The sequence below is a fragment of the Streptomyces sp. SAI-127 genome (assembly GCF_029894425.1).
GTDB lineage: Bacteria > Actinomycetota > Actinomycetes > Streptomycetales > Streptomycetaceae > Streptomyces.
The window spans coordinates 5,653,930-5,767,039 of sequence record NZ_JARXYJ010000001.1 but is presented as its reverse complement, the minus strand read 5'-3'; the positions used below and the strand labels follow the sequence as shown (position 1 = coordinate 5,767,039).

Genomic DNA, 113,110 nt, shown 5'->3' with positions numbered 1-113,110 from the left:
AGGCGGCGCCTGTGCCAAGACCGAAGGAATTTCGGGACAACGGTGTGGCAGTCGGGGTGCCCCAGGTCACAACCGGTCGGGCCGGCCGGCGCGCTCAGGCCGACAGTGGTCCCGCCTCCACGTCGGTCGCCGAGTCCAGGTCCGGGTGGACCTCGAACAGGCGGCGGACGCCGAGGGCGCCGAGGACGCGGTTGACGTGGGAGCCGTCGGCGGCGCCCTGGGCCGGGAGTATCAGGCGCAGATCACCCTGGCAGGAGCGGATCAGGCGGCGGGAGGCGATGAGGACGCCGACACCGCTGGAGTCGCAGAAGTACACATCCGAGAGGTCGAGGACGAGGCTGTGGCGCCCCTCGGCCACCACGTCGTGGACGCGCTGGCGGAGCACCGGCGAGGTCACCAGGTCCAGCTCGCCCGTCACACTGAGCACGGTCCAGTCGCCCTGCTCGTTGCCGGTCACATTGAACGCCACCACCATGCCCTTCGCTCGCCGGAAAGCAAACGGAAGCCTTTCCTACGCTTCCTTGCAGCGCGGCTGCCCAGCGGCCGTTCCCTGAAACAAAGACCGAGAAACGGAAATCGTTCGAAAGAGGCTTGTTTTAGTCGGCTTCGATCCTGTTCGATCAGGTCTGATCAGTGAGTGGGCGGGTAGGGGAAGGTCCACTACCACCTGCGGCCCCTCAGGGGGCGTGCATTGGAACAAAGGGGCGTGCGCTGCCGGGGGTGCCGACTACATTCGAGAAGACGGTGGGCGCAGGCTTGACCCGGACACTTCCAGGGGTGAGGGGGCCGCATGGCGAAGAAGGACGCACCGCCCCGCTGGGACCGCAAGATGCAGCAGCGGCTCGCACGCGGTGAGGCGGCCGCCCTCGGCGAGCTCTACGACCGTTTCGCTTCACTCGTGCACGGCCTCGCCCATCGCGTGCTCGGAGATGAGCGCGCGGCCGACGGCGTCACACGGGAGGTCTTCGTCCACGTGTGGGAGCACCCCGAGGCCTACGACCCCAAACAGGGCCCGCTTCGCTCCTGGGTCGCCGGGCTGACCCACCGCCTGGCCGTGCAGCGACTGCGCGCCACCGAGACCGCCGCGCTCACCCAGGGCACCGAGGGCTCCACCGAGGAACTGGAACGCAAGGTGCGCCGCGCCTCGGTCGCCGCCCGCGCCGACTACATCGTCCAGTCCATGCCCACCCCGCTGCGGGCCGCCCTGGAGCTGGCCTACTTCCAGCGCCGTGACTACCGCCAGGCGGCCGCCGACCTCAGCATCACCGAGGACGAGGCCCGCCGCCGCCTCCGCCTGGGCCTCCAACTCCTGTCCACGGCCCACGACACCGGAGCGCCTGGGGCACCGCCGGGATACGGGGGCGCGGCGTGAGCGGAGCGGGCGGGTTCGAGGCGCACGACGAGCAGGACGGGTACGAGGGCAGGGGGGCGCGGGAGGGTTCGGGGGACCGTGGGATGTTTCCCGAGGGTACGGAGAAAATGAGCGAGGGCATCGGAAACGGCGACGACGACACCGACAACGCGGGCGACGACCAGGAGAGGGCCCGGGGCGCGGACGCGCACGGCGTCGGAGGCGCGGCCAGTGCGGGTGACGGTGGTGCCGAAGACCCTGTGGGCGACGACTCGCACGCCACCGACCCCCACCACCCGCCCCGCATACCGCTCCCCCGCGCCTCCGTCGAGGACACCGGACGGCCGCTGCCCACGCTGGAGGAGCCGGCCCCCTCCGCTCCCCTCGTCCTGGAGCACCCCGTGCTGAAGGCGCTGCTCGGGGCGTGGGCGCTGGCCGCGTGCTCGGCCGAGGAGACGGCCGCCGTGGAGGACCACCTCGGCCTCTGCGGCGCCTGCGCCGACGAGGCGCTGCGGCTGCGCGGGGCGGTGGGCCTGCTGCAGCGCCCGGAAAGCCTCGACCTGGACCCCGGCCTGCGCACCCGCGTCCTCGACGGCTGCCTCGACCGGCGCCCGCCGCGCATCCCGATGCCCGAGTGGGCCACGCCGTACGACGCCGAGACCGCCCGCCTCGACGCCCTGCTGCAGGACTTCGGCGACGCCGAGTGGCACGCGCCCGTGCGGCTGCGCTGGTTCGACGCCGACGAGGCGACGAGCCGCCGTACGACGGTCGCCGGGGTCATGGCCCACCTGCTGTCGGTCGACGGCCTTGTCGCGGTCGCCCTGGGCCTGGACGACCCGATGGGCGAGGTCCCCGCGGACGCGCCCACACCGGCCGGCCGCACCGAGGCGTACTGGCGCGCGTCGCACTTCCCGCCCACCCGCTCCGTCCGGACCCCCTGGCGCGAGCAGAGCCACGACCTCGTCCGCACGGTGGCGTTCACCGGCGGCACCTCCGGCAAACTCGAGGTGGCCTACGGCGACTTCGTCCTCCCCCTCCACGACGCGATGCTGGACCGCGCCTTCGAGTGCTGGGTCCACGCGGAGGACATCGCGGAGGCGGTCGACTACCCCTACGAACCGCCCTCCCCCCGCCACCTCAACCGCATGATCGACCTGGCGGCCCGCGTGCTGCCCGCGGTGCTGGCGGAACGGCGGCAGAAGGGTCTGGCGTCACCGGCCCATGGACGGCATCTCGTGAGCGCCGGAGGCCCCGGCCGCACTCTGCGTCTGGAGATCGAGGGCCTGGGCGGGGGTGAGTGGCTGATCCCCCTGGACTCCCCCGCGGCGGTGGGTTCGGCGGAGCACGAGGTGGCTCACGTGGCACTGGACGGCGTGGAGTTCTGCCAGCTGGCGGCGGGCCATGTGCCTCCGGCGGAAGCGGCGGCGGGTCAGCTGGGTGATCGCGAGGCGATCAGGGACGTACTGTTCGCGGCGGCGAGCCTGAGCCGGATGTAGGGGTGGGCCGGGGGGGGCTCGTCGGCGGCTGCGGGCCGGTGGGGGCTGGTCGCGCAGTTCCCCGCGCCCCTGAAGGCACGTCCAGCTGAGGTCTTTCAGGGGCGCGGGGAACTGCGCGAGCAACCACGAACCACCCGCCGCCGCCCACGAACCCGCACCCCCGAGCTCCTAGGCGAACACGACCGTCCGCCGCCCGTTCAGCAGAATCCTGCGCTCGGCGTGCCACTTCACGGCCCGCGCCAGCGCCTGGCACTCCACATCCCGCCCGATCGCGACGAGCTGGTCCGGCGTCACGCCATGCCCCACCCGCTCGACCTCCTGCTCGATGATCGGCCCCTCGTCGAGGTCCGCGGTCACATAGTGCGCCGTCGCCCCGATCAGCTTGACCCCTCGCGCATGAGCCTGGTGATACGGCTTCGCGCCCTTGAAGCTCGGCAGGAACGAGTGGTGGATGTTGATGATCCTGCCGCTGAGCTGCTTGCACAGATCGTCGGACAGCACCTGCATGTACCGGGCGAGCACGACGAGCTCGACGTCCTGCTCGCGCACCAGCTCCAGCAGCCGCGCCTCCGCTTCGGCCTTGTTCTCCCGCGTCACCGGAATGTGGTGGAAGGGAATGTTGTACGACCCCACGAGCTCGGCGAAGTCGGTGTGGTTGGACACCACCGCTGCGATCTCCACCGGCAGCGCCCCTATGCGCGCGCGGAAGAGCAGGTCGTTCAGGCAGTGCCCGAACTTGCTGACCATCAGCACGATCCGCATCCGGTCCTCGACCCGGTTGATCTGCCAGTCCATGTGGAAGGAGTCACCGATCGCGGCGAACGACGCCCGCAGCTTGTCCACCCGCACCGGCGCCTCCGCCGAGAAGTGGACGCGCATGAAGAACAGACCCGTGTCGTGGTCGCCGAACTGCTGGCTGTCCTCGATGTTGCAGCCGGTCATGAAGAGATAGCTCGACACGGCGTGCACGATGCCCTGCTTGTCGGGGCAGGCCAGGGTCAGGACGTACTGGTCGGCGGGGGTGGACTGCTCGTTCATGCAGGACAGGGTCGCATATCCACCGGTGCGGGAAACAGCGCGTCCGTCACGCGGACCGGGTCATGATCTGCAGCACCTCGAGCGTGCGCGGCGGCACGTCCGGGTCCTCCCCGTCGGCCGTCGCCATGCGTACGTGCGCGTCCCGCGCCGCGCGCACCGCGTCCGGCCACCCCGCGTTCTCCATGTACACGGATACGGGGGCGTCGGGACCGACCTGGTGCATGATCCGCAGCACCCGCAGGACGGCGGTGTCGACGAGGGCCGCCTCCTGGGAGTCCCGGAAGATCGTGCCCACGTATTTCTCGGCGGACCAGTTGTCGAGCCAGGTGTCCTCGACGAGGCGGTACACGGCGTCGGTGACGTCCCCGTACCCCTCGACGCCGGCCAGCCAGACGTTCTGCTGGAACCCTGGGTCGGAGAGCATGTGCAGCGCGGAGCGCACATTGCTGCGCCAGCGCCACCACGGCATGTCGTTCAGTGGCATGCCGCCCATGGTGGAGGAGCGACGGCCGCGACGGGAAGAGTTCTCCGAACCTTGCACGGTCACCGATCGTACGTTCTTCCCCCATACGCGCCTCACAGGCCCCCGCTGTTCACCTTTACGTCACCCCTCATCTACCGAGGGTCACTCCCGAGTTGGCGATGTGACGGAAGCGTGTGTGCCCATGACCGGCAGGCGACGCATCCGCAGCACCTTCCTCCCCCAGCACCACCGGCCCGTCAGAGCCACCGCCCTCGCGGCGGGGGCACTGGTGGCGTGTGCTTCCCTCGCCGCCGGTTGCGGGGTCGTCCCCGGTACCACGGGGGGTTCCGGGGACGGCCCGATCAAGGTCATGACCTGGGCCCCGTCGGACACCAAGGCGACCAACAAGCCCGGCATGCCCGCCTTCGCCCAGGCGTACGCCCGCTGGATCAACTCCAACGGCGGCATCAACGGCCGTAAGCTCACCGTCCTGACCTGCAACGACCACAACGACGGGGTGTCCGCGGCGAAGTGCGCCCGGCGCGCGGTCAAGGAGAACGTCGTCGCGGTCGTCGGCTCCTACAGCCAGTACGCCGACTCCTTCTTCCCGCCCCTCGAGGGCGCGGGCATCCCGTACATAGGCGGCTACGGCGTCACCAACGCCGAGTTCACCAGCCCGCTGTCCTACCCGGTCAACGGCGGCCAGCCCACCCTGCTGGCCGGCCTCGGCAAGGCGCTCGCCACGGCCTGCGGCAACGTCACCCTCGTACGGCCCGACACCATCGCGGGCGACGAGCTGCCCGTACTGCTGGACTCCGGGCTGACCACCGGCGGACACCGGGCCGCGGGCGACGTGCGGGCGGCGGACGACGCCACCGAGTACTCTGCGCAGTCCACGAAGGCGCTCGACGGCTCGACGTCCGGCGCCTCGGCCTCCGGCTCGAAGCAGGGGTGTGTGGTGCCCGCGCTCGGCGACCGCACCAGCACCTTCATGGACTCCTTCCGGCGCGCCCGCGAGGACTACCCGCAGGTGCGCACGGCCATGGCGATGGGCAGCGTCGACCAGACGGTGATCGACGCGTCCGGCGGGGCGTCGGGACCCTACGAGGGGTCGTACATCACCGGCTGGTACCCCGTGGAGAGCGATGCCCGCTGGGCCGCGATGAAGAAGGTCATCAACAAGGAGGCCTTCGGCGACAACCGCATCGACTCGGCGGACGCGGGAGTGCAGACCACCTGGATCGCCTACACGGTGTTCAAGAAGGCCGTCGAGTCGCTCGGCAGCGGCGAGGTGTCCGCCGGCAGCATCCGCGCGACCCTCAACGACGGCCTCAAGATCCCGACCGGCGATCTGACGCCGACACTCCAGTGGACCACCCGGGACACCTGGAGCTCCGCCGACGATCTGGCCTCGGTCGGCTTCCCGCGCATGGTCAACGCCCACGTGACGCTCCAGGTGGTACGCCAGGGCCAGCTCGTGGCGGCGCGCAAGGGCTTCACCGACGTGACGGCGACACTCCAGAACGCAAACGTCAACTGACCCGCGGGGGGCGCCCGGACGCCCCCCGCGGATCGCTCACAGCTGGGTCGCCGTGCGCTCGGTCAGGCTGTACTTCCTGGCGATCGCGTTCCACAGCCGGGCCGCCTTGGCCTTCTCGATGCTCGCGGTGCCGCTGTCCCGGTTGCCGGCCTGGGTCTGGCCCGTGGTGCGGGCCTGGCCCTTCTTGCAGCCCTTGTTGCCGGCGGCCTGGTCGGCCCAGGCCGCGTAGTGGTTGTCGGCGGACGCGGACGCCTGCCAGGCCTTGGTGAGGGCGTCGGTCAGCTCGGCGTGGCTCGGCAACTGGTCGACGGGGAGCGCCTTGAGCCGGGTCACCAGGCCGGTGCGCTGGGCCGCCGCGTCCCGCAGGTCCTGGGCCGCCTGGCCGAGGTTCTTGCAGGACTTCACGCTCGCCACCGCGCTGATCACCGAGGAACGGCTGTTGCCACTGTCGGCGAGCAGCTTGTCCAGCTCGGCGGCCTGCGCCTTCGCGGGATCGGCGGACGGCGAGGCGGAGCCGTCGGTCGCGGGGGCCGTAGCCGACACGGTCTGGTTCTTGTCGCCCCCGCCGTCGCCCCCGCCCCCGGCGAGCAGCGCGCCCGCACCGATGCCGAGCACGACGATTCCGATGCCCACGGCTGCGATGACCGGCACCCGCGACCGCCTGCGGCCACCCTGGTCGCCGTCGTCGTACACGTCACCGCCGGGCGGGCCGTACGGCGGCTGTGCACCGTACGACGGCTGCTGGGCGCCGTACGACGGCTGCTGGGCCCCGTAAGCGGGCGGTACGGCCTCGGGCTGGGCGAACCGTGGCATCTGCTGCGTGGACGCGGCCCCGCCGTCACCGCCCGGCCCGCCGCGGAAGAGGTTGTCGAACTCGGAGGGCGGCTGCCGATCCCCGCCGTAGGGCGCGCCGGGGGCCTGGCCGGGCACGGGCGCGATGAACTGCGTGGCCTCGGCGTCGGGGGCCGTGTTCTGCGGGGGCTGCGCGCCGTACGGGGCCTGCTGGTGCTGCCTCGGGTAGTGCGCCGCCTCGGCGGACACCTCGGGCGGGAGCGCGCCGGGGCGGACGGGCGGGAGGTACTGGGTGGCTCCCTCGTGGGCGGCGGGGGCGGCCGCGACCGGCGGTATGAACTGCGTGGCGCCCTCGTCGGCGGGCGGCAGCGGCGCGGAGGCGGATATGCCGGGGCCGGACGGGAGGGGCCGGCCCACGGGCGGGAGGTAGTACGAGGTCGGCTCGTTGGAGTCGTAGCCCGGCGTGGGCTGCTGCTGCGGTGCACCGGTCCCGGGGGCCTCGTAGGGGGCGACCTGGCCCTGCTGCGGGGGCAGCGGCTGGGACTGGGGCTGGGGCTGGGGCTGGGGGGCAGGTTGACCCACGGGCGGCAGGTAGTACGAGGTCGGTTCGTCGGTGTCGTAACCCGGCGCCGGCGGCGGCTGGGACGGGGACTGGGGCGGTATGCCGCCGGGCTGCTGGGGCGTGCCCCAGGTCTGGGCGGGCGGCTGCGACCAGTCCTGGGCCTGCGGCTGGTCCTGGCTCTGCTGGTCCTGGCCCTGCTGCTGGTCGGGGCCCCACGGGGTGCCCCACGCCTGACCGCCGGGCGGCTGGCCGTAGGACGGGGCGCCCGAAGCCTGGCCGTACGCCGCGTCGGGCGCCGGTCCGGACGGGCCCGGCTGCGGAGGGCCGCCGTAACCGCCCTGCTGCGGGGGCCCGTATCCGGGCTGCGGACCGCCGTGTCCACCCGTCTGTCCCGGCAGCAGGGGTTCCCCGCCGTCGGAGGGCAGCACGATGCCTTCGCGCGCTTCGCGCGCCGAGGGCTGCTCGCCCTGTCCACTCTGCGTCACCGGGACTCCTACTGATGCGGGAACTTCGGAATCGTCGGCTCACGCTACCGGGTCCCCCGAGCCCGGTGCCACGTAGCACAGGACGTGACCTGCGTCCCTGTGACCGCAGTAACAAATCCCGGGAGATCACGTGACGGTTCCGGGCCCGGATCCGCTGTATATGCCCTCCTTTACGCGGCCGCCTGCAGGTCCAGCCGGGCCCCGAACTCCCTTACGACGGGCTCGTCCCGGAACGGCTCCAGGCGCTGCTGGAAGTCCTCGAGGTACTCCGCGCCCCGGTTGGAGCGCACGGTCTCCAGCAACTCGACCGCTTTCAGGCCGGTGTTGCAGGCCTGCTCGATCTCGCGCTGCTGCACCTGCGCGGAGGCGAGCAGGACCAGGCCGATGGCCCGCCGGCGCGCCTTGTTCTCGGGAAGCCCGTCCAGGGACTCCTGCGCGCACCGCGCCGCCGCCTCCGCCTGGCCGAGGTCACGGTGGCAGTGGGCCAACTCGTCGGCCAGATAGGCCTCGTCGAAGTGCGCGATCCAGGCCGGGTCGTCGCCGGAGGAGGGGTCCGCCGCCTCCAGCGCGTGCACGGCCCGTCCGGACGCCGCCTGGGTTGCCCGCAGATCGCCCATGAGTGCGTGCCCGCGGGCCTCCGCCGCGTAGAACATCGCCTCCGCGCGCGGTGTCACACGGCCCCGCGCCCCCTCCTGCGCCGCCCGCGCCAACTGGGCGATCTCGCGCGGATTCCCGAGCTGCGCGGCGAGGTGGCTCATGGACGCGGCGAGCACATAGCCGCCGTATCCGCGGTCGCCCGCCGCCTGCGCGAGCCGCAGTGCCTGGATGTAGTACCGCTGGGCCAGGCCCGGTTGCCCGGTGTCGATCGCCATGTACCCGGCGAGCTCGGTCAACCGGGCGACGGCGGCGAACAGTTCACGGCCGATCGCCTCCCGGTACGACCCCGCGAGCAGCCCGGAGACCACGCTGTTGAGGTAGTGCACGACGACCGGGCGCACATGCCCGCTGCCGTACTGGTGGTCCAGGTCGACGAGCGCCTGGGTCATCGCGCGCACGGCCGCCACGTCGGACTGCCCCACGCGCGGGCCCGCCTGGCGCGCCACCTGCGAGTCGGGCGAGGAGATCAGCCAGTCGCGGCTCGGCTCCACCAGCGCGGACGCGGCGACCGAGGAGCCGGACAGGAAGTCCCGGCGGCCCACGTCACTGCGCCACAGCTCACACACCTGCTCGATGGCGCCCAGTACCGTCGGCGAGAACTGGAGCCCGACGCCGGAGGCGAGGTTCTTGCCGTTGGCCATGCCGATCTCGTCGATCGTGACCGTACGGCCGAGTTTGCGCCCGAGGGCCTCCGCGATGATCGCGGGCGCCCTGCCCCGGGGTTGTTGTCCGCGCAGCCAGCGGGCCACGGACGTCTTGTCGTAGCGCAGGTCGAGGCCGTGCTCGGCACCGCACATGTTGACCCGGCGGGCGAGCCCGGCGTTCGAGCACCCCGCCTCCTGGATGAGCGCCTGCAGCCGTTCGTTCGGCTGCCGCGCGACGAGAGGCCTTGCGGCCATTGGCGTACCCCCTGTGGCTGCGGTGCCTGCCCACGCACCGAGTTGACGTGTCTTCCACCGGATCGGTCCGTCGGATCCCTTCGAACCCACCGAAAAGATCCGGCCGTGAAGATCAATGCCCCACCGTGACGTCTAAAATGCGAGGCATGCGAGGATTGCCGGGGTAAAGGCAGAAGCCTGCCCCCCTCGTGGTTACCCAGCTCACGCCGTGGTTCCTCTCGCGCGCCCCCACACATGCATCCATGCGCCCCAGATGCCCGATCAGTGCTCCTCCCCCGCGCGCGCAGGTCCTGGCGCCGGACCGGCGTGGGGGAATGCGTGCCGGCGTCACGAGGCAGAAGTCGGGTTGGACGCCGGGGCCCGGCCGTAACCCGAGGTGGGCGCGGGAGTTGTGCTGAGCGTGGAAGAGACGATCGCGGGCACCGAAGCCGCTCAGATTCCGAAGCAGCGCGGGGAATCGCTGCTGGAGACAGCCGTTCGATACGCCGTGGAGCGCCACTGGGACGTCTTTCCCGGCACCTGGCTGGAAGCCGTCGACGGGGTGCAGCGGTGTTCCTGCGGTGTCGCCTCGTGCGCCGTGCCCGGGGCGCATCCCTCTCGGGAGGACTGGGCGACGCAGGCCACCGGCAGTGCGACGGTCGCGCGCCGGATGTGGCAGAAGCAGCCGACGGCGTCGATTCTGCTGCCGACCGGCCGGACGTTCGACGCGATCTCCGTTCCGGAGACGGCGGGGTTTCTGGCGCTGGCCCGTATGGAGCGGATGGAGTTGACCCTGGGGCCCGTGACGTTGACGCCTGATCGCCGGATGCACTTCTTCGTGTTGCCGGGGGCGTCGGTGAAGGTGCCGGAGCTGGTACGGAAGCTCGGCTGGACTCCCTCGTCGCTCGATCTGATCGCGCTGGGGGAAGGGTCGTACGTTGCGGGTCCCCCCACTCGGTACGGGTCGTGCGGTGCCGTTCAGTGGGCCTGCCGTCCGACGCCCGCGAACCGTTGGCTTCCGGATGCCGAGGAGTTGATCTCGCCGCTTGCCTATGCGTGCGGTCGGGACAGGTGACGTGGGTGGTGTCCCGCGCGCCTAAGGTTGGCGTTCATGACGTCGGCTGTGAGTGTGCGTGGGCTCTGGAAGCGGTTCGGACAGCAGGTTGCTGTCGCCGGGATTGATCTCGAACTGCCCGCCGGGAAGTTCATCGGGCTTGTCGGGCCCAACGGGGCCGGGAAGACCACCACTCTCTCCATGGTCACCGGGCTGCTCCGCCCCGATCAGGGGTCTGTCGAGATCGTCGGGCAGGACGTGTGGCGGGACCCGGTGAACGTCAAGGCGCGGATCGGGGTCCTGCCCGAGGGGCTTCGGCTGTTCGAGCGGCTGTCGGGTCGTGAACTGCTCGCTTACTCCGGCCGGTTGCGGGGGCTGCCCGGGGCCGAGGTCGACCGGCGGGCCGCTCAGCTGCTCGACGTGCTCGATCTGGCGGGGGCCCAGCACAAACTGGTCGTCGACTACTCGACCGGGATGCGGAAGAAGATCGGGCTCGCGGCGGCCCTGCTCCACAACCCCGAAGTGCTGTTTCTCGACGAGCCGTTCGAGGGCGTCGACCCCGTCTCCGCGCAGACCATCCGGGGCGTGCTGGAGCGGTACACGGCCTCCGGCGCCACCGTCGTCTTCTCCTCGCACGTGATGGAGCTCGTGGAGTCCCTGTGCGACTGGGTGGCCGTCATGGCCGCCGGTCGCATCCGCGCCCACGGGACGCTCGACGAGGTGCGCGGCGGCGCGCCCTCACTGCAACGGGCCTTCCTCGAACTGGTCGGCGCACAGGGGCAGGACACCGGCGCACACCTCGACTGGCTGGGCGGCGGGGCCCGATGACCGGAAACATCACCCCGGTCGTCGTACGGCTGAAGCTGTCGCTGCTCAGGAACGGCCTGCGGCAGTCCGGCGGGCGGCGGGCCGCCTACATCGCCTCGGCCGTCGCCGTACTCCTCTTCTCCGTCCTGCAACTGCTCGGCCTCATCGCCCTGCGCGGCAACGAGCACGCCGCCTCCGTCGTCGTCCCGCTGGTCGCTCTGCTGGCGGTCGGCTGGGCCGTGATGCCGCTGTTCTTCCCCGGCGGCGACGAGACCCTCGACCCGACCCGCCTGGTGATGCTGCCGCTGCAGCCCCGGCCCCTCGTACGGGCGCTGCTGGTGGCCTCGCTGGTCGGTATCGGGCCGGTGTTCACGCTCTGCATGCTCGTCGGATCCGTCGTCTCGGTCGCGCACGGCGCGCCGGCGTACGTCGTCTCGGTGATCGGTGTCGCGCTCGCACTGCTGGTCTGCGTGGCCCTCGCGCGGACCGTCGCCGTGGCCAACATCCGGCTGCTGACCAGCCGCAAGGGCCGTGACCTGGCGGTGCTGAGCGGACTGGTCATCGCGGTCGGCGCACAGGTCGTGAACTTCGGTGCGCAGCGGCTCGGTTCGGGCGGACTGGGGCAGCTGGACGGGCCGGCCGAGGTACTGAAGTGGATCCCGCCCGCCTCGGCGATCGGGGCGGTCGATTCGGCCAGCGAAGGGTCGTACGGGGTCGCCCTCCTGCAACTGGCCCTGTCGGCCGCCGCGTTGATCGGTCTGCTCGCCCTCTGGTCCCGCCATCTGACCCGCTTGATGACCTCCCCCGACGGCTCCACCCTCCCCTCCTCCCAGGGGGCCGCCCGTGAGCGGACCTCGACGGGGCTCGCCCGGCTGCTGCCGGCCGGCCGCACGGGCACCGTCATGGAACGCAGCCTGCGCTATGTGTGGCGCGACCCCAAGACCAAGGCCGCATGGGTGACTTCGCTGGCCATCGGGCTGATCGTGCCTGTGTTCAACGCGGTGCAGGGCACGGGGTCCATCTATTTCGCGTGCTTCGCCGCGGGAATGCTCGGCGTGCAGATGTACAACCAGTTCGGGCAGGACACCTCCGCGTTCTGGATGGTAGCGATGACCATCTCCTCGACGCGGGACGCCTACGTCGAACTGCGGGGGCGGGCGCTGGCGTTGCTGGTGATCACATTGCCTTACGCCACCCTCGTCACGGTTGTGACGACCGCGCTGATCGACGACTGGCCGAAGCTGCCCGAGGTGCTCGGCGTGTCCTTCGCGCTGCTCGGGGCGATGCTGGCGACCGGGGCGTGGACGTCGGCGCGCTTTCCGTACTCGATTCCGCAGGAGGGCTACAAGAACGTGGCCCCGGGACAGTCCGGTCTCGCCGCTGCCGCCGTCGTCGGGGGGATGGTCTCGGCCGCCCTGCTGTGCGCTCCCGTGATCGCCCTGACGATCTGGGCCAACCTCAGCGCGGACGGCGACGAGTGGAGCTGGGTACTGCTGCCGATCGGCGCGGTGTACGGCACCGCGATCACCCTGGCGGGACTACGCCTGGCGGCCCCGCGAACGGCACGTCAGCTGCCGGAGATCCTCGTGGCGGTCAGCAAGGCCTGACGGATCGGCGGGGTGGCCGGGGCCGGTGTCGGACCCCCTGTCTAGAGTGCCCTGTGCGACTCCTGTGAGTGTGGACCGGGAAGGTCGCGAAGGGGATCAGGGGATCAGGGGATCAGGGGCAAGGGGGCTTATTCATGAACGGTGTTCGAAGATCCGTCGGAACGGGGCTGTGCGGGGCGGTACTGATCGCGTCCGTGCTGCTCGCGCCTTCAGCCGGGGCGACTCCCTCGGCCGGGGCGGCTTCTTCGGCCGGGGCGCCTCGGGCGACGGCCGGCACAGGGACGGTCCGCGCTCAACAGGGCGCCGAGGGCATCGAGTTGGGCAACGGCGATCGTGTGGACGTGGTCGACGGCCGGAACCTCCACATCACCGCGGCGGACCGCGCGGAGCGGACCCGTTACTCGGTCGCGTCGCTCGACGGCCGGGTCTCCGTGCGGCCGAGCGCCGAGCGCGCGGCGGACCGGGCACCGGCGAGCCTCGCAGTGCAGCCGGCCGCGACCACCACCACCGCTTCCGCGGCCGCGGCGACGTACCCCGTCAAGCTGACGATCACGCACGCGAGCGTGGCGAGCAAGCTGTTCTCCGTCTGGAACCGCAAGACCTGGACGTCGTACCCGGTCAACAGCGACGCGTACGGGCCGACGTCCAGCGTCAAGCTGCCGCCGGGCGACTACTTCGCGGTGGCACTGCACTCCGACTGGCTCCAGCCGAGCTATCTGCTCGCCCAGTCCTTCACGGTCGGCTCGGCCGCCCGGACGGTGAACTTCGACCAGCGAGCCGCCAAGGAGACCGGCATCCGCACCGACGACACCACCGCCACCCGGCAGTCCGCGGCGGTCTGGCTGAGCGTGCCGGGCGGTGACCTGGCGGGCTTCGCCGGCTCCGACGACGCCAAGGTGTACGTCACGCCGTTCACCATGCCGGGCGTCTCGCTGCGCATCCACGACGTCCTGGCGAAGAAGGGCTCCTCGGCGAACGTCCCGAGCCCCTACCGCTACGACCTCACCCACAGCTTCACCACCACCGTGCCGACCTCTCCGGTCAAGAAGGTCACCCAGGCATCCCTGGCCAGGACCGTCACCCAGGTCGGCGCCCCCGGCGCCCGCACGACCGCCGTCCTCCAGTCGGTGCCCTCCTTCGGCGAGTGGACCGGCGTCTACATCGGCACCGCCGTGCCGGTGGCCGGCTCCGTCACCGAGTACGTCACCCCGGGCGTCGAGTACGGCCGGATCCTGGACTACGGCACCTTCGACCAGTACCTCAACCTGGCCCCCCGCACCCTGCCCGCGGGCACCAGTGCGGGCGAGACGCTGGGAGCGGCCCCGCTCCAGCCCGTGCTCGGAGAGGGCACCGGCTCGGAGCTCTACAACCACAGGTTCTACCTGGACGAGGGAAGCGCGTTCGGTGACGCCGACGGCCACCAGGGAACCGACGGCCGCGCGCGGTCCTCGTACCGGGTGACGGGCGAGGACGGCGTCGTCTACGCCGACGGTTCCGGCATCGACGCGTACCACTCGCTGAGCTCCTCGGCGCTGCCGGCGCGGGAGCAGTCGTACACCCTGCAGCAGACCGTGCACCGCCGGGTGCCGTACGCGAGGCTGGCCACGGACGTGCGCAACACGTGGACGTTCCGCTCCAGCAGCACCTCCGTTGGTGTCGCCGGGCGGGCGCTCCCGCTCATCGACGCCCAGATGAAGGTCCTGGGCCTCGACGCCTCGGGCCGGGCCGCCGCCGGGACCGTGCGGGTCGCCGCGACCGCGACCACTCGCAACGCCGACGCGGACACCGCGCACACCCGCGTCACCGGTCTCGCCGCCTCCACCGACGGCGGCACGACCTGGACCGACCTGCCGCTCGCGGCGGACGGTTCGGCGCCGTACGCCGTCCCGGCCGGCGCCACCTACGTCACCCTGCGCGTCACCGCCGTCGACGACCAGGGCGGCAGCCTCGACCGCACCCTCGTGCGGGCCTTCGCGGGCCCCGCCCGGCAGGGCGACGAGACGGTCGGCTCGACCCGGATCTCCCACGTCGTCGTCAACGGCGGCAAGCCGGTCCGGCTCCACGACCAGCCGCTCCAGGAGTTCACGGCGAAGTTCACCGCCACCGACCCGTCCGGCATCGCGAGCGGCGACATGTACCTGTACAAGGGGTCGTACGACGCCCCGAGCGCGGTCCTCTACGCCACCTGGCCCGCGTCCTGCGTCAAGGTCGACGCGACGGAGGCGACCTGCACGGCCCAGTTCGCCTACATCCAGCCCCGCTGGATCTTCGGGCGCAACGCCCTCGCCGGCACCTGGAACGCGGCCGCCTGGGCCGAGTCCGCCGACGGCGCCGGGTACACCGACCGGCACGCGGTGAAGTCGGTGCCGGTGCTGCGGGACGCGGCCCTCACGGTCAACGCCTCCCCGGAGCCCGTCGCCAAGAACAAGACCCTCACCGTCACCGGGAAGCTCTCCCGTGCCGACTGGGAGACCCTCGGCGGCTTCCACGGGTACGTGGGCCAGAAGGTCCGACTGCAGTTCCGCAAGAAGGGCGCGACCACGTACACGACCGTGAAGACGGTCACGACGGACAGCACCGGAAACCTGAAGACCACGGTCAAGGCGACCACCGACGGCTACTGGCGCTACAGCTTCGCGGGCAGCACCACGACCGCGACCGCCACGGCCGGCGGCGACTACATCGACGTGCGCTGATCCTTCCGGCCCCCGGCGGACATGGTCCGCCGGGGGTTTCGCGTCCGCCAGGCATACGAAGGCACTCGCCTCACGGCCCTGCCGTGCGTCAGCCGGTGTTCCCGCCGTCCAGGCCGTCCAGGCCGTCCAGGCCGTCCAGGAAGGGCTCTATGGCGGCCCGCCATGCCTCCGGCTGGTCGTAGTGGACGAGGTGGCCGGCGTCGGCGACCTCGGCGTACTCACCGCGGGGCAGGACGCGGACCATCTCCTGGGCCTCGGCGCGGCCCAGTTCGCCGTCGAGGCCGCGGACGACCAGGGCGGGGCACCTGACCTGGGTGAGTTCCTCCCAGTGGGCGTCGTAGACCCAGGTCTCGCGGGAGGACAGCATCTGCTCGGGCTCGAAGACGGGACGCCAGCCGTCGGGGGACTCGGCCATCACCTCGGCATAGAACTCGCCGCGCGCCGGGTTGGGCCTCTCCACCCAGGGGTCGTCCTCGCCGAACCACTTGCGGACGTCGGCGAGCGTGGCGAAGGGGACGGGCCAGGCCTTGAACCACTCGCCCCACTCCCGCTGCGAGGCGGCGCCGAGCGCGGAGGCCCGCATGTCGCAGATGATCACCCCGCGGACCAGGTCGGGCCGCCGCGCGGCGAGCTGCCAGGCGGTCAGGGCGCCCATGGCATGGCCGATCAGGACGGTCGGGGCGAGATCGAGCTGTTCGAGGGCGGCCTCGGCGTCCTCGACGTACGCGTCACGGGTGAAAGCGGCCCGAGGGGGCTTGTCGCTCTGGCCGTGACCGCGCTGGTCGAGCGCGACGGCGCGGTAGCGCTCGGAGAGCCAGCGGGCGGTGGACGCCCAGTGCGAGGCTCGGCCCATCAGGCCGTGGAGTAACAGCACCCCGGGTGGTCGTTTCTCCGGGGCTGGGAGTTCCCTCGCCGGATCAGCCGGGTCGGTCTTGGGAGGGTCACCGAACTCCCAGGCCGCAAGACGTACGCCGCCCGCCCCGGTCACGTCGATGCGCCGCGCCATTGGCACCCCCCTAGCTCCGCTCGGACCGCCCGCCCCGCTCGAGCCGCCCTGTGAACCGTGTCCTGACTGCCGTGCCTGTCCTGTCTGCCGTTGCCGTGCCGTACATCTCTGCAGCGCACATCCCGTGCGTCCCGTCACTCCCAGATTATCGAATACGCATTCGAAGATGGGCCCTCGGAACGGCAACACCCCTCGTTCGAGTGACCTCGTTCAAGGAATGATCGCCGCCGCCGAGGGGAGATCTTCAGCGGGAGGCGGACCGCTCGGGGAAATCGGTCCGAGGGGAATGACCCTGAGAGCTCGGGGCTCCGGGTCAGCACAGGGGAGGACCGGCCCCGGCACCGAAAGGCGCCGGGGCCATCCATACGTCTACGGCACATCCGCCCGCCCCCTCAGGTCATATGCCCCACGCGACAGCCTCGCACGGGAAGCGTCGAAGCGCTGCGATTCCGCACATTGAATCCTGGCTTCGGCGACCCCCGGAAAGAGGCTCAGGAAAGCCACAACTGCCCCACAGGACCCGGCAATTGAGCCACCCGGCGGCCGTCAGCGCTTGGCCACGAACACATGCGAGGCAACGTCCGACTCCAGCTCGGCGGCCTCGCCTCCGCTGCCCACCAGCACCCCGCCCGCCGACTCCGTCACGCTCACCACCGAACCGGGCTGCACACCCGCCCGACGCAGCGTGTACATCAACTGCGCGTCCGTCTGGATCGGCTCACCGATACGGCGCACGACGACCGTCTTGCCGTCGAGACCCGGGTCCAGCTCGGCCAGCGACACCATGCCCTCGTCCAGGAACGGATCGGCGCCGTCCTTCTCGCCCAGCTCCTCCAGACCCGGGATCGGATTGCCGTACGGCGACTCGGTGGGGTGGCGCAGCAGCTCCAGCACCCGGCGCTCCACCGCCTCGCTCATCACATGCTCCCAGCGACACGCCTCCGCGTGGACCTGCTCCCACTCCAGGCCGATCACATCGACCAGCAGACACTCCGCGAGCCGGTGCTTGCGCATCACGCGTGTGGCCAGCCGCCGGCCCTCGTCCGTCAGCTCCAGATGCCGGTCACTGGCGACCGACACCAGCCCGTCGCGCTCCATCCGCGCCACGGTCTGGCTGACCGTCGGCCCGCTCTGGTCGAGCCGCTCGGCGATCCGGGCGCGCATGGGGACCACACCTTCCTCCTCCAGCTCGAGGATGGTGCGGAGATACATCTCCGTGGTGTCGATCAGTCCGGACATACGTGCCCCTTGATGAGATTGCCGGAAGCACGACAGCTTCCCGGCTCGTGCGCTGGCCCTGGCATCAATTCTGCCGGATACCACTGACAAGCGTGCCGCGCCGGGGAAACCAAGCGGTTACGACCAGGCGCGCGGCCGTATTGACATCCCACTGGTCCAGACCGCACGGTGATCCGCGACACGGCGACGAAGGGTTGGACGACGCATGGGCGAGACGGGCTCCGCGAGCGCTGACGACAAGCTGTCCGGGCAGTTCTTCGACGCCGCGATCGAGCTGCTGCGACGGGTCCGGGACGAGGAGGCCGAGTCCGTCGCGACAGCCGGTGAACTCCTCGCCGACACCGTCGCCACCGGGGGCCGCCTCTTCGCCTTCGGCGCCGGACACTCCTCGCTCGCCGCGCAGGACCTCGTCTACCGGGCCGGCGGACTCGCCCTCATGAACCTGCTGACCGTGCCCGGGGTCGTGGGCGTCGACGTCATGCCGGCCACCCTCGGCTCCGCCCTGGAACGCGTCGACGGCCTCGCGAGCGCCGTCCTGAGCTGCTCGCCCCTCCGAGCGGGCGACGCCCTCGTGATCATCTCCCTCTCCGGCCGCAACGCGCTCCCCGTGGAAATGGCCCTGGCCGCACGCTCGCTGGGCGTGAAGGTCATCGGCGTCACGTCGGTCGCCTACACGACTCAGACGAAGCCCCGCCACAGCTCCGGCACCTTCCTCAAGGACCACTGCGACGTCGTCCTCGACTCCAAGATCGCCGTCGGCGACGCGGAACTCTCCCTGGACACCATCCCGGCCCCCTTCGCCCCCGCCTCCACGGTCGTGACCTCGGCGCTGCTCCAGGCGGTGATGGCGACGGCGGCCGGCGCACTGGCGGAGCGGGGGATCGAGCCACCGCTGCTGCGGTCGGGCAACGTGGACGGCGGGCTGGAATGGAACGACCGGGTGTTCGAGGAGTACGGGGACCGGATCTTCTACCGGCAGTAGGCAGAACGCAGACGACCCGCGAGCTCTGGTCCCTTGGCCTTGCGGCGAGGGAGCCGGCCGGACGTACCGGCGAGCTCGCGGGTCGGGTGACTGCGTTGAATTGGCCGGCTGCGTGCATCTCGTACACGCGGGTCCGGCACCGCACTGAATGTGGTGGCAGGCCGCTAGCCCGCAGCCACCTCGCGCGTCCGGGTTTCAGTCATTTACCCGATCACCTCCCTTCATGCGTAGACCACACCCTAGGAAGCGGCCGGGCATCGATCAACCGATTTTCCGGGATGTTGACTGAGTCGTTGATACGGCCGTCCGGTGTCGTGTTTCTGTGCTGTGTGCGATTAGCGTTCCGTGCATGACAACGGGACGAGCGATCATGAGTGGTTCCTCCTTCGAGGAACACATCGGGTACGCGCGCGCCGTGGTCGACGGGGACTGGGTGCACGTGTCCGGGACGACCGGGTTCGACGACTTCGGGCCTTGCTGGCCGGTGCTGCGCCGTCACTTCGGCGATGTCCGGCCGGCCGCCACGATGCTCGTGTGCGGCCTCGCCGATCCCCGGATGAAGATCGAGACAGAGGTGTACGCGCGGAAGGACAGAGGTGTACGCGCGGAAGGGAAGTGGTGACCGTGACTGATCTGCGGATCGAGCCCGTCGTCGGGGACGGCATGCTCGAGCAGTGGCGGTATGTGCACAACGTGATCGTTCCGCCGGCCGCCATGAGCGCCGAAGACGCACGCGCGCGTGGCCGGCGGTATCGGTTGGAGAACGCGTATCTCGGGGACACGCTCGTGGGCTGCTCGACCGTGCGGCCCCCACAAGGAGACGACGCCGTGGCGACCGTCATCGCGCGCGTGCTGCCCGATTACCGGGGGCGGGGTTTCGGGGCCGCTCTGTACGAGAAGGGTCTTGATCATGCGCGGGTGCTCGGCGCCAGGATGATCGAGACATGTGTGCTGGCCGTCAATGGGGACGGCGTGCGGTTCGCGCTGGCGCGCGGGTTCGTCGAGGTCGACCGGTATGTGCTGGACGGCGAGAGCGACGAGTGGGTCGACCTGCGGCTGGAGCCGGACCGGAGGGCTGTTTAGGGGATGCGGAGCGTTTCCGGCGTACAACGATTTCCTTCAATCTTGCGGGAACCAGGTGTGTGCTGCGTCACGTTCGAGTTGAATGATTGTTAGTGAGTGAAGCAGCCGGCAGGGGGTCCAGGTGAGTGCTTCCCGGCGTAGTGGGACCACCGACGAGCTGGGGCCGGACGGGCCCGGGCCGGACGGTCCGGAGGGCTCGGACGGCGGCTCGGATCTGCTCGCCGCGCTCCTCGACGGGATGGACGCGGCACTGTGTGCCTTCGACGCGGACGGTGTCGTCACCCATTGGAATCGTGAGGCCGAGCGGATCCTCGGCTGGACCGCGGCCGAGGCCGTGGGGCGGCACGGGTTCGCGGGGTGGGCGGTACGGCGGGCGGACGCCGAGGAGGTCGAGGGGCGGCTGATGTCCGCCATGCAGGCGCTCGGGCGGCAGGTGCACGAGTTCGCGTTGCTGACCAAGGACGGCGGCCGGGTGCTCGTACGCACCCAGTCGGCGGCCGTACGCGGGCCCGACGGGGAGCCGGCCGGGGTGTACTGCGCCTTCAGCGAGGTGCACACGCAGATCGATCTGGAGCGGTCGATCGCGCTGAGCGAGGCGCTGTTCGAGGACGCCTCGTGGGGTGTCGTGCTCGTCGACGCCGATCTGCGGCCCGCCGTGGTCAACGCGCACGCGGCCCGGTCGCTGGGCATCGGGCGTACGTCCGTGCTGGGGCGGCCCCTCGGGGAGCTCCTCGCGCAGGGCGTGGAGGAGCTGGAGAGCGCACTGACCCATGTGCTGGCCGAGGGCGCGCCACCGGCGCCGGCCGAGATCTGGGTGGGGGTGCGGACCCCGGACGGTGAGAAGCGGCGCTGCTGGCGCTGCGGGTTCGTACGGCTGGCCTCGCCGCTCGCGGAGGAGCCGGTGCCGTTGGGTGTCGGCTGGCTGTTCCAGGACGTCACCGAGGCCAAGCAGGGCGAGCAGGAGGCCTCGTTGCTGCGGTTCCGGACGAACCAGCTGCATCGAGCGGCCCGGGCGGCCGCGGAGTGCGAGGATCCGGTCGAGGCTGCCGTCGTACATCTGGACTTCGCCCTTGCGGGGTTCGCCGACCACGCGTTGATCGACCGGGTGTCCGGGGGCGCGGTGGCCGATGGCGAGGAGACCGGTCCGGCCCGTCTCGTGCGGGTCGCCGCGACGCCGTCGGGGGCACCGGGGCCGAGTCTGCAGGCGTCGGGTGCGGCCGGGTTGCCCGTGCGGTACGGGGAGGGGCATCCGGCGTTGCAGTGCGTGGACCGGATCGGTTCGGTGCGGGCGAGTGTGGGGTCGGTGTCGGGTGAGCGGGCCCGTGAGTGGGCGGTGGCCCGGCAGTGGCCTCCGGATGTGGTGCACGCGTTGTGCGCGGTGCTGCGGAGCCGGGGGCGGACGCTCGGGGTCGTGACGTTCCTGCGGGGGTCCGGGAGGGGGCAGTTCGAGCGGGGCGACGCGGTGTATGCGGAGGACGTGGCGGTCCGGATCGCTGCGGCGCTGGATCTGGGCGGGGTGGTGGGGCGGGCGTAGGGCTGCGTCGAGCCGCTTCTTCAGGGGCTCAGCCGCTCCACTCGCCAGCTTCCGTCCGTCTCCGCCACGTACCGCAGCCGGTCGTGGAGGCGGTTCTCGCGGCCCTGCCAGAATTCGATCTTCTCCGGCGCCACTCGGAAGCCGCCCCAGTTCGGGGGGACGGGGACCTGTGCGCCCTCGGGGTAGCGGGCGGCCAGTTCGGCGTAGGCGGTGTCGACCTGGTCGCGTGTGTCGATGACGGAGGACTGGGCGCTGGCCCAGGCGCCGAGTTGGGAGCCGTGGGGGCGGGTGCGGAAGTAGGCGGCGGTCTCGTCGCGGCCGGTGCGGCGGGCGAGGCCGGTGACGATGACCTGGCGGCCCATGGGGTGCCAGGGGAAGAGCAGGCAGACGTACGGGTTCTGTGCGAGGTCCCTCGCCTTGCGGGAGTCGTAGTTCGTGTAGAAGACGAAGCCCCGTTCGTCGAACTGCTTGAGGAGCACCGTGCGGGAGCTGGGGCGGCCCTCGGCGTCCGCGGTGGAGACGATCATGGCGTTCGGCTCGAAGAGGTGCGCCTCGGTGGCCGCCTGCTTGAACCAGCGCGCGAACTGTTCGACGGGGGTGGCGGCCAGGTCGGTCTCGGCGAGACCCTCCGTGCGGTACTGCTGGCGCATGGAGGCGGGGTCCGGGGCGGCGGCGTCTGCTGCGTCGGTCACGCGGTCATCTTGCCGTACGGACGACTCGACCACCGATGGTGGCACTGAGTGCCGCAGAGACTCCCCAAAGGTGGCACTCGGGGATATCGTGGCGTCATCCGTCGTACACATCATGAGGAGCCGCCTGATGTCCGACTTCGACCCCGGCTTTGTCCCTGGCCTCGAAGGAGTCGTCGCGTTCGAGACGGAGATCGCCGAACCGGACAAGGAGGGCGGCGCGCTGCGGTACCGGGGCGTCGACATCGAGGATCTGGTCGGCCATGTCTCGTTCGGCAACGTGTGGGGGCTGCTGGTCGACGGCGCCTTCAATCCCGGTCTGCCGCCCGCCGAGCCGTTCCCGATCCCGGTGCACTCCGGGGACATCCGCGTGGACGTCCAGTCGGCGCTCGCCATGCTCGCCCCGGTGTGGGGGCTCAAGCCGCTGCTCGACATCGATGCCGGTCAGGCGCGTGCCGACCTGGCCCGGGCCGCCGTGATGGCCCTGTCCTACGTCGCCCAGTCCGCGCGGGGGCAGGGGCTGCCGATGGTGCCGCAGCGGGAGATCGACAAGGCGCAGTCCGTCGTCGAGCGGTTCATGATCCGCTGGCGGGGGGAGCCGGACCCCAAGCATGTGGCCGCCGTGGACGCCTACTGGACGTCGGCCGCGGAGCACGGGATGAACGCGTCGACGTTCACCGCGCGCGTGATCGCCTCCACGGGGGCCGATGTCGCCGCCGCGCTCTCCGGGGCCGTGGGTGCCATGTCCGGGCCGCTGCACGGCGGGGCGCCCTCCCGGGTGCTCGGGATGATCGAGGAGATCGAGCGGACCGGGGACGCCGAGGCGTACGTCAGGCAGGCGCTGGACCGGGGTGAGCGGCTGATGGGGTTCGGGCACCGGGTGTACCGGGCCGAGGATCCCCGCGCGCGTGTGCTGCGGCGTACCGCGCGGGAGCTGGGGGCGCCGCGGTTCGAGATCGCGGAGGCGCTGGAGAAGGCGGCGCTGGCGGAGCTGCACGCGCGGCGGCCGGACCGGGTGCTGGCGACGAACGTGGAGTTCTGGGCGGCCATCGTGCTCGACTTCGCGGAGGTGCCGGCGCACATGTTCACGTCGATGTTCACGTGTGCGCGTACGGCGGGGTGGTCGGCGCACATTCTCGAGCAGAAGCGGACGGGGCGGCTGGTGCGGCCTTCCGCGCGCTATGTGGGGCCCGCGGCGCGGGATCCCCGGGACATCGAGGGGTACGGAGACATCGCCGACTAGAGCGCCTCGTTCAGCAGTCCCGCCCACTGCTCCACCACACGGTCCCGTCTGGCCGCGTCGTCCGTGAGGAGGTTGGCCAGGCCCAGGCCTCTTGCCATGTCCAGGAGGCCCTGGACCGTTTCGCGGACTCCCGGGCGGGACTCGTCCGCGCCGAGCAGGTCCACCGCGATCCGGTGGGTCTCCCGGCCTACGCGCGCCTCCAGTTCGGTGACCTGGGGGCGCAGTTGCTCCTCGTTGGAGGCGGCGACCCAGAGGTGGAGGGCGGCGCGGAACAGCGGGCCGGTGTAGAGGTCCACGAGGGCTGAGATCACCGCGCGCCGGTCTTCCGCCGCGCCCTGCGGGAACAGGGCGCGCAGGGCCGTGGAACGCTCTTCTGCCACGTATTCGACCGCCGCCGTGAAGAGGTCCTCCCTGGTCGGGAAGTGGTGCTGGGCGGCGCCTCGGGAGACGCCGGCGCGTTCGGCGACGACGGTGACCGTGGAGCCGGCCCAGCCGTGTTCGGCGAGGCAGGCCACGGCGGCTTCGAGGAGGCGCTGCCGGGTGGCCCGGCTGCGGTCCTGCTTGGGTACGCGTTCGGCCCGGTCGCCGATCGTGGTCACACCGCCCATGAGGGATCCCGTCGTTCCAGGAAGGCCGTCATGCCCTCGCGCGCGTGCGGTGAGGCGAACAGCCGGGCCGAGAGCGCGGTCAGGTGGGCCGCGTCCCGGTCGAAGGTCTCCAGCACCCTAGCCGTGAGCAGCCGTTTCGTCTCGGCCAGGGCCTCGGGGGCGGCCCGGCGCAGACCGTCCAGGATCGGTTCGAGTACGGCGTCCACGTCGTCGCCCGCCGTCGTGACCAGGCCGATGCGGGCCGCCTCGGCGGCGTCGAAGCGCTCGCCGGTGAGGTAGTGGCGGGCGAGGGCGCGGGGGTCGGTGCGGGGCAGCAGCGTCAGTGAGATGACCGCGGGGGCGAGCCCGATCCGTACCTCGGTGAAGGCGAAGGTCGACTCGGTGGACGCGGCCGCGATGTCGCAGGCGGCGAGGAGGCCGAGGCCGCCCGCGCGGACGTGTCCGGTGACGCGTGCGACGACCGGTTTGCCGAGTTCCACGATCTGCCGCAGGAGCGCGACCAGGGCGGCCGGGTCCGGGGGGTCCTTCAGATCGGCGCCCGCCGAGAAGGTGTTGCCGGTGTGGGTGAGGACGATCGCGCGCACGGCGTCGTCCTTGGCGCAGTCCGCCAGGCTGGAGGCCAGCTCCCCCACCAGCGCCGCCGACAGGGCGTTGCGGTTGTGCGGGGAGTCGAGGGTGAGGGTTTCGATGCCACGCGCGCGTGTGCGGCCGATCGGTGTCATGCGCGCTCCCTGAGCTGTCGTCGGAGGATCTTGCCGGAGGCGGCCCGGGGCACCGCGTCGATGAAGGTGACCTGGCGGACGCGTTTGTAGGGGGCGACGCGCTCGGCGACGTACATCATGACCTCGCTCTCGGAGAGCTCGGTGGCGGTCGGCCGGCGGACGACGAAGGCCTGTGGGACCTCGTTGCCGTCGTCGTTGTAGACGCCGATGACGGCCGCGTCGGCGATCTGGGGGTGGGTGAGCAGGAGGGCCTCCAGTTCGGCGGGGGCCACCTGGAAGCCCTTGTACTTGATCAGCTCCTTGACCCGGTCGACGACGAACAGCCAGCCGTCGGCGTCGGCATGGCCCACGTCACCGGTGTGCAGCCAGCCGTCGGGGTCGATCATCGCGGCGGTGTCGTCGGGGCGGCCGAGGTAGCCCTTCATGATCTGCGGGCCGCGGATCAGGATCTCGCCGGGTTCGCCGACGTCGAGGTCCTTGTCGGGGTCGTCGAGGGAGACGATCCGCATCTCGGTGCCGGCGATGAGCTTGCCCACCGTCCCGGGGGGTGCCTCGCGCATGGCGGACAGGGGGACGACGTGGGTGCCGGGCGAGAGTTCCGTCATGCCGTAGGCCTGGCCGATGGGAGGAAGGCCGAGCCGGGCCGAACAGGCGGCGGCGAGCCGGGCGTCCAGGGGGGCGGCGGCGCTGACGATGTAGCGCAGGGACGACAGGTCGTAGTGCTCCACAAGTGGGTGCTTGGCGAGGGCGAGGACGATCGGCGGGGCCACGTACAGGCCGGTGATGCGGTGGTTCTGGATCGCCGCGAGGAAGGTCTCCAGGTCGAAGCGGGGCAGGACGACGACGGAGGCGCCTTGGCGCAGGGGCGCGTTCATCAGGGCGGTGAGGCCGTAAATGTGAAAAAAGGGAAGAACCGCCAGGATACGGTCATCGGGGCCCGCCCCCATCAGCGGTTCGAGCTGGGCGAGGTTGGTGGCGATCTGCCGGTGGGTGAGCATCACGCCCTTGGGGGTGCCGGTGGTGCCCGAGGAGTACGGCAGTGCCGCCACGTCCGTCACCGGGTCGATGGCGAGGTCCGGCTCGGGGGCCGTCGAGGACAGCATGTCGATCAGGGAACGGTGACCGGGCGCGCTGTCGCAGACGAAGATCTCCCGTACCCCGCCCGCGAGTTCGGCGGCCCGCCGTGCCGTCTCCAGGAGTGGGGAGACGGTGACGATCCAGCGGGCCGCGGAGTCACTGAGCTGCTTGGCGAACTCCTCCGGCGTGGCGAGCGGGTGCACGGTCGTGACGGAGGCACCCGCGCGCGTGGCGGCGTAGAACGCGGCCGGGAAGGCGATCGTGTTGGGGCTGTGCAGCGCGAGCACGTCCCCCTTGGCGACGCCCGCCTCCGCGAGACCGGCGGCGACCCGGCGGTGGAACCGGTCGAGCTGTCCGTAGGTGAGGGTGGCGCCGTCGGTCCCGTCGATCAGGGCGGGCGCGTCCCCGAACTCGGCGGCCCGGGCGAGGACCGCGTCGTGGATGGGGAGTTCGACGGGTGGGACGTCTGCGTACTCGCTGCGGAACACGGTTCCTCCAAGAGCGCCTAATACGACTTGGGCAGGCCCAGGGTCTGGTGGGAGACGTAGTTGAGAATCATCTCCCTGCTCACCGGTGCGATACGAGCCACGCGCGCGGCCGTTATCAACGAGGCGAGCCCGAACTCACGGGTGAGTCCGTTGCCGCCGAGGGTGTGGACCGCCTGGTCCACCGCCTTCACACAGGCCTCCCCCGCGGCGTACTTCGCCATGTTGGCGGCCTCTCCCGCGGCCACGTCGTCTCCCGCGTCGTAGAGGTGGGCGGCCTTCTGCATCATCAGGCGGGCGAGTTCGAGGTCGATGTGAGCCTGGGCGAGGGGGTGGGCGATGGCCTGGTGGGCGCCGATGGGGGTGTTCCAGACCGTGCGGTCCCTGGCGTAGGTGATCGCCTGCGAGAGGGCGTAGCGGCCCATGCCGATCGCGAAGGCGGCCGTCATGATGCGTTCGGGGTTGAGGCCGGCGAAGAGCTGGAGAAGGCCCGCGTCCTCGTCGCCCACGAGGGCCTCGGCGGGGAGGCGTACGTCGTCGAGGGTCAGCTCGAACTGCTTCTCCGCCGCCTGGAGTTCCATGTCCATCTGTCGGCGCGTGAAGCCTTCGGCGTCTCGGGGGACGATGAAGAGGCAGGGCTTGAGGCGGCCGGTGCGGGAGTCCTCCGCGCGGCCGACTATGAGGGTGGCGTCGGCTATGTCCACGCCGGAGATGAAGACCTTGCGGCCGGTGAGCAGCCAGTCGGCTCCGTCGCGGTGGGCCGTGGTGGTGATGCGGTGGGAGTTGGAACCGGCGTCCGGCTCGGTGATACCGAAGGCCATGGTGCGGGTGCCGTCGGCGAGGGCGGGGAGCCACTCCTGTTTCTGGGCTTCCGTGCCGAAGCGGGCGATCACTGTGCCGCAGATGGCGGGAGACACGACCATCATGAGGAGGGGGCAGCCGGCTGCGCCCAACTCTTCCAGGACTATGGAGAGTTCCGCGATCCCGCCGCCTCCGCCTCCGTACTCCTCGGGGAGGTTGACGCCGAGATAGCCGAGCTTGGCTGCTTCGGACCACAGGGTTTCTCGGTCGAAGGTGCGGCCGTGGCGTTTGCCCAGGGCGGCTACTGCTTCACGTAGGGACTTGTGCTCATCGGTTTCGATCGTGGGCATGTGGCTCCTTCGTTGTTCGCCCCTGGGTGGGTTGGACTACTGCCAGCAGTTCACCGACCGTCACCTGCTGGCCAGGCGATGCGTGAAGCTCACTCAGCGTTCCTGCTGCCGGTGCCGTGATCTTGTGTTCCATCTTCATCGCCTCCAGCCACAGGAGCGGCCGGCCCGCTTCCACGGCGGATCCCTTTGTCAGGCCGTCCGCAACCCGTACGACCGTTCCCGGCATGGGGGCCAGCAAGGAGCCCGGGGCGAGCTGGGCCGTCGGGTCCGGGAAGCGGGGCAGAGCCGTCAGGGCTGTGCCCCCCACGTACACCCGGTCGCCGTACCTCGCCACCTCGAACTTCCTCTGTATGCCGTCCACTTCCAGGACGACGAGAGCCGCGTCGACGTGGACCACCCGCACCCCGTCCGCCTCCAGGCCCTCCCTCGTGTGCCGGTAGTGGACCTCGTGCTCCTCCCCCGCCACCGCGTACCGCTTCGTCTGCGGGGCCGAGTGCAGGTTGCGCCAGCCGCCGAAGCGGGAGCGGCCTGCCGCGTCCGCGAGAGCCGCCGCGAGGGGGGCGTAGGGGTCGGGGTGCGGCTCGGTGAGTTCGGGCAGGTGACGGTCGTAGAAGCCCGTGTCCATGCGGGCCGTCGTGAACTCCTTGTGGCGCAGGGAGTCCACCAGCAGGTCCCGGTTCGTGGTCGGGCCGTGGATCGTCGCCCTTTCCAGGGCGCCCGCCAGTTTGCGGACCGCCTCCGCGCGCGTGGGGGCGTACGCGACGACCTTCGCGAGCATCGGGTCGTAGTGGACGCCGATGTCGTCGCCGTTCTCGTAGCCCGTGTCCAGGCGGACGGACGGAGGGATCGAGAGCTGGTGCAGGGTGCCGGTCTGGGGGGTCCAGTCCCGCGAGGGGTCCTCGGCGTAGAGGCGCGCCTCGACGGCGTGGCCACGCGCGCGTGGGGGCTCGTCGGGCAGCGGGGCCCCTTCGGCGACGCGGATCTGTTCCGCCACCAGGTCGATGCCGAACACCGCCTCCGTCACCGGGTGTTCGACCTGGAGGCGGGTGTTCATCTCCAGGAAGTGCGCCTTGGTGCCGGAGACCAGGAACTCGACCGTGCCCGCGCCCACGTAGTCCACCGCGCGGGCCGCTCGTACCGCCAGCTCGTGCAGTTCCTCCCTGAGGTCCTCCGGGAGTCCGGGGGCCGGGGCCTCCTCGATCACCTTCTGGTGGCGGCGCTGGAGGGAGCAGTCGCGGGTACCGAGGGCCCACACCGTGCCGTGGGTGTCGGCGAGGATCTGGGCCTCGACATGGCGGCCGTCCTCGACGTACGGCTCGACGAAGACCTCGCCGTCGCCGAAGGCGCTCGCGGCCTCGGCGCGTGCGCTCTCCAGGGCGGCGGCCAGGTCCTCGATACGGCGGACGACGCGCATTCCGCGGCCTCCGCCGCCCGCGGCCGCTTTCACCAGCACCGGCAGATCGGCCGGCGTCACGTCCTCCAGGGGTGCCAGCCCCATCAGTTCCTTCGCACGCGTCTTGGACGCCATCGCCTCGATCGCGGACGGCGGCGGTCCGATCCAGACCAGGCCCGCGTCCAGGACCGCCCGCGCGAAGTCGGCGTTCTCGGAGAGGAAGCCGTAGCCGGGGTGCACGGCGTCGGCGCCGGAGGCGATCGCCGCCTTCACGATCAGGTCGGCGCGCAGGTAGGTGTCGGCGGGGGCCGCTCCCGGGAGTCGTACGGCCGCGTCCGCCACGCGCGTGTGGAGGGCATTCGCGTCCGGGTCCGAGTGCACCGCGATGGTTCGGATTCCCAACTCACCGCAGGTGCGGAAGATCCGGCAGGCGATCTCGCCCCGGTTGGCGACGAGCACAGAAGTGATCACTGAAGGGTTCCTCACATCCGGAAGACGCCGAAGCCGCCGCGTGCGCCCTCGTAGGGCGCGGTGTGGATCGCGGACAGGCACATTCCCAGTACGGTCCGGGTGTCGCGGGGGTCGATGACGCCGTCGTCGTAGAGCCGCCCGGACAGGAACATGGGCAGCGACTCGGACTCGATCTGCTGCTCCACCATGGCGCGCAGGGCGGCGTCGCCCTCTTCGTCGTACGGCAGTCCCTTCGCGGCCGCCGACTGGCGGGCGACGATGGAGAGCACGCCGGCGAGCTGCTGGGGGCCCATCACGGCCGACTTGGCGCTGGGCCAGGCGAAGAGGAAACGGGGGTCGTAGGCGCGGCCGCACATGCCGTAGTGGCCGGCCCCGTAGGAGGCACCCATGAGGACCGAGAGGTGCGGGACCTTCGAGTTGCTCACCGCGTTGATCATCATCGCGCCGTGCTTGATGATGCCGCCCTGTTCGTACTCCTTGCCGACCATGTAGCCGGTGGTGTTGTGCAGGAAGAGCAGCGGGATGTCGCGTTGGTTGGCCAGCTGGATGAACTGGGCCGCCTTCTGGGACTCCTCGGAGAACAGGACGCCCTGGGCGTTCGCCAGGACGCCCACCGGATAGCCGTGCAGCTCGGCCCAGCCGGTCGCCAGGCTCGTCCCGTACAGGGGCTTGAACTCGTCGAAGTCGGATGCGTCGACGATCCGGGCGATCACCTCGCGCGGGTCGAAGGGGGTGCGGAGGTCGCCGGGGACGATGCCGAGGAGCTCGTCGGCGTCGTACTTGGGCGGCTCGGCGGGGACCGGATCGCCGTACGCCTTGCGGTGGTTGAGCCGGGCCACGACCCGCCGTGCCTGTCTGAGCGCGTCCTGCTCGTCCACGGCGAAGTAGTCCGCGAGGCCCGACACGCGCGCGTGCATCTCGGCGCCGCCGAGGGACTCGTCGTCGCTCTCCTCGCCGGTGGCCATCTTCACGAGGGGCGGACCGCCGAGGAACACCTTGGCCCGCTCCTTGACCATGATCACGTGGTCGGACATGCCGGGGACGTAGGCGCCGCCGGCCGTGGAGTTGCCGAAGACGACGGCGACAGTGGGGATTCCGGCGGCCGACAGCCGGGTCAGGTCCCGGAAGATGGCACCCCCGGGGATGAAGATCTCCTTCTGGGAGGGGAGGTCCGCGCCGCCCGACTCCACCAGGCTGATGCAGGGCAGCCGGTTGGCTAGGGCGATGTCGTTGGCGCGCAGGGCCTTCTTCAGCGACCAGGGGTTGCTGGCGCCGCCGCGCACGGTCGGGTCGTTCGCGGTGATCAGGCACTCCACGCCCTCGACGACCCCGATGCCGGTGACGAGGGAGGCGCCGACCGTGTACTCGCTGCCCCAGGCGGCGAGCGGCGACAGCTCCAGGAAGGGGGTGTCCGGGTCGAGGAGCAGCTCGATGCGCTCGCGGGCGAGCAGCTTGCCGCGGCCCCGGTGCCGCTCGACGTACTTCTCACCGCCGCCCGCGAGAGCCTTCGCATGCTCGGCGGTCAGCTGTTCCAGCTTGGCGAGCATGGCCTCGCGGTGGGCGAGGTAGTCCGCACCTGCCGTGTCCAGGCCGGAGTCGATGACGGTCACAACAGGGCCTCCGGGATGTCCAGGTGGCGGGAGCGCAGCCATTCGCCGAGGGCTTTGGCCTGCGGGTCGAAGCGGTGCTGGGCGGCGACGCCCTCGCCGAGGATGCCCTCGACGACGAAGTTCAGGGCGCGGAGCTGGGGCAGGGTGTGCCGTGTGGCGATCAAGTCGGCAGTCTCCGGGAGGAGTTCGCGCAGGCGGTCGACGGTGAGGGTGTGGGCGAGCCATCGCCAGGCCTCGTCCGTCCGGGCCCAGACCCCGATGTTGGCGTTGCCGCCCTTGTCGCCGCTGCGGGCGCCCGCGATCAGACCGAGGGGGGCCCGGCGGGTGGGGCCTTCCGGCAGCGGTTCGGGGGTGGGTGGCGTCGGGGGATCGTCGAGTACGGCGGTCTCCTGAGCCGGTGCCACAGGGAGCCGTCGCCCGTCATGGAGGACGGCCACATGGTCCACGGCCCCATGGGGGACGTACACATCCTCGAAGACCCCATAGGGCGAGCCCTTCCCTGGTGGCGCCAGCACATGGAACCCGGGGTAGCTCGCCAGGGCCAGTTCTACGGCGGCTCCGCTGAGCGCGCGTCCGACGATCTCCTGGTTCGCGTCCCGGACGACCAGTCGCAGCAGGGCGCTGGCGGTTTCCTCCGTCGCGGCGTCCGGGCGGTCCGTGCGGACCAGGTCCCAGCGCACCTCGGCGGCTTTGGCGAGGGCCGGTTCCATCTGCTCCCGCACCAGCGCGGCCTTGGCCTCGATGTCCAGGCCGGTCAGGACGAAGGCGACCTCGTTGCGGAAGCCGCCGAGCCGGTTGAGGCCGACCTTGAGGGTGGGGGGCGGGGCCTCGCCGCGTACGCCGGAGATCCGGACCCGGTCGGGGCCGTCCTGGGTGAGCCGGACCGTGTCGAGCCGTGCGGTGACGTCGGGGCCCGCGTACCGGGCGCCCTGCGTCTCGTACAGCAGCTGGGCCGTCACCGCGCCGACGTCCACGAAGCCGCCGGTGCCGGGGTGTTTGGTGATGACGGCGGTGCCGTCCTCGTGGAGTTCGGCGAGGGGGAAGCCGGGGCGGCGGACGTCTCCCTCCTGGAAGAAGGAGTAGTTCCCGCCGGTCGCCTGAGTGCCGCACTCCAATACGTGTCCGGCGACGACGGCTCCCGCGAGCCGGTCGTAGTCCGCCGGTCCCCAGCCGAAGTGGGCGGCGGCGGGCCCGGTGACCAGGGCCGCGTCCGTCACCCGGCCGGTCACGACGACGTCCGCGCCCTCCCGCAGACAGGCCGCGATGCCGAAGCCGCCGAGGTAGGCGTGGGCGGCGAGGCTGCCGGGGTGGAGGGGGGTGAGGTCGTCGCCCTCGACGTGCGCGACGCGCACCGGCAGGCCGAGTCGGTCGGCCAACTCCCTTGTCCGGTCGGCGAGTCCGGACGGGTTGAGCCCGCCCGCGTTGGCGACGATCCGCACACCCCGCTCGTGTGCGAGGCCGAGGCACTCCTCGAGTTGGCGCAGGAAGGTGCGGGCGTATCCGGCCCCGGGGTCCTTCAGCCGGTCGCGGCCCAGGATGAGCATGGTCAGCTCGGCGAGGTAGTCGCCGGTGAGCACGTCGAGTTCACCGCCGGTGAGCATCTCGCGCATCGCGTCGAAGCGGTCGCCGTAGAAGCCGGAGGCGTTGCCGATACGGAGGGTCATCCGGCAACTCCCCCTGCCGGGTCGCCGGGAGGCGTTCCCCTTGCCGGATCACCGGAGGACGTCCCCTCCGCCGGACCACCGGAAGCCGTTCCCTCCGCCGGATCCCCCGGACCGCCCGAAGCCGTTCCCTCCGCCGGACCACCGCGAGGCACCCCCACCCCCGGACCACCCGAAGCCGTCCCCTCCGCCGGACCACCGCGAGGCACCCCCACCCCCGGACCACCCGAAGCCGTCCCCTCCCCCGAGTCGGCGGAAGCCGTTCCCTCTCCCAGACCGCCCGAAGCCGTCCCCTCCACCGGACCACCACGAGGCACCCCCACCCCCGGACCACCCGAAGCCGTCCCCTCCCTCGAGTCGGCGGAAGCCGTTCCCTCTCCCGGGCCGACGGAGGCCGTTTTCTTTGCCGGGCGTCCGGCGCCGGGTGGACCCGCGAAGGCCTGGGCGATGTCGAGCCACTGATCGGCGTCCTCGCCCTCCGCGCTCAGGGCGAGGTCGGCGCGGTGGGCACGCTGGGTGACCAGGAGGCAGAAGTCGAGGGCGGGACCGGTGACGCGGTCGGTGGCGTTCTCGGGGCCGAAGGTCCACAACTCGCCGGAAGGCGCGGTGAGTTCGATGCGGAACTCCTCGAACGGCGGGGTCAGTCCCTGCACCCCGAAGGCGAAGTCGCGGGTGCGGACGCCGAGGCGGACGATGTGCCGGATCCGGTCGGTCGCCTCACGGGTCACCCCCAGCGCGTCCGCCACGTCCAGACCGTGCGCCCAGGTCTCCATGAGACGCGCGGTGGCCATGGAGGCGGTCGACATGGGTGGGCCGTACCAGGGGAAACGGGCGCCCTCGGGTGCCGTACGGAGGGCCTCCGCCAGGTCCTCGCGTCCCGCCCGCCAGTAGGCGAGCAGCCGGGACGGAGGCTTGCGGGCTCCCTCCTCCGCGCCGTCGTCCACGAAGTCCCCGGGGGCGGCGAGCGCCTTCTCGACCTCGCGGGAGAAGGCCGCCCGGTCGGTGACGGCGAGCAGGGAGGAGTGGTCGGTCCAGGCGAGGTGGGCGATCTGGTGGGCGACGGTCCAGCCGGGGGCGGGGGTCGGCAGCGACCACTGCTCCTGGCTCAACCCGGCTACCAGCAGGTCGAGTTCCTCGCTCTCCGCACACAGGTCGTCGATGACGGGCGTGGGGTCTGCCATGGGGTGAGAATGGCAGCGACTCCGGAAACAAGCAAGCGTGCTTGCATTAATTTCTGAGCGCGGCGTGCGCGGGGTCGGTGCGCGCGGGCCCGTTATTCGGGGGCGCCCGCCCCCTCCCCCGCAGTACGGTCCTCTGATGATCGATGACGACGGTTACTTCGGAGAGTCCGTCGCCGCGACGTACGACGAGTCGTCGGCGGACATGTTCGCGCCGGATGCGGTCGAGCCGGCTGTTGAGGTGCTGGCGGAGCTCGCCGGCGAAGGGCGGGCCCTGGAACTGGGCGTCGGCACCGGGCGGATCGCGTTGCCGCTGGCGCGGCGCGGGGTCGAGGTGCACGGCATCGAGCTGTCCCGGGCGATGGCGGACCGGCTGCGGGCCAAGCCCGGTGGCGAGGCGGTCGGGGTGACGATCGGGGACTTCGCGTCGGCCCGGGTGCCGGGCACCTTCTCGGTCGGCTACCTGGTCTTCAACACGATCATGAACCTGACGACCCAGGACGCCCAGGTGGACTGCTTCCGCAATGTCGCGGCCCATCTGGCACCGGGTGGGACCTTCGTCGTGGAGGTCATGCTCCCCCAGCTGCGGAAGCTTCCGCCGGGGCAGAACGCCGTGCCGTTCTACGTCGGTGAGAACCGCCTCGGCTTCGACACCTACGACGTGGCCACCCAGGCGATGGCCTCGAACCACGTCAGGGTCGAGGACGGCCGGGGTTCCTTCCGGACCATCCCTTTCCGGTACGTCTGGCCCGCGGAGCTGGATCTCATGGCGCGGCTGGCCGGGATGCGGCTGCGGGACCGGTGGGAGGACTGGAGCCGCACGCCCTTCACGAGCGAGAGCGAGACGCACGTCTCGGTGTGGGAGAAGGTCGCGGACTGATCGGCCGACCCGGGCGGCCGGCTCGTGTGGCCGCCCGCCTCGGCGGTACGGCCGCTCTCGGCGACGATCACACGGTCGACGCCGGGGAAGGTCCGGGTCGTGAGTGATCACGTGGGTGCGTCGATGACCGGCACCGGGGCGTCCTGGTCATGCACGACACGGTCCGCGCCGACATCGGCTGCGGCCGGCCGGGGCGAGCGAGGAGGCCATCGTCGAGGTGGCCCGCCCGGCCCGTGCCCACGACTTCATCACGGGACTCCCCGAGGACTACGACACTCAGGGCGACCCCGACTCAGTCAGTCGACCGGCGGGAGCGTTGCCTTGCCCCGTCCCACCTGTGTCCGGACCGCTCCCATGCTCGCCGCGATCACGAGCGCGACGGCGAGCGCCTGGAGCGCGGACAGGGCCTGGTCGAGGATCAGGAAGCCCGCGAGGGCGGCCATGGCCGGCTCCAGGCTCATGAGGATCGCGAAGGCGGAGGCGGGCAGGGTGCGCAGGGCGAGGAGTTCGAGGGTGTAGGGCAGGACGGAGGACATCAGGGCCACCGCCGCGCCGAGGCCCACGGTCACCGGGTCGAGGAGCCGGGTGCCGGACTCCGCGATGCCGAGCGGCAGGAACGCCAGCGCGCCGACCGCCATCGCCAGGGCGAGGCCGTCGGCCTGCGGGAAGCGGCGGCCCGTCCACCCACTGAAGACGATGTACGCCGCCCACATGGCGCCCGCGCCCAGCGCGAAGACGACGCCCGCCGCGTCCAGGTCGCCGAAGTCCCCGCCGCCCAGGAGGAAGACACCGGCGAGCGCGAGTCCGGCCCAGACGGTGTTGACCGCGCGGCGGGAGGCGAGCACCGAGAGGGCGAGGGGCCCGAGGAACTCCAGGGTCACCGCGGCGCCCAGGGAGATGCGGTCGACGGCCTGGTAGAAGAGGCCGTTCATCGCGGCCAGGGTGAGGCCGAAGGCGACGACCGTGCCCCAGTCGGTGCGGGAGTGTCCGCGCAGCCGGGGGCGGCAGACGACGAGGAGGACGACCGCGGCCGCCAGCAGCCGCAGGGTCACGACTCCGAGGGCGCCCGCCCTCGGCATCAGGGTCACGGCCAGCGCCGCGCCGAACTGCACGGAGACGCCCCCGGCGAGCACCAGGCCGACGGGACCGAGGGAGCTGGAGCGGCGGGGCCCGTGGGTGGGCGTGATGGCCACGGAGGTCGGTGACGACGTCGGGGCGCTGTTGGAGGTGGTCACGGGGCTTCCAGATCGGCTCGGGGTTCGTCCATCGTGATGCACTGCTCAGTTCACGATAGTGGACCTGGTCATGTGCGTAAACCCGTTATACGACTGTCCCCCGAGTGGCTGGCGGCCGCCCCCGAACGGCTACCGGCGCGGTTCCCGCACCATGAAGACGTCCACCGGGTCCTCGGTCTCCACCGTGAAGCCGTGGCGCTCGTACAGGCGTCGGGCCGCGCTGCCCTGGAGGACGTCGAGGCGGACGAGTTCGCCGCCGGCGTCGGTCCGCGCGAGCAGACTGCGCAGGACGGCCGAGCCGAGGCCGTGGCCCTGGAGTTCCGGGGCGATGAAGAAGTGCTCCAGCCAGTGTCCGTCCGCGGCCGGCCGCAGCGCGACACAGCCCGCGAAACGCCCCTCGGCCATGATGATCGACATGTGCCGCTCGACGAAGGCGTCCCGGAACCGCTGCCGCACCCGGTGCTCGTCGAACCGGCCCAGCCGCTCCAGATCGGGGCGCATCACGACGGCCCGCAGCTCGGCTATCGGCTCGACGTCGGCGGGGTGCGCCGGACGCAGGGTCCAGTCCACGAGAGAGGTCTTCGTCTCCACGGCGGGAGTATCGCAACGGCCCCGGGAAGTCGTCCGGCCATCCCGCACTATGAGCCGCTCCCTACCGCCCGGACCAATGAGCGTTCGCCGCACTCCACGAGCCTTCCTGCCGCCCTGCCCCACGGGCGACCCCACCCACCCCGTTCCACAGCCTTCACCGGCGACTCCCCCGCCAGCCCGCACACCCACTGCCCCGCCCACAAGCGATCCGAGCCACCTCACTCCACGGCCCTTCACCGGCGACACGCCCTGCGAGCCCCCCTGCCCCTGCCCCACGGGCGACCCCACCCACCCCGTTCCACAGCCTTCACCGGCGACTCCCCCTGCGAGGACTGATCAGTAGGCAACGCCCGCCTGATCCCTTCACGGCCCGCCCACCCCACTGGCATGTTCGCCCCGCCGCAGCGCCTCCGCGAGCACCTCCGCCAGATGCCGCCCCCGCACCCCGGCGAGCTGCTCCAGCTGCGTACGGCAGGAGAATCCGTCGGCCAGCACCACCGCGTCCTCGGGGGCTTGCCGTACCGACGGCAGCAGTTGGTCCTCCGCACAGGCCCGTGACACCTCGAAGTGCCCTTTCTCGAAGCCGAAGTTGCCCGCCAGCCCGCAGCAGCCGCCGGCCAGGTCGCCGGTGAGTCCCGCTGCCTCGCGCAGCCGGCGGTCGGCCAAGTCGCCCAGGACGGCGTGCTGATGGCAGTGGGTCTGGCCGACGACCGGCTGGTCCAGGGCCGGTGGCCGCCAGCCGGGAGCGAGTTGCTCCAGCGCCTCCGCGAAGGTGCGGACCCGTGAGGCGAGACGGGCAGCCCGCGGATCGTCGTGCAGCAGTTCCGGCAGGTCGGTGCGGAGGGCGGCCGCGCAGCTCGGCTCCAGGACGACGACCGGGGTCGAGGTCTCCAGCACAGGAGCCATCAGGTCGAGCGTGCGGCGCAACACCGTACGGGCGCGGTCGAGTTGCCCCGTCGACACGTACGTCAGGCCGCAGCAGACCCGGCCCCGGCCGCGCAGGAGGGACACCGGGTCGAGGGCGACGGTCCTGCCGTCGCCCACCGGCGCCTTCTCCAGGTGCACGGTGGGCGGGAGCACCACCCGCAACCCCGCCGCCTCCAGCACCCGTACGGCCGCCTGCCCCACGGACGGTGAGAGATGCTCGGTGAAGGTGTCCGGCCACAGAATGATCGGGTCACCGCCGGGGCCCCGGGCCTTTCGCCTGTCCCACCACCGGCTGAACGTCTCCGTCGCCACCTTCGGGATCCGCCGCTCGGGCGCGATCCCGCCGAGCCGCTTGGCGACGGACGCCAACGGCCGTACGGATGCAAGGGCGTTGACCACCGCCGCCGCTCTCATACGGTCCACCCAGCGCAGCCACATCGGCAGCCGGCCCATGCTGTGGTGGGCGGCCGGGCGCCGTCGCCCGGCGTAGTGGTGGTGCAGGAACTCCGCCTTGTACGTGGCCATGTCGACCCCGACCGGGCAGTCGGAGCGGCAGCCCTTGCAGGACAGGCACAGGTCCAGCGCCTCGCGCACCTCCTCGGACCGCCAGCCGTCGGTGACCAGCCCACCCGCCTCACCGGCCAGCATCTCGTGCAGCAGCCGGGCACGCCCGCGCGTGGAGTGCTCCTCCTCGCCGGTGGCCCGGAAGGAGGGGCACATGACGGCGGACCCGGTCGCCGAGGTCGTACGGCATTTCGCGACCCCGACGCAGCGCCGTACGGCGGCGGTGAAGTCACCGCCGTCGGCCGGGTACCCGAAGGCGACCTCGACCGGTTCGCGGGGCAGGACGGAGAAGCGGAGGTTGGTGTCGAGGGGGGCCGGGCGGACCAGCATCCCCGGGTTGAGCAGGTCGTCCGGGTCCCAGATGCCCTTCGCCCGCTCGAAGAGGGCGACCATCTCCTCGCCGTACATCCTCGGCAGCAGCTCCGCCCGCGCCTGCCCGTCCCCGTGCTCTCCGGACAGCGACCCGCCGTGCGCCGCCACCAGGTCGGCGAGTTCCTCGGAGAAGCGCCGGAAGCGGGCGATGCCGGGCCCGGTGAGCAGGTCGAAGTCGATGCGGACGTGGATGCAGCCGTCGCCGAAGTGTCCGTACGGGGTGCCTCTGAGGCCGTGGGAGACGAGCAGTCCGCGGAAGTCCCGCAGATACGCGCCCAGCCGCTGCGGCGGCACCGCGCAGTCCTCCCAGCCGGGCCAGGCCTCGGAGCCGTCCGGCATCCGGGTCGCCGTACCGCTGGCGTCCTCGCGGATGCGCCACAGGGCCCGCTGCCCCGCCCGGTCGGTCACCACGAGCGCGTCGAGGACGTCGGCCGCGCGCACGATCTCCTCCGCACGCGCGCGTGCCTCTCCGTCGGAGGAGCCGCCCGTCTCCACGAACAGCCAGGCGTCGCCGCGGGGCAGCGCGGCCGCCGAGGGCACCAGGTCGGCCGCCATGCCCTCCACCGTCAGGGGGCGGTGCACCAGCAGCCCCGCCGCCGCCTCGGCGGCCGCGCCTTCGTCCGCGTACCCGAGCACCGCGAGCGCACGCGCGCGTGGCGCCTCCACCAGCCGGACGACGGCCTCGGTGAGGACGCCCAGGGTGCCCTCGCTGCCGCAGAAGGACCGGGCGACGTCGGCCCGGTGTTCCGGCAGGAGGGCGTCCAGGGCGTATCCGGAGATCCGGCGGGGCAGCTCGGGGAAGCCGGTCCGCAGGCGTGCCAGTTCCCCGGCGACCAGCTCCCGCAGCCCCGTCGGTGCCCCGGACCACCCCTGTCCGAGGCGCAGCCGCTGTCCGCGCGCGGTGACGACGTCCAGCTCCGCCACGCTGTCCGCGGTCGTCCCCCACGCCACCGAGTGCGAGCCGCACGAGTTGTTGCCGATCATTCCGCCGAGCGTGCACCGGCTGTGGGTGGAGGGGTCGGGCCCGAACCGCATCCCGTGCGGGGCGGCGGCGTCCTGGAGACGGTCGAGCACGAGCCCGGGCTGGACGACGGCGGTGCGCGCCTCGGCGTCGAGCGCCAGGACCCGGTTCATGTGCCGGGTGAAGTCCAGCACGACCCCGGTGCCGGTGGCCTGTCCGGCGATGGAGGTACCGCCGCCGCGGGGGACGACGGGGACGCCATGGGTGCGACAGACCTCGAGCACGGCGGCCACGTCGTCGGCGTCCCGGGGAGCGACGACCCCGAGAGGGACCCGCCGGTAGTTGGACGCGTCCATGGTGACCAGGGCCCGGGAGGTGACGTCGAAACCGACCTCACCCCGGACGACCTTCCGCAGATCGGCCTCAAGATCCGTCATGACTCCAGCAAACCAGTCCGGTCAACACCGCCGCGTCTCACCCGACGGACTACGTTTCGACCAGGTTTCCCCCAACGGCTACGCTCACGTCGTGGCTGAGATCCAGATTCCCGCTGACATCAAGCCCGCCGACGGTCGTTTCGGCGCGGGCCCCTCCAAGGTGCGGACGGAAGCGCTGGACGCGCTGGCCGCAACCGGTACCTCCCTCCTCGGCACCTCCCACCGCCAGGCTCCGGTCAAGAACCTGGTCGGCAAGGTGCGCGAGGGCATCAGTGAGCTGTTCTCCCTCCCCGAGGGCTACGAGGTCGTCCTCGGCAACGGCGGCTCCACCGCGTTCTGGGACGTCGCGACGCACGGCCTGATCGAGAACAAGTCGCAGCACCTGACCTTCGGCGAGTTCAGCTCGAAGTTCGCCAAGGCCTCGAAGCTGGCCCCCTGGCTGGCCGAGCCGACGGTGATCTCCAGCGACCCGGGCACCCACCCGGAGCCGCAGGCCGAGGCCGGCGTGGACGTGTACGCGTTCACGCACAACGAGACCTCCACCGGTGTCGCCGCCCCGGTCAAGCGGGTGGCCGGCGCCGACGAGGGCGCGCTGGTCCTCGTGGACGCCACCTCCGGCGCCGGCGGCCTCCCGGTCGACGTGTCCGAGACGGACGTCTACTACTTCGCCCCGCAGAAGTCCTTCGCCTCCGACGGCGGCCTGTGGATCGGCGTCTTCTCCCCGGCGGCGATCGAGCGCGCCGAGCGGATCCACGCGTCCGGCCGCCACGTCCCGGAGTTCTTCTCGCTGCCGACGGCGATCGACAACTCCCGCAAGAACCAGACGTACAACACCCCGGCCCTCGCGACCCTCTTCCTGCTGAACCAGCAGCTGGAGTGGATCAACGGCCAGGGCGGTCTCGCGTGGTCGACGGCCCGCACGAAGGACTCCTCGACGCGGCTGTACAGCTGGGCGGAGGAGTCCAAGCACGCGACCCCGTTCGTCACCGACCCGGCCAAGCGCTCCCAGGTCATCGGCACGATCGACTTCTCGGACGAGGTCGACGCCGCCGCGATCGCCAAGGTCCTGCGCGCCAACGGCATCGTGGACACCGAGCCCTACCGCAAGCTCGGCCGCAACCAGCTGCGCGTGGCGATGTTCCCGGCGATCGACCCGGCGGACGTCGAGGCCCTGACGAAGTGCGTCGACTACGTCATCGAGAAGCTGTAACACCCGCTTCCGCTACGACGACGAAGGGGCGCCCGGCGAACACCGGGCGCCCCTTCTCGCGCTTCCGGCTACTCCTCGACGAACAGCTCCTCGGCACTTGCCACGGTCAGGGAACGGTCGAACCAGACACTCAGCACATCGAGGTCGGTGCAGTCCTTGACCCGCTCCCGGACGGCGTCGGGGACCTCGATGCCACGCCGGTCGAGGAGGCGGAGGATGTCCTCGGCACGTCCATTGGCTCGGCCCTTGTTCCAGTACTCCGCGACGATCGAGTCGGGAAACTTCGGGGTGTAGACGGCCATCAGTTGCCTCCAGAGGTCACGGGCCGGGCCGTCGCCCAAGCCGATCTCGACGTATTCCACCCAGTCATCGCTGCCCTCGTCCTGACCTGCCGGCACCTCCGCCGGCGCTTCCAGTTACGAGGTCGGGTCGAAGAATTTCCAGTGACCCTCGGAGACCACCTCGACGGCGCCGTCCGCCACCTTGATGGCGGTCTGCTCGTCGATCGCGTACGCCGGACCCCCGATCCCGGCCGCCCATCGTTCTGCCAAGGCCATGGTGTTCTCCGGGCAAGCAGGGTGATCCAGGTGCGGGAAGATCGAAAAATCGACCAGGCCCAATGTGCTGTCACCGCCGGTAGGCGGCTCCCAGCCCACGAAGTCCTGCCCGATGCGGGGTGTCATCACCATGCTCCCGGCGCTGAGTCCCACGTAGACCGTGTCGTGCAGCGACGGCAGGAGTTCAGCGAGCCCGGATTCCCGCATCCAGTGAGCCAGATACAGCGCGTCACCGCCGTTGACCAGCAGGGCGTCGGCTTCCCGGACCCAGGAGACCCAGCGCGCTTCGTCGATGCTGGGCAGCGCGGTGAGCTCCAGCACGCCCACCGACTTCCACCCCAGCCCGGCCATGGGGAGGGGGGATCGTCCGCTGATGAATCGCCATGGCCCGCCCGGATCAGCGTCGGGAGCCCCGTACCCCGCGGTGGGGATGCACAGGGCGCTGGACTCGGCGATCGGCTTGCCCAGGAGGTCGACCAACGCGTCCTGGATGCGCGCGTTCTTGACACCGGAGTCGGTGAGGAGAAGCTTCATCGTGTCCTTCCGAGGAATTGTGCGTAGATCCCAGGGTCCGGAGCCATCCTCAACGAGTCCCGATTGCATGGGAAGCTCAGCCGACGAAGGGTGGGGCGCGTGGACCGGAGTGAGGACGAGATCCTTGCTGCTGAGGACGAACGCCCATGAGATCGACCTCGACTTTCCCTTGCCGTTCGAGGAAAGAAGGCTTGGTCAAGCAGCGGGCGGGGGAGAACCCGCCGCCCTTCTCGCGGCTTCGCTGAGCGAGCAGGGCAGCTGCGGCATCGCACCGTGGAAGGGGCGCTCGGCACCCACCGAGCGCCCCCGTCACACGGACCCCCGCGCCACCCTCATGTCGCCGTACAGCTCACCGTCGGCACACCCCCGCCCCCAGGCGCTCCCCCGAAGCCGAAGCTCGCCGAACCACCCGCCGCGACAGCACCGTTGTGCGAGGCGTTGGTCGCCGTCACGGCCGAGCCGGTCTGGGTGTACGACGCGTTCCACATGGAGGTGACCTTCTGCGAGCCCGGCCAGGTCCACGTCACCTTCCAGGAGGAGAGGGCCGTGGACCCCGAATTGGTCACCTTCACCTCGGCGTTGAAGCCGCTCCCCCAGTCGCTGCTGACGGAGTAGGAGGCGGTGCAGGCCGCCGTGCCACCGCCCGGATCGCCCGGATCGCCGGGATCGCCACTCGAAGGGAAGCCCGGTGCCTTCACGCTCGCCAGATATCCGTCCTTCACGGTGTCCACGGTCTGCCAGTCGTCCTTCAGGATTCCGCCCGTGTCACCGGAGTTGGGGTTCCAGGACCAGAAGGTCCAGTGGAAGGAGTCGGCGCCGTACGTCGATGTCGGCCGCAGATACGAGACCAGTGCCGCCAGCCACTTCTGGTCCACGGTCGACTGAAGGGTGGTGCCGAACTCGCCGACCCACACCGGGGCGATGTTCTGCTTGAAGATGTATCCCCAGTACTTGTCCCAGATCCCCGGCATGTTGGCGGGGAAGGACGGGTCGCTGAACCAGCTCTGCTGGGCCACGCTGGTCGCGTAGTCGTGGGCGGAGTACACGACCCGGTTCGCGACGTTCAGCTGCACCGGGTACTGCGCGACCCCCATCAGGTTGCCGCCCCACCAGCCGGAGACACCGTTGAAGGTCTGCACGCCCTCGACGAAGATCAGCAGGTCGGGATTGACCCCCAGCACCGCGTTGCCGGCCCGCTGAGCCGCCAGCCGCCAGTCCGTGGCCGTGTCACCGCAGCCCCAACAGGCGGGATCGTGGGGCTCGTTGTGCAGGTCGATGCCCACCACGGTGTCCTGGTCCTTGTAGCGCGTAGCCAGCGCCTTGAGGTTGGCGATCCACGTCGACTCCGGAACCGCGGAGGTGTACCAGAGCGCCGACTGGCCGCCGGAGTCCGGGCGGTGCCGGTCGAGGATGACCTTGAGGCCGTCCTGACCGGCGTACGAGACGATCTTGTCCAGGACGCCGAGGGAGTTCAGCCCCTGGAGGTCGGCGTTCTTGCCGCTGGAGAAGTCGATGCTGTTGGGGACCGTCCCCGGCTTGAAGATGTCGTCGCTGTACGGGATACGGAGGGTGTTGTAACCCAGCGACTTCATCTGGTCGATCATGGACTTGTAGTCGCGGGACCAGAGCCCGTGGACGGCGTAGTTGGCGGTCTCGAAGCCGAACCAGTTGATCCCGGCGATCCGGACCGGCTGCCCGGACTCGTCCAGGATCTGGCGTCCGCTGGTGTGCCAGTAGCCGGCGCCGGCCGACTCGGCGGCATGAGCCGACTGAAGACCAGCGGTCCCCAGCGGTAACAGGAGCGCCGCCGCCACCGCACACAGCGCTCTTCGCAAGCTGCGGAACATGTTCGCTGCTTCCTCTCGGGAGGCGCGGGCCCGGAACTCAGTGGGAGCGCTCCCACGGCCCTGCACCTCCCATGGAAGTCAGGTCACATGAACACGTCAAGACATGGGACGTCACTTGTGCGCGGGACGTCACCGACTCAGCTTCTGGAACCTCCGTACCGCCAGCGGCAGGAAGATCGCCGTGAGCACCACGGGCCACACTCCGGCCATCAGCAGGGCGTGCTGCTCGACCCAGGAGTCCCCGCCGCCCACCGGCGTGCCGAACAGGTCGCGGCTGGCGGCAGCGGTCGAGGAGATCGGGTTCCACGCGGCCACCGCGCCCAGCCAGTCGGGCATCAGCTGAGGCGCGACGAAGATGCTGGAGATCATCGTGAGCGGGAAGGCGACCGCGAACAGGCCGCCCGCCGCCTCCGGGTTGGGGACCATCAGGCCCAGCCACACCCCGATCCAGATCAGCGCGAACCTGAGCCACAGCAGCAGTCCGAAGGCGGCGAGGAAGCCGAGCCCGCCGTCGGGCCGCCAGCCCATGGCCACCGCGGTGAGCATCATGATCGCCAACTCGGCGCAGGCGACAAGCAGATCGGTCACCCCGCGCCCCGCGACCACCGCGGACGAGGCCATCGGCATCGAGCGGAACCGGTCGATCACGCCCTTCGTGGCGTCGTACACCACGAGGGTGGCCGTGTTGATGAAGCCGAAGGCCATCGTCATCACGAACATGCCGGGCATCAGGAAGTCCTTGTAGTCCCCGCCGCCGGGCACCTGCATGGCGCTGCCGAAGACATAGCCGTAGAGCAGCACGGAGAGGATCGGGAAGCCCAGCTGCCAGGCGATGTTGATGGGTTGGCGCCGGTAGTGGGTGAGGCCGCGGCGGACGATGTTCCACACGTCGGCGAGGACCCAGTAGGTACGGCCGTGGGTGGCCTCCATGGTGCTCATGCAGCCGTCTCCTTGTCCGTCCGGTGTCCGGTCAGGCGCAGGAACACATCGTCGAGGCTCGGCCTGCGCAGTCCGATGTCCTCGACCCGCACGCCCTCGTCCTGGAGGGTGCGGGCGACTTCGGTGAGCGCGGAGACGCGGTCGACCACGGGGGCGTGCACGCGCAACTCCCCTTCCTCCGCCTCGGGTTCACCGTCGGAGACCCGGGCGACGACCTTCACCACGCGCGGGATCTCCGACCGCTCGGCGACCACGACCTCGATACGGTCGCCGCCGACCCGGTCCTTGAGCCCGTCCGGGGTGTCGTCGGCGATGGACCGGCCCTGGTCGATGACGGTGATGCGGGAGGCGAGCTTGTCGGCCTCCTCCAGGTACTGCGTGGTCAGCAGCACGGTGGTGCCGCTTGCCACCAACGCCCGTACGGACTCCCATACTTCGCCGCGGCTACGGGGGTCCAGGCCGGTCGTCGGCTCGTCGAGGAAGAGCACGGCGGGCGCGAGGATCATGGAGGCGGCGAGGTCGAGCCGGCGCCGCATACCGCCGCTGTACTTGCCTACGCCCTTGTCGGCGGCGTCGGTGAGGTCGAACTGTTCCAGGAGTTCGGCGGCGCGCTGCTTGGCCCGCTTCCCGCCGAGGTGGAACAGCCGCCCGAACATCTCCAGGTTCTGCCGGCCGGTGAGGACCTCGTCCACGGCGGCGTACTGCCCGGTGAGTCCGATCCTCGACCGCACCTCGCGCCCCTGCCGGGCCACGTCCAGGCCGGCCACGGTGGCCCGGCCGCCGTCCAGCCGGATCAGCGTGGACAGGATGCGGACCGCCGTGGTCTTCCCCGCGCCGTTCGGCCCGAGCAAGCCGTGCACGGTGCCCTCGCGGACGGCGAGGTCGAAGCCGTCGAGGGCACGTTTCTCGCCGTAGCGCTTCTCCAGCCCCTCGGCGTGGACGGCGTATCCGTGGTCGGTCATGGGTCCCCCTTCGCTCCTTAACTGAGTACAGCGTACCCGATTGCGCGTACGCTGTACTCAGTTTTGCGCCGGAACTAAGCTGCCACCATGACGAGCAGCGGGGACACCAGTGGCAGCGGGGACATCGTCCGCACGCTCGAGCTGCTGTGGGACGGGGCTCCGCGCCCCAGCCGGGGGCCCAAGCCGGGGCTGACGCTGGACCGGATCGTGGAAGCGGCCGTCCGGATCGCGGACGAGGAGGGGTTCGACGCGGTCTCGATGCGCCGGATCGCCACCGAGCTCGGCACCGGCGCGATGTCCCTGTACCGGTACGTCCCCGGCAAGGCCGAGCTGCTCGACCTGATGCTCGACCGCGTCCAGCGCCCCTCCGAGAACCCGGCCGACCTCGGCGACGGCACCTGGCGCTCCGCCCTGGAGGCCATGGCCCGCGCCACGCTCGCCCTCTACACCCGCCACCCCTGGCTGCTCGGCGTCAACCAGGCCCGCCCGTTGCTCGGCGCCGAGCGCGCTGGACGGCATGGAGAAGGTGCTCGGCCGGATCCGCCCGATGGGCCTGACCGATCCCGAGTTGGTGTCGGCGGTCATCATGGTCGACGGCTACGTCGTCGGGGCCGCGCGCACGCAGGTCTACCAGCGGGAGGCGGAGCGCACCTCGGGGATGACGACCGCGGACTTCTTCGCGGCCCAGGCCCCGTTCATCGAGAAGGTCATGGCCACCGGCCGCTACCCGGTCCTCGGCTCCCTCGCCGAGGACACGTGGAGCCCGGAGTTCGACCACTTCGAGTTCGGACTCCAGCGGATCCTGGACGGGCTCGAGGTGTTCGTGGCCGGCCGGCGCGAGGGCTCACGAGCGCCGGAATAGCCGCCGGAGTCCGAAGAGCACGGCGACGGCCCCCAGGGCGAGGGCGCCGATCTTGATGGTGCCGCCGGAGTTCCCGCCGCCGTCACTTCCCGAGGCCGAGGAACTCCCGCTCCCGGAGGGCGACTTGGAGCCGCCATCTCCGGGTGCGTCCTGCGCCTCCACCTCGCTGTCCGCGCCCTCCATGCCGAGCAGGATCTTGGTCCCGTCGGGCGAGTAGGAGACGGACTCCCCCTGCCCGAGCGGCACGCTGATCCGCCCGCCGCGCTTGATGTCGCCGCCGTTCCAGTCGTACCAGATACCGCCGAGGTACCCGCGTACGACGAGCTGTTTGCCGTCGGGCGAGAACGCCGCGTCGGTCGCCCACAGGTCGACGGGTTTGACGGGCTTGAAGACGTTCGTCCCCGAGGGGGAGAGGGTGGCGGGCCCCTCGTAGAGATGCCCGCCGTCCTCGTGCTTGTCGATGATGTAGACGCGACCGGTCCTGGGGTGGACGACCATCGACTCGGCGTCGCGCGAGCCGTCGGTGTACTTCACGACGTACTGCGTGGCCTTGACGGACTGGTCCTTGAGGACCTTCGGCTCAGGCAGCTTGTAGATCCACACATAGGGCCAGGTGACCCCGTCGTTGTCGCCGATGTCGCCGACCCAGAGTTCGTTGTCGGGCCCCATCGCGATTGCCTCGACGTCCCTCGGGGTACCGACGCCGGTCATGGTGACCCTGGCGACGGTCTTGCCGGTGGCGCTGTCGACGGCGTACAGATACGCGCCGGTGTCCTGGTCGTTGTGGGTCCAGTAGATGCCGGGGTGCTGCCGCGAGGCGGCGAGCCCGCTGGACTCGGTGATCCGGGGATCGCTGATGGTGAAGCCCTTGTCCCCCTTCCCGTCCCCGTCGGCGGCGGAGGCGGGCACGGCGGCGGGCAGGGTGAAGGCGCCCACGAGCAGGGTCCCGGCGAGGAGGGCGAAGGGTCGACGCATGCCCCAAGACTGCCATCCCGACATGTGTGTGAAGGGGCGTGGGCGGGAGGCACCAGGGCCTGTCCGGCGGATCAGGCCGACTTCGAGCCACGCTGCCTGATCGGGGCGGGTGAGCGGGGGCCATGGGGGACCTCCCGCTCGGGCGAAGTCGAGAGTGCGGGAGCGGTACCACAGCGCCACTGGGGCCGCCCCTTCCGGGGGAGTGCGTGCCCGGACCCCGCGACGTCGGCATGATCAGCCGGACAGGTCCTCCAGGGAAGGCGTGGCCCGACTCACATGCCACCGCCCCCGCCGATGATCCATCATGAGCGGATGCTCAGATTCATGCCGGTCGGCGATTCGATGACGATCGGAAGCGCGGGCGAGCACACCTGGCGTTACCGGATGTGGCAGCACCTGCGTGACACCTGCGGCGGCCCCTTCGACCTCGTGGGCCCGCGCGAGACGCTGTACGACAAGGCGGCGGACGCCCCGACGTCGTACGAGTACGCCGATCCCGACTTCCCCCGGGCCCACCTGGCCGGCTGGGGCGAGGGCTGGCTGCACATGGCCCCGCTGATCGGTGACGCGGTGCGGGCGCACCGCGCGAACGTGCTGCTGGTGTCGCTTGGCCTGATCGACCTGGGCTTCTACACGAACGCGGAACAGACGGCGGAGAACGTCCGCGCCTTCGTCGCCGAGGCCCGCCTGGCCGACCCCCGGATCCGGATCGCCGTCCTCCCGGTGATCCCCAATGTCCGGGCCGAGTCGGACACGCCCTTCGCGACGGAGGTCACCCGTTTCAACGAGCTCCTCGCCAAGGCGATCGCGGATCTGGACGAGCCCCGTTCCCCCCTGCTGTCGGTCTCGCCCCCGGCGTCGTACGACATCAACCACGACACCTACGACGGCACCCACCCCAACGCGAGCGGCGAGCACAAGATCGCGGCGGCCTTCGCGGAGGCGATGTACCAGGCGTGGGATCTGGGCGGACCCTACGGGGCCGACTGATCCGGCACTTCGCACACGAACGGGGCGGCGCACTCCGACGAGGTGTCGGTGTACGCCGCCCTGGGGTGGGACGGGGTGCGGGAACCGGCCCGCGCTGTCATGGCGGTTACTTCGGGTCGGCGTTGAACTTCGCGGTCGACCAGCGGTAGCCGAGCACCGCGAGGCCGAGGCACCAGGCGACGGCGAGCCAGCCGTTGTTGCCGATCTCGGTGCCCAGGAGCAGTCCGCGCAGGGTCTCGATGGCCGGGGTGAAGGGCTGGTACTCGGCGATCGGCTGGAACCAGCCCGGCATCGCGTCGACCGGCACGAACGTGCTGGAGATGAGCGGCAGGAAGATCAGCGGCATGGCGTTGTTGCTTGCGGCCTCGGCGTTCGGGCTGATCAGGCCCATGCCGACGGCGATCCAGGTGAGCGCCGTGGCGAAGAGCACGAGCAGTCCGAAGGCCGCGAGCCACTCCAGGACGGTGGCGTCGGTGGAGCGGAAGCCGATGGCCACGCCGACCGCGCCGACCAGGACCACGCTGACGATCGACTGCAGCACACTGCCGACGACGTGTCCGACGAGCACCGAACCGCGGTGGATCGCCATGGTCCGGAAGCGGGCGATGATGCCCTCGGTCATGTCGTTGGAGACGGAGACCGCGGTGCCGATCGTGGTGGAGCCGATGGTCATCAGCAGCAGGCCCGGGACGAGATACGCGATGTAGTCGGAGCGGTCGCCGCCGCCGATGCCCGCGCTCATGGTGTCGCCGAAGATGTAGACGAAGAGCAGCAACAGCATGATCGGCGTGAGCAGCAGGTTCAGGGTGAGCGAGGGGTAGCGCCGGGCGTGCAGGAGGTTGCGGCGCAGCATCGTGGACGAGTCGCGTACGGCGAGGGAGAGGTTGCTCATCGGACGGTCTCCTTGGGCTGGTCGGTGACGTCGGAGCCGCCGGTCAGGGCGAAGAAGACGTCGTCGAGGTCGGGGGTGTGCACGGTCAGCTCGTCGGCCTCGATGCCGGCCGCGTCGAGCCGGTCGAGGATCGCGCGCAGCTCGGACTGGCTGCCTCCGCTGGGGAGTTGCAGGGCGAGGGATTCGTCGTCCCGGGTGACCTCGCCCAGTGCGGAGGCGGCGCTCCGGTAGGCGTCCGGGTCGGTGAAGCGGAGCCGGACGTGACCGCCGGGAACCAGGCGCTTGAGTTGTTCGGCGCTGCCCTCGGCGGCGATCCTGCCGTTGTGGAGGACGGCGATGCGGTCGGCGAGTTCGTCGGCCTCCTCCAGGTACTGCGTGGTGAGGAAGACGGTGACGCCGTCGGAGACCAGCTCCCTGATGATCTGCCACATGGTGTGCCGGGAGCGGGGGTCGAGGCCGGTGGTCGGTTCGTCGAGGAAGATGATCCGGGGGTCGCCGACCAGGGTCATGGCGATGTCGAGGCGGCGCTTCATGCCGCCGGAGTAGGTGGAGGCGGGCTTCTTCGCGGCCTCGGTGAGGTCGAAGCGCTCCAGCAGTTCGGCGGCGACCCGCCGTCCCTCGGCCTTGGACAGGTGGTGCAGGTCCGCCATCAGGAGCATGTTCTCCTCACCGGTGATCAGCCCGTCGACGGCGGAGAACTGGCCGGTGACCCCGATCGCGGCCCGCACGCCCTGCGGGTCGGCGGCGAGGTCGTGGCCGCCGATGTGGATGCCCCCGGTGCCCGGGTCGGCGGATATGAGCGTGGAGAGGATCTTGACGGCGGTGGTCTTGCCGGCGCCGTTCGGACCGAGGAGGGAGAAGATCGTGCCGGCGGGCACCTGGATGTCGATGCCGTCGAGGACGGTCTTGTCCCCGTAGGACTTGCGCAGGCCGTTCGCCGCGATGGCCAGGTCGGTCATGGTGGATGCTCCTTGTGAGGGCTGCGGGTCAGAGGCTGCGGGCGGTGATGTCGCCGTGCGCGGTGGTGGCGCGGATGGCCAGGCCGGCATGGGCTCCTTCGGTGTTCTTGAGGGTGTTGTGGACGCGGCCGTAGGAGGTGTCGGCGTCCAGGGAGGCCGACGCGGCGGTGTCGACGGTGATGTCGCCCATCTGAGTGGTCAGCACGACCGAGCCTGCGACGGCCTCGGCGATGCGGATGTCGCCCCGCTGGGTGCTGATCTGAGCCGGTCCGGCCAAGCGCCCCACGTTGACGTCGCTGTCGGCGGCCGTCAGGCGCAGGCTCGCGGCCTCGTCGATCTTGACCGGGCCGTGGGCGCCCTGGAAGACGACATCGCCGAGGCGTCCGACGGCGCGGAACTCGGCGGCGGCGGCCTTGGCCTCGACGTGCGAGCCGGCCGGGAGCTGGACGGTGATCTCGACGGAGCCGGAGGGCCCGAAGTACTGGTTCTTCGCGGCCGGGGCGGCGATCCGCAGGACACCGTCGTCGCCGCGGGTGACCTCGATCTGCTCGGCGGCCCGGGTGTCGCGGCTCTTGGCGGGGTCGGCGGGCCGGATCTCGACGGTGGTGTCGGTGCGGTCGGCGGCGATGACCTGGACGCGGCCGGCGGGGAGGTCGATGACGGTGGTGACGGGGGCGGTGGTGTCGAACTTCTGCATCAGGTGCTCCTGCGTTCGTCGCTGTTTCCGATGAACGAAAAGCTACGTTGCATTCACGGATCCGGCAACAGAGTCGTTGCACAAGACCTGTATAAGCGCAGGTAGTTGACGATATTTCATTGCAACGACTCTAAAAGTAATGCAACGTCAGGCCTCGGATCGTTGCAATAGAATGAAAATGAACGCTATGCTGCGGGCACCAGGGACCACGAAGGAGACCGCGATGCCGGGAGGCAGGCTCACCCAGCAGGAACGGCAGCAGATCGCGCTGGGAGTGGCCGACGGCCTCGCCTACGCGGAGATCGCCCGCCGCCTCGAGCGCCCCACCTCGACCATCACCCGCGAGGTCATGCGCAACGGCGGCCCCACCGCCTACCGCGCCGACCTGGCCCACCGCGCCACCGAACGCCGCGCCCACCGCCGCCGCCAGACCACGCCCCGGGGGGCGCAGACCCCCGAACCGGCCCATGGCCGCGATCCCGAGGCGGTGCGCGAGTACGAGGAGACGTTCACCACCGTCCTCATGCAGACGGGCGCGCCCAAGATGATGTCGAGGGTGCTGACCTGCCTCTACACCAGCGACACCGGCAGCCTCACCGCCGCCGAACTCGTCCAGCGCCTTCAGGTCAGCCCGGCGTCCATCTCCAAGGCCATCAGCTACCTCGAAACCCAGGGCCTGGTCCGGCGGGAACGCGACGACCGGCGCCGCGAGCGCTATGTCGCCGACGACGACGTCTGGTACCAGTCCATGATCGCCAGTGCCCGCGGCACCATCCAGCTCGCCGAGACGGCCCGTCAGGGCGTGGGCGTCCTCGGCCCGGGCACCCCGGCCGCCACCCGCCTGGAGAACATCGCCCGCTTCCTCGACTTCGTCTCCGAAAGCCTCACCCGCGCCGCGGACCAGGCCCGTGAGGTGCTGCACACGAAACCGGAGACACCCTCGGACGGCGCTACCTGAGCGACTGACGCCCGATGGCGTCGACGAGAAAGCCGGCGCAGGGCCGGACACCGGCACGCAGCTCGCCGTCCCACCGCTCCTCCTCTTCCCCGAGGTAGACGGCCCGGGCGTGGGCGAGGACGGCCCGGTGTGCGGACGGCAGCCGCTCGATTACCCAGTCGGCCGCGGCGTCCTTGGAGCGAATGGTGTCCGTGGCGAGGGTGGTCCAGATACGGGCGAGGGTGAGCAGGACGTTACGGGAGTCGTGGTCCAGGTCGCCCAGGAGCTGCGGCACTCCGGCGACGATCGCGCGCCGGAGGTCCACGAGGGGCACCGGGTCGAGGAGTCGGTCGGGCGGAGGTCCGTGCAGGGCCGTGTCCCCGGCCAGGGTCATGGTGAGCAGGGGCGCGAGATCGGGACTGGACTCGGGCTCGGGAAGCACACCCCGCTCGTACTCCTCGCGCAGCCACTCTCCGTAGAGGAAGTCGCAGACGGGCGGGTACCGCCACGGCCGTACATCGTCCTGTACGACGACGATCAGCTCGACGAGCCGAGCACCCGGAACGCCGGACACCCTCATCAACTCCCCTACCAGGGCCCGGCGTTCGTCACGGTTCAGCGACCTCCGTACGACGACCAGCACGTCGATGTCGCTGTGCGGGCGAAGGCCGGCGAGGACGGCGGAGCCGTGGAGGTAGATGCCGAGGGGGGTGCCGGAGAGGGTGCGGTGGACGATGCGCGCGACTGCCGGGGCGCTGTCGACTGGCATGTGCGTCATCCCTCCGTGTCCTTTTGACCTTGCGTATCGTTGTACCGCGCGGCTGTGCTCGTCCATGGGCAGCCGGGGAGGAGTGCCACGATGACCGTCCTTGAAGACAGGATCGAGATGGCCCACGAGAGCGAGGAGCTCACGCTCGACGCACTGTTCGAGCGCCTTGAGCACATGCCCGTCCCCGAGGGATACAAGGTCGAGATCGTCGAGGGGGCCGTCTTCATGTCGCCGCAGCGGGACACGCACTGGGAAATCATCCTGGACATCGTCGAGCAACTGCGCACCAAGTACCCGCGCAAGCGCGTGAAGTCGGATGTCCGCGTCGACTATCCGGGGCACCTCAATGGCTTCGCCTCCGACGTGACGCTGGTGGCCGAGGGCGCCGAGAAGGACAGCAAGGGGCTGTGGCAGTCCAAGGACATCGAGTTCGTCGCCGAGGTCATCTCAAAAGGCACGGCCGCCAACGACTACGGCCCCAAGAAGATCGCCTACGCGCTCGCCGAGGTCCTCGTCTACCTCGTCGCCGACCCCTACCAGGGCAAGTGTCACCTCTACACCCAGCCCAAGGACGGTGAATACCTCACCGAACTGTCCGTCGCCTTCGGAGCAGACGTCGACATGACCACCACCCCCCTCGAACTCACCCTCAAAACCGATGAGTTCCCCCGCGACTGACTGACAGAATCCGCCGTATGGCGATCATCCACCACACCACCCTCAAGCCCACCAAGCTGGACCTGCTCACCACCTGGCTGCTCACCCGCCCGTGGTACACCGGCACCGGCACCCCCGAGTTGACCAAGGCCGGCGGCTTCCGGCTGGACGACCCGGAGGGCGAGGTCGGGATCGAGTTCATGGTGGCCGTCGACTCCTCCGGCCGCGAACCCGTCGCCTACCTGGCCCCCCTCACCTACCGCGCCGCCCCGCTCCCCGGTGCGGACCACGCCCTCGTCGGCACCATGGAACACGGTGTACTGGGCCCCCGCTGGGCCTACGACGGCATCCACGACCCGGTCCTGCGCACCGAACTCCTCGCCCTGTTCGAGGGCCGCACCCAGGCCCAGGCCCAGAGCCTCACCGACACCCCCGACCACGAGGTCACCCACTCCTACGCCGGCCCCGCCCTCCCCACCGGCCCCGCCGAGGTCACCGAGGACCAGGACGGCACCCAGCTCGCCCTCCCCGACGGCACGGTCCTCCGCCTGCACCGACGCCTGCCGCCCACGGCCCCCGAGGGCGCGAACGGCCACGTCTCCGGAGCCTGGAACGCCCCCGACGGCACCCGCACGCGAGCCGCTTTCGCGACCCTGCACACCTCCTGAGACCGGGGATGTCACAGCGGAGGCGGCTGTCTCGTCCCGAGAGGTGCAGGCAAGCCTCGATCAAGGAGTGGACGATGAACCTCGCGCTGTGGATCGCCGCCGGACTGCTGGCCGCGGTGGCCCTGACCGGTGGCGTCACCAAGACCTTCGTGCCCAGGGAGAAGCTGGCCGCGGCCCACGGCGGAGGATGGACCGGGGAGGTCGGCACGGCCTTCGTGAAGACCCTCGGCATCCTCGAACTCCTGGCCGCGGCCGGACTGGTCCTGACCGCCGCACTCGACATCGCACCCGTGCTGGTGCCCGTGACCGCCGTCTGCTGGATCCTCCTGATGGTCGGCGCGATGATCACCCACGGCCGCCGGGGCGAGTCCGCGTTCGTGGTGCTGAACCTGGTCTACCTGGCACTCGCGGTGTTCATCGCGTGGGGCCGTTTCGGCCCCGAGTCCTTCACCGGCTGAGAGGAGCCGCGGACGGCATGAGCAGGACCGAGGAGTTCCAGCGGCTACGGCCACTGCTGTTCTCGATCGCCTACCGGATCCTCGGCAGCGTCGGCGAGGCCGAGGACGCGGTCCAGGAGACGTGGCTGCGCTACGAGGCCACCGCGACCGAGCCCAGGTCGGTGAAGGCCTACCTCTCGACCACGGTGACGCGGATCGCGATCGACGTACTGCGCTCGGCCCGCGTCCGCCGGGAGGAGTACGTGGGCGAATGGCTCCCCGAGCCACTCCTCGACGACCCCTACGAGGACCCGGAGCGGGCGGCCGAACTGGCCGAGTCGGTGTCGATGGCGGCCCTGTTGCTGCTGGAGCGTCTCAGCCCGCTGGAGCGCGCGGTCTTCGTAATGCGGGAGGTCTTCGACTTCGGCTTCCCCGAGGTCGCGGCGGCGGTGGGCCGCTCGGAGGCGGCGTGCCGCCAACTCGTGTCCCGGGCCCGGCGCCACATGGCGGCGGGCCGCCCCCGCTTCGAGGCGGACCGGGAAGAGCGCGAGGAACTGGCGTCGCGCTTCTTCGACGCCCTCCGCGAAGGCGACGTGGACGGTCTGCGGGGACTGCTCGCCGCCGATGTGTCGATGGTCGGCGACGGCGGCGGCAGGGCCCCGCAACTGGCGAGGGCTGTCGCGGGCGCGCAGAACGTGGCCCGGCTGCTGGGTTCGGTCTACCCCCGGATGGCCCGGATCGAGGTGACCTTCGAGCCGCACGAGCTCAACGGCCAGCCGGGCGCGATCTTCTACGACCGCGACGGCAAGGTCCTCCACACCCTCGCCCTGGACATCCTCGACGGCCGCATCCAGACGATTCGCGCGGTCATCAACCCCGAAAAACTCAGCCACGTGGGCCCGGTGGCGGACGCGTGGGCGATCCACCGCGAGGTCCGGGCGAGCCGCCCTTCCTGACCGCCCTCTCCAAAAGCAATCCCTCAAGCACGTGCTTGCCTTGAGCGCACTCGAAGGCGTTGGCTGAGGGTTCATGAAGTACACGCAGCTCGGACGCACCGGACTCAAGGTCAGCCGACTCGTCCTCGGCACCATGAACTTCGGCCCGCAGACCGACGAGACCGACTCCCACGCGATCATGGACTCGGCTCTCGACGCCGGGAATCAACTACTTCGACACCGCCAACGTGTACGGCTGGGGCGAGAACAAGGGCCGTACCGAAGAGATCATCGGCAGCTGGTTCGCGAAGAGCGCCGCCCACCGCGACAAGGTCGTCCTCGCCACCAAGGTCTACGGCAACATGGCCGCGGACGGCGAGGCCTGGCCGAACCACGACAAGCTGTCGGCGCTGAACATCCGCCGTGCCGTCGACGCCTCGCTCAAGCGGCTCCAGACCGACTACATCGACATCTACCAGTTCCACCACGTCGACCGCGCCACCCCCTTCGAGGAGATCTGGCAGGCGATCGACACCCTCGTCCAGCAGGGCAAGATCCTGTACGTCGGGTCCTCCAACTTCCCCGGCTACAAGATCGCCCAGGCCAACGAGGTCGCCGCCCGGCGCGGCGGCACCATCGGTCTGGTCAGCGAGCAGTGCCTGTACAACCTCGCCGAGCGGCGCGCCGAGATGGAGGTCATCCCGGCCTCCCAGGAGTACGGCCTCGGCGTGATCCCCTGGTCCCCGCTGCACGGCGGTCTCCTCGGCGGGGTCATCAAGAAGGAGGTCGAGGGCGGCCGCCGAGCCTCGGGCCGCGCCGCCGACACCCTCAAGGACACGGCCAAGCGCGCCCAGATCCAGTCGTACGAGGACCTGCTGGAGAAGCACGGGCTGGAGCCCGGCGAGGCGGCCCTGGCGTGGCTGCTGACCCGCCCCGGCGTGACGGGTCCGATCGTCGGCCCGCGCACGGCCGAGCAGCTGGAGTCGGCGATCAGGGCGGTCGAGCTGGAGCTGAGCGAGGAGGTCCTGGCAGGCCTGGACGAGATCTTCCCGGGCCCGGGCCCGTCTCCGGAGGCCTTCGCCTGGTAGCGCACCAAAGGGGCGCGGGGCGGAGTCGACAGGGGGCTCCGCCCCGCCCCGCGGCCGCAGTTCCTCTACCTGCCGAGGGCCGCAGCCAACGCCACAACGACGAACATCATCACAAGCACACCGGCCATGATCCGGTTCCGGGTCTTCGGGTCCACGCATCGAGCCTAACCGGCCCCGCCCAGCGCCCAGCGGCCGACCACCTCGTAGCGGGGCTGCTCCCCCGGCACCCCGGACTTCGGAAGGTTGCTCCGCACCAGCGCCAGCTCGTCGACGGTCCAGGTGCGGCTGGTGAATCCGTCCAGAACCGAGAGATACGGCCGCACCTCCACCGCCTCCCGACTGCGAGCCACGGTCAGGTGAGCCTTGTACCGCCGGTGCTCCCCCATCTCCACCCCCGCCTTCCGCGCCGCCGCCTCCGCCCGCTCCGCCAGCAGCCGCAGCACCGGCAGATCGCCGAAGGCCCCCGCCCACAACGCCCGGCCGTGCCCGAACTGCCCGCCACCGCGCAGGGCCAGCGGGAAAGACGGGGTCCGCCGGGCCGCCCGCTCCAGCCGTGCCGACAGCTCCGGTACGACGTCCTCGTCGACCTCGCCGTAGAAGGCAAGGGTGAAGTGCCAGCCGGCAACGCCGGTCCAGCGTAGCTCGGACGCTCCGGGGAGCCGCCTCAACTCGGCGACCTTCAGCGCGAGTTCGTCGGACACGTCCTGGGGAGGCAGCACCGCGGCGAAGAGTCTCATGGGATCAGCCTGTCACCATGAGGGCATGGAGATCAGCATCAGGGACGGCGGACCCGACGACATACCCGTGATCCTCGGCATGCTCGACAGCTGTGTGGAGTGGCTGGTCGCGCAGGGACGTCCCGGCCAGTGGGGGACCGAGCCGCTGTCCGGGAGCCCCAGGACCGTGGAGTCCGTCGCCCGGTACGTCGACGAGGGCAGCGTGTTCATCGCCGAGGCCGGCGGCGTCCCGGCCGCGACCCTCACGATCACCGACTCGCCCGGCGCCTATCTGGCTCATCTCCCGCCGCCCGGCGAGCCCGAGCGGTACATCCACTGGCTCGCCTCCGACCGACGCTTCAAGGGCCACGGCGTGGGCAGTGCCCTCCTCGCGCACGCCGCCGAGGAGACCCGGCGCGCGGGCGTCGCCCTGCTGCGGGTGGACTGCTACGCGGGCGACGACCGCAAGCTGGTCGCCTACTACGAGGCCAACGGCTTCGCCCCGACGGAGACGTACACCGCCGGGGCGAACAACGACTGGCCGGGCCAGGTACTGGCCAGGCGGGTGCTGCCGTAGCACTCAGGCCGCCGCGGCCAGTTGCTCCTGCGTCTCGCGCGGCACGAACCGGACGTGCGGGTGACCGTGGTTCCAGCCCACCGACAGGCGCAGGTTGCCGACCCTGGCCAGGACCAGGCCGATCGTGACGGCCGCCGCCGCGGCGATCGCGCCGCCCGACGCGAGGCCGGCGCGGACGCCGTACGCGTCGGTGATCCAGCCGGCGATCGGCGCGCCCACCGGCGCTCCGCCCATGAACACCATCATGTACAGGGCCATCACGCGGCCCCGCATGGCCGGGTCGGTGCTCATCTGGATGCTGCTGTTGGCGGTGACGTTGACCGTCATGCCGAACATCCCGATCGGGACCATGAGCAGGGCGAACAGCCACAGCGATGGAGCGATCGCGGCCACGATCTCCAGTGCGCCGAAGGCCACCGCGCCCGCCAGCAGCACCCGCATCCGGGCGGTGCCGCGCCGGGCCGCGAGCAGGGCGCCGGCGAGGGAGCCGACGGCCATCAGTGTGTTGAAGAGGCTGTAGGCGCCGGCGCCCGCGTGGAAGACGTCGTCGGCGAAGGCGGACAGGAAGACGGGGAAGTTGAAGCCGAAGGTGGAGACGAACCCGGCCAGGACGATGGTCCAGATCAGCTCGGGGCGTCCGGCCACGTAGTGCAGGCCCTCCCGCAGCTGTCCCTTGGCGCGCGGGGCGCGCTCGACGACGTACAGCTCACGCGCCCGCATCATCATCAGGCCGATGAGCGGGGCGACGAAGGACAGGCCGTTGGCGAGGAACGCCCAGCCTGTGCCCACGCCGGTGATCATGACACCCGCGACCGCGGGGCCGACCAGACGGGCCGACTGGAAGTTCGCGGAGTTCAGGCTGACCGCGTTCTGCAGCTGGGCCGGGCCGACCATCTCGGAGACGAAGGACTGGCGGGCCGGGTTGTCGACGACGGTCGCGAGACCCACGACGAAGGCGGCGAGGTAGACGTGCCAGACCTGGACGTGGCCGGTCAGGGTGAGGGCGGCGAGCGCGATGCCGGTGGCGCCCATCGCGGACTGCGTGAACAGCAGCGCGCGGCGCTTGGGCAGCCGGTCGACGAGGACACCGCCGTAGAGGCCGAAGAGCAGCATCGGCAGGAACTGCAGGGCCGTCGTCACGCCGACGGCGGTGGCGGAGCCGGTGAGGCTGAGCACCAGCCAGTCCTGGGCGATGCGCTGCATCCAGGTGCCGATGTTGGAGACGACCTGGCCGACGAAGAACAGGCGGTAGTTCCTGACCTTCAACGAGCTGAACATCGAGGACTTGCAGGGGTCGTGGGTGGTCGGTGCGGGGGCGGAGTCTGCTCCGGGTCCCGTACTCAAAGTGCGTTCGCCTCCTCTTTGTGGCTTACAGGTGTGCGAGTTTCTCCAGCACGGGGGCGGCTTCGCGCAGTTTCGCCCACTCGTCCTCGTCGAGGCCGTCGACCAGGGTGGCCAGGAAGGCGTTCCGCTTGGCGCGGCTCTCCGCGAGCATGGCCTCGGCCTGCTCGGTCTTCGTGACGACCTTCTGGCGCCGGTCCTCGGGGTGCGGCTCCAGCCGGACGAGTCCCTTGGCCTCCAGCAGCGCCACGATGCGGGTCATCGACGGCGGCTGGACGTGCTCCTTGCGGGCGAGCTCGCCCGGGGTGGCCTTGCCGCAGAGGGAGAGGGTGCCCAGCACCGACATCTCGGTGGGGCTGAGCGACTCGTCGACCCGCTGGTGCTTGAGCCGACGGGACAGTCGCATCACGGCTGATCGCAGGGAGTTCACGGCGGCAACGTCGTCGCCATGGGTAAGGTCCGGCATCTCTTTAGCGTAACTCATTACTCTCGCTAAACAAGCTCGCGCGCACGGGGATTCCCGTGACTCAGGCCACTGAAACCCGATCTTCACCCATACGAGTGAGTCGACAGCGGAATGTGAACGCCGCTCGGCGCGGGCGGCGACCCTCGTGCTCATGGGGACCAGCGTGCTCAGCCTGCGGATAGACGGGGAGCTGCTCGAGCGGCTCCGCGACCATGCGGCCAAAAGGGGGATGAGCGTCCAGGACTATGTGATCCGAACGCTCATCCGAGACGACTTCGACGAGCGGTTCCAGACCGCCGTCGACGAGACCGAGAAGTTCTACGGGGTCACGTGAGAGCGGATCACGTGAGAGCGGATCACGTGCGTGCGGGTCACGTCAGGCCCAGCGCCGGCATCAGGTAGTAGAAGCCGAACACCGCGGCCACGACATACATCGGCACCGGAATCTCCCGGCCCCGTCCGGCCGCCAGCCGCAGCACCACGAAGGTGATGAAGCCCATGCCGATGCCGTTGGTGATCGAGTAGGTGAACGGCATCATCACCATGGTGATGAAGGCCGGGATCGCGATGGTGTGGTCGGCCCAGTCGATGTCCTTGACGTTCCCCGCCAGAATCAGGAAGCCGACCGCCAGCAGGGCCGGGGTCGCCGCCTGGGACGGGACCATCGTCGCGACCGGCGTGAGGAACAGTGCAAGGGTGAAGAGACCGCCGGTGACGATGTTGGCGAAACCGGTGCGCGCACCCTCGCCGACTCCCGCCGTCGACTCCACAAAGGCCGTCGTCGCCGACGACGAGCTCGCGCCGCCCGCGGCGACCGCGAGGCCGTCCACGAAGAGCACCTTGTTGATGCCGGGCATCTGCCCCTGGGCGTCGGTGAGCTTGGCCTCGTCGGAGACGCCCATGATCGTGCCCATCGCGTCGAAGAAGCACGACAGCAGGACCGTGAAGACGAAGAGGATGCCGGTCAGCACGCCGACCTTGTCGAATCCGCCGAAGAGGCTGACCTTGCCGAGCAGACCGAAGTCGGGGGTGGCGACCGGGTTGCCGGGCCACTTCGGAGCCGTGAGACCCCAGGACGGGACCTTGGCGACCGCCTCGATGATCACCGCCACGACGGTCATCGTGACGATCGAGATCAGGATGGCGCCGGAGACCTTGCGGACGATGAGCGCGAGGGTCAGCAGGGCGCCCAGGATGAAGACCAGGACCGGCCAGCCGTCGAGGTGACCGTCGGCGCCGAGCTGGAGCGGGACCGTGGTCTGGGCGGCGTCCGGGATGCGGGAGACGAAGCCGGCGTCCACGAGCCCGATCAGCATGATGAACAGGCCGATACCGATGGAGATCGCCTTGCGCAGCCCGAAGGGCACCGCGTTCATCACGCGCTCGCGCAGACCGGTGGCGACCAGCAGCATCACGATGAAGCCCGCCAGGACCACCATGCCCATCGCGTCCGGCCAGGACATCCGGGGCGCGAGCTGGAGCGCGACCACCGAGTTCACACCGAGGCCGGCGGCCAGCGCGATCGGGACGTTGCCGACCACGCCCATGAGGAGCGTGGTGAAGGCCGCGGTCAGGGCGGTCGCGGTGACCAGTTGGCCGTTGTCCAGCTGGTGGCCGTACATGTCCTTGGCGCTGCCGAGGATGATCGGGTTCAGCACGATGATGTAGGCCATCGCGAAGAACGTGGCGAAGCCGCCCCGGACCTCCCGGGGCAGACTGCTGCCCCTCTCGGAGATCTTGAAGTAGCGGTCGAGGGCGGTCGGCATTGGATGTTCCTACGAGTGGATTTAGACAAGGTCAGACACAAACCGTTTCAGTATGAACGTATAACGTCGACCATGACCATCTCCGCGCGTAGATGTGATCGCCTCGTAAGCTGTCCCCATGGCCGGTTTTTTTTCGGGACCCATCAAGCACGAGGCGCCGGAGCCCCTGGAAGGGCCCGTCGTCGCCACCGTCACCGGTGGCACGATCCTCTGGTTCGTGCTCTTCCTCGTGCAGCTTCCCTTCTACGGCTGGTTCGCGGACCACGACCACACCTGGTGGCTGTGGACCTGCCTGGCCGGGGGCGTGCTCGGGCTGTACGGCACCTGGTACGTGCGGAAGCGGGACGCGGCGATCAAGAGGGCGGCCGGCACCGATTCCGCCGCCGACCCTGCTGCCGAGTGACGAACGTCCCCTAATACCACGGCATCACTCGCCCGTTCCCGTCTCCTCCCCAGGTCGGAACTTCCGGTCACTCGGCGGGTGAAGCCGCAAAACCGCACGTACCGTCGAATGCATGACGCACACCGACGCGGGCGCCGAACTCGACCCTGTGCACCCCACGAGGCTCCGGGCACCGGCGACGGGCGGACTCACCGCGGCCGAGGTCGCCGAGCGGGTGACGCGCGGACAGGTCAACGACGTGCCGGTGCGCAGCAGCCGGAGCATGGGGGAGATCGTCCGGGCGAACGTCTTCACCCGGTTCAACGCGATCATCGGTGTGCTCTGGCTGGTCATGCTGTTCGTCGCACCGTTCCAGGACAGCCTGTTCGGGTACGTCATCCTCGCCAACACCGGGATCGGCATCATCCAGGAGTGGCGGGCGAAGAAGACCCTCGACTCACTCGCGGTGATCGGCGAGGCCCGGCCGACCGTACGGCGGGACGGGACCGCGTCCCAGGTGAGCACCTCGGAGATCGTCCTCGACGACCTGATCGAGATCGGGCCCGGTGACAAGGCCGTGGTCGACGGGGTGGTCGTCGAGGCCGACGGCCTGGAGATCGACGAGTCACTGCTGACCGGTGAGGCCGACCCGGTGGTGAAGCGGCCCGGCGACCAGGTGATGTCCGGGAGCTTCGTGGTGGCCGGCGGCGGCGCCTTCGAGGCGACCAAGGTCGGCCGCGAGGCCTACGCCGCCCAGCTCGCCGAGGAGGCCTCCCGGTTCACCCTGGTCCACTCCGAACTGCGCTCGGGCATCTCCACGATCCTCAAGTACGTGACGTGGATGATGGTCCCGACCGCGATCGGCCTGGTGATCAGCCAGCTGTTCGTGAAGGACAACGACCTCAAGGACTCCGTCGCCCGGACGGTCGGCGGGATCGTGCCGATGGTCCCGGAGGGGCTGGTCCTGCTGACCTCGGTCGCCTTCGCCATCGGCGTCATCCGGCTTGGCCGGAAACAGGCCCTCGTGCAGGAGCTCCCGGCCATCGAGGGCCTCGCCCGCGTCGACACGGTCTGCCTCGACAAGACCGGCACCCTCACCGAGGGCGGCATGGACATCACCGAGCTCAGGCCGCTGCAGGGCGCCGACGAGTCGTACGTACGAAAGGTCCTGGGCGCCCTCGGTGAGTCGGATCCGCGGCCGAACGCCTCCCTCCAGGCGATCATCGACGCCTACCCGGACGTCGAGGAGTGGCGCTGCACCGAGTCGCTCCCCTTCTCCTCCGCCCGCAAGTACAGCGGGGCCTCCTTCAGCGAGGGCGACGGCGAGTCCAGTACGTGGCTGCTGGGGGCACCGGACGTGCTCCTGCCGCCCGGCGACCCCGCCCTCGCCGATACCGGGCGGCTCAACGAGCAGGGACTGCGCGTGCTGCTGCTGGCCCGGGCCTCCCGCGACCTCGACGATCCCGAGGTCGCCCGGGGAGCGCGGCCGACCGCCCTCGTCGTACTCGAACAGCGGCTGCGGCCCGACGCCGCCGACACCTTGCGGTACTTCGCCGACCAGGACGTCCGCGCCAAGGTCATCTCCGGCGACAACGCGGTCTCCGTCGGGGCGGTGGCGGCCAAGCTCGGGCTGAACGGCAGCGTGGTCGACGCACGCCGGCTGTCCGCCGACCAGGACGGGATGGCGAAGGAGCTCGACGAGGGCACGGTGTTCGGGCGGGTCACCCCGCAGCAGAAGCGGGACATGGTGGGGGCGCTGCAGTCGCGCGGACACACGGTCGCGATGACCGGTGACGGGGTCAACGACGTGCTCGCCCTGAAGGACGCCGACATCGGGGTGGCCATGGGCTCCGGGTCGGAGGCCACGCGGGCGGTCGCGCAGATCGTGCTGCTCGACAACAGCTTCGCGACGCTGCCGTCCGTCGTGGCCGAGGGGCGCCGGGTCATCGGCAACATCACCCGGGTCGCGACCCTGTTTCTGGTGAAGACCGTGTACTCGGTGCTGCTGGCGATCTTCGTGGTGTGCTGGCAGGTCGAGTACCCCTTCCTGCCCCGGCACCTGACCCTGCTGTCGACGCTGACGATCGGCGTCCCGGCCTTCTTCCTGGCCCTCGCGCCCAACAAGGAACGCGCGCGACCGCACTTCGTGCGGCGGGTGATGCGGTACTCGGTCCCGGGCGGGGTGGTGGCGGCGATCGCGACCTTCGTGACGTATCTGATCGCCCGTCACCACTACACGGGCAGCGGCGCGTTGGACGCGGAGACGAGCGCGGCGACCCTGACCCTGTTCTTGATCTCGATGTGGGTGCTGGCGATCATCGCCCGCCCGTACACCTGGTGGCGCCTCGCGCTGGTCGCGGCGATGGGCCTCGGGTTCGTCCTGGTCCTGGTGGTGCCCTGGCTCCAGGACTTCTTCGCGCTGAAGCTGGTGGGGGTGACGATGCCGTGGATCGCGGTCGGCATCTCGGTGGTGGCGGCGGCCACCCTGGAACTTTTGTGGAGATGGGTGGACCGCCGCGTTTCCGCTTAGCGCTGGGCTTCAGCCGGGACGGGTTCGCTGTGTGTCGTGTGCGGCGCCGTCGCGGCTGGTCGCGCCCGCGCGGCGGAGCCGCACGTCAGAGCGGAGCCGCACATCAGATACGGCCTCGCGCCCCTATGGGGCACGTTCTACTGGACGTCGACGTAATCGCCCGCCGCGCTCACGGCCGGCGTCGTCGTCGTGCCCGCGAAGCTGTAACGGTAGTAGCCGTCAGCCGTCGCCGTGGTCGTCGTCTTCAGCGTGCCCGTGGACGTCGTGTTGATGGTCTTGAGGGTCGTGTAGGTGCTGCTGCCCGCCTTGCGGTACTGGAGCTTCACCGGCTGGGTCGAGTAGCCCGCGTACGTGTTGGTGTCCCAGTTGGCGCGGGCGAGCTTGCCCGTGACGGTGATCGTCTTCCCCTTCGTCACCGGCTCGGGGGAGGCGTTGACGGTGAGGGTGGACCTGCGCTGGAGGTGGGTGGAGCCGAGACCGCCCTGCCAGGTGATGCCGTCGTCGGCGTTGACCGCGAGAGCGCCCAGCTTCCAGGTGCCCGCCTCACTGTTGATGAGGTCGCCGTCCTCGTCGGAGCCCTTCGGACGGAACTGGATCTTCGCCGTGCACTTCAGCACCGTCGAGGAGGACGCCGTGCAGGTGCCGGGGGCGTCACCGCCGAGCAGGTCGTCGGAGTTCTCGCCGAGGGTGGCGCCGCGGTAGAGGACGGGGCCGGTCTGGAAGGAACTCGCGCTCAGGGTCGCGGGCTTGGTCACGGTGTAGGTCGCCGAGACCGTGACCATCGTCGTCGAGCCGACCACGATGTTCTTGCCGCTGTTGACCTTCAGGCTGGAGAAGGTGACGGCGGGCCCGGCCGTGGCGGCCTGGGCGGCCGGCACGGCGAGGGCGGAGAGTGCCACGGCGCCGGAGGCGACGAGGACGAGGGCGCGTATGCGCATGTGCGTTCCCCATGAGGAGAGAAGGATCTCGGAGTCTGATGACTCCCTCCGTAGATCCGTGACTCACGGGGCAGGTTGTACGCGTGAGGCGTGATTTTGACCGCACATGCGCAACGCTTTACTTCAGGCCGACTTACTTGACGTCGATGAAGTCACCCGCGGCGTTGACCGCCGGGGTGGTGGAGGTGCCCGCGAAGCTCCAGCGGAAGAAGCCGTCGACCGTGGCCTTGACCGTGGTCTTCAGGTCACCCTTGGTGTTGGTCTTGACGGTCTTCACGGTGGTGTAGGTGTCGGAGTCCTTCTTACGGAACTGCAGCTTCACCGGCTGGGTCGAGTAACCGGCGTACGCCCGGGTCTCCCAGTTGGCCCGCGTCAGCTTGCCGGTGACGGTGATGGTCTTGCCCTTCTTCACCGGCTCGGGGGACGCGTTGACGGTGAGCTTGGAGAGGCGCTGCACCCGGTGGGTGCCGTAGAAGTCGTTCCAGTAGATGCTGCCGGCCTCGTCGTTGGCGAGGACACCGGCCGTGACGTGCCAGGTACCTGCCAGCGAGTTCATGTACAGGTCGCTGCCCGGAACAGCCGTGATGGTGAGCTTGCAGTTCGAGGTGGTGGCGTTGACCGCGGTGCAGCTGGCGGCCTCCTCGTTCGGCGGCAGCCAGCCGTCGACGTTGTCCAGGTCCTTGCCGTGCCACAGGTCGATGTAGGCGTCCTGGATGCCGGCGGAGTGGCTGGCCGTCAGGGAGACGGTGAACTTCTTGGCGGCCGTCGTACCGACGACGACGTCCTTGGCACCGTTGATCGTCACCTTGGAGACGACCGGCAGCTCTTCCGCGGCGGCGGCCGTGCTCATCGCCGACCGGGAAACGCCGAAGCGCTCGGCGGCGGTGGTCTTGTCGACGCCTCCATCGGCGGCCTGCGAGGCCGGAACGGCGAGGGCGGAAAGGGCCAGGGCGCCGGAGACGGCGGCCACGGTGGCACGAATACGCATGTGTTCCCCACGTGAGATGAGTGAGTCTGTGTGACCCACTGATCAGATAAACCAGTGGGGCGAAAGGTTGCGCGACTGGTAAGAGTTTTGTGTGAGCATCGTCTACACCCTCGTCCGTTATCCGAAGGATGACGACTGTCCGGACTCGACCACCGACGTCACCGCGGTCGGCGCGGAAGCCTGGGGAGAGCTCCTCGGGATGGCGCCGGAGCAGCTGGCCGACGTGTATCCGCTGACGCAGCAGCACGCCGACCGAGTCCGACAGCTGACCGGCCTCGCGCTCGACCTCGAGAAGTACGAGTACTTCCTGGAACCGGAGGAGGACCCTTCCCTGTGAACGGCCGACTCGCCATCTCCCGTTTCCCGAAGGATGACGAGTTCCTTGACTCGTCCGTCGATGTCACCTCGGTCGGCGTAGATGTCCTCGCGGACCTCGTGGGCATTCCGCCGGCCGAGCTCGTCGGCGATGTGCCCCTGACGCAGGAGCATGCCGAGCGTGTCCGGCAGTTGACCGGAATCACGCTCGACCTGGAGACGTACGACTACTTCCTGGACCCCAGCTCTCGCTGGGACGCTCAGTCGAACCAGCGGTCCCTGGCCAGTTCCTCCGTGCGGGTCGGGTCCTCCAGGAGTGCCGCCACCTCGAAGCGCCGTGGCCACTGGCCCGCCGCCCAGGCCAGGCCCGCGGCCACGCCCTCCAGGGTGGAAGCGTGCAGGACGCCGTCGTTCGTCAGGCGCCAGTCGATCTCCACGCCGTCGACGACGAGTTCCTCGTGCTCGACGTAGGTCGACGGGGTCCGCGCGCCCAGCAGCAGCCGTACCGGCTCCGGTACGTCGTGCTCGGTGCCCTCGGAGTCGACGGAACCGGTGACGGACTCGCTCAGGCGCCGGACCTGGAAGAGTTCGGCCAGCTCGGCGGACCGGGACGGGCGGACCGGCAGCAGGGGGACGCCCTGTGTGAAGGGGAGCAGGTCCGGTGAGTCGACGACCACCGCGTCGGCCGCGTCCACGACCTCGACCCGGCCGTCGGTCACCGCCCGCAGCTCGTCGGGCAGGGTGACCTGTTCGGGGTCCAGGTCGGCCAACGCACTGTAGAGGGCGTGCAGTTGGGCGCCGGTCACCGCTCGGCCGGGGTCGGCGAGGCGGTCCAGCAGCTCCGCCGCTCCGCCCGGCTCCTCCAGCAGCGCGGCCACCGACGTCCGCACGCCCAGCGCCCGCAGCACCTGCTCGTCGTCGAACCCGGTCGCGTCCGCCTCGTCGTACAGGCTGCGGAGGAGGGGGTCTCCCCCGGCCGCCAGCAGACCGGCGGGGCGGCGGCCGTCGAGCACCGGGTTCCCGCGCAGCCACCAGGCCGTGTACGGCCGTACGACCTCATGTGTGCCGTCCGGCAGGAGGATGCGGACCTGCTGGGTGATCGCGTCCCGGAGCGGCGGCCGGGCCAGCAGGGCGAGCGCCTCGGCCCACTTGTCCTCGTCGACCAGGTCGAGGTCGCGTACGGCGACCAGTTCGGTGGCGACCGGCGGTACCGGCGTGTCCGGGAAGCGGTCGAGGATGTCCTCGCACCACACGTCCACGGCGTCGAGGAGACCGGCGTCGTCGGGTTCCGCGAAGTCGCCCTCGCGGGGCTCCAGTTCGTCCGGGTCCAGCACCACGTCCGTGGCCCGGACCAGGGCGAAGTTGGCGAGCACTCCGCAGGCCGCGAGGGGCTGTTCGCCCCACTTCCCGGCCAGTTCGGCGTCCACGTAGGCGAGTTCGTCCTCACGCATGACCTGGGCGAACGGGCTGCCGGGCAGGACGAGTTCGCCGGCGGGCACCAGTTCACCCTCCTCGTCCGGCAGGGCGAGCGCGCCCAGCCACGGCTCGTCGCCGGGCTCGAGTCCCGCGTCCCGGACGAGCGCGAGGACGGTGTCGGCCAACTCCTCGGCGTCCGGGGTGTCCTCCTCCCAGCTCATCCCGCCGTCGTCGTCCAGGGAGGCGGCCACGGCGGCCCGTACCTGGGGCGTGGTGAGCACCGCGCGTGACGTCGCGGGCAGCGCGCCGAGCTTCTCGAGGAGCGGGTGGGCGGCGGCCGGGTGGGCGACCTTGAGGCCGAGCCGGGCGAGGATCTCGGGGTCGATCAGGGACGCGTCGGAGGTGGGCAGGAGCACCTGCCGGGGCCCGATGGTCGTCCGCCCGTCGGCGAGCGGCACGGGAAGGCCGGAGAGCCGGTCGGGGTCGACGCCCGCGAGGCTGTCGTAGAGCCGCTGCCACCACTCCGGCTCCTTCTCGAGCCCCGCGAGCCGGTCGACGGCGTCGGTCAGCGGGATGCGGGCGACGCCCAGCGTCCGCAGTTCCACACGCCGTTCGAGACCGGCGGGCAGCAGGGTAGGCAGGACTTCGGCGAGCACTCGCACGGTGTCGGCGCCGGCGCCCTCGACGACCTCGGCCTCACGGGGGCGCAGGACCTCCGGCAGCTCCGAGTCATCACCGGGCTCAGGGGCGGGTGGGGGAAACGCTGGGAGGGCGGGTGGGAGAAACGCAGTTCGCGGGAGGCGGTCGAGGATCGCCTGCCGCAGTGCCCCGTCCAGCTCACCCTTCCCCAACGGGCCGGGCACCAGCCCGATGATCCCTTCGCTCACCGGCCGCCAGCCGGCGAGGAGTTCGGCGTACACGTCCGCCGCGCGCTGCACGAGGAAGTCGGTGAGCGGTCCGGGTGCCGCGTGCCGGCGGGTGGTGTCCAGCGGGAAGGACGCGATGAGCAGGGCGGGGACGCCGAGCGGCTCGTCGCTGGGCGTCGGGGCGTGCACGACGGGGCTGGTGCGGGGGTGGGCCGGGGTGCCGTCGGGGTCGGCGGGCACGGCCCAGGTGAGCGACCAGTGCGGCCGCAGCCGCTCCTCGACGGGCCGGCCGGCGAGCAGTTCGGGGGTGAGCGGCCCGTGCGCGGACGCCGTACGCCACCGGGTCGTACCGTCTCGGGAGTCCTCCACGACGATGAGGTCGCCCTCGGTGCGGCGGCTGATCGTGCGGCTCGTGTCCGTCTCGATCACGACCTCCTCGAGCCCGGGGAGGGCGAGGAGGAGAGCGTCGTCGACGGCGTTCAGGAGGCGCTCGGCGAGGTCGGCGGCGGCGGTGTCGCGCAGCGGGAGGATGACGACGGTGTCGTAGGGGTCGGGCGCGGTGCCCTCGGCGGCGAACGGGAGTCGCAGCAGCGGGACATGGCCGTCGCGGCGGCGGATCTCGTCGCCGAGTCCGGGGCTGTGCCGTGCCGTGTCGGCGGCGTGCTCGCGGGCCTCGGCGAGGGACCAGCGGACCCCGCCGTGCCGGCCGACGACTGCGGGCTCGTCGGTGACGGCGAGCACGGCGGCGAAGCCGACGCCGAAGCGGCCGATCGAGCCGTCCTGGTTGTCGCGCTTGGCGGAGGCACGCAGGGTGGAGAGCGACTCGACACCGGCCGCGTCCAGCGCGGCGCCGGTGTTGGCGGCGAAGAGAACGCCCTCGCGGAGGGTGAGCCGGAGCCGTCCCGGCACCCCCGCCCTGGCCGCCGCGTCGGCGGCGTTCTGCGCGAGTTCGACGACGAGTCGGTCCCGGTACCCGCCGAGGACGAGGTCCTCCTCGGCGTTGGCGTCCTCCCGGAACCGGGCGGGGCTGGTGGCCCAGGCGTCCAGCACCCCTCGCCTGAGCCGGGCGGTCCCGAACGGGTCGGCACCCTCGGCGGCGGGCCGCACGAACTTGCTCACGTTCACACTCTCCTCGTCGGCGTGACGATGAAGGTACCGCGAGGAGGGGGTACGGCAACTCCGCCCCGGTGGCCCTCACACCTTGTCTCCATGGGAACCGGATCGCCGCGAGCGGCGAAGTACGGGTGAAAGCCCGGCCTTCACAGCGCCACAGCGACGAAAGGAGCCCCGATGACCGTCGAACCAGGCGTCAGGGTGGGGCAGGACAGCGACGCCTCGGTGATCGAACGGTCCTGGGAGGAGCCCGAGGAGTTCGCCGCGCTCTTCGACCGCCACGCCGACTCGGTGCACCGCTACGCGGCGCGCCGACTGGGTGCGGAAGCGGCCGAGGACGTGATGGCGGAGACCTTCACCACCGCGTTCCAGCAGCGCTTCCGGTACCGCACGGAGGCGGCCGACGCCCGCCCCTGGCTGTTCGGCATCGCGACCAACCTCATCGGCCGCCACCGGCGCGCCGAGGCCCGGCGGCTGAAGACACTCGGTCGGCTGCCCGCGGCCGCCCCCGGTGGCACGGCCGAGGAGACGGTCGCGGACCGGGTGGCGGCACGGGTCAGCGCCCAGGCGGTACGCGGCGAACTCGCCGGTGCCCTCGCCCGGTTACCCGCCCGGCACCGGGACGTGCTGCTGCTGGTCGCCTGGGCCGACCTCGGCTACGAGGAGGTCGCGCGCGCCCTCGGCGTGCCGGTGGGGACGGTCCGGTCGCGGCTGCACCGGGCTCGCAGAAAGGTTCGTGAGGCATTGGGCGGATCCGATCCGACCGCTCTCCGAGAGGAATCCGACGATGAATGAGATCGAGCTTCTGAGGGAGTGGGACGCGGACGCGCCCCCTCTCACGGACACCGCCCGCGCCCGCGCCCGCTTCCGCCTCCACCAGGCGATGCAGGCTCCCGCCGCCCCCGCCGCCGTGGGCCGTCGTCAGCTGCTGCGGATCTCCGTGGCCTGCGCGGCAGCGGCCGCGGTCACCGCGACCGTGGTGGTCGCCCGGAACACCGGGGAGGGCGCACCCAGCACGCAGACGGTGAGCGCGAACACCGTGCTGCGGGGGGCGGCGGCCGAGGCACTCCGGCTGGAGAAGCCGCTCGCCCCGCGCGACGACCAGTTCATCTACACCAAGGAGGTCATCGAGCGGACGCCGGTCTCGGGCGGCCCGGGGAAGACGTACGTCGACGAGAGCTGGAGTTCGGTCGACGGTTCCAAGAAGTCCTACGTCAGCGAGCTGGGCCACACCCAGTGGGTGCCGCCGGCCCAGAAGGGCCAGTACTCCTGGCCGCCGGCCGAGTGGTCGAAGCTGGAGCGGCTGCCCCTCGATCCGGGCAGGCTGACGATCACCCTGCGCGAGTCGGGCACGAAGCCCGACTTCGGCCGGCCGACCAGGGCCGACGAGTGGCCGATGGTCCAGATCTTCCTCTCCGGCCTGCTCCGCGCTCCCGTCCTGCCCAAGGGGCTGCGTTCCGCGGCCTTCGAGGCGCTCGCCGCCGTCCCCGGCGTCCAGGTGCTGCCGGGCCGGACGGACGTCGACGGGCGCGCGGCCGTCGGTGTCCGGTACGTGGGGGGCCCGGCCGGTGGCCCGTGGGCGTCCGGGCGACGGGTGCTGCTCTTCGACGCGACGTCGTACCAGTACCTCGGGCTGCGTGAGCGGGTCACGGCCGGGGGGAAGTCGTACGACCAGTATCAGCACGTGACCGCCCAAGGGGTGGTGGACCGGGTGCTGCAGCGCCCCTGAGCGGGGCCCGTCCTACGAGTGACCCAGCTCCGCCGTGTCCTCGTCCGCCAGCACCGGCACCGACCCCGAGTCCGGTGCCGGGCGCAGCGGGAACGGGTCCACCCGGGTCTCGTCGATCACCGGCGGGGCGGGCTGCGGGGGCTTGGGCATGACCGCCGCTTCCGAGTGGCCGCCGCAGCCGTAGGACAGGGAGACCACTCGGCCGTCCGCCGGGGCGAACTCGTTGGCGCACAGTCCGAAGGCCTGGCCCAGGGATCCACCCAGCGGGACCAGGAAGCCGCAGCTGACGCAGGGCGCCGGGGCCGCCTGGGCCATCGGCGTCTTCGCGCCGAAGGAGTCCTCCCAGCGGTCGGCGGCGACATGGAGGCCGTAGCGGGACAGGACCCGGGCGCGGCGCATGCCCAGTTCCTCGGCGACCGCGGCGATCGAGCCGCGGGTCGGGGCCACCGGGAGGTTCGAGGGGGTGCCCGCCGTGAGCTCCGCGTCCTCCGCCTCGACCAGCTCGGCCATCTCCTCGGAGACCGGCGCGCTCGGCAGCGGCTCGTCCTCGCCGGTGTAGCCGGGCTCCAGCCGGAGGTCCTCGGCGTCGGTGGGGAGCAGATCGCCGGGGCCCATGTCGCCGGGGCGCAGGCGTTCGCTCCACGGCACCCACTCCGGTGCCAGCAGCGCGTCGGGGCCGGGGAGCAGCACGACCTCGTCCAGCGTCACGAGCTTCGCGCGGGAGGCGCGTGCCACCGTGACGGCCCAGCGCCAGCCCCGGTATCCGAGCTCCTTGCACTCGAAGAAGTGCGTGACGACACGATCTCCCTCGGAGACCAGGCCCGAGTGCTCGCCCACCACCCCGGGGGCGGCGGCCTCCTCGGCGGCGGCGCGGGCGAGGTCGACGGCCTCGGCGCACAAGCGGTCGGGGGTGCGGCTTCGCGTTGTCGCTGCGCTCACAGGTATCGCTTCTCTCCTACGCCGTCACTCGGGTGCGCCGGCCTGAAGGCGGCGGATGCGGACGGAGCGGACCGGAGGACCGCGTCGACGTCCGCGCCCGATCGCGCTCGGGCGCACCTGCTCCTATCCATTCTGCGGGATGTCAGAGAGGCGCGCGGCCGAGAACGTTCGCCACGGCGCGCTACGCACGCTACCTGTTCGCCGCCGCTCGGCCTACACCGACGTGATGATCCGTTGCCTCCGGTGGCGCTTCATATGCGTTCATACGCGCGGTAACCGCACTACTCACAGCTTTCTCGGGGCACTATGACGGGGTGGCAGCCGCGAGGACACCCCAGGGAGCCACCGGGATCGGTGGCGGCACGGGCCGGATTACCCAGATGACAGGGCCCGTCCGTGCCGTCGGGCGTGCCCTGCACTTCCCGTTCACCGGTACGGCCCGGGGTATCCGCAAGGCGACCCACGCGCACGGGGCGGGCGAGTCCGGCCTCGGCAAGCTGATCGAACTGCACGCCGTCAACGGCGCGGGTGACGTGATGATCACCGTCGCGCTCGCCTCGACCGTGTTCTTTTCCGTGCCGACCGACGAGGCCCGTGGGCGCGTCGCGCTCTACCTCGCCATCACCATGGCGCCCTTCACGGTCCTCGCGCCCGTGATCGGCCCGCTCCTGGACCGCCTCCCGCACGGCCGCCGCGCCGCCATGGCGGGCGCGATGCTCGCCCGGGCGATGCTCGCGCTCATCATCTCCGGGGCGGTCGCCACGGGCAGCCTGGAGCTGTATCCGGCGGCTCTGGGCGTGCTGGTGGCCTCCAAGGCGTACGGCGTCGTCAGAAGCGCGGTCGTGCCCCGGCTGCTCCCGCCCCGCTTCTCCCTGGTCAAGGCCAACTCCCGAGTCACCCTCGGCGGCCTCCTGGCCACCGGTGTCGCGGCCCCCATCGGCGCCGGGCTCCAGGCCGTCGGACCGCGCTGGCCGCTGTACGGCGCCTTCGTGATCTTCATCGCCGGTACGTTCCTGTCCTTCTCCCTGCCGCCGAAGGTCGACTCGGCCAAGGGCGAGGACGTGGCGCTGCTCGCCGCCGACGAGGAACATCTGCACGGACCGCACCTCAAGCCCCTCAAGCGGCCGGGGCTGCGCACGGTCGGCACCGCCGTCACCCACGCCCTCGGCGCGAACGCCGCCCTGCGCTGGCTCTCCGGCTTCCTCACCTTCTTCCTCGCCTTCCTGCTGCGCGAGCATCCGCTGACCGGCGAGAGCGCGGCGGTCTCCCTGGGCCTGGTGGCCGTGTCGGCGGGCGTGGGCAACGCGCTCGGTACGGCGGTCGGGGCCTGGCTGCGCTCGAGAGCGCCGGAGATCATCATCGTGACGGTGGTGGCGTTCGTGCTGGGCGCGGCGATCACGGCGGCGATCTTCTTCGGGGCGTTCCTGGTGGCGTGTCTGGCGGCGGTCGCCGGATTCTCCCAGGCCCTGTCCAAGCTGTCCCTGGACGCGCTGATCCAGCGGGACGTGCCCGAACTGGTCCGCACCTCGGCGTTCGCCCGCTCCGAGACGCTGCTCCAGGTGTCCTGGGTGTTCGGCGGCGCGGTCGGCATCGTGATGCCGCTCAACGGCTACCTGGGCCTGTCCGTGGCCGCCGCGGTCGTCGCCGCGGGCTGGCTGGCCACCGCGAAGGGGCTGCTCAGCTCGGCCCGGCAGGGCAGCGCGCCCAAGGCGCGAGTGGCCTAACCCGGCTCCGACGCACGGCACGCCGTACCCCGCATAAGGGGACCGTAGGACGTGCCAGATAGCCTTCCGCCATGACCACGCTGCAATCCGATGTGCGACGCCGCCGTGCAGTCGCCGCCGCCGGCCTCGTTTCCGCCGGACTGCTCGTCCTGTCGGCCTGCGACAAGCCGACGCCGCGCGTCACCGTCACGGTCGGTTCGACCTCGGTGAGCTCCGAGGCCGCCTGCTACGACGACGGCAACGACCTCGGCCAGGCCAAGGTCGCCAAGTGCGCCCTGGAGAAGGACGACGTCAAGACGATCAAGGTCAAGCAGAGCGAGACCCTGCGCGTCGGCGTCGACGAGAAGATCGCCGACACCGGCTGGGCCCTGTGGATCAACGGCCAGCAGATGACCTACGTCTACAAGAAGTCGTACTACGCCTTCGACGGCGTCGACCTCTTCGCCCAGCAGCAGGGCCAGGCCCCGCAGAAGACGCTGTACATCAGCATCGTCGAGCAGGACAAGACGACCTCGGGCCAGAGCAAGGAACACAAGGGCGTGTGGAACTTCAAGCTGGAGAACTCCGACTACTGATCCGTCGGAGCCGTAGCTGATGCGCATCCTCGTGGCCACCGCCGTCCCGGTCGAACGGGACGCGGTGGCCCGCGCGTTCGAGGGCACGGCGACGGCCGTCGACGTCGTCGCCGTGGGGGTCGGGCCCGCTCTCGCCGCCGCCTCCACCGCCATCGCGCTCACCATGGCCGCCGTGGAGGGTGCTCCCTACGGCCTCGTCGTCTCCGCCGGGATCGCCGGCGGGTTTCTGCCGCACGCGCCGCTCGGGTCGCTCGTCGTCGCCGACGAGATCACCGCGGCCGACCTCGGGGCCGAGACCGCCGAGGGGTTCGTGCCGGTGACCGAGCTGGGGTTCGGGGTCGTCACCCACCGTCCGCCCGAAACACTCGTACGGTCCGCCGTGGCCGCGACCGGAGGCCGGGCCGGAGCCGTGCTCACCGTCTCCACGGTGACCGGTACGGCCGCCCGCGCGACCGCCCTGCGAGAACGCCACCCCACCGCCCTCGCCGAAGCCATGGAGGGCTTCGGGGTCGCCGAGGCGGCGGGGGCGCACGGGGTGCCCGTGCTGGAGATCCGTGCCGTCTCCAACCCGGTCGGTCCGCGCGACCGGGCCGCCTGGCGGATCGGCGACGCGCTCGCGGCCCTGACGGAGGGGTTCGGGAAGCTGGCGCCTGTACTGGAGGGTTGGAAACACCATGACGACTGAGCCGCTGCAGATCGCGTACTCCCCCTGCCCGAACGACACGTTCGTCTTCGACGCGCTGGCCCATGGCCGGGTGCCGGGGGCGCCTTCGCTGGACGTGACCTTCGCCGACATCGACATCACCAACGGGATGGCGGAGCGCGGTGAGTTCGATGTGCTGAAGGTGTCGTACGCCGTGCTGCCGTACGTCCTCGACGAGTACGTGCTGCTGCCGTGCGGGGGTGCGCTGGGGCGGGGATGCGGGCCGCTGGTGCTGACGCGGGAGCCCGGCGTGGACCTCACCGGCCGTACCGTCGCCGTGCCGTCCGAGCGGTCGACGGCGTATCTGCTGTTCCGGCTGTGGGCGGCGGACGTCCTCGATGGCGGGGTCGGGGAGATCGTCGTGCTCCCGTTCCACGAGATCATGCCGGCCGTGCGGGACGGTCGCGTGGACGCGGGGCTCGTCATTCACGAGGCGCGCTTCACGTATCAGAACTACGGGCTGCACAAGCTCGCGGACATGGGCGAGCACTGGGAGTCGACGACGGGGTTGCCGATTCCGTTGGGGGCGATCATCGCCAAGCGCGCTCTCGGTGCCGAGCGGCTGAAGTCGCTCGCCGAGTCCATCCGTACGTCCGTGCGGGCCGCTTGGGACGAGCCCGAGATTTCCCGGCCTTATGTCATGGAACATGCGCAGGAGATGGATCCCGCTGTCGCCGATCAGCACATTGGTTTGTACGTCAACGAGTTCACCGCGGACCTCGGGGAGGACGGATACGCGGCGATTCGGGGACTGCTGACCCGGGCGGCGGCGGAAGGCCTTGTGCCCGCTCTGGGGCCCGACGCGTTGTCGTTCACACTCCGCTGAACAGTTTCCTTAACCGGCGATGGCCGCAGCTCTCAATCAGCAGTCGGAGCGCCCCGGAGGACCAGGCCGCCAATCCTCCCGAGCCATCAACAGCAGAATCGCATCAGCCATACCCGGTCCTCCCGGACCACTTCAATTCTCAAGGAATCGCATCCTGGGCCAGGAGGCGCGGAGCGCCGCAGGGCCATCGCGTCTGCTCGGCCGGCGAGGGGCGGCCGAGTCTCTCGTCCGCTCACAGCGCTGGCACACGACAAGCGGTTCACTCGTTCAGGTGATCGACTTCGAACGTGCCGTGGGCTGTCGTGCGGGTGTGTACGTTCGGTGCTTGTGAAGCTGGTGGTGCAGGTCAGGCTGCTGCCGACGCCCGAGCAGGCGGCGGCCCTGGAGGCAACTCTGCACGCCTGCAACGAGTCCGCCACCTGGGTGAGCGAGGTGGCCTTCGCGCGCGGGGAGTTCAAGAACTTCACCCTGCGCCGACACACCTACGACACCGTCAAGTCCCGCTGGGGCCTGGGCGCCCAGGCAGCCCAGCACGTCATCAAGAAGACGTGTGACGCGTACACCACGCTGAAGGCGAACCTGAAGGCCGGAAACCTCGGCAGGCCCGGCTCCAGGCGCTACCGCCGGGCGGCCGAGAAGCCGGTCGTCTTCCGCCCGCAGGGCGCGCAGCCCTACGACGACCGCATGCTGTCCTGGCAGATCCCCGGCCGCACGGTGTCGATCTGGACCACCGGCGGGCGGGTCAAGAGTGTGGCGTTCACCGCCTCTGCGGAGCAGCTGGCCACCCTGGCCCTGTACCGCAAGGGCGAGTCCGACCTGCTGGAGCGGGACGGCATGTGGTTCCTGAACGCCACCTGCGAGGTGCCCGAAGCACCCTTGAACACCGAGCCGGTGGACTTTCTCGGCATCGACCTGGGCATCGTGAACATCGCCACCACCTCCGACGGCGAGATCCTGGCCGGACGCGAACTCAACCGGATCCGTGCCCGCGAGCGCGGCCTGCGCGCCAAGCTGCAGAAGAAGAACACTCCGTCCGCCAAGCGCCGACTGAAGAAGCGGCGGCGCAAGGAGGCCCGGAGGGCCAAGGACATCAACCACAAGATCGCGAAACATGTGGTGGCCGAGGCGGAACGCACCGGTCGCGGGATCGCCCTGGAAGACCTCACGGGCATCCGCGAGCGGGTACGGCTTCGCAAGCCCCAACGGGCCACCCACTCCAGCTGGTCGTTTGCCCAGCTGGGGCAGTTCATCGCGTACAAGGCCCGCCGGGCGGGGGTGCCGGTGATGTACGTCGATCCGGCGTACACCTCCCGCACCTGCGCCGAATGCGGCCACATCGACCAGGCGAACCGCGTCTCCCAGGCCTGGTTCGCGTGCCGGTCCTGCGGATTCGTTGATCACGCAGACCGCAACAGCTCCCGCAACATCCGCGCCAGAGCGTGGGAGTTGTGGCGACGCGGGGCCCAGTCAGCGGCCCCTGCCCCGCCCCGGACACTTCGGGGCGGGACTGGACGCAAACGCAGCATCACCGCCAGTGATGCCCGTTGTGCAAGCCCGGCGCTTTAGCGCTGGGCAGTTGACCATTCCCAGGACTCGGTGGATCAGGAAGCCGGCGAGCGGCAGTTCCACGCACACCGCCAATGCCGCCGACCACCAGACATCCGGGGTGCCCAGGGCCAGCGACACGTCGAACCACGCGTCGCAGACCAGCAGGGCACCCGTCGACACGGCCGCCACCACGACCCCCCGGTGGCGGCGCCAGCCGAGCAGGGCCGTGGCGGCCATCGCCACCAGGAGCAGGACGTCGAAGCCGACCCAGGTGGTACGCCACTGGCGGACCGTGTAGCCGCTGGGCAGCGTGAACGCCAGCAGGATCGTCCACGGGACCAGGCCCACGGCACACACCGTGAGCAGTTCCAGGGTGTGCCGCCGCTGCCGCCGGATGTGCTCCAGCAGCTGCGGGGACGGCGCCTCGGTCCGTATCTCGCTCACTAGACGTCGAGTTGGTCGGCCACCGCTCGCAGGAGACCGGCGATCTTCCCGCCCGCTGCCTTGTCGGGGTAGCGGCCGCGCTCCAGCATCGGCGTGATGTTCTCCAGAAGGGTCGTCAGATCCTGGACGATGGAGGCCAGTTCGTCCGGCTTCTTGCGCGTCGCCGCCGCGACCGAGGGGGTCGGGTCGAGGATGGCCACCGAAAGGGCCTGGTCACCGCGCTGCCCGGCGACCACTCCGAACTCCACCCGCTGACCGGGCTTGAGCGTCTCGACTCCGGCAGGGAGGACGGAGGAATGGACGAAGACGTCACCGCCGTCGTCGCGGGAGAGAAAGCCGAAGCCCTTCTCACTGTTGAACCACTTGACCTTGCCGGTAGGCACGTCTGTCCTCGTCCTCGTACTCGTCGGAAAACTGCTTCTGAAATGGCTCTTGATAGCACTGGGGCGGGTCGTCGGGACCCGCCGGTACCAAGGCTAATGGTCTTCAGGCCGGTGACAAGACGTCGCCCGGTTGTTCCTTCGCGCAGGGAACTACCCTGGTCCGGTGCGTGACAAAACCCAAACGAATTCCGCCGCTCCCGGTGACCGACTGATCCGTGCCGGAGCCATCGTCTTCTTCATCGGTGCGGTGGCCACTCTGGTCACCGTGGCCCCGTTCCTGCTCGGAACGACGCCTTTTCCGACGTACATGTTCGGATTGAGCATGCTCATGGCCGTCGGGTTCGTGGTGGCCGGCGCGGGCGTTCTGCAATCGGTCGCCGCGGGAAGGCGTCAGGCGCGGGCCGGAAGGCAGCCCGCACGGTAGTCCGAAAACCACCCCGGGAACTCGGTGAGATCTCCGAGGACGACATCGGCTCCGGCCTCGCTCAGTTCCTCGGCGGTGCACGGTCCCGTGGGCACCGCGACCGAGAGCGCCTCGGCGATCCGCGCCCCGCGCACATCGCCGGTGTGGTCGCCGACGTACACGCTCGCGCCGTGCTCGCGCAGCGCCTCGCCCTTCTGCTCGGCCCACAGGTTGCCGATCACCGCGTCCGGCTCCATGCCCAGGTGCTCCATGTGCAGCTTGGCGTTGGGCTCCCACTTGGCCGTCACGACGATCGCCCGCCCTCCGGCCGCCTGTACGGCGCCGATGGCCTCGCGGGCGCCGGGCAACGCCAGGGTCCCGGTGATGGCGTACGACGGGTAGAGCTCGCGGTAGAGGCCCGACATGGCCGGTATGCGGTCCGCCGGGAACCAGTGCGCCATCTCCTCCTCCAGCGGCGGCCCGAGCCGCGTGACCACCAGGTCGGCGTCGACGTACGTCCCCGTCCGCTCCGACAGCTCCACCCAGCAGGCGTGGATGCCGGGGCGGGAGTCGACGAGCGTCATGTCGAGGTCGAAGCCGACGGTCGGGGCGGTGATGCTCGTAGAGGCCATATGGGCCATTGTGCCCGGGCGGCGGGGCGCGCAGACACCGGATTTCCGCGGCCTACCGCTGCCGCTGCGAACGCCACACCAGGAACAGCGCCGACGCCACGGCCGCGCCCCGCACCACCCATGGCCAGGTCTCGGAGATCGCGTCGTTCATGTGGCCCTGGGCGATGGGCTCGCCCCAGCGGCCCTCGTTGCGCCCCCACAGCCAGACGAGCCCCGCGGTGAGCGAGAGCCCGGGCAGGAACACCACGGCCCATTTGGTCTCGGTGTCGGTCAGCCGGCGCGAGGCCCAGGCGATGAGCCAGCCGACGACCAGGACGAGCAGGTTGCCGAGCACGGCACCGGCGACGAGCGCGGCGGCGGCGAGCAGGAGGAGGGGGTTGCTCCAGCCGCCTCCTCCTCCGGAGCCCGCGGCCCGGAAGAAGGGGCGCCGGCGGGCCGGGGCGGCCTCGACGACCGGTTCGGCGGCCTTGGTGACCGTCTTCGGCCTCCACCAGGCCGTACGGGTCCTCACCACCGGCGCCTGCGCCACCTGCTCCACGGCCGGCGGGGGCTCGGGTTTCTTCTCCTCCTTGGGCGGCGGGGGCTTCAGCAGCTCCGGGATCTCCACTCCGCCCACGAAGCCCGGCACGCTGTCGCCGACGCCGAAGGGACTGCTGTCCACCCGCCACCAGTCGGGCTGCGCCGCACTGTCGCCGAGCTCGTCCAGGCCGGCCAGATGCGGGCCGTGGGACGTGTCGCGGTCGGCGGCCGGGGCGGGCTGCGGCGGGGTCCCGGGGCGCGGCCGGGGGACGACCTTGCGCAGTCCCTTGGGCCGCTCGGTCTCCTCCGGCTCCCGGTCCCGCTGTACGGGCATGGAGACGACCGGTGTCTGCGGGGCACTGCCCGCCGTGCCTCCGGCGGCGGTGACCACCTCGTCGGGGCTGCCCAGTCTGGCGATGATCCGGCGGACGGCGGCGGGCGAGTCCACGGTGACCTTGGCGCGCCGCCGGTCGATCTCGTTGCGCAACTCGGAGACGAGTCTCATGCGGGTGGACGACGGCAACTGCCGCTGCTGCGCGACGTCTCCGACGCGGCTCAGATACTCGTAGACGACCTGGTCGCTCTCGATACCCACGAAGTCCCCTCCGGGGTTGGTGCGTTGGCTCCCCCGTGGGACGAAACTAGCGCACCGCCCCCGGGGGCGCGCACCCCCGCCGACCGCACCTGCTCGGTCCGGCCGCCGCAGGCAACCCGCTACCGTTGGTCGGATGAGCCACCCGGCCGTTCCGCCGCGCTCCCTCGCGGAAGCGCTCCGGGCCAGGGACGACGTCTCCCTGGCCGCGCTTCTGCGTGCCCGCCCCGACCTCATCACCCCCGTGCCCACGGACCTGACCCAGCTCGCGACACGGGCCGGGACACGGGCGTCGGTGGTGCGGGCGCTGGAGCGGCTGGACCGTTTCGCGCTGCAGACGGCGGAGGCGCTGGCGGTGGCCGCGGACCCGGCGCCGTACGAGGAACTGCTGGCGCTGCTGACCGGTGACGGCGGCGACCCGGCCGTCTCGGCGGCGCTCCCCCGCGCCCTTGCGACGCTGCGGGAGCAGGCCCTGGTGTGGGGCGACGACGACCGGCTGCGGCTGGTGCGCACCGCCCGGGAGCTGCTCGCGCCCTCGCCGCAGCATCCGTCGCCGACCGGGCTCGGGCCGACCGTGCAGGAGGCCACGTCGGGGATGTCGCCGGGCCGCATCCAGGACATCGTGACGGCGACGGGGCTCGGCTCGACCCACGACTCGGTCTCGGCGGTGGTGGCGCTGACGGCCCTGTTCACGGACCGGAAGCGGATGTCCGCGCTGCTCGCCGGGCTCCCGGAGGAGTCGCGGGAGGTGCTCTCCCGGCTGGTGTGGGGTCCGCCGTACGGCCAGGTCACCGCCGACCCGGCGGCCCATCTGCGGCGCCTGCTGGACCTGGGGCTGCTGGTGCCGACGGCGCCCGGGACGGTCGTACTCCCCCGGGAGGTGGCCCTGCATCTGCGCGGCGGCCGTGCGCACCGCGCGGTGGAGCCGCTGCCGCCGGCCGTGGAGCCCGCGGCGACGCACCGTCCACAGGTTGTGGACGCGACGGCGGCCGGGCAGGCGTACACCGCGCTCGCGACCGTCGAGGAGCTGCTGAAGGACTGGGACGAGGGCGGGCCCGCGGTGCTGCGGGCGGGCGGCCTCAGCGTCCGCGACCTCAAGCGCACGGCCGTCGCCCTGGACGTGGCGGAACCGGTCGCCGCGTTCTGGGTCGAGCTGGCGTACGCGGCGGGCCTGCTGGCCTCCGACGGCGAGGCGGACGAACGGTACGCGGCGACCCCGGCCCACGACGAGTGGCTGGAGCAGCCCGCGGCACAGCGCTGGGCCCGTCTGGTGGAGGCGTGGCTGACGGCGACGCGGGTGTCCGGCCTGGTGGGCGGCCGGGACGCGAAGGAACGCACGCTGTCGACGCTGGGCCCGGGACTCGACCGCAGTGCGGCGCCGGAGGTACGGCACCGGGTGCTGACGCTGCTGGCGGGGCTGCCGGAAGGGGCGTCGCCGTCGAAGGAGTCGGTGCTGGCCCGGCTGCGCTGGGAGCGTCCGCTGCGGGGGCCGCAGCGCGAGGACGACCTGCGGTCACGGCTCGCCGAGTGGACGCTGGCGGAGGCGGAGCTGCTGGGCGTGACGGGACGAGGGGCGCTGTCGGGGCACGGGCGGGCGTTGCTGGGCGCGGCCGCGCCGAAGACGCCGGACCAGGCACCGGAGGGCCCCGGGGACAAGCTGCCCGTGCACCATCGCCCCACCGTCGCCGAACCCCTCTCCCCCGCCGAGCAGGCCTCCGCGTCCGCCGCGGCCGCCCGGCTGCTCGCGCCGTTGCTGCCCGAGCCGCTGGACCACGTTTTGCTGCAGGCCGACCTGACCGCGGTGGCCCCCGGCCCGTTGCAGCGGTCGCTGGCCGAGGTCCTTGACGTGCTGGCCGACGTGGAGTCGAAGGGCGGGGCGACGGTCTACCGCTTCACCCCCGGCTCGGTACGCCGTGCCCTGGACGCCGGCCAGTCCGCCTCCGACCTGCACGCCTTCCTCGCCGCGCACGCGCGGACGCCGGTGCCGCAGCCGCTGACGTATCTGATCGACGACGTGGCGCGCAGGCACGGCCACCTCAGGGTCGGCGCGGCCTCCGCGTACGTCCGCTGCGACGACGACGCCCTCCTCAACGAGATCCTCGCCGACAAGCGCGCCGCGGGCCTGCGCCTGCGCCGCCTGGCCCCGACCGTGCTGGCCGCGCAGGCCGACCCGGCGTCACTGCTGGACGGCCTGCGCGCGATGGGCTTCGCACCGGCCGCCGAGTCCGCCGAGGGCGACGTCCTGATCACCCGTGCCCACGCCCACCGCACCCCGCCCCGCACGGCCCCCGAACCCGTCCCGGACGGCCCCCCGATCCCCGACGCGACCCTCCTGACGGCCGCGATCCGGGCGATCCGGGCAGGTGACCTGGCCTCGACGACCCCCCGCAGACAGACCGACCGGCCGCCGCCCGCCACCGGCGAGCTCCCCCGCACCAACTCCGCCGAGACCCTCGCCACCATGCAGGCCGCCGTCCTCACCGGCGAGGCGCTGTGGATCGGTTACGTCAACGCCGAGGGCGCCGCCAGCCAGCGCCTCATCGCCCCCGTGCGCGTCGAGGGCGGCTTCGTCACGGCCTACGACCACACCGCGGACGAGGTCCGCACGTATCCGCTGCACCGGGTGACCGGGGTGGCGGAGCTGGCGGACGAGGCGTAGGGCTCGAAACCGGCGCTTCCGGGGCGGGCGGATGGGAAACGTCTCCTGGACAGGACCGCGTGTCCGGCACATTCGGTGTCTTCGGCGAAGGGGACTTCATGGCAACGACGATCCGCAGGGCGGTCATCCCCGCGGCGGGGCTGGGATCCCGTCTCCTGCCCCTGACGAAGGCGACCCCGAAGGAGATGCTGCCGGTCGGCGACAAGCCGGTCATCGAGCACACCGTCCGGGAACTGGTGGCGTCCGGCATCACGGACATCACCATCGTCGTCTCCGGCGGCAAGGGCCTGATCCAGGACCACTTCCGCCCCAATCCGACCCTCGTCGCGCAACTGCGGACGGACAACAAGACGGCCTACGCCGACGCCGTGGAGGAGGTCGGCGAACTCTCCCGGCTCGGGCACATCACCTATCTCGACCAGCACGGCCCGTACGGCAACGGCACGCCCGTCCTCAACGCCGCGCGCAACGTCGGCGACGAGCCGATCCTGGTCCTGTGGCCGGACGACGTCTTCGTGGCCGAGGTCCCGCGCGCCCAGCAGCTGATCCGCGCCTACGAGGCGACCAGCTGCCCGGTCCTCGCCCTGCTGCCGATGGACCCGGCCGACTCGCAGCGCTACGGCGTGCCCCGGGTCAAGGAGGACCTCGGCGACGGGCTGCTGCGCATCACCGGCCTGGTCGAGAAGCCGAAGCCGCAGGACGCGCCCTCCGCCTACGCGGCCATCGGCGGCTATGTCATCACTCCCGGCATCATCGAGGAGCTGCGCAGCCAGACCGAGCGCTGGTACGAGCACCGGACCGGCGAGATCTACCTGACGGACGCCATCAACGCCTACGCGAGCAGCAAGGCCGTCTACGGCCAGGTCATCCAGGGCCGCTGGTACGACACCGGCAATCCGCTGGCCTACCTCACGGCCCAGTTCGCCGCCGCGCTCGCCGACCCGGAGTACGGCCCCCACCTGCGCCGGCTGGCCGAGCTCGCCGAGGACCGGCCCTGACGGTCAGCAGTCCACGACGGCGGCGCCCGCGGGCAGCCCGAAGTGGGCGCGGGCCTTGTCCTCCAGGGCGCGGGAGGACATCGAGTCCTGCGCGAGCGAGGCCCCGACGACCCCGAAGCGCTCCCTCGTCCAGCGGGCGTTCCCGGCACCGTCGGGGGCCTCCTCCCGCGACACGACCCGGTAGCCGCCCGCGGCCGCGTCGTCCCGCTCCAGCCGCACCACCTGCGGGACCTGCCCGGCGCTGCACTCGACCAGGGAGTCGTCGTGCACGCCGTACTCCACGCACAGCGTGGTGACGTCCGCCCGCACGTCGCCCCCGTGCTCCTGGAGACCGAGCGCCTCCGCCCGGCAGAACCAGCGTGCCCTCAGTGCGGGCACCGTCTCGCCGTATCCGCTGCCCCGCGCGTCGGACGAGATCCGGGCCTCGATCACCGGCCGGACCTCGTCCCACAGCCGCGTGTCGACAGTGGCCGCCGGCCACATCGCGTAGGCACCCGTCGCCACCAGCACCGCGACCGCTCCCCCGCCGACCACCCATCTGCCCGCAGACATCCCCATACGTCCTCCCCGCCGCGCTCCCGTCAGTCAAGACACACGAGCAGGGTCCGGGGTTGCACGCCGCCGACCTCCCTTGATCGTCCCTGATTGAGGCACACTGGACGTTTGGCCCGTGCGGAAGGATGCATGTACGTGAACGGTCCTCTCATCGTCCAGTCCGACAAGACCCTGCTGCTCGAGGTCGATCACGAGCAGGCCGACGAGTGCCGTCGGGCCATCGCGCCGTTCGCGGAGCTGGAGCGGGCGCCCGAGCACATCCACACCTACCGGGTGACGCCGCTGGGGCTGTGGAACGCGCGGGCCGCCGGGCACGACGCCGAGCAGGTGGTCGACGCGCTGGTGCAGTACAGCCGGTATCCGGTGCCGCACGCCCTGCTCGTCGACGTCGCCGAGACGATGGACCGGTACGGGCGGCTCACCCTGAGCAAGCACCCCGCGCACGGGCTCGTGCTCACCACCACCGACCGGCCGGTGCTGGAGGAGATCCTGCGCTCGAAGCGGATCATCCCGCTGGTGGGGGCGCGGCTCGACCCGGACACCGTGGTCGTGCACCCCTCCGAGCGCGGGCAGATCAAGCAGACGCTGCTGAAACTGGGCTGGCCCGCCGAGGACCTCGCGGGGTATGTCGACGGCGAGGCGCACCCGATCGAGCTGGCCGAGGACGGGTGGGCGCTCCGGCCCTACCAGAAGCAGGCGGTGGAGAACTTCTGGCACGGCGGGAGCGGGGTCGTGGTGCTTCCCTGCGGTGCGGGGAAGACCCTCGTCGGCGCCGGGTCCATGGCGCAGGCCAAGTCGACCACGCTGATCCTCGTCACCAACACCGTCTCGGCCCGGCAGTGGAAGCACGAGCTCGTGAAGCGGACCTCCCTGACCGAGGACGAGATCGGCGAGTACAGCGGGACACGCAAGGAGATCCGGCCCGTCACCATCGCCACCTACCAGGTGCTGACGACCCGGCGGAAGGGCGTCTACCCGCACCTGGAGCTCTTCGACTCCCGGGACTGGGGGCTCATCGTCTACGACGAGGTGCACCTGCTGCCGGCGCCCGTCTTCAAGTTCACCGCCGACCTCCAGGCCCGGCGCAGACTCGGTCTGACCGCGACCCTCGTGCGGGAGGACGGGCGGGAGTCGGACGTCTTCTCGCTCATCGGGCCCAAGCGGTTCGACGCGCCGTGGAAGGAGATCGAGGCGCAGGGATACATCGCGCCGGCCGACTGTGTCGAGGTGCGGGTGAACCTGACCGACTCCGAGCGGCTCGCCTACGCCACCGCCGAGCAGGAGGAGAAGTACCGCTTCTGTGCCACGACCGCGACGAAGCGGAAGGTCACGGAGGCTCTGGTACGGCGGTTCGCGGGCCAGCAGATCCTGGTGATCGGCCAGTACATCGACCAGCTCGACGAACTCGGCGAGCATCTGAACGCTCCTGTCATCAAGGGCGAGACCTCCAACGCCCAGCGCGAGAAGCTCTTCGACGCCTTCCGGCAGGGCGAGATCAGCGTGCTGGTGGTGTCCAAGGTCGCGAACTTCTCGATCGACCTGCCGGAGGCGACGGTCGCCATCCAGGTCTCGGGGACGTTCGGATCACGGCAGGAGGAGGCGCAGCGGCTGGGGCGGGTACTGCGCCCGAAGGCGGACGGCCACCAGGCGCACTTCTACTCGGTCGTCGCCCGCGACACGCTCGACCAGGACTTCGCCGCCCACCGCCAGCGGTTCCTCGCGGAGCAGGGGTACGCCTACCGGATCGTGGACGCGGACGAGATCCTGGCGGACGACAGCGCCTGAACCGGAGCCCCGGTCACGGCATCGGGAGGGTGAAGACCAGCACCAGTACGGTCAGCGGCGGCAGCACCGCCACGGCCGCCAGCCATGCGCGCAGGACCGACCAGCGGCGGTGCCGGGGCAGGGCCCAGGAGGCGACGTACGCGGGCAGGGTGACCAGGATCCCGAACTCCAGGATCCCGTAGATCGCGGTCAGCGAGGTCATCAGCGCCGGCGGGCAGTCGTCGGGGCCGCAGGAGTCGGTGGCCATCGCGGAGAGACCGCCGAGGAACAGGGCGGCCGGGCCGAGGAGGACCAGCAGGATCGTCGCGACGAGAGGGGCCACCCAGGCGCGACGGTCCTGGTCGGTGGCGTAAACCGGTGCGGTCGCTGTCGTCATGCGTCCGAGTGAACCGCCCGAGGGGGCGGGCAGGCATCGGCTCGGGTACTCATCCCGGACCGTGCCCCGTACTCACCGGCGACGCCGGACGACGCCCGCCTCCTCGCCGTACTCGCCGAGTATCACCACGTCGAAGACGGCACCGGCGAGGACGCGGACGGCTCGGAGGGCCTGGCCGACGCGGTGGCGGGGGGTGAGGCCGGAGACGGGGGTCGCCCCGGACGGGCGACCGGGGGCTGGGGTGAAGGTCGCTGCACTCATGTCTCCATGGTGGCTCTCGAGGCATAAGCAGGGCATCGGTCCCAGGTAGCCACTTCCTGTGCTACCTGAGTACACCCACTGGGTGGAGCCACCCCTACGGGTCGGCGGGCCCGACCCTGAGACGCGGGAAAATTCGTTGGCCGCCTCACACCCCGCCGGTCTAGAATCTCCGCTCTTGCCCGCCTCCCTCCCGGAGCGCCGCCGACCGGACGGAAACCGGTCGGCACCTCGCTGCCGTCCACCCGGCAGCCCCACCCCGCAGCACCTTCGGAGGCACCCCCTTGTCCAGGCCGCCCACGCCCGTGTCCGTAGCCGACGACCCCCTCGCCCGCGAACGCTCCCACCTCGCCGGCTCCCGAGCCGCACTGCGCGCCATGCGTGAGGACGCCGAGTCGCTGGACATCAAGGACGTCACCGCGAACTGGGTCAACGCCGAGGTCCTGGCCCGTCAGATCGGCGAGCGCATCAAGTCGCTGGCCGACCTCAGCGACACCCCCCTCTTCTTCGGCCGCCTCGACTACCTGCACTCCCCCGGCGCCGACCGGGCGGAAGGCGCGGAGGGCGAGCGCTTCTATATCGGCCGCCGGCACGTCCACGACCACGACGGCGACCCGATGGTGATCGACTGGCGGGCGCCGGTCTCGCAGCCGTTCTACCGGGCGTCCAAGAAGGACCCGATGGACATCGGGCTGCGCCGCCGATTCGGCTACACGCGCGGCGAGATCACGGCCTACGAGGACGAACACCTCTCCGACCCCGCCGAGGCCGCGACCACCAGCAAGCTGCTCCAGCAGGAGATCGAGCGCCCGCGCGTCGGCCCGATGCGCGACATCGTCGCGACCATCCAGCCCGAGCAGGACGAGATCGTACGGTCCGGGCTCGGCGGCACGGTCTGCGTCCAGGGGGGTCCCGGCACCGGGAAGACCGCCGTCGGCCTGCACCGGGTCGCGTTTCTGCTCTACGCCCATCGCGAGCGGCTCGCCCGCACCGGCACCCTCGTCATCGGGCCGAACCGGTCCTTCCTGCACTACATCGAGCAAGTGCTGCCCGCGCTGGGTGAGTTGACGGTGAAGCAGGCGACCGTCGACGACCTGGTGGCGGCGGGCCTGGAGGTGCGCGGCACCGATGACGCGGCTCCCGCCGTCCTCAAGGGCGACGCGAGGATGGCGGACGTGCTCAAGCGGGCCGTGTACTCGCACGTGACCATGCCCGCCGAGCCGGTGATGGTCGTACGCGGGTCGCGCAGGTGGCGGGTCCCGGCGTACGAGATCGAGGAGATCGTCCGGGAGTTGCTCGACCGGGGCATCCGTTACGGCGCCGCCCGCGAGGCGCTTCCGCAGCGCATCGCGCACGCCGTGCTGGTGCAGATGGAGCGGTCAGGGGAGGCGCCGGACGACCGGGTGCAGGACGCGGTGGCCCGCAACGCGGCGGTGAAGGCGGCGGTCAAGGCGATCTGGCCGCCGGTGGATCCGGCGAAGCTGGTGCTCCGGCTGCTGACGGACGCGGACTTCCTCGCCGTCCACGCGGAGGGGATCCTCGACGAGGACGAGCAGAAGACGATCCTGTGGGCGAAGCCGGTCCGTAGCGTGAAGTCGGCCAAGTGGACCGCGGCGGACGCGGTGTTGATCGACGAGACGACGGACATCGTGGAGCGCACGCACTCGCTCGGGCATGTGGTGCTCGACGAGGCGCAGGACCTGTCGCCCATGCAGTACCGCGCGGTCGGCCGCCGCTGCTCCACCGGTTCGGCGACCGTCCTCGGCGACCTCGCGCAGGGCACCACACCCTGGGCGACGCGGAGTTGGGACGAGGCGCTGGCCCACCTGGGCAAATCCGACGGTGTGATCGAGGAGTTGACGGCCGGTTTCCGCGTGCCGACGGACGTCATCACGTACGCCTCCCGCCTCCTCCCGCACATCGCGCCGGGCCTGACCCCGGTCGCGTCGGTCCGGGAGAACCCGGGCTTCTTCGACCTGCGGGAGATCTCCGGACCGGCCGAAGTGGTCGCCGCGTGCGAGGAGTTGCTGCACAACGAGGGCTCGACCGGCCTGATCGCCGCCGACGCCCGCGTCCCGGAGCTGGCGGCGGCGCTGACCGCGGCCGGCATCGGCTACCTGGCCCCCGGTGAGGAGACCACGGCCGAGACCCGTCTGACCCTGGTCCCGGCGTCCCTCGCCAAGGGCCTCGAGTACGACTACGTCGTCCTGGACGAGCCGCAGGCGGTGGTGGACGGCGAACCGGACGAACGCACGGGCCTGCGGCGGCTGTACGTGGCGCTGACCCGAGCGGTGTCGGGCCTGATCGTGACGCACTCGGCGCCGTTGCCGACGGCACTCGCCGACTAGGGCGCCGCGTGCTGCTGCCTGCCAGGTGAGGGTGTGGGGGGCTGGTGGGGCACGTCGAGGACTCGCCGCCACTGCCGTACCGCGTCCGCCGAAACCGGTGCCTCCCACCCGCCCGGCCGCGCCGCCCCGCCGATGTGGAACGCGTCGATCCCCGCCGCCCGCAGCCCCGGCACATGGTCCAGCCGCAGCCCCCCACCCACCAGAAGCTGCTGCTCGTACCCCGGCTCCCCCGCCCTCGACGCCTCCGCGAGGAGCACCGGCAGCCCCTCGTCGACGCCCGCTGCCGAGCCCGCGGTGAGGTAGGTGTCAAGGCCCGGCAGATCGGCCAGCTGCTTCCGCAGCGCGTTCCGGTCGGCGGCATGGTCGATCGCCCGGTGGAACGTCCAGCGGCACCCGTCCAGCACCTCGACGACCCGCTCCACGGCGGCCAGATCGACCTCACCGGCCACATCCAGGAACCCCAGCACGAACTCCTGGGCCCCGGCGTCCCGCACTTCCCGGGCCGCCCGGACCACCCGCGAGACCTCCCCCGCCCCGAACCCGTCCGACAGCCGCAGCATCACCCGCACCGGGATGTCCACGGCGGCCCGGATCGCGCCGACCGTCGAGACCGTCGGCGTCAGACCGTCCGCCGCCATGTCGGTCACGAGTTCCAGCCGGTCCGCGCCTCCGGCCTGGGCGGCGATCGCGTCCTCGGCGTCCAGGGCGATCACCTCCAGGACTGCACGCTTGCTCATGGGACCCCATTCGTCGACGGTCTCGGGCGGCTACAGGTCTAGTCCAATTCCAGAATACGCCGCTACGGGGTCCCCCTCACCAGCGCATCTCAGCCGAAGATGTTCAACTCCTTCGCCTCCGCCCCCGCGAGCTCGTACGCCCGCCCCTCCACCGGACGCCCCGAGTAGAGCCGTACGAGGGTCGCCGCGTCCCCGATGTACCGCGCCGGAGTGCGGTCACCGGCCGCATCGCCCAGGCGGAGCGGTTCGTCCAGGTCGTCGACGTCGGCGTGGAGGGGCAGGTGGCCGCGTTGCCGGGTCGTAAGGGCCAGCAGGGCGAGCGCGTCCGGGAGACCGGGACCCGCGTACGCCCCCGGCTCCCCGAGGACGTCCCGTACGTCCCCCGCGTGCACCCACTCCCCCAGCCCGATGATGTCCAGCACCCCGCCCGCCGCGGCGATCACCGGGCCCGCCTCCGTCATCCCGCGCTCCAGCTCGTCCACGACCTGCTGGTTCGTCCAGTCCGCGCGCTCGGCGATGTCCCGGTCGTTCGACTCGGGCGAGAAGACCCCCTTCTCGAACCGGCCCTCCACCACCCGGATCAGCACGGACGAACAGTGCGCCAGCACGTCCCGCACGCTCCACCCCGGACACGCCCGCGTCGGCAACGCGAAATCGGCGTCGGGGCGGGAGCGCAGGAGGGGGATCAGGGCGTCGCGTTCGCCGGCCAGGAGGCGGCCGGGGAGGTCGGGGTCGCGTACGGCGTCCGCAGTCATGTCTGTGGTCATGGGATCAAACTGCCAGGGGGCGCCGCGCGGGACAATGAGGCCATGGCCGATCTCGACGACCTCCGCGACCGTTTCGCCCATGCCCTGGAGAGGGCCCGTCCCGGGGCCGAGGGCCCCGACCCGGCGCCGTTCGCCGACAACCTGCTGACCCGCTGGCAGGAGCCGCAGCGCCGGTACCACACCGTCCACCACCTGACAGCGGTCCTCGACCACATCGACGTGCTGGAGGAGTACGCGGACGACCCGCACCTGGTGCGTCTCGCGGCCTGGTTCCACGACGCCGTCTACCTCCCGGACCGCTCGGAGAACGAGGAACGCTCCGCCCGACTGGCCGAACGCGCCCTCCCCGAGGCCGGACTCTCCCAGGAAGGCACGGCCGAAGTCGCCCGCCTCGTCCGCCTCACCACCACCCACGCCCCCGCCGACGACGACCGCAACGGCCAGGTCCTCTGCGACGCCGACCTCGCGATCCTCGCCGCCCCGCCCTCCGGCTACGCCGCCTACACGGCCGCCGTACGCGAGGAGTACGGCTTCGTCCCGACCGACGCCTTCCGTGAGGGCCGGTCCGGAATCCTGCGCCAACTGCTGGAGCTGCCACATCTGTTCAGGACGCCGTACGGGGAACGGGAATGGGAGGCCACAGCCCGTTACAACCTCACCTCGGAGCTGGAAATGCTGTCGCTCTGAGGCGGTCGGCGCCTTAGCCTGCCCGCATGGCAGACATGGGCGGGGAACGGGTGACGGAGGCCGTCGCGGACGCGGTGGCGGTTCTGCGGGCGGCGGTGGACCGGGACTGGACGGCCGTGAAGCCGGCCGGGATGGAGTGGAACGTCCACGAGACGGCCTTCCACATCTGCGGCTGCCTGATCGCGTACGCCGCGAACCTGGCCGGAGGCGCCCAGGACGCCTACGTCCCCTTCGACATCACGCTCGACGAGGGCACCGACAACACGGGCCTGCTGCATGTCCTGGAGACAGGCGGCGCCCTGCTCACCGCGGCGGTCCGCACCGCGCCCCGCGAGGCCCGCGCCTTCCACCCGTACCCCTTCCGCAGCGCGAACCGCACGGGCTTCGCCGCGATGGGCGTCACCGAGGTGCTGCTGCACACGTACGACATCGCGCAGGGCCTGGACCTCGACTACGAGCCCCCTGCCCACCTCCCCGAGTACGTCCTCACCCGGATCTTCCCCGAGGTCCAGCCCGGCCCCGACCCCTGGCGCACCCTCCTGTGGGCCACCGGTCGCGGCGACCTGCCCGGCCGCGCCCCGCGCACGGAGTGGCGCTGGAGCAACAACCTCGTCCTGCCCACCGAACGCCTCACCCTCCAGGGCGTCACCCCCGCCTCCGCCGCCGAACTGGCCGCGGGCGGCGACGGTGACTTCGAATGGGTCGAGGACGGCCCCTTCGAAGGCACCCGCGAGGCCGCCGGCATGACCATCAAGGCCTACGAAGCCGGCGTCCACCGCCCGGAGTTCGGCCTCTTCGCCCTCGTACGGCGGGAGGACGGCCGCGCGATCGGCGGCATGGGCTTCCACGGCGCCCCCGACGAGGACGGCCGCGCGGAGGTCGGCTACGACCTCGCCGAGAGCGCCCGAGGCCAGGGCTACGCCACGGAGGCCCTGCGCGCCCTCAGCGACTGGGCCCTGGCCCGCGACGACGTGCGCAGCCTCTGCGCCACCATCGAGCCCGACAACGCCGCCTCGCAGCGGGTGATCGCCCGGGCCGGGTACATCCGGGCGACGGTGGAGGAGGAGCAGGCGTACGGGGAGGCGGAGCCGGGCCTACGGCTGTACGTGCTGCCCGGCCGGGCCGACTGACTCCGACCGCAAAAGCCCCTCGTGGAACTAGAGTTGTCTCTCCAGCACAGCTGACGACGGACACGGCACGGCCGAGGGGGATGGTAACGGCATGAGCGAGCAGGCACTTGACCGGGTCGGAGACGACGGGCAGAGCGGGTCGTTGGACGGGCAGACCCTGCCTTTCTGGGTTACGGCGACCGAGGAGGACGTCGCACTCGCCGCGCAGGACAGCGACACCATGGGCCTGTTGAGCCGCGACGGCGAGGCCGTGCTGCGCGCGGTGCCGCTCGGTCCCCTCCGCAAGAACCTCGCCGACGCCGTCGACGCCCTCCAGCGGATCTTCCAGGAGGTCTCCGATCGCGGCGGCCCGCTTCCGTTGGCCGAAGCCCAGCTTTCCTTCCAGGTCACCGCGAGTGGAGGCGTCCAGTTCGTCGGCTCCGGTCAGGTGCAGAACTCCCGGAGCCTGACGCTGACGTTCAAGCGCCCTGCGTGACCGGTGCGGCCCATGTCACAACACAAGGCGCTGCTCATCGGGGCGAGCGACTACTCCGACAGTCCCGGTTTCGGAGATCTGCCGTTCGTCCGGGACGACCTCCAACGTCTGCGGGAGGTCCTGACCGGCCGTGACATCCAAGCCGACGTCTTCGAGCATCGGCGTGGCATAACGCTGAACACCGTGCGCGGTGCCGTCCACACGTTCCTGCGCGGCGCCCGGCGCGGCGACACACTGTTCGTCGTGGTGAGCGGGCACGGGCTGCACATCGACGGCAAGGACTATCTGGTGCCCGAGGATGCGCCCGACGCGGACTCGTTCACCAAGAGCTGTATCGAGATCGGCTGGCACGAGGAGGTCGAGCGGTCTCTCGCGGAACGAGTCGTCTTCCTGATCGATACCTGCCGCGAGGGCATGACGCCGGACACCAAGTCGATTGCCGGTATGCGGCGCTGGAAGCCCCCGGAGATCCTCGCCACCCTGCGCCGCAGGGTTGCCTACGTCCATGCCTGCGCCGCGCCCGAGGTGGCCCGGTTCGTCAGAGAGACGGACACGCTCCAGGCCGGCTACGACATGGGCACGCAGCAAGGCGAGTCGTTCAGTATCTTCTCGCGCGCAGTCGCCGACGTGATCAACGCCGACCCGCACGCCCTGCGGCTGCGGGAGTTCACCATGCAGGTGCAGCAGCGGGTCGACGAGTACTACCGCGCCTACGGCAAGCCGAATCCCCCACAGCAGGTGAAGCTGACCTGCGAGACGGACGCCGACGGCGGGGACTTCCCGCTGCTGCCCGGCGCTGAGCGGCGGACCGGAGACCACGCCTGGGTGCGCAACGTCGAGAAGTACCCGTGGCACCGCACCTCCGGGCACCCTGCGAGGGAGACCCTCAAGGACGTCTGCCGATCACTCGCAGGTCGGCTGGCCTCGGCGTACGAGGGAGCCGCACGGGTGCTGGACGACGACCCGTGGCACGACACCGAGCTGGCCGAACGCGTCCACAAGCGGCTCGGCTTCCTGGTCGGCCGACTGGACGAGGGCACCCTGTCACCGGCCGAGGCCGCGCTGTCCTTCCTGTCCCCCCTGGTCGCCCAGACCTTCTGGGCCCAGGAGGCGGCCCAGCGGGTCGGTGTCCTCACCGCCGACACCACGGCTGCCGGACCCGACCAGGCCCGCTTCCGCAAGTTCGCCCGGGGGTTTCCTCGGCTCCGGCGGCGTCTGGTCGCGCTGGAGGGCGCAGGCGGCTCCGCCCCGCGCAAAGCGGCCGCCGACGAGGCCACGCAGCGCATCCGCTGGTGGCTCTTCCACCGCTGGCTCATCCAGCAGCCGGACCTGTACACCGCCGAGCGGCTCAAGGAACTCCTCGGTGATGTGACATCCGACGGGGAGTACCCGAGGTGGGTGGCCGACGTCCTCTCCGCCGAGCGTCTGATGCGGCTGGTGAAGGAGCACCGGACCACCCCGTTCACCATGCGCCGCACAGACGCCGACCAGGCGCAGTACGGCTACCGGCCGCTGCACGAGGATCGGGAGGTCATCGAGGCCAGCACCGACGACGAACAACCGTTGCGGACGATCCTGGTCGCCGCCCTCGTCAAAACAGCCCAGGCCATGGCCGTGGACCCGCTGGACCTGCCCGAGATCGTCGTCGAGCACCTCGGTGTGCACGGCAGCGTCAACCTGGAACAGCTCCGGACCACGGTGCGCGAGTCCGACTGGCGGGTCTCCGGTCTGGGCCGCTCCCTCAACGCCGTATGCATGCACCCGGCCGTCCAGGTCGCCCTGCGTGAGCACGCGGCTCGCTTCGACGTTCTCCTGCGCGACATCAACCGCGGCGACGACCCGGCACTCGGCCCGCTCGAAGGGCTCCCGCCGTATGCCGACGGCAGCCTCGTGAGCCTGCACGGCAACACACCCGGCCAGCTCTCTGACGGCATCCGCTTCCAGCTGGCCGAGGACCGTGTGCAGGAACTGCTCATGGGCGAGCAGTTGTACGGCGACAGCGAGCTGGCCGTGCGCGAGCTGTACCAGAACGCCCTGGACGCCGCCCGCTACCGGGAGTGCCGCACGGAGTTCCTGCGGCGCAAGGGCAAGAACCTGGAGCGATACGAGGGCCGCATCGAGTTCTCCCAGGGCGTCCGCCCCGACGGGCGCCCCTATCTCCAGTGCCGTGACAACGGCATCGGCATGGGTATCAAGGAGCTGAGCACCGTCTTCTCCCAGGGCGGCGCCCGCTTCGTCGACCTCTCCGAGTACATCGAGGAACAGGCGGCCTGGGAGGAACTGCCCGGAGAGAAGCTGCGTCTGTACCCCAACTCCCGGTTCGGGATCGGTGTGCTGAGCTACTTCATGCTGGCGGACGAAATCGTCGTGGAGACCTGCCGGATGGGACGGGAGGGGCAGCAGGGCAGGCGGCTTCGGGTGACGATCGCGGGTCCGGGGAACTTCTTCGGGGTGGAGGACTTGGGGCCGGGCGAGGACGCTGGGACAACGGTTCAGCTGCTGCTGAGCCAGGAGCAGCGGGGGGTGTCCTGCGTGGACGCACTGGAAAAGGTGCTGTGGGTGGCGCCTTTTCTTACCACAGCCGAGCGTGGGGCACGCATCCGGAAATGGCTGCCGGGCGAACTCTCGGAGGCTGCGCTCGACACCTTCCGGGGCGGCCGGACCGGTCGCCGGGAGCGCCCGTCCTATGTCCGCTCCCAGGACCCCGACGTTTGGTGGGTCGACGGTTACGGCACCATCCTGGCGGACGGTCTGTACGCGGAAAGCGGGAATCTCATATTCGGCGCCGTGGTCAATCTCCACGGCGACAAGACGCCGGAACTCACGGTGGACCGCAAGAATGTGCGCTCCTACGACCAGGACGATGTTACGGCGCGCTTGATCGCCGCACTTCCCAGCCTCACGGACTCCGGATGCGGCCTGCCTGACAGCAACTGGCTGGAAAACGCCAGTAATTGGTCCATATCCTTTAGTGACCAGGCAGCCGAAGAAGTGATCCGCGCCAATCTGCCCTGGCAGCTGCAGAACCTGCCGCCGGTACCCTTTGACAAGATCGGCTTTTTCGCGCCCGACACCGACCTGCTGCCGCTGATCACTGGCGACTACCGGCACACCGACCACGCGCAGACCGCTTCGTTCTTGGCCAACATGCCTCCGCAGGTGCTGCGCTGGCGTCTGCGGACCCTGTACCGAGCCGGCTTCGGCGGCCACGCTACGCCGACGGACACCGACGGCATGGACCAGCTGTCGGCCCGCCCGTCGGATCTCGTCCTGCTATCCTCCGGCCTGGTCGGGTGGCAGGCCTGGAACGACTGGCTCACGGACTGGCTAATGGGCCCTCGCGCATCCAACTTCCTGAGCAGTTACGCGCCCTCGCAGGCGCTCGCCGACACCGGCCTGATCAGCATCAATTTGCTGTTTCCCTGGCGGGATCCCGCCGCTCCGATCACTCGGGGGACCGTATTCGACCTCAGCAAGGCGGTCGAGCGCCCACCGGCCGAGATCGCGGCGCGCCTGACCGGCCTCGGGTACGAGGTGGAGAGCCTGGGCGGCTGTGCCGCGGCCGTCTGCTCCGACTTGCCCCTCCTCCGCCCCTTGGGCGACCTCTACGGCTGGCTGTCCCCTGGGGCGACGCTGTCCTCCGCCCAGATCGGCGTCAGCGCCGCCCGGTCCGACTGCAGCACGGCGCAAGCCGCCCGAAGGCTCTCCGAGCTGGGCTTCACCGTCCCCACGCGATACCCGGTCCGGGAGACGTGGACCAACGAGGAACGCAGCGTCCTCTCCAGGCTGTGGGAGCCATACGAGAAAGCTCCCTCCACCGTGGCGGCGGTGCACGTCTCGGCGGCCCAGCTGACGTCGGTGTCGCACCTCACGGGCCTGCCTCGGAGCTTCGTCACGGACCTTCTTCGAGAACTCGACTTCGTCCTGCCCCGGGAGGCCTCGCCACTCCCCGAGCTGGCGGACGACGACCGGGTGCTGATCGACCCGACCGTGTTCCGAGTGGACCGCGAGGTTCCGCTGCGCTATGTGGCCGCCGCCGCGCGTCGGCTCAACCAGCCTGCCCGCGACATCGCCTCCAGACTGCGCGAACTCGGCTATCAGGTGGCGCAGATCTCCGAGGAACAAGAGCTGCCGCCCCCTGATGAGATTGACCTTCTCGGAACCGGTCTCGAACTCACCGACACCGAGCGTCCGGTGTCCTTCTTCCAAGTGGTACGAGTCGCCGACCGCGCCGACCGCACCCTGGAGGAGGCGGCCGACCGGCTGCGCTCCTTGGGGTATGGCTTCGAATTCGACCCTGGTGTGCTCTCACGCTTCAGAAAACAGGACGTCGACGTCCTGGTCCGCAACGCCGAAAACGGGGGCTGGAAAGATCCGCAGGAACACGGTCCGGTTTCTCCCGCCGCGCTGCACGCCGTCACGCACCACGTGGACGAGCATCGCTGGAATTGGAACCTGATCGCCGGCTCCCTCACTTCGCTCGGCTTCGACGTCGCAGAGCCCACACACGAGTGGGGCGAGGAACGCCGCGTGGAGTACACCCTCTATCAGTGGCTCACCGACCCGAAGCGCGAAATCCCGCGCAGGACATGGCCACCCGCCCCCGAGGAGGAGATCTCCCTCCTCACCCTCGCCGTGACCGCCATGCGAGCAGGAAAGTCCCTCCGCGAGGCGTCCCAGATGGCGACCGCACTGAACATCCGCCACGAAGCCGAGACCTGGTTCACCCCAGCCCCGGAGGAACCCCCCGCCCCTTCGGCCGCCGCAGTCCCGCCCCCGTGAGCAGCCGCACCACCTCGCGGCTGCTGACCTCCACCGCGCCGGCCGCCACGACGTCCGCGTAGCGGTGCGAGGGGATGTCGTAGTGGTCGCGCTCGAAGGCACGCCTCGGGACGCCCAACTCGTCGGCAAAAGCGTGCAGTTCGTCGAAGGAGACGTCGCTGACGAGGTGTGACCACATCCGGCCGTGTCCCGGCCAGGTGGGTGGGTCGATGTAGACGGTCACGAGGAGGTCCCGCCCATCGCGGCCTCGAGCGAGCCGACCGCCGCGACCTTCACACCCGCCTTGTGGCACACCCAGTGCGGGTCGGGGCCGAGCTCCGGCTCGACCTCCAGGGCGTGCGGGTCACCGGAGCCGCACACCGGGCACAGGGGCCAGCGGCCGTAGCGCTCGAGAAGGGCGTCCTGGACATCCTGGGCGACCAGGCCCGCCACGAACTCGGCGCCCTCGGGCCACTGCTCCACCCACCAGCGCCGCTGTACGACGGAGTCCTCGACCAACGACACCACGTCCGCGGCGGCGACCTCACCGGCGGCCAGGTCGGCGATGACGAGGGCGCGTGCCGTGTGCAGGCTCTGTTCAAGTGGACCGATCGACTCCATGGTGCCATTGTGCGCGCTCTTGACCACGGGCCGGAGCCGAAAATATCTTTCATACGTGCCCCAGGAAGTGAAGGAAATTTTCGGCAGCGCTCTCGCCTCGAAGGTGCGCACGCTGGGTCCGTCCATGACCCGCTCGATGCAGCGGGTCGCCGAGGCCGTCGCGAAGGACCCCGCGGGGTGCGCGGCGCTCACCGTCACGGGCCTCGCGGAACTGACCGGGACGAGCGAGGCGACCGTCGTGCGGACGGCGCGGCTGCTGGGGTATCCCGGGTACCGCGACCTGCGGCTCGCCCTCGCCGGTCTGGCCGCGCAGCAGCAGTCCGGGCGGTCGCCCGCGATCACCACGGACATCGCGGTGGACGACCCGCTCGCGGACGTGGTCGCCAAGCTCGCCTACGACGAGCAGCAGACCCTCGCGGACACGGCGGCCGGGCTGGACACCGTGCAGTTGGGGGCGGCGGTGGCCGCGACGGCTTCGGCGCGCCGGATCGACGTGTACGGGGTGGGGGCCTCCGGTCTCGTCGCGCAGGACCTCACGCAGAAGCTGCTGCGGATAGGGCTGATAGCCCAGGCACACAGTGATCCGCACCTCGCCGTGACGAACGCCGTGCAGTTGCGGTCGGGCGATGTGGCTATCGCGATCACGCACTCCGGGGCGACCGGCGATGTCATCGAGCCGCTGCGGGTCGCCTTCGAGCACGGGTCCACGACCGTCGCCATCACCGGGCGACCGGGCGGAGCGGTGGCGCAGTACGCCGACCATGTGCTGACGACGTCCACGGCCCGGGAGAGTGAGCTGCGGCCGGCGGCGATGTCCTCGCGGACGAGTCAGCTGCTGGTGGTGGACTGTCTGTTCGTGGGGGTGGCGCAGCGGACGTACGAGACGGCGGCGCCGGCGCTGGCCGCGTCCTACGAGGCGCTGGCGCACCGGCATCGTCGATAGTTGATCGGAACGCAACTCTGAAAGAGTCACCGCCATGACGTCCACGTCCCAATCCCGTGAGCTGCGTGCCGCGTTGGAGTCGCTGACCACCGAGGCCTTCCGGCCCGAGCTTGCCGACATCGATCAGTTGCCGACCCTCGACATCGCCCGGCTGATGAACGGCGAGGACGCCACCGTCCCCGCGGCCGTCGCGCGACGGCTGCCCGAGATCGCCGCCGCCATCGACGCGATCGCCGACCGGATGGCCCGGGGCGGACGGCTGATCTACGCCGGTGCGGGCACCGCCGGACGCCTCGGCGTGCTGGACGCCTCCGAGTGTCCGCCGACCTTCAACACCGACCCCGCCCAGGTCGTGGGCCTGATCGCGGGCGGTCCCGAGGCGATGGTCACCTCCGTCGAGGGGGCGGAGGACTCGGCGGAGCTGGCGCGGGCCGACCTCGACGGGCTCGCGGTGACGGCCGTGGACACGGTGGTCGGGGTGTCCGCGTCCGGTCGTACCCCTTACGCCGTGGGCGCGGTGGAACACGCCCGCGCGCAGGGGGCGTTGACGGTCGGCCTGTCCTGCAACGCGGACAGCGCGCTCGCCGCGGCCGCCGATCACGGCATCGAGGTGGTCGTCGGCCCCGAACTGCTCACCGGCTCGACCCGCCTCAAGGCGGGCACGGCCCAGAAGCTCGTCCTCAACATGCTGTCGACGATCACGATGATCCGCCTCGGCAAGACGTACGGGAACCTGATGGTCGACGTCCGCGCCTCCAACGAGAAGCTGCGCGCCCGCTCCCGCCGTATCGTCGCCCTCGCCACCGGCGCCGACGACGAGGACGTCGAGCGCGCCCTGGCGTCCACGGACGGCGAGGTGAAGAACGCCATCCTGACCATCCTGGCCGACGTCGACGGCCCCACGGCGGCCCGGCTCCTGGAGGAGTCGGGGGGCCATCTGCGGGCGGCACTGGCGGCGACGGCCCGCTGACAGGCTCAGCTGCGGACGAGGATCGCGTGGGTGACGTTCGGTGAGCTGACCAGCTCGGACACCCGGTAGCCGTCGATCCCGTCGCCCAGGTCGTCCAGCGGCCGCTCCCCGCGCCCGATGAGGAGCGGCGCGATCACCAGGTGGAGTTCGTCGATCAGCCCGGCGCGCAGATACTGCCGGATGACCGCCGCCCCGCCGCCGATCCGGACGTCCTTGCCGTCCGCGGCCTCGAACGCGCGCCGCAGGACCGCCTCCGGCGCCTCGTCGGTGAAGTGGAAGGTGGTTCCGCCGGCCATCTCCAGCGCAGGGCGCAGATGGTGGGTGTGGACGAAGACGTCGTGGTGGTAGGGCGGGTTGTCGCCCCACCAGCCCTGCCAGGACTCGTCCTCCCAGGGCCCGCGCTGCGGCCCGAACATGTTCCGCCCCATGATCGTGGCGCCGATGTTCTGATCACCGCGGACGAAGTAGTCGACATCGATCCCGGACTTCCCGGCGGCCGCGTCCTGGGACGCGGAAATGAACCAGCTGTGCAGGTCGTCGCCCCAGCCGACGCCGTCACCGAAGGGGGCGTCCAGTCGCTGGTTCGGACCGGCCATGAAGCCGTCGAGGGAGATCGTCACGTTGTGTACCCGGACCTTGGGCATGGCCTTCACCTCTCGTGTGGTGGCGTGCTCTCACCTCTGCGTCGTTCAGAGCCTGCCTGGATCGACATCCCCGCGCACCTTTTTCCAGACGAGGGTGTGGCGCCAGAAGAGCCGCCGCCTCAGCCGGGCGCCGGGGAGGAGGCGGCGGACCTCGCGGGCGAACTCGGTGTAAGGGATGTCCGCCGGTCGGGTCGGGGCGGTCATCGCGACGGGGCGCTGTGGGGCCGTACGCCCCCTGTTCTTGACCCAGCCGGTGACCAGGTTGAGCGGAACGGACGCGAGGCCGAGGAGTGTCTGGACGCGGGTGTCTTCCTGCGTCAGCCCCACGATCACCAGGGTTCCGCCGGGGGCCAGCTGCTGTCGGAAGTGGGTGAGGGTCTCGGTCAGGGGGAGGTGGTGGAGTACGGCGACGCAGGTGATGACGTCGTAGGGGGCACCTTCGTCGTACGACAGCCCGTCCGCGACGGAGAAGGTGACGGGGAGGTTGGGATCGGTCAACTCCCGTGCCCTGTCGATGATCCGCTCGTCGACGTCGATGCCGTGGACCTGTCTCGCGCGCGTGGCCAGCAGCCGGGCCAGGTCGCCGGAACCGCAGCCGACGTCCACGGCGCGGTCGAAGCGGCGGGGCAACTGACGCATGAGCCAAGGGTGGAAGTGGGCGTTGTGGGACCACGGGTGGGCGTCGTTGAAGCGAGCGAGGGCGTCCAGGAGGGCCATGGGTTCATTTCAACAGGGCATGCGGCCCTCGTTGTTGACCTTGCGCACCCTGGCCCGCAGCACGTCGCTTTGCGGAGCTGGCCTGGTGGCCCCGGGCTCACAGTCCCACTCCCGGCCCCCGCCGAGGGGCCTGAGCTGCACCTTGCCCCCCAGGTGCCCCATCACCTCCCCCACGCGTCCGTCCCGCTCGTCGACGACGTACGACCCCACGGGCGGCCTCTCCCCGCGCAGCACTGACGCCAGCCGCTCGGCCGTGCGTACGTTGCAGCGGCCGAGGTCGACCAGGGGGAAGGGTTCGTCGCCGGCGCCGGTGAGGGGGTCGACGGAGAGGGACGGCAGGACGACGCCGACGCCGACGAGTGCCTCCCGCAGAGACTCCAGGACTTCTTGGGTGGACCGCACGCTTTCCTCCATGGGCACGGTGAGTTTGATGTTCGCAACACAGCGTGTCCGGTACGCCCCTAACCTGGCCATACGGACCAGTCCAACAACCTCACCTGGTGGATGGGGAGTCGCACATGCCGGGACCGAAGGACCTCGACCCGTCGTCGTCACCGAGGGCGCTGCTGGGCGCGGAACTGCGGCACGCGAGAGAGAAGGCCGGGCTGAGCCAGGAGGAGCTGGGGCAACGGCTGTTCGTGAGCGGGTCGTTCGTGGGGCAGCTGGAGGCGGGAACACGGACGATGCAGCCGGAGTACGCGCGGTTGCTGGACGAGGTGTTGGGGACGGAGGACTTCTTCCAGCGGAACTGTGGGGCAGCAGCGAAGTCGAAGTACCCGGAGCACTTTGCGGAGGCAGCGGAGGCCGAGGCCGGGGCGACGGAGATCAGGGAATACGTGCAGCTCCTGATCCCCGGCCTGCTCCAGACGCCCGCATACGCACGGGCCGTGTGCCGCGCGTATCAGCCGACAGCCAAGGAAGATGAGATCGAAGAGTTGGTGGCAGCCCGGGTGGAGCGAGCTCGGGTCCTCGGCGATCCAACAGCGCCTCTGTTGTGGGCGGTGATTGACGAGGCGGCGCTGCGTCGGGCGGTGGGCGGGCGCGAGGTGATGGCGGAGGCGCTGTGCCACCTCGCCGAGCTGGCTCGGCGCGGTCGGGCCATCGTGCAGGTGCTCCCTTTCGAGGCGGGAGCGCACGCCGCGATGGAAGGTTCCCTGAAGTTGATGGACTTCGAGGACGCACCTCCACTGGTCTACTTCGAGGGCGTCGGCACTGGACGGCTGGAGGACGATCCGGCCATCGTGAGACACCAGCGCTTCACCTACCAGCTCCTCACGGCCTGCGCCCTCTCCCCGCAGAACTCCCTGGCTCTCATCGAGGCGATGGCGCAGGATTACGCGCATGAGGAACACCCCTGAGTCCTGGCGCAAGTCCAGCTACAGCGGCGGCAGCGGCGGCAACTGCCTCGAAGTGGCCCTCGGCCACCCCACCGCCGTCCCCGTCCGCGACTCCAAGACCCCCCACGGCCCGAAGCTCATGCTCCGGCCCAAGGCATGGTCCGCCTTCGTCGAGGCGGTCGTAGAGGTCAGGATCTGACCTAGACGGCTCCTAGCGTGGCCCCATGACCGACACCACACACACCCTCACCACCGACGAGCGCACCGACCTGCTGGAGGCGCTGGCGCACAGCCGGCGCTTCCTGCGCTTCACGACGCGTGACCTCACCGACGAGCAGGCCGGGCAGCGGACCACCGCGAGCGAACTGTGCCTGGGCGGCCTGATCAAACACGTCACGTCGGTGGAACGGCACTGGGCCGACTTCATCCTCAACGGCCCCTCGGCCATGCCCGACTTCACCGCCATGACCGAGGCCGACTTCGCCCGGCGGGCCGACGAGTTCCGGATGCAGCCCGGCGAGACGCTGGCCGGTGTGCTGGCCGACTACGAGGAGACGGCCCGCAGGACCGACGAACTCGTCATGGCCCTGCCCGACCTGAACGCCGGCCACCCGCTGCCCGAGGCGCCATGGAACGAGCCCGGGGCTCGATGGTCGGCCCGCAGGGTGCTGCTGCACATCGCCGCCGAGACCGCCCAGCACGCGGGCCACGCCGACATCATCCGCGAGTCCCTGGACGGCGCCAAGAGCATGGGCTGACCGGCCCCGAAGCTCAAGCCACCAGCTCCGAGCTCTCTTTGCAAGGAATGGGTGGAGGGCCCCAACCCGCCCTCCCACCCCGCGTGTTGACTTGACGCGTTCGGCTTGCCACGCAGAGTCACGATCGTCTAGCGTGCCCGGATAACAGACAGAACAGCCCCCGCCAGGTGCTAGCAACACCTGCGGGGGCTTGACCTACGAGATCGAAGGACAAGTTCGATCCCCATGGCTGACGCCAAGCTTAGTGCTGCCTTCCTGCCCGCGCACGCCCCTTCCCACCCGTTGGCCAATCCGGGCTACGGCAAACGGTCCGCTCCCGACCAACGCCCCCACACCGCACACGACTTCGCCCACCTCCCGCCCCGCGAAGCCGCCATCGCCGCATACCTCGACCGCCTCCCCGACGGCGCCGACATCTCCGTAAAGACGCTGGCCAAGACGCTGCCGTACGGGCAATGTGCGCTCGGTACGGCCCTCAACCGCCTCCATCAGGCAGGCCACTTGCGCCGGGGGCGCGAACGCCTGGACTCCGCTTCCGGAGGGCATCGCTGGATCACACGATCGTGGTTCTCCCGTACCGCACGCGACGACGACTGGTGGGCGGCATTCACGAGGGGCGACGTCCCGCAGGACCCACCGAGTCGCCCGCCGACCCGCTCCCGCGCCCACATCCTCCTCGCCGCACTGGGCCGCGAGACCCCTTCGCTGTCCCTCTCCGCCGCCGAATGCGCGGCCCTCGCCCCGCTGGTGGGCGAGTGGTTCGCCCGGGGGGCGAGCGAGGAGGTCGTACGCCACGCCCTGACCAGCGGACTGCCCACACCGGTCCACCACCCGGCCGCCCTGCTCCGCCGCCGCCTGACTGACAAAATGCCCCCGGAGCTGCCGCTTCCCCAAGCGCCCCACCGGATCCTGGAGTGCGCGGAGTGCAGAGTGCCCGGGCCTCCTGAGGCCCTGCCGGGGGGCGTATGCAATAGCTGCCGAGACGGATACGCCCCCGCGCGCCCCGCCGCGCTACTGCCCGCCCTCGAGATCCACGCCCGTGCGAACGAGATCCGGGCCGCGATGTCCCTGAAACGAGAAGAAGGGACGACCGTATGACCGCTCCTACGGTCCGCCGTCACCGCCCCGGGGCACCAAAGCCCGGCCTACCCGTACGGGTCCGGGGTGGAACTCCCGGCACCCGTCGGCGTCACCCTGGATACCGAAAAACTCAAGCATTACGCAGACTGACACCATGAACCACGCCCAGCTCACCGCCCTAGGCCGTGCCCTCCGTGTGCTCGGCGAGCACGGCGACGCCCTCTCCGGCGACTCTCCGGACGCCAAGCTGCACGAGGTCAGGACCGACCTCAAGCGGGCCCTGGAGCTGCTGGAGGCCACCGTCACCACCGCCGTCCCCACCACCCGCTGCGCCGAGCACCCCAACGGCCCGGTCGACGAGAACGCACCCGACCTGTGCCTGCTGTGCGAGACGCGGCGCCGGGCGGCCCGCCGTGCCGAGATCAACGGGCCCGGCGCGCGCCCGAGGACCGCCGGTCCCACCCCGTCCAGGTACGGGGTGCGGGAGGACCGGCCGCAGCCCCAGCAGCGCTGGCTGCCGGAGCAGTGGACCGGCCAGGAGTGGCAGCTGTGCGGGACGCCGAGGCGGGACCGGCACGAGGCCGAGCTGTACATCAACGCCCAGCGCCGCGGCCCGCGCGCCGCGATGGCGTACCGGCTCGTGCACGAGTTCACCGACTACGAGGTGCTGCGGGTGTGGGGCACGCCGGTGAAGGTGGACATCGAGCCGCTCGGCAATCTCTAGTGCTGTGACCGCATAGGTTCGCCGGGCCGGCGGTCGTGGCCGTTGGATGTGCGGCGACGTCCGATCCAACCGCTGGAGGAGCGGTGGCTGAGCCTGTCCGTGGGCACAGACTGACCGACCAGGAGGGGTAGTGGTTGCAGCAGGTCGCCTGCGGGGTGTCAATCGCCGCCGTAAAGGCGCAGCCAACACCCTGGCCGCGCTGAAGCCGATACGCGCCGCCCGCCCCGAGGCACCCCGATCTACGTGATCACGGACAACCTCTCCGCCCACACCGGTGACAAGATCCGCCGCTGGGCGAAGAAGAACAAGGTCGAGTTGTGCTTCACCCTGACCTACCCTTCCTGGGCAACCCCACCGAGGCGCACCTCGGACCGCTGAGGCAGTTCACCATCGCCAACGCCAATCACCGCGACGCCCTGGCCGCCGAACGCAAGGAACACACCCGTAGCCGAAGCGAGAAGGGCATCCGCTGGGGCGGACACCCTGGGGAACCCTCTGCCACCGGGCGCTACATTCACCGGGCTAGACTGTCCGGCCCTGCCCTGCCGTGCCGTGTGGTGCGGATGCCGGACGGGTCGTACCGAACGGGCTGGCGGCCCGCGGGCCGTGGCCCGGTCCTCAAGTCGCTCAGCGCTGGACCCGCCGAATCATGGGGGATGATGGAAGACCAAGCAGCCCGTGCACCATCGGGCTCTGCATCCCCCACCCCAACGGACCTCGCACGCACGAGCCCGGTGTCCGCTGCAACCGCCCGGCTCCGCCTGCTGTCGCGGTGGTGGGAATCACGCCCCACCGCCACCAGGGACCGCGAGTTCGCGCTCGTCTTCACGGTGCTGTCGTTCGCGGCGCCGCTGTCGCGGATCGGGGCAGAACTCGGCGCCCTTACCGCCCACGGCGCGTCCGACGGAAGCGTGCTGGTGACCTTGGGGCAGACCCTGCCGCTCGCGGTGCGCACCCGGTGGCCGACCGCCTGTCTCGCGGTGGTGGGGATCTCGTTCGCGGTCCACGAGTCCCTCGGCTACCCACCGACCTTCGGCAGCCTCGGGCTGTACATCGCGCTGTACTCGGTGGGTGCCCACCAGGAACGCCTCCCGCGGGTCGTACCACTGATGGCGACGGGCGGATACGCGGTCCTCTGTGCCGTCCTGTACATGTTGGATTCGCCCAACGGCTTGACCGACTATCTGGTCTACTACGTGGCTCTGACGGCGATGTGGGCCCTGGGCGTCCTGGTCCGCGAGCGGCGGGTACGCGAGGCCGAGCGCCGGCTCCTGTCCGCGCAGGCGGCCATCGCCGTGGAACGCAGCCGCATGGCCCGGGAGTTGCACGACGTGGTAACCCACCATGTGACCGCGATGGTGGTGCAGGCCGGCGCGGCCCAGTACGTCACCGAGTCGCCGGACCGCGTCAACGAGGCCCTCGTCGCCATCAACGGCACCGGCCGCCGCGCGCTGGCCGAACTGCGGTTCCTGCTCGGCGTGCTGGAGGCGACCGGCGATTCGGCGGCCCGGACGCCGCTGCCGGGCCGGGTGCCCGACCTGGTGGAGCAGACACGAGCGGGCGGCCAGCCGATCCGGCTGGTCGAGGACGGAGAACAGCCGGACATGGCCATAGGTGCCCACCTCACGGCGTATCGCGTCGTGCAGGAATCCCTGACGAACGCTGTGAAGTACGCCGCGGGCCAACGAACGCTGGTACGGCTCGCGCACACCCCCGGCTGGACGGACGTCGAGGTCACCACCGCCGGGACGGCCGACGGCGCGCCCGCGTTCGCCGCCTTCCGCAACGACGCCCCGCAGGTCTCGGGAGGCCGGGGCCTGACCGGGCTGCGGGAACGGGTGGAGATGTTGGGCGGCGAGTTCGCGGCAGGGCCCCGCCCCGAGGGCGGGTTCCGCGTGTACGCACGCATCCCCACGGGAGGTACCGCGTGAGTGTTCCGCCCGCCGTGATCAGGGTGCTGGTCTGCGAGGACCAGGCCCTCGTACGCACCGGCTTCGTCACGATCCTCTCCGCCCAGCCCGACATGGAGGTCGTGGGGGAGGCCGTGGACGGCCGAGCGGCGATCCGGAGCGCGGAGGAGCTGAAGCCAGACGTCGTCGTCATGGACATTCGCATGCCCCTGCTCGACGGAATCGAGGCCACCCGCCACCTGGCGGGCCCCGATTCCCTCAGCCCCGCGAAGATCCTGGTCGTCACCACCTTCAACGTCGACGAGTACGTGTACGAGGCACTCCGCGCCGGTGCCAGCGGCTTCATGCTGAAGGACGCCGCACCGCCCGAACTGATCAACGCGGTACGCACCGTTGCCCGTGGTGAGTCCCTCCTGGCCCCCGCCGTCACCCGCGCACTGATCGGCCGCTTCGCCGAACGCCTACGCCCCTCCGCCGCCTCCGCGTCCCCCGAACGGGACCGCCTCAAGGTCCTCGCCCCCCGCGAGCACGAGGTCCTCCTCCTCATCAGTGAGGGCCTGTCCAACGCCGAGATAGCCACCGAGTTGGTCATCAGCCCTGAGACCGTGAAGACCTACGTCTCCCGCATCCTCACCAAACTGAACCTCCGCGACCGCGTCCAGGCGGTGGTCCTGGCGTATCGGGCGGGGTTGGCGGGGCGCGGGGACTGAGCCCGACTCGAACCTCGTTGTCCTCGAAAGCGTTGTCCCCCGAGCGAGCTACACGATGTGTCCACCCAGGGGTGAAGTGCGGCACCGGCGCTCTCTTGTTGACTCTGTGACTGTCAACGCAGCGATCGGACCAGCGGTCCGACCGTGCGAGCAGCAGGAGGGCAACACCATGAGAAGGACGCGCAGTTCCGGGAAGTCCGGGTTCCCCGGCGGCCGTCGGTTCGCCACGGCCCTGGTGGTTTCGGCGCTGGCCGGAACCGGGCTGGCCGCATGCGGCGGGGACGCCGAGGACACGCCGCAGGCCAAGGCCGCCAAGCAGACCGCGGAGGCCGAGCAGGCCGCGGACAAGCCCGAGATCACCTGGGGCACGTGCCCTGAGCCGGCCGAGGGAACGAGCCGAAATCCTCGTCTGACCTGCGGGACGTTGAAGGTCCCGCTGTACTACCGAGATCCGGGCGGCAAGAAGATCGAGGTGGCGGTCTCGCGGCTGGCCACCGCCAAACCCGGGAAGAAGCGTGGCGTCCTGCTGCTGAACCCCGGCGGACCGGCCGTGGGTGGTCTCGACATGCCCGCAACCATGGCGTCCACGCTGCCGAAGTCCGTGCTGGACAGCTACGACCTGATCGGCTTCGACCCTCGCGGCGTCGAGCACAGCACTCCGCAGAGCTGCGGTCTGAAGGACCCCAGTGTGTTCGGGCTCTTCCCCTATCCCGCCGCGGACGGCTCGATCACCAAGAACGTGGCCTTCGCCAAGACCAACGCCGAGAAGTGCGCAGACACGGTGGGCGACACCCTGCAGTACTTCACCACCGCCAATACCGCCCGCGACATGGACCGCATCCGCCAGGCGCTCGGTGAGCGGAAGATCTCCTACTGGGGCCAGTCCTACGGCACCTACCTCGGCACCGTCTACAGGGCCCTGTTCCAGGACCGGACCGACCGGATGATCCTGGAAGGCAACATCGACGCCACCAATGCGTGGGCCGACGAAGTGGCGGACCGCTGGGGCAAGGGCATGGCCGACCGGTTCCCCGACGCGGCCGCCGTCGCCGCGGCCCAGGACGGCACCCTCGGGCTGGGCGACAGCGTCAAGCAGGTGACCCAGAGCTACCTCGCCCTCGCCGACCGGCTCGACCGCAAGCCCGTCCCCGTGCCCGGTATGCGGCTGTCGTTGGACGGACCGCTGCTGCGGAACATCACCTACGGCATGCTTCTGCACAACGACACGCTTCCACCGCTGGTCGGTTTCTGGAAAGCCGCCGCCGACCTGGCCGACGGCAGCGCCACCGACGCCGACAACGAGGTTCTCCAGCAGATCCTCGCCGACAGCCCGCTGCCTCCGGGTGTCCCCGCGGACAACCAGGCCACCATGTTCCTGGCTCTCGTCTGCGGCGACGCCGAATGGCCCCACGACACCGACGGCTACGCCACCCGCAGCGCCGCCGACCGCAAGGCGTGGCCCCTCACCGCGGGAATGCCGGGCAACATCTGGGCGTGCGCCTACTGGAAGAAGCCGGCCGAGCAGCCCGTCACCGTGACCGGCGAAGGCCCCCGCAACACCCTGATCCTCCAGAACCGCCGGGACAACGCCACTCCGTGGGAGGGCGGCATAGGGCTGCACAAGGCCCTCGGCGACAGTTCTGCCTTCGTCGGCGTGGACAACGGCGGACACTACGTCTACAACGAAGGCTCCGCCTGCGCCGACAAGGCGACCGTCGACTTCCTGACCACCGGCCACCTGCCGGGCAAGAACGTCTACTGCACCGACGTCCAGCGGAAGTAGATCGGGGCGCCGTCGGGCCGGGCGGCGCGGATCGACTTCAGCGCGGCCAGCGTGTTCGCGGCACCTTTCCTGCGGTGATTGACGCCCCACAGGCGGTCGCCGCCAACCGAGTAGCAGCCGTGGAACTGGCGCACCCCGTGGGCGCGGTGGTAGGTGGCCGGCACGCGGTCGGGATGTTTCCGTTCGGCCCAGCCCGAGCCTGCGGTGGGCCGGATCCCGAGCGGGCCGAACTCGTCGAACGCGAAGACCCGGTCGGGGAAGCGGTCCATGACCTCCTCGATCCGGTCCAGCTTCGCATCGCGGTCGGGGGATTCCTTCCATGTCTTGGTGCGCTGGAAGGTGACGCCGCGACGGGCGAGCAGGCCGCGTAACGCTTCGCGGCCGATACGGATCACGCGGCCGTGGACTTTCCGCAGGTAGGCAACGAGTCTGCGCATTGACCAGCGGGTGAAGGGCTGGCCGAGTTTGGTGGGGCGGGTGGTGGCCGTCTGGATGACGAAGTCCTCGTCGTCAGGGCTGAGCAGGCGGGGACGGCCCCCCGCCCACCGAGGTCCAGGCAGGCAAGGCCGATCGTTGAACCGGTGGATCACATCCCGGACGGTGTCTTCGTCAGCCTGCACCAGTTGGGCGATCACCGGCACGCGGTTCCCGCCGGACGAGGCCAGCAGCATCATCGCGCGGTGATAGCGCACCGTGCTGGTGCTGCCGCGGCGCACGATCTGCTGCACCTTCTGCCCCTCCTGGTCGGTCAGTCTGCGCACACGGACAGGCTCAGCCATCGCGCCCCAAGTGGTCGGATCGGACGTCACCGCACATCCAACCGCCACGACCACCGGCCCGGCGAACCTATGCGGTCAGAGCACTAGCGCGAGAGCCCTACTTCAGCAGCGGGAGCGCCGAGAAGTCGTACGTCTCCCACAGCCGCCGGGAGACCTCCTCCGGATACGGCCGCACCTCCGGCTCGGCGTCCAGGACCTGGGTCAGCCGGCCGCCCGCGACGTCATACGCAGGCCACCCCGGATCCCCGGTCCGCGCGAACCCCGTCCATGCCGCCTGGAAGCGCGCGGTCAGTGCCCTCGCCTCGTCCGGCACCCCGCTCCCCGCGAACAGCAGATTCCCGAGGTCGGCGTCGTACGTGCCGAAGAGCAGCGGGATGTCCAGGCCGTGGCACGCTCCGAGCACACCGCCGAAACCCGGTGCGGGCCAGGCCAGTTCGTAGAGGTGGGTGCGGCCGCCGCCCGTGACCTGGGCCTCGGCCAGCCGCAGGGAGGGCATGTTGAACAGCCAGTCCGTCTGCACGCGTTCGTACAGTTCGGTCGGTGTGGCGTCCGGGAAGGCCTCGCGGTAGGCGCGCTCGCCGTCCGGGCCCGGCGCGAACATCCGCAGGGCCGCGGCCGCCTGCTCCTCGGTTATCCGGCCGAGCCGGTCGGCGAGGGCGAGGAAGAGCCGGTACTCATCGCGGTTGTGCCCGACCAGCAGCTCCACGTCCCGGGCCGCGCCCGCCGCCAGCGCCTCCCAGGGGGTGGTCGGCAGCACCTCGCCGTCGACCACCGGCGAGAACGGTGTGACGGTCGGGGCCACCTGCCCCCACCGGTCGTCGTACTCACGCATCCGACGGCTCAACCGCTCGCCCACCGAGGGGAGTTCGAGCGGGTCCACGGCGGACAGCGCGGCGGCCGTCGGAGCCTGACCCGCCTCCTTGCCGATCTCCACCGCGATGTCCCGGGCGAGTTCGGCGGAGAAGTACGTGCCGGGCACGCTCTGCGCGACGGCCCGCCCGAACAGTCCCCGCGCGCTCGGCATCGCCAGCAGCGAGGCCACCGACCCCGCCCCCGCCGACTCCCCGAACACCGTGACCTGCCCGGGATCCCCGCCGAACGCCGTGATGTTGTCCCGCACCCACTCCAGGGCCGCGACCTGGTCCAGCAGCCCCCGGTTCGCGGGCGCCCCCTCCAGCAGGGCGAACCCCTCGATCCCGACGCGGTAGTTGAAGGTCACGACGACCACGTCACCGGCGCGTGCGAGGTGCTGGGCGTCGTAGCCGGGGCTGCCGGCGTGGCCCAGCTTGTAGGCACCGCCGTAGATCCACACCATGACGGGGCGGCGGGCCGACGGGTCCGTGCCGGGCGTCCAGACGTTGACCGTCAGCCAGTCGTCGCCGGTGGGTACCGGCAGTTCGGCGGCACGGCCCTGGAAGCCCGACTCCTGCGGAGGCGGGGGCCCGAAGTCGTACGCCTCCCGGGTCCCCTCCCAGCCCTTCGCGGGCCGCGGCGCCTGGAACCGGGCCTCCCCGACCGGTGGTTCGGCGAAGGGGATCCCCCGGAAGACCACCAGTCCGCCCTCGGCCCGCCCGCGCACGGAACCGGCCCCGGTGCGTGCTTCGAGATTCTCGGCTGACGTCATCGTCGAACTCCTCACGGGTAAGGGGCTGTCCGATTCACTTCAGCCCATTTCCCTTGCGTGAGTCAACCAAGTCGCGGACCCTGTGCGATCAGCTCAAAGACTT

The 113,110-nt window shown here is 70.9% G+C and carries 103 protein-coding genes and 5 pseudogenes (1 of these 108 cut by a window edge); 54 read left to right on the top strand and 54 right to left on the bottom strand.

Annotation, left to right across the window (positions count from 1 at the left end; translation table 11 throughout):
* Positions 1-94: 94 nt before the first annotated feature.
* Positions 95-475 (bottom strand): STAS domain-containing protein, encoded by a 381-nt coding sequence (locus tag M2157_RS26485; RefSeq protein ID WP_280858362.1) that lies wholly within the window; start codon positions 473-475, stop codon positions 95-97.
* A gap of 315 nt (positions 476-790) precedes the next feature.
* Between M2157_RS26485 and M2157_RS26480 the strand changes: the two genes are divergently transcribed.
* Positions 791-1,372 carry a sigma-70 family RNA polymerase sigma factor gene (locus tag M2157_RS26480; RefSeq protein ID WP_280858363.1) on the top strand — a complete coding sequence of 194 codons (582 nt, stop codon included), beginning with the start codon at positions 791-793 and terminating at the stop codon, positions 1,370-1,372.
* Between the two features lie 107 nt (positions 1,373-1,479).
* Positions 1,480-2,847: an MDMPI N domain containing protein gene (locus M2157_RS26475; protein ID WP_280866372.1), complete on the top strand. Its 1,368-nt coding sequence runs from the start codon at positions 1,480-1,482 to the stop codon at positions 2,845-2,847.
* A 168-nt stretch (positions 2,848-3,015) separates the two neighbouring features.
* Here the strand turns inward: M2157_RS26475 and purU are convergent, their stop codons facing one another.
* The gene (gene purU / locus M2157_RS26470; RefSeq protein WP_280858365.1) at positions 3,016-3,885 is read right to left on the bottom strand and encodes a formyltetrahydrofolate deformylase; all 870 of its coding nucleotides are present in this window, start codon (positions 3,883-3,885) and stop codon (positions 3,016-3,018) included.
* Between the two features lie 46 nt (positions 3,886-3,931).
* Positions 3,932-4,432: a hypothetical protein gene (locus tag M2157_RS26465; RefSeq protein WP_280858366.1), complete on the bottom strand. Its 501-nt coding sequence runs from the start codon at positions 4,430-4,432 to the stop codon at positions 3,932-3,934.
* Between the two features lie 118 nt (positions 4,433-4,550).
* Here M2157_RS26465 and M2157_RS26460 point away from each other — a divergent pair, with 118 nt between their 5' ends.
* Positions 4,551-5,888: an ABC transporter substrate-binding protein gene (locus M2157_RS26460; RefSeq protein WP_280858367.1), complete on the top strand. Its 1,338-nt coding sequence runs from the start codon at positions 4,551-4,553 to the stop codon at positions 5,886-5,888.
* Positions 5,889-5,924: 36 nt separating this feature from the next.
* Here the strand turns inward: M2157_RS26460 and M2157_RS26455 are convergent, their stop codons facing one another.
* The gene (locus M2157_RS26455) at positions 5,925-7,727 is read right to left on the bottom strand and encodes a hypothetical protein (protein ID WP_280866371.1); all 1,803 of its coding nucleotides are present in this window, start codon (positions 7,725-7,727) and stop codon (positions 5,925-5,927) included.
* 170 nt (positions 7,728-7,897) lie between these two features.
* Positions 7,898-9,283 carry a transcriptional regulator gene (locus M2157_RS26450; RefSeq protein WP_280858369.1) on the bottom strand — a complete coding sequence of 462 codons (1,386 nt, stop codon included), beginning with the start codon at positions 9,281-9,283 and terminating at the stop codon, positions 7,898-7,900.
* 391 nt (positions 9,284-9,674) lie between these two features.
* Between M2157_RS26450 and M2157_RS26445 the strand changes: the two genes are divergently transcribed.
* The 4 genes from M2157_RS26445 to M2157_RS26430 all read left to right on the top strand — a co-directional run bounded on the left by M2157_RS26445 (position 9,675) and on the right by M2157_RS26430 (position 15,426).
* Positions 9,675-10,337 carry a bifunctional DNA primase/polymerase gene (locus M2157_RS26445; RefSeq protein ID WP_280866370.1) on the top strand — a complete coding sequence of 221 codons (663 nt, stop codon included), beginning with the start codon at positions 9,675-9,677 and terminating at the stop codon, positions 10,335-10,337.
* A gap of 36 nt (positions 10,338-10,373) precedes the next feature.
* The gene (locus M2157_RS26440) at positions 10,374-11,144 is read left to right on the top strand and encodes an ABC transporter ATP-binding protein (protein ID WP_280858371.1); all 771 of its coding nucleotides are present in this window, start codon (positions 10,374-10,376) and stop codon (positions 11,142-11,144) included.
* On the top strand, positions 11,141-12,730 hold the full coding sequence (locus tag M2157_RS26435; RefSeq protein WP_280858372.1) for a transporter: 1,590 nt from the start codon (positions 11,141-11,143) through the stop codon (positions 12,728-12,730). Before M2157_RS26440 ends, M2157_RS26435 begins: the two co-directional genes overlap by 4 nt.
* A 134-nt stretch (positions 12,731-12,864) precedes the next feature.
* Entirely contained in the window at positions 12,865-15,426 is a 2,562-nt protein-coding gene (locus tag M2157_RS26430) for a hypothetical protein (RefSeq protein ID WP_280866369.1), read from the top strand.
* Between the two features lie 88 nt (positions 15,427-15,514).
* On the opposite strand, the gene M2157_RS26425 is transcribed toward M2157_RS26430, so the two are convergent.
* Positions 15,515-16,432, bottom strand: a complete 918-nt coding sequence (locus tag M2157_RS26425) for an alpha/beta hydrolase (protein WP_280866368.1) — start codon at positions 16,430-16,432, stop codon at positions 15,515-15,517.
* A 546-nt stretch (positions 16,433-16,978) separates the two neighbouring features.
* Complete coding sequence (locus M2157_RS26420; protein WP_057608532.1) at positions 16,979-17,671, bottom strand: metal-dependent transcriptional regulator; 693 nt, start codon at positions 17,669-17,671, stop codon at positions 16,979-16,981.
* Between the two features lie 205 nt (positions 17,672-17,876).
* Between M2157_RS26420 and M2157_RS26415 the strand changes: the two genes are divergently transcribed.
* From M2157_RS26415 to M2157_RS26400, 4 genes are all read left to right on the top strand, one after another.
* The gene (locus tag M2157_RS26415) at positions 17,877-18,653 is read left to right on the top strand and encodes an SIS domain-containing protein (RefSeq protein ID WP_280858375.1); all 777 of its coding nucleotides are present in this window, start codon (positions 17,877-17,879) and stop codon (positions 18,651-18,653) included.
* 349 nt (positions 18,654-19,002) lie between these two features.
* A complete protein-coding gene (locus tag M2157_RS26410; RefSeq protein WP_280866367.1) occupies positions 19,003-19,275 on the top strand; it encodes a hypothetical protein in 273 nt (90 codons plus the stop codon).
* 41 nt (positions 19,276-19,316) lie between these two features.
* Positions 19,317-19,736 (top strand): GNAT family N-acetyltransferase, encoded by a 420-nt coding sequence (locus M2157_RS26405; RefSeq protein ID WP_280868277.1) that lies wholly within the window; start codon positions 19,317-19,319, stop codon positions 19,734-19,736.
* A 121-nt stretch (positions 19,737-19,857) separates the two neighbouring features.
* Positions 19,858-21,270, top strand: coding sequence for a PAS domain-containing protein (locus M2157_RS26400; protein WP_280858376.1), 1,413 nt, complete (start codon positions 19,858-19,860; stop codon positions 21,268-21,270).
* 20 nt (positions 21,271-21,290) lie between these two features.
* Here M2157_RS26400 and pdxH read toward each other — a convergent pair whose 3' ends face one another.
* Positions 21,291-21,962 (bottom strand): pyridoxamine 5'-phosphate oxidase, encoded by a 672-nt coding sequence (gene pdxH / locus M2157_RS26395; RefSeq protein WP_280858377.1) that lies wholly within the window; start codon positions 21,960-21,962, stop codon positions 21,291-21,293.
* A gap of 127 nt (positions 21,963-22,089) precedes the next feature.
* Here pdxH and M2157_RS26390 point away from each other — a divergent pair, with 127 nt between their 5' ends.
* Positions 22,090-23,202, top strand: a complete 1,113-nt coding sequence (locus M2157_RS26390; protein WP_280858378.1) for a citrate synthase 2 — start codon at positions 22,090-22,092, stop codon at positions 23,200-23,202.
* Here the strand turns inward: M2157_RS26390 and M2157_RS26385 are convergent.
* From M2157_RS26385 to M2157_RS26350, 8 genes and pseudogenes are all read right to left on the bottom strand, one after another.
* Positions 23,199-23,810 carry a TetR/AcrR family transcriptional regulator gene (locus M2157_RS26385; RefSeq protein ID WP_280858379.1) on the bottom strand — a complete coding sequence of 204 codons (612 nt, stop codon included), beginning with the start codon at positions 23,808-23,810 and terminating at the stop codon, positions 23,199-23,201. The two genes, M2157_RS26390 and M2157_RS26385, sit on opposite strands and share 4 nt — an antisense overlap.
* Positions 23,798-24,532, bottom strand: coding sequence for an enoyl-CoA hydratase family protein (locus tag M2157_RS26380; protein WP_280858380.1), 735 nt, complete (start codon positions 24,530-24,532; stop codon positions 23,798-23,800). Before M2157_RS26380 ends, M2157_RS26385 begins: the two co-directional genes overlap by 13 nt.
* Positions 24,529-26,097, bottom strand: coding sequence for a 4-coumarate--CoA ligase family protein (locus M2157_RS26375; protein ID WP_280858381.1), 1,569 nt, complete (start codon positions 26,095-26,097; stop codon positions 24,529-24,531). The genes M2157_RS26380 and M2157_RS26375 overlap by 4 nt, the downstream gene beginning before the upstream one ends.
* Before the next feature lie 17 nt (positions 26,098-26,114).
* Positions 26,115-27,245: an acyl-CoA dehydrogenase family protein gene (locus M2157_RS26370; protein WP_280866366.1), complete on the bottom strand. Its 1,131-nt coding sequence runs from the start codon at positions 27,243-27,245 to the stop codon at positions 26,115-26,117.
* Positions 27,223-29,109 (bottom strand): biotin carboxylase N-terminal domain-containing protein, encoded by a 1,887-nt coding sequence (locus tag M2157_RS26365; protein ID WP_280866365.1) that lies wholly within the window; start codon positions 29,107-29,109, stop codon positions 27,223-27,225. Before M2157_RS26365 ends, M2157_RS26370 begins: the two co-directional genes overlap by 23 nt.
* A gap of 11 nt (positions 29,110-29,120) precedes the next feature.
* Positions 29,121-30,719, bottom strand: coding sequence for a carboxyl transferase domain-containing protein (locus M2157_RS26360; RefSeq protein ID WP_280866364.1), 1,599 nt, complete (start codon positions 30,717-30,719; stop codon positions 29,121-29,123).
* The gene (locus M2157_RS26355; protein ID WP_280866363.1) at positions 30,716-32,383 is read right to left on the bottom strand and encodes a DUF1446 domain-containing protein; all 1,668 of its coding nucleotides are present in this window, start codon (positions 32,381-32,383) and stop codon (positions 30,716-30,718) included. Before M2157_RS26355 ends, M2157_RS26360 begins: the two co-directional genes overlap by 4 nt.
* A gap of 404 nt (positions 32,384-32,787) precedes the next feature.
* A pseudogene (locus tag M2157_RS26350) lies at positions 32,788-33,561 on the bottom strand (TIGR03084 family metal-binding protein); the annotation flags it as partial.
* Between the two features lie 136 nt (positions 33,562-33,697).
* On the opposite strand from M2157_RS26350, the gene M2157_RS26345 reads away from it, so the two are divergent.
* Positions 33,698-34,438 carry a class I SAM-dependent methyltransferase gene (locus M2157_RS26345; protein ID WP_280858386.1) on the top strand — a complete coding sequence of 247 codons (741 nt, stop codon included), beginning with the start codon at positions 33,698-33,700 and terminating at the stop codon, positions 34,436-34,438.
* 296 nt (positions 34,439-34,734) lie between these two features.
* Here M2157_RS26345 and M2157_RS26340 read toward each other — a convergent pair whose 3' ends face one another.
* The 3 genes from M2157_RS26340 to M2157_RS26330 form a co-directional block, all read right to left on the bottom strand.
* Complete coding sequence (locus M2157_RS26340; RefSeq protein WP_280866362.1) at positions 34,735-35,673, bottom strand: EamA family transporter; 939 nt, start codon at positions 35,671-35,673, stop codon at positions 34,735-34,737.
* A gap of 129 nt (positions 35,674-35,802) precedes the next feature.
* Positions 35,803-36,231 (bottom strand): GNAT family N-acetyltransferase, encoded by a 429-nt coding sequence (locus M2157_RS26335; RefSeq protein WP_280868276.1) that lies wholly within the window; start codon positions 36,229-36,231, stop codon positions 35,803-35,805.
* 396 nt (positions 36,232-36,627) lie between these two features.
* Positions 36,628-39,525, bottom strand: coding sequence for an FAD-binding and (Fe-S)-binding domain-containing protein (locus M2157_RS26330; protein WP_280866361.1), 2,898 nt, complete (start codon positions 39,523-39,525; stop codon positions 36,628-36,630).
* A 91-nt stretch (positions 39,526-39,616) separates the two neighbouring features.
* Between M2157_RS26330 and serC the strand changes: the two genes are divergently transcribed.
* Entirely contained in the window at positions 39,617-40,735 is a 1,119-nt protein-coding gene (gene serC / locus M2157_RS26325) for a phosphoserine transaminase (protein WP_280866360.1), read from the top strand.
* A gap of 68 nt (positions 40,736-40,803) precedes the next feature.
* Here the strand turns inward: serC and M2157_RS26320 are convergent, their stop codons facing one another.
* The 5 genes from M2157_RS26320 to M2157_RS26300 form a co-directional block, all read right to left on the bottom strand.
* The gene (locus tag M2157_RS26320; protein ID WP_280858390.1) at positions 40,804-41,133 is read right to left on the bottom strand and encodes a hypothetical protein; all 330 of its coding nucleotides are present in this window, start codon (positions 41,131-41,133) and stop codon (positions 40,804-40,806) included.
* Positions 41,134-41,151: 18 nt separating this feature from the next.
* Complete coding sequence (locus M2157_RS26315) at positions 41,152-41,826, bottom strand: Type 1 glutamine amidotransferase-like domain-containing protein (RefSeq protein ID WP_280866359.1); 675 nt, start codon at positions 41,824-41,826, stop codon at positions 41,152-41,154.
* A gap of 332 nt (positions 41,827-42,158) precedes the next feature.
* Positions 42,159-43,673 (bottom strand): cellulase family glycosylhydrolase, encoded by a 1,515-nt coding sequence (locus M2157_RS26310; protein ID WP_280866358.1) that lies wholly within the window; start codon positions 43,671-43,673, stop codon positions 42,159-42,161.
* A 129-nt stretch (positions 43,674-43,802) separates the two neighbouring features.
* Complete coding sequence (locus tag M2157_RS26305) at positions 43,803-44,612, bottom strand: ABC transporter permease (RefSeq protein WP_057608554.1); 810 nt, start codon at positions 44,610-44,612, stop codon at positions 43,803-43,805.
* The gene (locus M2157_RS26300; RefSeq protein ID WP_280858394.1) at positions 44,609-45,574 is read right to left on the bottom strand and encodes an ATP-binding cassette domain-containing protein; all 966 of its coding nucleotides are present in this window, start codon (positions 45,572-45,574) and stop codon (positions 44,609-44,611) included. The genes M2157_RS26305 and M2157_RS26300 overlap by 4 nt, the downstream gene beginning before the upstream one ends.
* An 87-nt stretch (positions 45,575-45,661) precedes the next feature.
* Between M2157_RS26300 and M2157_RS26295 the strand changes: the two are divergent.
* Positions 45,662-46,436: pseudogene (locus M2157_RS26295) on the top strand (TetR/AcrR family transcriptional regulator).
* Here M2157_RS26295 and M2157_RS26290 read toward each other — a convergent pair.
* Positions 46,419-47,411: a WD40 repeat domain-containing protein gene (locus tag M2157_RS26290; RefSeq protein WP_280858395.1), complete on the bottom strand. Its 993-nt coding sequence runs from the start codon at positions 47,409-47,411 to the stop codon at positions 46,419-46,421. The pseudogene M2157_RS26295 and the gene M2157_RS26290 sit on opposite strands and share 18 nt — an antisense overlap.
* A gap of 312 nt (positions 47,412-47,723) precedes the next feature.
* Between M2157_RS26290 and M2157_RS26285 the strand changes: the two genes are divergently transcribed.
* Complete coding sequence (locus M2157_RS26285; RefSeq protein WP_280866357.1) at positions 47,724-48,401, top strand: GDSL-type esterase/lipase family protein; 678 nt, start codon at positions 47,724-47,726, stop codon at positions 48,399-48,401.
* A 106-nt stretch (positions 48,402-48,507) separates the two neighbouring features.
* On the opposite strand, the gene M2157_RS26280 is transcribed toward M2157_RS26285, so the two are convergent.
* The 3 genes from M2157_RS26280 to M2157_RS26270 are packed head-to-tail and all read right to left on the bottom strand — an operon-like array spanning position 48,508 to position 50,949.
* Positions 48,508-49,293: an ABC transporter permease gene (locus tag M2157_RS26280; protein WP_266517712.1), complete on the bottom strand. Its 786-nt coding sequence runs from the start codon at positions 49,291-49,293 to the stop codon at positions 48,508-48,510.
* Positions 49,290-50,252, bottom strand: coding sequence for an ATP-binding cassette domain-containing protein (locus M2157_RS26275; RefSeq protein ID WP_280858397.1), 963 nt, complete (start codon positions 50,250-50,252; stop codon positions 49,290-49,292). Before M2157_RS26275 ends, M2157_RS26280 begins: the two co-directional genes overlap by 4 nt.
* Before the next feature lie 28 nt (positions 50,253-50,280).
* Complete coding sequence (locus tag M2157_RS26270) at positions 50,281-50,949, bottom strand: DUF4097 family beta strand repeat-containing protein (RefSeq protein WP_280858398.1); 669 nt, start codon at positions 50,947-50,949, stop codon at positions 50,281-50,283.
* A gap of 223 nt (positions 50,950-51,172) precedes the next feature.
* Here M2157_RS26270 and M2157_RS26265 point away from each other — a divergent pair, with 223 nt between their 5' ends.
* Entirely contained in the window at positions 51,173-51,907 is a 735-nt protein-coding gene (locus M2157_RS26265; protein WP_280866356.1) for a helix-turn-helix domain-containing protein, read from the top strand.
* On the opposite strand, the gene M2157_RS26260 is transcribed toward M2157_RS26265, so the two are convergent.
* Positions 51,900-52,664 (bottom strand): aminoglycoside adenylyltransferase family protein, encoded by a 765-nt coding sequence (locus tag M2157_RS26260; protein ID WP_280866355.1) that lies wholly within the window; start codon positions 52,662-52,664, stop codon positions 51,900-51,902. The two genes, M2157_RS26265 and M2157_RS26260, sit on opposite strands and share 8 nt — an antisense overlap.
* Positions 52,665-52,745: 81 nt before the next feature.
* Here M2157_RS26260 and M2157_RS26255 point away from each other — a divergent pair, with 81 nt between their 5' ends.
* From M2157_RS26255 to M2157_RS26235, 5 genes and pseudogenes are all read left to right on the top strand, one after another.
* On the top strand, positions 52,746-53,333 hold the full coding sequence (locus M2157_RS26255; RefSeq protein WP_266563249.1) for a Uma2 family endonuclease: 588 nt from the start codon (positions 52,746-52,748) through the stop codon (positions 53,331-53,333).
* A gap of 17 nt (positions 53,334-53,350) precedes the next feature.
* The gene (locus tag M2157_RS26250) at positions 53,351-53,980 is read left to right on the top strand and encodes a 1,4-alpha-glucan branching protein (protein WP_280866354.1); all 630 of its coding nucleotides are present in this window, start codon (positions 53,351-53,353) and stop codon (positions 53,978-53,980) included.
* Positions 53,981-54,054: 74 nt separating this feature from the next.
* Entirely contained in the window at positions 54,055-54,438 is a 384-nt protein-coding gene (locus tag M2157_RS26245) for a DoxX family protein (protein ID WP_266563245.1), read from the top strand.
* A 17-nt stretch (positions 54,439-54,455) separates the two neighbouring features.
* Complete coding sequence (locus M2157_RS26240) at positions 54,456-55,373, top strand: RNA polymerase sigma-70 factor (protein ID WP_280866353.1); 918 nt, start codon at positions 54,456-54,458, stop codon at positions 55,371-55,373.
* Between the two features lie 73 nt (positions 55,374-55,446).
* Positions 55,447-56,440, top strand: a pseudogene (locus tag M2157_RS26235) (aldo/keto reductase).
* Positions 56,441-56,604: 164 nt separating this feature from the next.
* On the opposite strand, the gene thpR reads toward M2157_RS26235, so the two are convergent.
* Positions 56,605-57,177 carry an RNA 2',3'-cyclic phosphodiesterase gene (thpR, locus tag M2157_RS26230; protein ID WP_280866352.1) on the bottom strand — a complete coding sequence of 191 codons (573 nt, stop codon included), beginning with the start codon at positions 57,175-57,177 and terminating at the stop codon, positions 56,605-56,607.
* A 25-nt stretch (positions 57,178-57,202) separates the two neighbouring features.
* Here thpR and M2157_RS26225 point away from each other — a divergent pair, with 25 nt between their 5' ends.
* Positions 57,203-57,733, top strand: a complete 531-nt coding sequence (locus tag M2157_RS26225; RefSeq protein ID WP_280866351.1) for a GNAT family N-acetyltransferase — start codon at positions 57,203-57,205, stop codon at positions 57,731-57,733.
* 3 nt (positions 57,734-57,736) lie between these two features.
* Here M2157_RS26225 and M2157_RS26220 read toward each other — a convergent pair whose 3' ends face one another.
* Together M2157_RS26220 and M2157_RS26215 are read right to left on the bottom strand one after the other, a co-directional pair.
* Entirely contained in the window at positions 57,737-59,077 is a 1,341-nt protein-coding gene (locus tag M2157_RS26220; protein WP_348541805.1) for an MFS transporter, read from the bottom strand.
* 25 nt (positions 59,078-59,102) lie between these two features.
* Positions 59,103-59,540: a MarR family transcriptional regulator gene (locus M2157_RS26215; protein ID WP_266563229.1), complete on the bottom strand. Its 438-nt coding sequence runs from the start codon at positions 59,538-59,540 to the stop codon at positions 59,103-59,105.
* Positions 59,541-59,685: 145 nt separating this feature from the next.
* On the opposite strand from M2157_RS26215, the gene M2157_RS26210 reads away from it, so the two are divergent.
* Positions 59,686-59,874 (top strand): ribbon-helix-helix protein, CopG family, encoded by a 189-nt coding sequence (locus tag M2157_RS26210; protein ID WP_266517675.1) that lies wholly within the window; start codon positions 59,686-59,688, stop codon positions 59,872-59,874.
* Positions 59,875-59,911: 37 nt separating this feature from the next.
* Here the strand turns inward: M2157_RS26210 and M2157_RS26205 are convergent, their stop codons facing one another.
* A complete protein-coding gene (locus M2157_RS26205) occupies positions 59,912-61,306 on the bottom strand; it encodes an NCS2 family permease (RefSeq protein ID WP_280866350.1) in 1,395 nt (464 codons plus the stop codon).
* 118 nt (positions 61,307-61,424) lie between these two features.
* Here M2157_RS26205 and M2157_RS26200 point away from each other — a divergent pair, with 118 nt between their 5' ends.
* Positions 61,425-61,709, top strand: a complete 285-nt coding sequence (locus M2157_RS26200; RefSeq protein WP_280866349.1) for a DUF2530 domain-containing protein — start codon at positions 61,425-61,427, stop codon at positions 61,707-61,709.
* 112 nt (positions 61,710-61,821) lie between these two features.
* Positions 61,822-64,218: a cation-translocating P-type ATPase gene (locus tag M2157_RS26195; RefSeq protein ID WP_280858411.1), complete on the top strand. Its 2,397-nt coding sequence runs from the start codon at positions 61,822-61,824 to the stop codon at positions 64,216-64,218.
* 137 nt (positions 64,219-64,355) lie between these two features.
* Here M2157_RS26195 and M2157_RS26190 read toward each other — a convergent pair whose 3' ends face one another.
* Positions 64,356-65,156, bottom strand: a complete 801-nt coding sequence (locus M2157_RS26190) for a hypothetical protein (protein ID WP_280866348.1) — start codon at positions 65,154-65,156, stop codon at positions 64,356-64,358.
* Positions 65,157-65,289: 133 nt separating this feature from the next.
* Positions 65,290-66,144, bottom strand: a complete 855-nt coding sequence (locus M2157_RS26185; RefSeq protein ID WP_280858413.1) for a calcium-binding protein — start codon at positions 66,142-66,144, stop codon at positions 65,290-65,292.
* 91 nt (positions 66,145-66,235) lie between these two features.
* On the opposite strand from M2157_RS26185, the gene M2157_RS26180 reads away from it, so the two are divergent.
* Positions 66,236-66,481: a hypothetical protein gene (locus M2157_RS26180; protein ID WP_280858414.1), complete on the top strand. Its 246-nt coding sequence runs from the start codon at positions 66,236-66,238 to the stop codon at positions 66,479-66,481.
* A gap of 238 nt (positions 66,482-66,719) precedes the next feature.
* Here M2157_RS26180 and M2157_RS26175 read toward each other — a convergent pair whose 3' ends face one another.
* The gene (locus M2157_RS26175) at positions 66,720-69,860 is read right to left on the bottom strand and encodes a molecular chaperone Hsp90 (RefSeq protein WP_280866347.1); all 3,141 of its coding nucleotides are present in this window, start codon (positions 69,858-69,860) and stop codon (positions 66,720-66,722) included.
* 171 nt (positions 69,861-70,031) lie between these two features.
* On the opposite strand from M2157_RS26175, the gene M2157_RS26170 reads away from it, so the two are divergent.
* Positions 70,032-70,649: an RNA polymerase sigma factor gene (locus M2157_RS26170; RefSeq protein WP_280858417.1), complete on the top strand. Its 618-nt coding sequence runs from the start codon at positions 70,032-70,034 to the stop codon at positions 70,647-70,649.
* On the top strand, positions 70,642-71,583 hold the full coding sequence (locus M2157_RS26165) for a CU044_5270 family protein (protein ID WP_280866346.1): 942 nt from the start codon (positions 70,642-70,644) through the stop codon (positions 71,581-71,583). The genes M2157_RS26170 and M2157_RS26165 overlap by 8 nt, the downstream gene beginning before the upstream one ends.
* A 12-nt stretch (positions 71,584-71,595) precedes the next feature.
* On the opposite strand, the gene M2157_RS26160 is transcribed toward M2157_RS26165, so the two are convergent.
* Positions 71,596-72,522, bottom strand: coding sequence for a DUF3027 domain-containing protein (locus M2157_RS26160; protein WP_280866345.1), 927 nt, complete (start codon positions 72,520-72,522; stop codon positions 71,596-71,598).
* Between the two features lie 314 nt (positions 72,523-72,836).
* Between M2157_RS26160 and M2157_RS26155 the strand changes: the two genes are divergently transcribed.
* From M2157_RS26155 to M2157_RS26135, 5 genes are all read left to right on the top strand, one after another.
* On the top strand, positions 72,837-74,246 hold the full coding sequence (locus M2157_RS26155; RefSeq protein ID WP_280858419.1) for an MFS transporter: 1,410 nt from the start codon (positions 72,837-72,839) through the stop codon (positions 74,244-74,246).
* A gap of 71 nt (positions 74,247-74,317) precedes the next feature.
* Positions 74,318-74,821, top strand: coding sequence for a hypothetical protein (locus tag M2157_RS26150; RefSeq protein WP_280858420.1), 504 nt, complete (start codon positions 74,318-74,320; stop codon positions 74,819-74,821).
* Between the two features lie 19 nt (positions 74,822-74,840).
* Positions 74,841-75,506, top strand: a complete 666-nt coding sequence (locus tag M2157_RS26145; RefSeq protein WP_280858421.1) for a futalosine hydrolase — start codon at positions 74,841-74,843, stop codon at positions 75,504-75,506.
* Positions 75,496-76,350: a 1,4-dihydroxy-6-naphthoate synthase gene (locus tag M2157_RS26140; protein ID WP_280858423.1), complete on the top strand. Its 855-nt coding sequence runs from the start codon at positions 75,496-75,498 to the stop codon at positions 76,348-76,350. Before M2157_RS26145 ends, M2157_RS26140 begins: the two co-directional genes overlap by 11 nt.
* A 327-nt stretch (positions 76,351-76,677) precedes the next feature.
* Positions 76,678-77,916 (top strand): transposase, encoded by a 1,239-nt coding sequence (locus tag M2157_RS26135; protein WP_280858424.1) that lies wholly within the window; start codon positions 76,678-76,680, stop codon positions 77,914-77,916.
* Here M2157_RS26135 and M2157_RS26130 read toward each other — a convergent pair.
* The gene (locus M2157_RS26130) at positions 77,818-78,342 is read right to left on the bottom strand and encodes a hypothetical protein (protein ID WP_280858426.1); all 525 of its coding nucleotides are present in this window, start codon (positions 78,340-78,342) and stop codon (positions 77,818-77,820) included. The genes M2157_RS26135 and M2157_RS26130 overlap by 99 nt on opposite strands.
* Entirely contained in the window at positions 78,342-78,725 is a 384-nt protein-coding gene (locus M2157_RS26125; RefSeq protein WP_007382863.1) for a cold-shock protein, read from the bottom strand. The genes M2157_RS26130 and M2157_RS26125 overlap by 1 nt, the downstream gene beginning before the upstream one ends.
* Before the next feature lie 163 nt (positions 78,726-78,888).
* Between M2157_RS26125 and M2157_RS26120 the strand changes: the two genes are divergently transcribed.
* A complete protein-coding gene (locus tag M2157_RS26120; RefSeq protein ID WP_266517622.1) occupies positions 78,889-79,149 on the top strand; it encodes a hypothetical protein in 261 nt (86 codons plus the stop codon).
* Here M2157_RS26120 and M2157_RS26115 read toward each other — a convergent pair.
* Both M2157_RS26115 and M2157_RS26110 read right to left on the bottom strand, forming a co-directional pair.
* Positions 79,116-79,760, bottom strand: a complete 645-nt coding sequence (locus M2157_RS26115) for a haloacid dehalogenase-like hydrolase (protein ID WP_280858427.1) — start codon at positions 79,758-79,760, stop codon at positions 79,116-79,118. The two genes, M2157_RS26120 and M2157_RS26115, sit on opposite strands and share 34 nt — an antisense overlap.
* A 52-nt stretch (positions 79,761-79,812) precedes the next feature.
* The gene (locus M2157_RS26110; protein ID WP_280858428.1) at positions 79,813-80,874 is read right to left on the bottom strand and encodes a hypothetical protein; all 1,062 of its coding nucleotides are present in this window, start codon (positions 80,872-80,874) and stop codon (positions 79,813-79,815) included.
* A 133-nt stretch (positions 80,875-81,007) separates the two neighbouring features.
* Between M2157_RS26110 and M2157_RS26105 the strand changes: the two genes are divergently transcribed.
* Entirely contained in the window at positions 81,008-83,530 is a 2,523-nt protein-coding gene (locus M2157_RS26105) for a helicase-associated domain-containing protein (RefSeq protein ID WP_280866344.1), read from the top strand.
* A 98-nt stretch (positions 83,531-83,628) separates the two neighbouring features.
* Positions 83,629-84,528, top strand: a complete 900-nt coding sequence (locus M2157_RS26100) for a UTP--glucose-1-phosphate uridylyltransferase (protein ID WP_280858431.1) — start codon at positions 83,629-83,631, stop codon at positions 84,526-84,528.
* A 3-nt stretch (positions 84,529-84,531) separates the two neighbouring features.
* Here M2157_RS26100 and M2157_RS26095 read toward each other — a convergent pair whose 3' ends face one another.
* Positions 84,532-85,080, bottom strand: a complete 549-nt coding sequence (locus M2157_RS26095) for a hypothetical protein (protein ID WP_280858432.1) — start codon at positions 85,078-85,080, stop codon at positions 84,532-84,534.
* A gap of 138 nt (positions 85,081-85,218) precedes the next feature.
* Here M2157_RS26095 and M2157_RS26090 point away from each other — a divergent pair, with 138 nt between their 5' ends.
* Positions 85,219-86,868, top strand: coding sequence for a DNA repair helicase XPB (locus tag M2157_RS26090; RefSeq protein WP_280858433.1), 1,650 nt, complete (start codon positions 85,219-85,221; stop codon positions 86,866-86,868).
* Between the two features lie 13 nt (positions 86,869-86,881).
* Here M2157_RS26090 and M2157_RS26085 read toward each other — a convergent pair whose 3' ends face one another.
* Both M2157_RS26085 and M2157_RS26080 read right to left on the bottom strand, forming a co-directional pair.
* On the bottom strand, positions 86,882-87,244 hold the full coding sequence (locus M2157_RS26085) for a hypothetical protein (RefSeq protein WP_280858435.1): 363 nt from the start codon (positions 87,242-87,244) through the stop codon (positions 86,882-86,884).
* Positions 87,245-87,316: 72 nt separating this feature from the next.
* The gene (locus M2157_RS26080; RefSeq protein WP_280858436.1) at positions 87,317-87,505 is read right to left on the bottom strand and encodes a hypothetical protein; all 189 of its coding nucleotides are present in this window, start codon (positions 87,503-87,505) and stop codon (positions 87,317-87,319) included.
* A gap of 374 nt (positions 87,506-87,879) precedes the next feature.
* Here M2157_RS26080 and M2157_RS26075 point away from each other — a divergent pair, with 374 nt between their 5' ends.
* Entirely contained in the window at positions 87,880-89,850 is a 1,971-nt protein-coding gene (locus M2157_RS26075; protein WP_280868272.1) for an ATP-binding domain-containing protein, read from the top strand.
* Here the strand turns inward: M2157_RS26075 and M2157_RS26070 are convergent.
* Positions 89,847-90,587 carry a copper homeostasis protein CutC gene (locus M2157_RS26070; protein ID WP_280858438.1) on the bottom strand — a complete coding sequence of 247 codons (741 nt, stop codon included), beginning with the start codon at positions 90,585-90,587 and terminating at the stop codon, positions 89,847-89,849. The two genes, M2157_RS26075 and M2157_RS26070, sit on opposite strands and share 4 nt — an antisense overlap.
* Before the next feature lie 89 nt (positions 90,588-90,676).
* On the bottom strand, positions 90,677-91,354 hold the full coding sequence (locus M2157_RS26065; protein WP_280866343.1) for a maleylpyruvate isomerase family mycothiol-dependent enzyme: 678 nt from the start codon (positions 91,352-91,354) through the stop codon (positions 90,677-90,679).
* 42 nt (positions 91,355-91,396) lie between these two features.
* On the opposite strand from M2157_RS26065, the gene M2157_RS26060 reads away from it, so the two are divergent.
* The 4 genes from M2157_RS26060 (at position 91,397) to M2157_RS26045 (ending at position 98,428) form a co-directional block, all read left to right on the top strand.
* A complete protein-coding gene (locus tag M2157_RS26060) occupies positions 91,397-92,041 on the top strand; it encodes a hypothetical protein (protein WP_280866342.1) in 645 nt (214 codons plus the stop codon).
* 26 nt (positions 92,042-92,067) lie between these two features.
* Positions 92,068-93,171, top strand: coding sequence for a GNAT family N-acetyltransferase (locus M2157_RS26055; RefSeq protein WP_280866341.1), 1,104 nt, complete (start codon positions 92,068-92,070; stop codon positions 93,169-93,171).
* Between the two features lie 91 nt (positions 93,172-93,262).
* Entirely contained in the window at positions 93,263-93,646 is a 384-nt protein-coding gene (locus M2157_RS26050; RefSeq protein WP_280866340.1) for a hypothetical protein, read from the top strand.
* Positions 93,647-93,658: 12 nt separating this feature from the next.
* Complete coding sequence (locus M2157_RS26045; protein ID WP_280866339.1) at positions 93,659-98,428, top strand: caspase family protein; 4,770 nt, start codon at positions 93,659-93,661, stop codon at positions 98,426-98,428.
* Here the strand turns inward: M2157_RS26045 and M2157_RS26040 are convergent.
* Together M2157_RS26040 and M2157_RS26035 are read right to left on the bottom strand one after the other, a co-directional pair.
* A complete protein-coding gene (locus M2157_RS26040; RefSeq protein ID WP_280858444.1) occupies positions 98,370-98,651 on the bottom strand; it encodes a DUF4031 domain-containing protein in 282 nt (93 codons plus the stop codon). The genes M2157_RS26045 and M2157_RS26040 overlap by 59 nt on opposite strands.
* Positions 98,648-99,028, bottom strand: a complete 381-nt coding sequence (locus tag M2157_RS26035; RefSeq protein WP_280858445.1) for a hypothetical protein — start codon at positions 99,026-99,028, stop codon at positions 98,648-98,650. Before M2157_RS26035 ends, M2157_RS26040 begins: the two co-directional genes overlap by 4 nt.
* A 67-nt stretch (positions 99,029-99,095) precedes the next feature.
* Here M2157_RS26035 and M2157_RS26030 point away from each other — a divergent pair, with 67 nt between their 5' ends.
* Together M2157_RS26030 and murQ are read left to right on the top strand one after the other, a co-directional pair.
* Positions 99,096-99,971, top strand: a complete 876-nt coding sequence (locus tag M2157_RS26030) for a MurR/RpiR family transcriptional regulator (RefSeq protein WP_280859056.1) — start codon at positions 99,096-99,098, stop codon at positions 99,969-99,971.
* Positions 99,972-100,005: 34 nt separating this feature from the next.
* Positions 100,006-100,941 (top strand): N-acetylmuramic acid 6-phosphate etherase, encoded by a 936-nt coding sequence (murQ, locus tag M2157_RS26025; protein WP_280858446.1) that lies wholly within the window; start codon positions 100,006-100,008, stop codon positions 100,939-100,941.
* 5 nt (positions 100,942-100,946) lie between these two features.
* On the opposite strand, the gene M2157_RS26020 is transcribed toward murQ, so the two are convergent.
* Genes M2157_RS26020 through M2157_RS26010 form a run of 3 tightly spaced genes read right to left on the bottom strand, consistent with a single transcriptional unit; the run spans position 100,947 to position 102,704 of the window.
* Positions 100,947-101,585: a dihydrofolate reductase family protein gene (locus M2157_RS26020; RefSeq protein WP_280858447.1), complete on the bottom strand. Its 639-nt coding sequence runs from the start codon at positions 101,583-101,585 to the stop codon at positions 100,947-100,949.
* 45 nt (positions 101,586-101,630) lie between these two features.
* Complete coding sequence (locus tag M2157_RS26015) at positions 101,631-102,302, bottom strand: class I SAM-dependent methyltransferase (protein ID WP_280858448.1); 672 nt, start codon at positions 102,300-102,302, stop codon at positions 101,631-101,633.
* Positions 102,303-102,311: 9 nt separating this feature from the next.
* Positions 102,312-102,704 carry a hypothetical protein gene (locus M2157_RS26010; protein ID WP_280858450.1) on the bottom strand — a complete coding sequence of 131 codons (393 nt, stop codon included), beginning with the start codon at positions 102,702-102,704 and terminating at the stop codon, positions 102,312-102,314.
* A gap of 116 nt (positions 102,705-102,820) precedes the next feature.
* Here M2157_RS26010 and M2157_RS26005 point away from each other — a divergent pair, with 116 nt between their 5' ends.
* The 9 genes and pseudogenes from M2157_RS26005 (at position 102,821) to M2157_RS25965 (ending at position 110,604) form a co-directional block, all read left to right on the top strand.
* Positions 102,821-103,660, top strand: a complete 840-nt coding sequence (locus M2157_RS26005) for a helix-turn-helix transcriptional regulator (RefSeq protein ID WP_280858451.1) — start codon at positions 102,821-102,823, stop codon at positions 103,658-103,660.
* The gene (locus M2157_RS26000) at positions 103,644-103,838 is read left to right on the top strand and encodes a DUF397 domain-containing protein (RefSeq protein ID WP_280858452.1); all 195 of its coding nucleotides are present in this window, start codon (positions 103,644-103,646) and stop codon (positions 103,836-103,838) included. Before M2157_RS26005 ends, M2157_RS26000 begins: the two co-directional genes overlap by 17 nt.
* 25 nt (positions 103,839-103,863) lie before the next feature.
* On the top strand, positions 103,864-104,397 hold the full coding sequence (locus M2157_RS25995) for a DinB family protein (protein ID WP_280858453.1): 534 nt from the start codon (positions 103,864-103,866) through the stop codon (positions 104,395-104,397).
* A 225-nt stretch (positions 104,398-104,622) separates the two neighbouring features.
* The gene (locus M2157_RS25990; RefSeq protein WP_280858454.1) at positions 104,623-105,495 is read left to right on the top strand and encodes a hypothetical protein; all 873 of its coding nucleotides are present in this window, start codon (positions 104,623-104,625) and stop codon (positions 105,493-105,495) included.
* Between the two features lie 136 nt (positions 105,496-105,631).
* The gene (locus M2157_RS25985; protein ID WP_280858455.1) at positions 105,632-106,201 is read left to right on the top strand and encodes a hypothetical protein; all 570 of its coding nucleotides are present in this window, start codon (positions 105,632-105,634) and stop codon (positions 106,199-106,201) included.
* Between the two features lie 148 nt (positions 106,202-106,349).
* Positions 106,350-106,701: pseudogene (locus M2157_RS25980) on the top strand (IS630 family transposase); the annotation flags it as partial.
* Positions 106,702-106,935: 234 nt separating this feature from the next.
* Positions 106,936-108,132 carry a histidine kinase gene (locus tag M2157_RS25975; protein WP_280859057.1) on the top strand — a complete coding sequence of 399 codons (1,197 nt, stop codon included), beginning with the start codon at positions 106,936-106,938 and terminating at the stop codon, positions 108,130-108,132.
* Positions 108,129-108,821, top strand: coding sequence for a response regulator transcription factor (locus M2157_RS25970; RefSeq protein WP_266384891.1), 693 nt, complete (start codon positions 108,129-108,131; stop codon positions 108,819-108,821). Before M2157_RS25975 ends, M2157_RS25970 begins: the two co-directional genes overlap by 4 nt.
* Positions 108,822-108,990: 169 nt before the next feature.
* The gene (locus M2157_RS25965) at positions 108,991-110,604 is read left to right on the top strand and encodes an alpha/beta hydrolase (RefSeq protein WP_280858456.1); all 1,614 of its coding nucleotides are present in this window, start codon (positions 108,991-108,993) and stop codon (positions 110,602-110,604) included.
* Here the strand turns inward: M2157_RS25965 and M2157_RS25960 are convergent.
* The 3 genes and pseudogenes from M2157_RS25960 to M2157_RS25950 all read right to left on the bottom strand — a co-directional run.
* Positions 110,601-111,383: pseudogene (locus M2157_RS25960) on the bottom strand (helix-turn-helix domain-containing protein); the annotation flags it as partial. The gene M2157_RS25965 and the pseudogene M2157_RS25960 sit on opposite strands and share 4 nt — an antisense overlap.
* Positions 111,384-111,480: 97 nt before the next feature.
* Complete coding sequence (locus M2157_RS25955) at positions 111,481-113,007, bottom strand: carboxylesterase family protein (RefSeq protein ID WP_280866338.1); 1,527 nt, start codon at positions 113,005-113,007, stop codon at positions 111,481-111,483.
* Between the two features lie 88 nt (positions 113,008-113,095).
* Positions 113,096-113,110: the end of an NADH:flavin oxidoreductase gene (locus M2157_RS25950; RefSeq protein ID WP_280858458.1), read on the bottom strand. 1,107 nt of this gene lie beyond the right edge of the window; only the last 15 of its 1,122 coding nucleotides appear in the window; its start codon lies beyond the right edge, outside the window — the gene reads right to left on this strand; the stop codon is at positions 113,096-113,098.

Excerpts from the sequence above, each read along its gene's own strand:
- M2157_RS26485 (WP_280858362.1), bottom strand. The coding sequence starts at position 475 with ATGGTGGTGGCGTTCAATGTGACCGGCAACGAGCAGGGCGACTGGACC.
- M2157_RS26480 (WP_280858363.1), top strand. The coding sequence starts at position 791 with ATGGCGAAGAAGGACGCACCGCCCCGCTGGGACCGCAAGATGCAGCAG.
- M2157_RS26475 (WP_280866372.1), top strand. The coding sequence starts at position 1,480 with ATGAGCGAGGGCATCGGAAACGGCGACGACGACACCGACAACGCGGGC.
- purU (WP_280858365.1), bottom strand. The coding sequence starts at position 3,885 with ATGAACGAGCAGTCCACCCCCGCCGACCAGTACGTCCTGACCCTGGCC.
- M2157_RS26460 (WP_280858367.1), top strand. The coding sequence starts at position 4,551 with ATGACCGGCAGGCGACGCATCCGCAGCACCTTCCTCCCCCAGCACCAC.
- M2157_RS26450 (WP_280858369.1), bottom strand. The coding sequence starts at position 9,283 with ATGGCCGCAAGGCCTCTCGTCGCGCGGCAGCCGAACGAACGGCTGCAG.
- M2157_RS26440 (WP_280858371.1), top strand. The coding sequence starts at position 10,374 with ATGACGTCGGCTGTGAGTGTGCGTGGGCTCTGGAAGCGGTTCGGACAG.
- M2157_RS26435 (WP_280858372.1), top strand. The coding sequence starts at position 11,141 with ATGACCGGAAACATCACCCCGGTCGTCGTACGGCTGAAGCTGTCGCTG.
- M2157_RS26430 (WP_280866369.1), top strand. The coding sequence starts at position 12,865 with ATGAACGGTGTTCGAAGATCCGTCGGAACGGGGCTGTGCGGGGCGGTA.
- M2157_RS26425 (WP_280866368.1), bottom strand. The coding sequence starts at position 16,432 with ATGGCGCGGCGCATCGACGTGACCGGGGCGGGCGGCGTACGTCTTGCG.
- M2157_RS26420 (WP_057608532.1), bottom strand. The coding sequence starts at position 17,671 with ATGTCCGGACTGATCGACACCACGGAGATGTATCTCCGCACCATCCTC.
- M2157_RS26415 (WP_280858375.1), top strand. The coding sequence starts at position 17,877 with ATGGGCGAGACGGGCTCCGCGAGCGCTGACGACAAGCTGTCCGGGCAG.
- M2157_RS26410 (WP_280866367.1), top strand. The coding sequence starts at position 19,003 with ATGACAACGGGACGAGCGATCATGAGTGGTTCCTCCTTCGAGGAACAC.
- M2157_RS26405 (WP_280868277.1), top strand. The coding sequence starts at position 19,317 with ATGCTCGAGCAGTGGCGGTATGTGCACAACGTGATCGTTCCGCCGGCC.
- M2157_RS26390 (WP_280858378.1), top strand. The coding sequence starts at position 22,090 with ATGTCCGACTTCGACCCCGGCTTTGTCCCTGGCCTCGAAGGAGTCGTC.
- M2157_RS26385 (WP_280858379.1), bottom strand. The coding sequence starts at position 23,810 with ATGGGCGGTGTGACCACGATCGGCGACCGGGCCGAACGCGTACCCAAG.
- M2157_RS26380 (WP_280858380.1), bottom strand. The coding sequence starts at position 24,532 with ATGACACCGATCGGCCGCACACGCGCGCGTGGCATCGAAACCCTCACC.
- M2157_RS26370 (WP_280866366.1), bottom strand. The coding sequence starts at position 27,245 with ATGCCCACGATCGAAACCGATGAGCACAAGTCCCTACGTGAAGCAGTA.
- M2157_RS26355 (WP_280866363.1), bottom strand. The coding sequence starts at position 32,383 with ATGACCCTCCGTATCGGCAACGCCTCCGGCTTCTACGGCGACCGCTTC.
- M2157_RS26345 (WP_280858386.1), top strand. The coding sequence starts at position 33,698 with ATGATCGATGACGACGGTTACTTCGGAGAGTCCGTCGCCGCGACGTAC.
- M2157_RS26330 (WP_280866361.1), bottom strand. The coding sequence starts at position 39,525 with ATGACGGATCTTGAGGCCGATCTGCGGAAGGTCGTCCGGGGTGAGGTC.
- M2157_RS26315 (WP_280866359.1), bottom strand. The coding sequence starts at position 41,826 with ATGAAGCTTCTCCTCACCGACTCCGGTGTCAAGAACGCGCGCATCCAG.
- M2157_RS26310 (WP_280866358.1), bottom strand. The coding sequence starts at position 43,673 with ATGTTCCGCAGCTTGCGAAGAGCGCTGTGTGCGGTGGCGGCGGCGCTC.
- M2157_RS26305 (WP_057608554.1), bottom strand. The coding sequence starts at position 44,612 with ATGAGCACCATGGAGGCCACCCACGGCCGTACCTACTGGGTCCTCGCC.
- M2157_RS26300 (WP_280858394.1), bottom strand. The coding sequence starts at position 45,574 with ATGACCGACCACGGATACGCCGTCCACGCCGAGGGGCTGGAGAAGCGC.
- M2157_RS26290 (WP_280858395.1), bottom strand. The coding sequence starts at position 47,411 with ATGCGTCGACCCTTCGCCCTCCTCGCCGGGACCCTGCTCGTGGGCGCC.
- M2157_RS26285 (WP_280866357.1), top strand. The coding sequence starts at position 47,724 with ATGCTCAGATTCATGCCGGTCGGCGATTCGATGACGATCGGAAGCGCG.
- M2157_RS26280 (WP_266517712.1), bottom strand. The coding sequence starts at position 49,293 with ATGAGCAACCTCTCCCTCGCCGTACGCGACTCGTCCACGATGCTGCGC.
- M2157_RS26275 (WP_280858397.1), bottom strand. The coding sequence starts at position 50,252 with ATGACCGACCTGGCCATCGCGGCGAACGGCCTGCGCAAGTCCTACGGG.
- M2157_RS26270 (WP_280858398.1), bottom strand. The coding sequence starts at position 50,949 with ATGCAGAAGTTCGACACCACCGCCCCCGTCACCACCGTCATCGACCTC.
- M2157_RS26265 (WP_280866356.1), top strand. The coding sequence starts at position 51,173 with ATGCCGGGAGGCAGGCTCACCCAGCAGGAACGGCAGCAGATCGCGCTG.
- M2157_RS26260 (WP_280866355.1), bottom strand. The coding sequence starts at position 52,664 with ATGACGCACATGCCAGTCGACAGCGCCCCGGCAGTCGCGCGCATCGTC.
- M2157_RS26255 (WP_266563249.1), top strand. The coding sequence starts at position 52,746 with ATGACCGTCCTTGAAGACAGGATCGAGATGGCCCACGAGAGCGAGGAG.
- M2157_RS26250 (WP_280866354.1), top strand. The coding sequence starts at position 53,351 with ATGGCGATCATCCACCACACCACCCTCAAGCCCACCAAGCTGGACCTG.
- M2157_RS26245 (WP_266563245.1), top strand. The coding sequence starts at position 54,055 with ATGAACCTCGCGCTGTGGATCGCCGCCGGACTGCTGGCCGCGGTGGCC.
- M2157_RS26240 (WP_280866353.1), top strand. The coding sequence starts at position 54,456 with ATGAGCAGGACCGAGGAGTTCCAGCGGCTACGGCCACTGCTGTTCTCG.
- thpR (WP_280866352.1), bottom strand. The coding sequence starts at position 57,177 with ATGAGACTCTTCGCCGCGGTGCTGCCTCCCCAGGACGTGTCCGACGAA.
- M2157_RS26225 (WP_280866351.1), top strand. The coding sequence starts at position 57,203 with ATGGAGATCAGCATCAGGGACGGCGGACCCGACGACATACCCGTGATC.
- M2157_RS26215 (WP_266563229.1), bottom strand. The coding sequence starts at position 59,540 with ATGCCGGACCTTACCCATGGCGACGACGTTGCCGCCGTGAACTCCCTG.
- M2157_RS26205 (WP_280866350.1), bottom strand. The coding sequence starts at position 61,306 with ATGCCGACCGCCCTCGACCGCTACTTCAAGATCTCCGAGAGGGGCAGC.
- M2157_RS26200 (WP_280866349.1), top strand. The coding sequence starts at position 61,425 with ATGGCCGGTTTTTTTTCGGGACCCATCAAGCACGAGGCGCCGGAGCCC.
- M2157_RS26195 (WP_280858411.1), top strand. The coding sequence starts at position 61,822 with ATGACGCACACCGACGCGGGCGCCGAACTCGACCCTGTGCACCCCACG.
- M2157_RS26190 (WP_280866348.1), bottom strand. The coding sequence starts at position 65,156 with ATGCGCATACGCGCCCTCGTCCTCGTCGCCTCCGGCGCCGTGGCACTC.
- M2157_RS26185 (WP_280858413.1), bottom strand. The coding sequence starts at position 66,144 with ATGCGTATTCGTGCCACCGTGGCCGCCGTCTCCGGCGCCCTGGCCCTT.
- M2157_RS26170 (WP_280858417.1), top strand. The coding sequence starts at position 70,032 with ATGACCGTCGAACCAGGCGTCAGGGTGGGGCAGGACAGCGACGCCTCG.
- M2157_RS26165 (WP_280866346.1), top strand. The coding sequence starts at position 70,642 with ATGAATGAGATCGAGCTTCTGAGGGAGTGGGACGCGGACGCGCCCCCT.
- M2157_RS26150 (WP_280858420.1), top strand. The coding sequence starts at position 74,318 with ATGACCACGCTGCAATCCGATGTGCGACGCCGCCGTGCAGTCGCCGCC.
- M2157_RS26145 (WP_280858421.1), top strand. The coding sequence starts at position 74,841 with ATGCGCATCCTCGTGGCCACCGCCGTCCCGGTCGAACGGGACGCGGTG.
- M2157_RS26140 (WP_280858423.1), top strand. The coding sequence starts at position 75,496 with ATGACGACTGAGCCGCTGCAGATCGCGTACTCCCCCTGCCCGAACGAC.
- M2157_RS26115 (WP_280858427.1), bottom strand. The coding sequence starts at position 79,760 with ATGGCCTCTACGAGCATCACCGCCCCGACCGTCGGCTTCGACCTCGAC.
- M2157_RS26105 (WP_280866344.1), top strand. The coding sequence starts at position 81,008 with ATGAGCCACCCGGCCGTTCCGCCGCGCTCCCTCGCGGAAGCGCTCCGG.
- M2157_RS26100 (WP_280858431.1), top strand. The coding sequence starts at position 83,629 with ATGGCAACGACGATCCGCAGGGCGGTCATCCCCGCGGCGGGGCTGGGA.
- M2157_RS26095 (WP_280858432.1), bottom strand. The coding sequence starts at position 85,080 with ATGTCTGCGGGCAGATGGGTGGTCGGCGGGGGAGCGGTCGCGGTGCTG.
- M2157_RS26085 (WP_280858435.1), bottom strand. The coding sequence starts at position 87,244 with ATGACGACAGCGACCGCACCGGTTTACGCCACCGACCAGGACCGTCGC.
- M2157_RS26080 (WP_280858436.1), bottom strand. The coding sequence starts at position 87,505 with ATGAGTGCAGCGACCTTCACCCCAGCCCCCGGTCGCCCGTCCGGGGCG.
- M2157_RS26075 (WP_280868272.1), top strand. The coding sequence starts at position 87,880 with ATGCGTGAGGACGCCGAGTCGCTGGACATCAAGGACGTCACCGCGAAC.
- M2157_RS26070 (WP_280858438.1), bottom strand. The coding sequence starts at position 90,587 with ATGAGCAAGCGTGCAGTCCTGGAGGTGATCGCCCTGGACGCCGAGGAC.
- M2157_RS26065 (WP_280866343.1), bottom strand. The coding sequence starts at position 91,354 with ATGACCACAGACATGACTGCGGACGCCGTACGCGACCCCGACCTCCCC.
- M2157_RS26060 (WP_280866342.1), top strand. The coding sequence starts at position 91,397 with ATGGCCGATCTCGACGACCTCCGCGACCGTTTCGCCCATGCCCTGGAG.
- M2157_RS26055 (WP_280866341.1), top strand. The coding sequence starts at position 92,068 with ATGGCAGACATGGGCGGGGAACGGGTGACGGAGGCCGTCGCGGACGCG.
- M2157_RS26050 (WP_280866340.1), top strand. The coding sequence starts at position 93,263 with ATGAGCGAGCAGGCACTTGACCGGGTCGGAGACGACGGGCAGAGCGGG.
- M2157_RS26045 (WP_280866339.1), top strand. The coding sequence starts at position 93,659 with ATGTCACAACACAAGGCGCTGCTCATCGGGGCGAGCGACTACTCCGAC.
- M2157_RS26035 (WP_280858445.1), bottom strand. The coding sequence starts at position 99,028 with ATGGAGTCGATCGGTCCACTTGAACAGAGCCTGCACACGGCACGCGCC.
- murQ (WP_280858446.1), top strand. The coding sequence starts at position 100,006 with ATGACGTCCACGTCCCAATCCCGTGAGCTGCGTGCCGCGTTGGAGTCG.
- M2157_RS26020 (WP_280858447.1), bottom strand. The coding sequence starts at position 101,585 with ATGCCCAAGGTCCGGGTACACAACGTGACGATCTCCCTCGACGGCTTC.
- M2157_RS26015 (WP_280858448.1), bottom strand. The coding sequence starts at position 102,302 with ATGGCCCTCCTGGACGCCCTCGCTCGCTTCAACGACGCCCACCCGTGG.
- M2157_RS26005 (WP_280858451.1), top strand. The coding sequence starts at position 102,821 with ATGCCGGGACCGAAGGACCTCGACCCGTCGTCGTCACCGAGGGCGCTG.
- M2157_RS26000 (WP_280858452.1), top strand. The coding sequence starts at position 103,644 with ATGAGGAACACCCCTGAGTCCTGGCGCAAGTCCAGCTACAGCGGCGGC.
- M2157_RS25995 (WP_280858453.1), top strand. The coding sequence starts at position 103,864 with ATGACCGACACCACACACACCCTCACCACCGACGAGCGCACCGACCTG.
- M2157_RS25990 (WP_280858454.1), top strand. The coding sequence starts at position 104,623 with ATGGCTGACGCCAAGCTTAGTGCTGCCTTCCTGCCCGCGCACGCCCCT.
- M2157_RS25985 (WP_280858455.1), top strand. The coding sequence starts at position 105,632 with ATGAACCACGCCCAGCTCACCGCCCTAGGCCGTGCCCTCCGTGTGCTC.
- M2157_RS25965 (WP_280858456.1), top strand. The coding sequence starts at position 108,991 with ATGAGAAGGACGCGCAGTTCCGGGAAGTCCGGGTTCCCCGGCGGCCGT.
- M2157_RS25955 (WP_280866338.1), bottom strand. The coding sequence starts at position 113,007 with ATGACGTCAGCCGAGAATCTCGAAGCACGCACCGGGGCCGGTTCCGTG.